The sequence below is a fragment of the Bradyrhizobium sp. WSM1743 genome (assembly GCF_000473065.1).
In the GTDB taxonomy this organism is placed as follows: Bacteria; Pseudomonadota; Alphaproteobacteria; order Rhizobiales; family Xanthobacteraceae; genus Bradyrhizobium.
Map to the genome: position 1 here is coordinate 1 of NZ_AXAZ01000022.1, position 112,526 is coordinate 112,526.

General features: G+C 64.6%; 108 protein-coding genes and 1 pseudogene (1 of these 109 running past the window's edge). 57 read left to right on the top strand and 52 right to left on the bottom strand.

All coding sequences use genetic code 11. The features are described 5' to 3' along the window. The 3 genes from YU9_RS45735 to YU9_RS0115690 form a co-directional block, all read right to left on the bottom strand. The coding region (locus tag YU9_RS45735) for a transposase (RefSeq protein ID WP_198028246.1) at positions 1–173 on the bottom strand (173 nt) is incomplete at its 3' end. A 217-nt stretch (positions 174–390) separates the two neighbouring features. Continuing rightward, complete coding sequence (locus YU9_RS0115685; RefSeq protein ID WP_027573697.1) at positions 391–1,251, bottom strand: prephenate dehydratase; 861 nt, start codon at positions 1,249–1,251, stop codon at positions 391–393. 21 nt (positions 1,252–1,272) lie between these two features. Next, a complete protein-coding gene (locus tag YU9_RS0115690; protein WP_027573698.1) occupies positions 1,273–2,013 on the bottom strand; it encodes a 3-deoxy-manno-octulosonate cytidylyltransferase in 741 nt (246 codons plus the stop codon). 220 nt (positions 2,014–2,233) lie between these two features. On the opposite strand from YU9_RS0115690, the gene YU9_RS0115695 reads away from it, so the two are divergent. The 6 genes from YU9_RS0115695 to YU9_RS0115720 all read left to right on the top strand — a co-directional run bounded on the left by YU9_RS0115695 (position 2,234) and on the right by YU9_RS0115720 (position 10,731). Further along, positions 2,234–2,788, top strand: a complete 555-nt coding sequence (locus YU9_RS0115695; protein WP_027573699.1) for a cytochrome c family protein — start codon at positions 2,234–2,236, stop codon at positions 2,786–2,788. A 211-nt stretch (positions 2,789–2,999) separates the two neighbouring features. Continuing rightward, positions 3,000–4,898 carry an extracellular solute-binding protein gene (locus tag YU9_RS0115700; RefSeq protein WP_027573700.1) on the top strand — a complete coding sequence of 633 codons (1,899 nt, stop codon included), beginning with the start codon at positions 3,000–3,002 and terminating at the stop codon, positions 4,896–4,898. A gap of 14 nt (positions 4,899–4,912) precedes the next feature. Beyond that, entirely contained in the window at positions 4,913–6,799 is a 1,887-nt protein-coding gene (locus YU9_RS0115705) for an extracellular solute-binding protein (RefSeq protein ID WP_027573701.1), read from the top strand. A 2-nt stretch (positions 6,800–6,801) separates the two neighbouring features. After that, positions 6,802–7,911, top strand: coding sequence for a microcin C ABC transporter permease YejB (locus tag YU9_RS0115710; protein WP_027573702.1), 1,110 nt, complete (start codon positions 6,802–6,804; stop codon positions 7,909–7,911). Beyond that, on the top strand, positions 7,911–9,089 hold the full coding sequence (locus tag YU9_RS0115715; protein WP_027573703.1) for an ABC transporter permease: 1,179 nt from the start codon (positions 7,911–7,913) through the stop codon (positions 9,087–9,089). Before YU9_RS0115710 ends, YU9_RS0115715 begins: the two co-directional genes overlap by 1 nt. Positions 9,090–9,093: 4 nt before the next feature. After that, a complete protein-coding gene (locus YU9_RS0115720) occupies positions 9,094–10,731 on the top strand; it encodes an ABC transporter ATP-binding protein (RefSeq protein WP_027573704.1) in 1,638 nt (545 codons plus the stop codon). A gap of 130 nt (positions 10,732–10,861) precedes the next feature. Here YU9_RS0115720 and YU9_RS0115725 read toward each other — a convergent pair whose 3' ends face one another. Continuing rightward, positions 10,862–11,716, bottom strand: a complete 855-nt coding sequence (locus YU9_RS0115725; RefSeq protein ID WP_027573705.1) for a C40 family peptidase — start codon at positions 11,714–11,716, stop codon at positions 10,862–10,864. Continuing rightward, entirely contained in the window at positions 11,709–13,082 is a 1,374-nt protein-coding gene (locus YU9_RS0115730) for a M17 family metallopeptidase (protein WP_027573706.1), read from the bottom strand. The genes YU9_RS0115725 and YU9_RS0115730 overlap by 8 nt, the downstream gene beginning before the upstream one ends. A gap of 200 nt (positions 13,083–13,282) precedes the next feature. Here YU9_RS0115730 and YU9_RS0115735 point away from each other — a divergent pair, with 200 nt between their 5' ends. The 3 genes from YU9_RS0115735 (at position 13,283) to YU9_RS0115745 (ending at position 15,784) form a co-directional block, all read left to right on the top strand. Beyond that, positions 13,283–13,486: a hypothetical protein gene (locus YU9_RS0115735; RefSeq protein WP_027573707.1), complete on the top strand. Its 204-nt coding sequence runs from the start codon at positions 13,283–13,285 to the stop codon at positions 13,484–13,486. A 283-nt stretch (positions 13,487–13,769) separates the two neighbouring features. Then, positions 13,770–14,831, top strand: coding sequence for a metallophosphoesterase (locus tag YU9_RS41540; RefSeq protein WP_245266399.1), 1,062 nt, complete (start codon positions 13,770–13,772; stop codon positions 14,829–14,831). 125 nt (positions 14,832–14,956) lie between these two features. Then, positions 14,957–15,784: a tetratricopeptide repeat protein gene (locus YU9_RS0115745; RefSeq protein ID WP_027573708.1), complete on the top strand. Its 828-nt coding sequence runs from the start codon at positions 14,957–14,959 to the stop codon at positions 15,782–15,784. Positions 15,785–15,835: 51 nt separating this feature from the next. Here YU9_RS0115745 and YU9_RS0115750 read toward each other — a convergent pair whose 3' ends face one another. The 10 genes from YU9_RS0115750 to YU9_RS0115795 form a co-directional block, all read right to left on the bottom strand. Continuing rightward, positions 15,836–16,810 carry a type II secretion system F family protein gene (locus YU9_RS0115750; protein ID WP_027573709.1) on the bottom strand — a complete coding sequence of 325 codons (975 nt, stop codon included), beginning with the start codon at positions 16,808–16,810 and terminating at the stop codon, positions 15,836–15,838. A 9-nt stretch (positions 16,811–16,819) separates the two neighbouring features. Continuing rightward, positions 16,820–17,797: a type II secretion system F family protein gene (locus YU9_RS0115755; protein ID WP_027573710.1), complete on the bottom strand. Its 978-nt coding sequence runs from the start codon at positions 17,795–17,797 to the stop codon at positions 16,820–16,822. 16 nt (positions 17,798–17,813) lie between these two features. Beyond that, on the bottom strand, positions 17,814–19,283 hold the full coding sequence (locus tag YU9_RS0115760; RefSeq protein ID WP_027573711.1) for a CpaF family protein: 1,470 nt from the start codon (positions 19,281–19,283) through the stop codon (positions 17,814–17,816). Between the two features lie 21 nt (positions 19,284–19,304). Beyond that, positions 19,305–20,573 (bottom strand): AAA family ATPase, encoded by a 1,269-nt coding sequence (locus YU9_RS0115765; protein WP_027573712.1) that lies wholly within the window; start codon positions 20,571–20,573, stop codon positions 19,305–19,307. Then, positions 20,570–21,304, bottom strand: a complete 735-nt coding sequence (locus tag YU9_RS0115770; protein WP_027573713.1) for a CpaD family pilus assembly protein — start codon at positions 21,302–21,304, stop codon at positions 20,570–20,572. Before YU9_RS0115770 ends, YU9_RS0115765 begins: the two co-directional genes overlap by 4 nt. A 20-nt stretch (positions 21,305–21,324) precedes the next feature. Further along, positions 21,325–22,800, bottom strand: coding sequence for a type II and III secretion system protein family protein (locus YU9_RS0115775; RefSeq protein WP_027573714.1), 1,476 nt, complete (start codon positions 22,798–22,800; stop codon positions 21,325–21,327). Between the two features lie 11 nt (positions 22,801–22,811). Continuing rightward, positions 22,812–23,609, bottom strand: coding sequence for a Flp pilus assembly protein CpaB (cpaB, locus tag YU9_RS0115780; RefSeq protein ID WP_027573715.1), 798 nt, complete (start codon positions 23,607–23,609; stop codon positions 22,812–22,814). A 129-nt stretch (positions 23,610–23,738) separates the two neighbouring features. Then, positions 23,739–24,263: a prepilin peptidase gene (locus YU9_RS0115785; protein WP_027573716.1), complete on the bottom strand. Its 525-nt coding sequence runs from the start codon at positions 24,261–24,263 to the stop codon at positions 23,739–23,741. A 119-nt stretch (positions 24,264–24,382) separates the two neighbouring features. Next, positions 24,383–24,523 (bottom strand): hypothetical protein, encoded by a 141-nt coding sequence (locus tag YU9_RS49030; RefSeq protein WP_167407110.1) that lies wholly within the window; start codon positions 24,521–24,523, stop codon positions 24,383–24,385. A 76-nt stretch (positions 24,524–24,599) separates the two neighbouring features. Next, positions 24,600–24,764 carry a Flp family type IVb pilin gene (locus tag YU9_RS0115795; protein WP_027573717.1) on the bottom strand — a complete coding sequence of 55 codons (165 nt, stop codon included), beginning with the start codon at positions 24,762–24,764 and terminating at the stop codon, positions 24,600–24,602. A 268-nt stretch (positions 24,765–25,032) separates the two neighbouring features. On the opposite strand from YU9_RS0115795, the gene YU9_RS0115800 reads away from it, so the two are divergent. From YU9_RS0115800 to YU9_RS0115815, 4 genes are all read left to right on the top strand, one after another. Continuing rightward, positions 25,033–25,860, top strand: a complete 828-nt coding sequence (locus YU9_RS0115800) for a sterol desaturase family protein (RefSeq protein WP_027573718.1) — start codon at positions 25,033–25,035, stop codon at positions 25,858–25,860. A gap of 152 nt (positions 25,861–26,012) precedes the next feature. Beyond that, entirely contained in the window at positions 26,013–26,516 is a 504-nt protein-coding gene (locus YU9_RS0115805) for a pilus assembly protein N-terminal domain-containing protein (RefSeq protein ID WP_027573719.1), read from the top strand. Positions 26,517–26,737: 221 nt separating this feature from the next. After that, positions 26,738–27,319, top strand: coding sequence for a TadE/TadG family type IV pilus assembly protein (locus YU9_RS0115810; protein WP_027573720.1), 582 nt, complete (start codon positions 26,738–26,740; stop codon positions 27,317–27,319). Between the two features lie 23 nt (positions 27,320–27,342). Continuing rightward, positions 27,343–27,957, top strand: coding sequence for a TadE/TadG family type IV pilus assembly protein (locus YU9_RS0115815; RefSeq protein WP_245266401.1), 615 nt, complete (start codon positions 27,343–27,345; stop codon positions 27,955–27,957). A 102-nt stretch (positions 27,958–28,059) separates the two neighbouring features. Here the strand turns inward: YU9_RS0115815 and YU9_RS0115820 are convergent, their stop codons facing one another. The 3 genes from YU9_RS0115820 to YU9_RS0115830 form a co-directional block, all read right to left on the bottom strand. After that, positions 28,060–28,272 carry a cold-shock protein gene (locus YU9_RS0115820; protein ID WP_027573722.1) on the bottom strand — a complete coding sequence of 71 codons (213 nt, stop codon included), beginning with the start codon at positions 28,270–28,272 and terminating at the stop codon, positions 28,060–28,062. A 262-nt stretch (positions 28,273–28,534) separates the two neighbouring features. Further along, positions 28,535–28,822, bottom strand: coding sequence for a translation initiation factor IF-1 (gene infA, locus YU9_RS0115825; RefSeq protein ID WP_024340539.1), 288 nt, complete (start codon positions 28,820–28,822; stop codon positions 28,535–28,537). A 23-nt stretch (positions 28,823–28,845) separates the two neighbouring features. Beyond that, complete coding sequence (locus tag YU9_RS0115830) at positions 28,846–30,405, bottom strand: DEAD/DEAH box helicase (RefSeq protein WP_027573723.1); 1,560 nt, start codon at positions 30,403–30,405, stop codon at positions 28,846–28,848. Between the two features lie 502 nt (positions 30,406–30,907). Between YU9_RS0115830 and urtA the strand changes: the two genes are divergently transcribed. The 16 genes from urtA (at position 30,908) to YU9_RS0115910 (ending at position 45,554) form a co-directional block, all read left to right on the top strand. Beyond that, the gene (gene urtA / locus YU9_RS0115835) at positions 30,908–32,236 is read left to right on the top strand and encodes an urea ABC transporter substrate-binding protein (RefSeq protein WP_027573724.1); all 1,329 of its coding nucleotides are present in this window, start codon (positions 30,908–30,910) and stop codon (positions 32,234–32,236) included. Positions 32,237–32,321: 85 nt separating this feature from the next. Continuing rightward, positions 32,322–33,929 carry an urea ABC transporter permease subunit UrtB gene (urtB, locus tag YU9_RS0115840; protein WP_027573725.1) on the top strand — a complete coding sequence of 536 codons (1,608 nt, stop codon included), beginning with the start codon at positions 32,322–32,324 and terminating at the stop codon, positions 33,927–33,929. Beyond that, positions 33,926–35,095 (top strand): urea ABC transporter permease subunit UrtC, encoded by a 1,170-nt coding sequence (gene urtC, locus YU9_RS0115845; RefSeq protein ID WP_027573726.1) that lies wholly within the window; start codon positions 33,926–33,928, stop codon positions 35,093–35,095. Before urtB ends, urtC begins: the two co-directional genes overlap by 4 nt. A gap of 6 nt (positions 35,096–35,101) precedes the next feature. Next, a complete protein-coding gene (gene urtD / locus YU9_RS0115850; protein WP_027573727.1) occupies positions 35,102–35,863 on the top strand; it encodes an urea ABC transporter ATP-binding protein UrtD in 762 nt (253 codons plus the stop codon). Positions 35,864–35,866: 3 nt separating this feature from the next. After that, positions 35,867–36,562, top strand: coding sequence for an urea ABC transporter ATP-binding subunit UrtE (gene urtE, locus YU9_RS0115855; RefSeq protein ID WP_018646609.1), 696 nt, complete (start codon positions 35,867–35,869; stop codon positions 36,560–36,562). Between the two features lie 37 nt (positions 36,563–36,599). Beyond that, positions 36,600–37,430: an urease accessory protein UreD gene (locus tag YU9_RS0115860; protein WP_027573728.1), complete on the top strand. Its 831-nt coding sequence runs from the start codon at positions 36,600–36,602 to the stop codon at positions 37,428–37,430. A 37-nt stretch (positions 37,431–37,467) separates the two neighbouring features. Next, positions 37,468–37,770, top strand: coding sequence for an urease subunit gamma (locus YU9_RS0115865; protein ID WP_027553946.1), 303 nt, complete (start codon positions 37,468–37,470; stop codon positions 37,768–37,770). 105 nt (positions 37,771–37,875) lie between these two features. Continuing rightward, positions 37,876–38,181 carry an urease subunit beta gene (locus YU9_RS0115870; protein ID WP_027573729.1) on the top strand — a complete coding sequence of 102 codons (306 nt, stop codon included), beginning with the start codon at positions 37,876–37,878 and terminating at the stop codon, positions 38,179–38,181. Positions 38,182–38,249: 68 nt separating this feature from the next. After that, positions 38,250–38,705 carry an endonuclease domain-containing protein gene (locus YU9_RS0115875; protein ID WP_036017305.1) on the top strand — a complete coding sequence of 152 codons (456 nt, stop codon included), beginning with the start codon at positions 38,250–38,252 and terminating at the stop codon, positions 38,703–38,705. A gap of 139 nt (positions 38,706–38,844) precedes the next feature. Beyond that, positions 38,845–39,384, top strand: coding sequence for an HD domain-containing protein (locus tag YU9_RS0115880; protein ID WP_027573731.1), 540 nt, complete (start codon positions 38,845–38,847; stop codon positions 39,382–39,384). A 37-nt stretch (positions 39,385–39,421) separates the two neighbouring features. Next, positions 39,422–41,137 carry an urease subunit alpha gene (gene ureC, locus YU9_RS0115885; RefSeq protein WP_027573732.1) on the top strand — a complete coding sequence of 572 codons (1,716 nt, stop codon included), beginning with the start codon at positions 39,422–39,424 and terminating at the stop codon, positions 41,135–41,137. A gap of 141 nt (positions 41,138–41,278) precedes the next feature. Then, a complete protein-coding gene (locus tag YU9_RS0115890; RefSeq protein ID WP_027573733.1) occupies positions 41,279–41,578 on the top strand; it encodes a putative quinol monooxygenase in 300 nt (99 codons plus the stop codon). 13 nt (positions 41,579–41,591) lie between these two features. Then, positions 41,592–42,224 carry an urease accessory protein UreE gene (locus YU9_RS0115895; protein ID WP_027573734.1) on the top strand — a complete coding sequence of 211 codons (633 nt, stop codon included), beginning with the start codon at positions 41,592–41,594 and terminating at the stop codon, positions 42,222–42,224. Next, on the top strand, positions 42,205–42,933 hold the full coding sequence (locus YU9_RS0115900; protein ID WP_027573735.1) for an urease accessory protein UreF: 729 nt from the start codon (positions 42,205–42,207) through the stop codon (positions 42,931–42,933). The genes YU9_RS0115895 and YU9_RS0115900 overlap by 20 nt, the downstream gene beginning before the upstream one ends. Positions 42,934–42,973: 40 nt before the next feature. Then, entirely contained in the window at positions 42,974–43,597 is a 624-nt protein-coding gene (ureG, locus tag YU9_RS0115905) for an urease accessory protein UreG (RefSeq protein WP_027573736.1), read from the top strand. A gap of 298 nt (positions 43,598–43,895) precedes the next feature. Next, positions 43,896–45,554 (top strand): HWE histidine kinase domain-containing protein, encoded by a 1,659-nt coding sequence (locus YU9_RS0115910; RefSeq protein WP_027573737.1) that lies wholly within the window; start codon positions 43,896–43,898, stop codon positions 45,552–45,554. Here YU9_RS0115910 and YU9_RS0115915 read toward each other — a convergent pair. The 5 genes from YU9_RS0115915 to YU9_RS0115935 form a co-directional block, all read right to left on the bottom strand. Next, positions 45,551–46,159, bottom strand: a complete 609-nt coding sequence (locus tag YU9_RS0115915) for a TetR/AcrR family transcriptional regulator (RefSeq protein ID WP_036017306.1) — start codon at positions 46,157–46,159, stop codon at positions 45,551–45,553. The genes YU9_RS0115910 and YU9_RS0115915 overlap by 4 nt on opposite strands. A gap of 145 nt (positions 46,160–46,304) precedes the next feature. After that, the gene (locus YU9_RS0115920; RefSeq protein WP_027573739.1) at positions 46,305–47,447 is read right to left on the bottom strand and encodes an OpgC domain-containing protein; all 1,143 of its coding nucleotides are present in this window, start codon (positions 47,445–47,447) and stop codon (positions 46,305–46,307) included. 187 nt (positions 47,448–47,634) lie between these two features. Further along, positions 47,635–48,090, bottom strand: a complete 456-nt coding sequence (locus YU9_RS0115925; RefSeq protein WP_027573740.1) for a hypothetical protein — start codon at positions 48,088–48,090, stop codon at positions 47,635–47,637. A 93-nt stretch (positions 48,091–48,183) separates the two neighbouring features. After that, entirely contained in the window at positions 48,184–48,555 is a 372-nt protein-coding gene (locus YU9_RS0115930; protein WP_027573741.1) for a YqjD family protein, read from the bottom strand. Between the two features lie 78 nt (positions 48,556–48,633). Then, entirely contained in the window at positions 48,634–49,746 is a 1,113-nt protein-coding gene (locus tag YU9_RS0115935; RefSeq protein WP_027573742.1) for an AI-2E family transporter, read from the bottom strand. 208 nt (positions 49,747–49,954) lie between these two features. Here YU9_RS0115935 and YU9_RS0115940 point away from each other — a divergent pair, with 208 nt between their 5' ends. Beyond that, positions 49,955–50,728: a L,D-transpeptidase gene (locus tag YU9_RS0115940; protein WP_027573743.1), complete on the top strand. Its 774-nt coding sequence runs from the start codon at positions 49,955–49,957 to the stop codon at positions 50,726–50,728. Between the two features lie 16 nt (positions 50,729–50,744). Next, complete coding sequence (locus YU9_RS0115945) at positions 50,745–51,392, top strand: DUF2865 domain-containing protein (protein WP_027573744.1); 648 nt, start codon at positions 50,745–50,747, stop codon at positions 51,390–51,392. 234 nt (positions 51,393–51,626) lie between these two features. On the opposite strand, the gene YU9_RS0115950 is transcribed toward YU9_RS0115945, so the two are convergent. After that, entirely contained in the window at positions 51,627–53,720 is a 2,094-nt protein-coding gene (locus tag YU9_RS0115950; RefSeq protein ID WP_027573745.1) for a methyl-accepting chemotaxis protein, read from the bottom strand. A gap of 290 nt (positions 53,721–54,010) precedes the next feature. Here YU9_RS0115950 and YU9_RS47730 point away from each other — a divergent pair, with 290 nt between their 5' ends. After that, positions 54,011–54,166: a Thivi_2564 family membrane protein gene (locus tag YU9_RS47730; protein WP_008546817.1), complete on the top strand. Its 156-nt coding sequence runs from the start codon at positions 54,011–54,013 to the stop codon at positions 54,164–54,166. A gap of 134 nt (positions 54,167–54,300) precedes the next feature. Here the strand turns inward: YU9_RS47730 and YU9_RS0115960 are convergent, their stop codons facing one another. The 4 genes from YU9_RS0115960 to cysD form a co-directional block, all read right to left on the bottom strand. After that, a complete protein-coding gene (locus YU9_RS0115960; protein WP_027573746.1) occupies positions 54,301–54,501 on the bottom strand; it encodes a CsbD family protein in 201 nt (66 codons plus the stop codon). Between the two features lie 127 nt (positions 54,502–54,628). Further along, complete coding sequence (locus YU9_RS0115965) at positions 54,629–56,794, bottom strand: malate synthase G (RefSeq protein ID WP_027573747.1); 2,166 nt, start codon at positions 56,792–56,794, stop codon at positions 54,629–54,631. A 293-nt stretch (positions 56,795–57,087) separates the two neighbouring features. After that, positions 57,088–59,004, bottom strand: coding sequence for an adenylyl-sulfate kinase (gene cysC, locus YU9_RS0115970; protein WP_027573748.1), 1,917 nt, complete (start codon positions 59,002–59,004; stop codon positions 57,088–57,090). Positions 59,005–59,023: 19 nt separating this feature from the next. Beyond that, entirely contained in the window at positions 59,024–59,818 is a 795-nt protein-coding gene (gene cysD, locus YU9_RS0115975) for a sulfate adenylyltransferase subunit CysD (RefSeq protein ID WP_027573749.1), read from the bottom strand. A 245-nt stretch (positions 59,819–60,063) separates the two neighbouring features. On the opposite strand from cysD, the gene cysG reads away from it, so the two are divergent. The 12 genes from cysG to YU9_RS0116035 all read left to right on the top strand — a co-directional run bounded on the left by cysG (position 60,064) and on the right by YU9_RS0116035 (position 71,346). Beyond that, positions 60,064–61,488, top strand: coding sequence for a siroheme synthase CysG (cysG, locus tag YU9_RS0115980; RefSeq protein ID WP_027573750.1), 1,425 nt, complete (start codon positions 60,064–60,066; stop codon positions 61,486–61,488). After that, positions 61,485–61,802 (top strand): DUF2849 domain-containing protein, encoded by a 318-nt coding sequence (locus tag YU9_RS0115985; RefSeq protein ID WP_027573751.1) that lies wholly within the window; start codon positions 61,485–61,487, stop codon positions 61,800–61,802. The genes cysG and YU9_RS0115985 overlap by 4 nt, the downstream gene beginning before the upstream one ends. A gap of 11 nt (positions 61,803–61,813) precedes the next feature. After that, positions 61,814–63,469 carry a nitrite/sulfite reductase gene (locus tag YU9_RS0115990; RefSeq protein WP_027573752.1) on the top strand — a complete coding sequence of 552 codons (1,656 nt, stop codon included), beginning with the start codon at positions 61,814–61,816 and terminating at the stop codon, positions 63,467–63,469. Continuing rightward, on the top strand, positions 63,456–63,971 hold the full coding sequence (locus YU9_RS0115995) for a DUF934 domain-containing protein (protein ID WP_027573753.1): 516 nt from the start codon (positions 63,456–63,458) through the stop codon (positions 63,969–63,971). Before YU9_RS0115990 ends, YU9_RS0115995 begins: the two co-directional genes overlap by 14 nt. Further along, positions 63,968–64,693 carry a phosphoadenylyl-sulfate reductase gene (locus YU9_RS0116000; protein ID WP_027573754.1) on the top strand — a complete coding sequence of 242 codons (726 nt, stop codon included), beginning with the start codon at positions 63,968–63,970 and terminating at the stop codon, positions 64,691–64,693. Before YU9_RS0115995 ends, YU9_RS0116000 begins: the two co-directional genes overlap by 4 nt. Positions 64,694–64,801: 108 nt before the next feature. Beyond that, positions 64,802–65,803 (top strand): sulfate ABC transporter substrate-binding protein, encoded by a 1,002-nt coding sequence (locus tag YU9_RS0116005; RefSeq protein WP_156951916.1) that lies wholly within the window; start codon positions 64,802–64,804, stop codon positions 65,801–65,803. Between the two features lie 37 nt (positions 65,804–65,840). Then, positions 65,841–66,677: a sulfate ABC transporter permease subunit CysT gene (cysT, locus tag YU9_RS0116010; RefSeq protein ID WP_084298961.1), complete on the top strand. Its 837-nt coding sequence runs from the start codon at positions 65,841–65,843 to the stop codon at positions 66,675–66,677. 9 nt (positions 66,678–66,686) lie between these two features. Further along, on the top strand, positions 66,687–67,610 hold the full coding sequence (cysW, locus tag YU9_RS0116015; RefSeq protein WP_027573757.1) for a sulfate ABC transporter permease subunit CysW: 924 nt from the start codon (positions 66,687–66,689) through the stop codon (positions 67,608–67,610). Next, the gene (locus YU9_RS0116020) at positions 67,600–68,634 is read left to right on the top strand and encodes a sulfate/molybdate ABC transporter ATP-binding protein (RefSeq protein WP_027573758.1); all 1,035 of its coding nucleotides are present in this window, start codon (positions 67,600–67,602) and stop codon (positions 68,632–68,634) included. The genes cysW and YU9_RS0116020 overlap by 11 nt, the downstream gene beginning before the upstream one ends. 165 nt (positions 68,635–68,799) lie before the next feature. Further along, positions 68,800–69,303, top strand: coding sequence for a CAP domain-containing protein (locus tag YU9_RS0116025; protein ID WP_027573759.1), 504 nt, complete (start codon positions 68,800–68,802; stop codon positions 69,301–69,303). Between the two features lie 77 nt (positions 69,304–69,380). Further along, complete coding sequence (locus YU9_RS0116030) at positions 69,381–70,556, top strand: patatin-like phospholipase family protein (RefSeq protein WP_027573760.1); 1,176 nt, start codon at positions 69,381–69,383, stop codon at positions 70,554–70,556. A gap of 1 nt (position 70,557) precedes the next feature. Continuing rightward, complete coding sequence (locus YU9_RS0116035) at positions 70,558–71,346, top strand: 3-hydroxybutyrate dehydrogenase (RefSeq protein ID WP_027573761.1); 789 nt, start codon at positions 70,558–70,560, stop codon at positions 71,344–71,346. Positions 71,347–71,478: 132 nt separating this feature from the next. Here the strand turns inward: YU9_RS0116035 and YU9_RS0116040 are convergent, their stop codons facing one another. The 5 genes from YU9_RS0116040 to YU9_RS0116055 form a co-directional block, all read right to left on the bottom strand. Continuing rightward, complete coding sequence (locus YU9_RS0116040; RefSeq protein ID WP_027573762.1) at positions 71,479–72,303, bottom strand: sulfite exporter TauE/SafE family protein; 825 nt, start codon at positions 72,301–72,303, stop codon at positions 71,479–71,481. Positions 72,304–72,466: 163 nt separating this feature from the next. After that, entirely contained in the window at positions 72,467–72,712 is a 246-nt protein-coding gene (locus YU9_RS45740) for a type II toxin-antitoxin system RelE/ParE family toxin (RefSeq protein ID WP_371259157.1), read from the bottom strand. 79 nt (positions 72,713–72,791) lie between these two features. Next, positions 72,792–73,040 (bottom strand): hypothetical protein, encoded by a 249-nt coding sequence (locus tag YU9_RS0116045; protein ID WP_245266402.1) that lies wholly within the window; start codon positions 73,038–73,040, stop codon positions 72,792–72,794. 41 nt (positions 73,041–73,081) lie between these two features. Beyond that, complete coding sequence (locus YU9_RS0116050) at positions 73,082–74,449, bottom strand: flippase (protein ID WP_027573764.1); 1,368 nt, start codon at positions 74,447–74,449, stop codon at positions 73,082–73,084. 345 nt (positions 74,450–74,794) lie between these two features. Next, positions 74,795–75,634 (bottom strand): protein-disulfide reductase DsbD domain-containing protein, encoded by an 840-nt coding sequence (locus YU9_RS0116055; protein WP_027573765.1) that lies wholly within the window; start codon positions 75,632–75,634, stop codon positions 74,795–74,797. A 142-nt stretch (positions 75,635–75,776) separates the two neighbouring features. Between YU9_RS0116055 and YU9_RS0116060 the strand changes: the two genes are divergently transcribed. Further along, positions 75,777–76,421, top strand: a complete 645-nt coding sequence (locus YU9_RS0116060; RefSeq protein WP_027573766.1) for a YqgE/AlgH family protein — start codon at positions 75,777–75,779, stop codon at positions 76,419–76,421. A 265-nt stretch (positions 76,422–76,686) separates the two neighbouring features. Here the strand turns inward: YU9_RS0116060 and YU9_RS0116065 are convergent, their stop codons facing one another. Further along, complete coding sequence (locus YU9_RS0116065) at positions 76,687–77,574, bottom strand: TauD/TfdA family dioxygenase (protein WP_027573767.1); 888 nt, start codon at positions 77,572–77,574, stop codon at positions 76,687–76,689. A gap of 98 nt (positions 77,575–77,672) precedes the next feature. Further along, positions 77,673–78,452 (bottom strand): SDR family NAD(P)-dependent oxidoreductase, encoded by a 780-nt coding sequence (locus YU9_RS0116070; protein WP_027573768.1) that lies wholly within the window; start codon positions 78,450–78,452, stop codon positions 77,673–77,675. 94 nt (positions 78,453–78,546) lie between these two features. Between YU9_RS0116070 and YU9_RS0116075 the strand changes: the two genes are divergently transcribed. Further along, positions 78,547–79,284 carry an SDR family NAD(P)-dependent oxidoreductase gene (locus YU9_RS0116075; RefSeq protein WP_027573769.1) on the top strand — a complete coding sequence of 246 codons (738 nt, stop codon included), beginning with the start codon at positions 78,547–78,549 and terminating at the stop codon, positions 79,282–79,284. Between the two features lie 64 nt (positions 79,285–79,348). After that, positions 79,349–79,723, top strand: coding sequence for a CsbD family protein (locus tag YU9_RS0116080; protein WP_027573770.1), 375 nt, complete (start codon positions 79,349–79,351; stop codon positions 79,721–79,723). Positions 79,724–79,861: 138 nt separating this feature from the next. Here the strand turns inward: YU9_RS0116080 and YU9_RS0116085 are convergent, their stop codons facing one another. Next, positions 79,862–81,559, bottom strand: a complete 1,698-nt coding sequence (locus tag YU9_RS0116085; RefSeq protein WP_027573771.1) for an SGNH family hydrolase — start codon at positions 81,557–81,559, stop codon at positions 79,862–79,864. 169 nt (positions 81,560–81,728) lie between these two features. Beyond that, on the bottom strand, positions 81,729–83,111 hold the full coding sequence (locus YU9_RS0116090; protein ID WP_198028247.1) for a lytic murein transglycosylase: 1,383 nt from the start codon (positions 83,109–83,111) through the stop codon (positions 81,729–81,731). 199 nt (positions 83,112–83,310) lie between these two features. On the opposite strand from YU9_RS0116090, the gene YU9_RS0116095 reads away from it, so the two are divergent. Next, positions 83,311–84,186: a UTP--glucose-1-phosphate uridylyltransferase gene (locus YU9_RS0116095; RefSeq protein ID WP_027573773.1), complete on the top strand. Its 876-nt coding sequence runs from the start codon at positions 83,311–83,313 to the stop codon at positions 84,184–84,186. A 132-nt stretch (positions 84,187–84,318) separates the two neighbouring features. Here the strand turns inward: YU9_RS0116095 and YU9_RS0116100 are convergent, their stop codons facing one another. Beyond that, on the bottom strand, positions 84,319–85,815 hold the full coding sequence (locus YU9_RS0116100) for a diguanylate cyclase (RefSeq protein WP_027573774.1): 1,497 nt from the start codon (positions 85,813–85,815) through the stop codon (positions 84,319–84,321). Between the two features lie 142 nt (positions 85,816–85,957). Between YU9_RS0116100 and YU9_RS0116105 the strand changes: the two genes are divergently transcribed. Beyond that, positions 85,958–86,221, top strand: coding sequence for a hypothetical protein (locus YU9_RS0116105; RefSeq protein WP_027573775.1), 264 nt, complete (start codon positions 85,958–85,960; stop codon positions 86,219–86,221). A gap of 185 nt (positions 86,222–86,406) precedes the next feature. Here YU9_RS0116105 and YU9_RS0116110 read toward each other — a convergent pair whose 3' ends face one another. Together YU9_RS0116110 and YU9_RS0116115 are read right to left on the bottom strand one after the other, a co-directional pair. Beyond that, entirely contained in the window at positions 86,407–89,283 is a 2,877-nt protein-coding gene (locus YU9_RS0116110) for an EAL domain-containing protein (RefSeq protein ID WP_027573776.1), read from the bottom strand. 153 nt (positions 89,284–89,436) lie between these two features. Beyond that, positions 89,437–90,435: an NAD(P)H-quinone oxidoreductase gene (locus tag YU9_RS0116115; RefSeq protein ID WP_027573777.1), complete on the bottom strand. Its 999-nt coding sequence runs from the start codon at positions 90,433–90,435 to the stop codon at positions 89,437–89,439. 113 nt (positions 90,436–90,548) lie between these two features. On the opposite strand from YU9_RS0116115, the gene YU9_RS0116120 reads away from it, so the two are divergent. Both YU9_RS0116120 and YU9_RS0116125 read left to right on the top strand, forming a co-directional pair. Beyond that, on the top strand, positions 90,549–90,740 hold the full coding sequence (locus tag YU9_RS0116120; protein WP_027573778.1) for a DUF1192 domain-containing protein: 192 nt from the start codon (positions 90,549–90,551) through the stop codon (positions 90,738–90,740). Between the two features lie 597 nt (positions 90,741–91,337). After that, positions 91,338–91,847, top strand: a complete 510-nt coding sequence (locus YU9_RS0116125) for a DUF1465 family protein (protein ID WP_027573779.1) — start codon at positions 91,338–91,340, stop codon at positions 91,845–91,847. A 175-nt stretch (positions 91,848–92,022) separates the two neighbouring features. Here YU9_RS0116125 and rpmE read toward each other — a convergent pair whose 3' ends face one another. Then, complete coding sequence (gene rpmE / locus YU9_RS0116130; RefSeq protein ID WP_027573780.1) at positions 92,023–92,250, bottom strand: 50S ribosomal protein L31; 228 nt, start codon at positions 92,248–92,250, stop codon at positions 92,023–92,025. 198 nt (positions 92,251–92,448) lie between these two features. Between rpmE and YU9_RS0116135 the strand changes: the two genes are divergently transcribed. Beyond that, positions 92,449–94,299: an ABC transporter ATP-binding protein/permease gene (locus YU9_RS0116135; RefSeq protein WP_027573781.1), complete on the top strand. Its 1,851-nt coding sequence runs from the start codon at positions 92,449–92,451 to the stop codon at positions 94,297–94,299. A gap of 111 nt (positions 94,300–94,410) precedes the next feature. Here YU9_RS0116135 and YU9_RS0116140 read toward each other — a convergent pair whose 3' ends face one another. From YU9_RS0116140 to YU9_RS0116150, 3 genes are all read right to left on the bottom strand, one after another. Continuing rightward, positions 94,411–94,857 carry a GNAT family N-acetyltransferase gene (locus tag YU9_RS0116140; RefSeq protein WP_027573782.1) on the bottom strand — a complete coding sequence of 149 codons (447 nt, stop codon included), beginning with the start codon at positions 94,855–94,857 and terminating at the stop codon, positions 94,411–94,413. Then, positions 94,857–95,885: a peptidoglycan -binding protein gene (locus YU9_RS0116145; protein ID WP_027573783.1), complete on the bottom strand. Its 1,029-nt coding sequence runs from the start codon at positions 95,883–95,885 to the stop codon at positions 94,857–94,859. Before YU9_RS0116145 ends, YU9_RS0116140 begins: the two co-directional genes overlap by 1 nt. Before the next feature lie 145 nt (positions 95,886–96,030). Beyond that, complete coding sequence (locus YU9_RS0116150) at positions 96,031–97,047, bottom strand: flagellar motor protein MotA (RefSeq protein WP_027573784.1); 1,017 nt, start codon at positions 97,045–97,047, stop codon at positions 96,031–96,033. Between the two features lie 168 nt (positions 97,048–97,215). Between YU9_RS0116150 and YU9_RS49915 the strand changes: the two are divergent. The 3 genes and pseudogenes from YU9_RS49915 to YU9_RS0116160 form a co-directional block, all read left to right on the top strand. After that, positions 97,216–97,329, top strand: a pseudogene (locus tag YU9_RS49915) (class I SAM-dependent methyltransferase); the annotation flags it as partial. Positions 97,330–97,716: 387 nt separating this feature from the next. Further along, the gene (locus tag YU9_RS0116155) at positions 97,717–98,910 is read left to right on the top strand and encodes an efflux RND transporter periplasmic adaptor subunit (protein ID WP_156951920.1); all 1,194 of its coding nucleotides are present in this window, start codon (positions 97,717–97,719) and stop codon (positions 98,908–98,910) included. A gap of 6 nt (positions 98,911–98,916) precedes the next feature. Further along, positions 98,917–102,075, top strand: coding sequence for a multidrug efflux RND transporter permease subunit (locus YU9_RS0116160; RefSeq protein WP_027573786.1), 3,159 nt, complete (start codon positions 98,917–98,919; stop codon positions 102,073–102,075). Between the two features lie 143 nt (positions 102,076–102,218). Here the strand turns inward: YU9_RS0116160 and YU9_RS0116165 are convergent, their stop codons facing one another. The 8 genes from YU9_RS0116165 to tkt all read right to left on the bottom strand — a co-directional run bounded on the left by YU9_RS0116165 (position 102,219) and on the right by tkt (position 111,771). Next, on the bottom strand, positions 102,219–103,010 hold the full coding sequence (locus YU9_RS0116165) for an inositol monophosphatase family protein (RefSeq protein WP_027573787.1): 792 nt from the start codon (positions 103,008–103,010) through the stop codon (positions 102,219–102,221). An 85-nt stretch (positions 103,011–103,095) separates the two neighbouring features. Next, entirely contained in the window at positions 103,096–104,172 is a 1,077-nt protein-coding gene (locus YU9_RS0116170) for a tetratricopeptide repeat protein (protein ID WP_027573788.1), read from the bottom strand. Between the two features lie 8 nt (positions 104,173–104,180). Then, a complete protein-coding gene (locus YU9_RS0116175) occupies positions 104,181–104,870 on the bottom strand; it encodes a thiamine phosphate synthase (protein ID WP_027573789.1) in 690 nt (229 codons plus the stop codon). Between the two features lie 3 nt (positions 104,871–104,873). Then, the gene (locus YU9_RS0116180; RefSeq protein ID WP_027573790.1) at positions 104,874–105,899 is read right to left on the bottom strand and encodes a class I fructose-bisphosphate aldolase; all 1,026 of its coding nucleotides are present in this window, start codon (positions 105,897–105,899) and stop codon (positions 104,874–104,876) included. Between the two features lie 239 nt (positions 105,900–106,138). Continuing rightward, complete coding sequence (fba, locus tag YU9_RS0116185; protein WP_027573791.1) at positions 106,139–107,206, bottom strand: class II fructose-bisphosphate aldolase; 1,068 nt, start codon at positions 107,204–107,206, stop codon at positions 106,139–106,141. 39 nt (positions 107,207–107,245) lie between these two features. Next, entirely contained in the window at positions 107,246–108,442 is a 1,197-nt protein-coding gene (pgk, locus tag YU9_RS0116190) for a phosphoglycerate kinase (RefSeq protein ID WP_027573792.1), read from the bottom strand. A 155-nt stretch (positions 108,443–108,597) separates the two neighbouring features. Further along, entirely contained in the window at positions 108,598–109,605 is a 1,008-nt protein-coding gene (gap, locus tag YU9_RS0116195) for a type I glyceraldehyde-3-phosphate dehydrogenase (protein WP_027573793.1), read from the bottom strand. Positions 109,606–109,755: 150 nt separating this feature from the next. Beyond that, the gene (gene tkt / locus YU9_RS0116200) at positions 109,756–111,771 is read right to left on the bottom strand and encodes a transketolase (RefSeq protein ID WP_156951921.1); all 2,016 of its coding nucleotides are present in this window, start codon (positions 111,769–111,771) and stop codon (positions 109,756–109,758) included. 300 nt (positions 111,772–112,071) lie between these two features. Here tkt and YU9_RS0116205 point away from each other — a divergent pair, with 300 nt between their 5' ends. Together YU9_RS0116205 and YU9_RS0116210 are read left to right on the top strand one after the other, a co-directional pair. After that, positions 112,072–112,392 (top strand): DUF4164 domain-containing protein, encoded by a 321-nt coding sequence (locus tag YU9_RS0116205; RefSeq protein ID WP_020608063.1) that lies wholly within the window; start codon positions 112,072–112,074, stop codon positions 112,390–112,392. Further along, on the top strand, positions 112,389–112,526 hold the 5' portion of the coding sequence (locus YU9_RS0116210; RefSeq protein WP_027573795.1) for a cell division protein ZapA. It continues 246 nt past the right edge of the window; the window shows 138 of its 384 coding nt (coding positions 1–138); the start codon lies at positions 112,389–112,391; its stop codon lies off the right edge, out of view. The genes YU9_RS0116205 and YU9_RS0116210 overlap by 4 nt, the downstream gene beginning before the upstream one ends.

A 112,526-nucleotide genomic window follows, 5' to 3' on the forward strand; every position in this document is an offset into this window, starting at 1 on the left:
GGAGCCGTCCGCGCCGCCATTGGCTCGACGCTCTTGCGATCACCCGGCAACATCAGGCCAGTGCAATAATCGCGCAGCGGTCTCGTCCGCTCCGCGTGACCGATCACGCTACCAAGCCCCGCCACATACTCCGCAAACCGGGTTTTGCTGTCTCCGCCTTGATCGAGATTCATCTGGCCCTCCGCGCGCCAAACATTGAATCCCTACAAATACTTGATTCTCAGCCTCAACGGCTGCGGCCGGATGACTCAGTAAGACTAGGCCGCTCTGGTGCCCCGGACGCAGCGCAGCGCTTCTTCAGCGGTGCGCTGCAGAGCCGGGGCCCATTGCAGCCCCGAGGCTAGCGGCCTCCAGGTCCCGGCTCGCACTTGGCGCGTCCGGGACACGAGACTAGTCCTGCTGCGCCTCGCTGAACGTTGCCCGGAACGGATGCCCCGGATACACGCCGACGATGCGGAATTCGCGCGAGAAGAATTTCAGCTCCTCGATCGCGAAGGCGAGGCCCTTGTCATCGGGGTGGCCTTCGACGTCGGCGTAAAACTGCGTGGCGAAGAAATTGCCGTCGACCATGTAGCTCTCGAGCTTGGTCATGTTGACGCCGTTGGTGGCGAAACCGCCGAGCGCTTTGTAGAGCGCGGCCGGCAAATTGCGCACGCGGAAAACAAAAGTGGTGACGAGCGGGCCGGTGCCTTGGGACGCCCATTTCGGCTCGCGTGCCAACACCACGAAGCGCGTGGTGTTGTGGGCCTCGTCCTCGATGTCCTCGGCGAGGATGTCGAGGCCGTAGATCTTTGCAGCAAGGCGCGAGGCGATCGCGGCGACTGTCTTGTCCTTGCGCTCGGAAATGTCGCGGGCGCTGCCGGCGGTGTCGGCGTGCACGATCGGCTTGATGCCGAGCTTGCGGATGATGCGCCGGCACTGGCCCAGCGCATGCACATGGCTCTCCACGCTCTTGATGTCGTCGAGCTTGGTCCCCTTCACCGCCATCAGCTGGTGCCGCACCGGCAGAAACCATTCGCCGACGATGAAGAGGCCGGAGGCCGGCAGCAGGTGATGGATATCGGCGACGCGGCCGGCGACCGAGTTCTCGATCGGGATCATGCCGAGATCGGCCTCGCCCGAGGAGATCGCCGACAGCGCGTCTTCAAACGTGGCGCAGGGCATCGGTTCGGCGTCGGGATAGGCCTCGACGATGGCGATGTGGGAATTGGCTCCGGGTTCGCCCTGGAATGCGATCTTCATCTTGCTCATGGTCGGCCTTGTAACAGCGCCTCAGGATTTGGAAAGGATGCTGCGCGCGGTTTCGAGATCGGGCGGCGTGTCGACGCCGCGGGGTACGCTGTCGACGATCATGATGTCGATGCGCATGCCGGCCTCCACCGCCCGGAGCTGTTCCAGGCTCTCCTGGCGCTCCAGCGGCGAAGGCGGCAGCGATACGAACCGCTCCAGTGCGGCGCGACGATAGGCGTAAAGGCCGATGTGGTGGTATCGCGGTCCGTTGCCGTAAGGGGCTGTCGCGCGGGTGAAATAAAGTGCCCGCATCCGCTTCGGCCCGATCGGCGAGCCGATCGCCTTCACGACGCTCGGCGCGAGGTCCTCCTCCTCGGTGTGGATCTGCGAGGCCAATGTGACGATGTCGACTGCGGGATCGTCAAAGGGCGGCAGCACCTCGCGGATGGTCGCCGGCGTGATGGTCGGGAAATCGCCTTGGAGATTGATCACGATCTCGGCCTTGCCCTCGGGATCGAGCTTTTGCATGGCCTCGTGGATGCGGTCCGAGCCGGAGGGGTGGTCGGGGCGGGTCATCACAGCCTCGCCGCCATGGGCGGTGACCACGGACGCGATCTCTGGCGTGTCGGTTGCGACAGCGACCCGGCCAATCGCAGCGGCCTCGGCGCGGCGCAGCACATGCACGATCATCGGCAATCCCGCGATATCGGCGAGCGGCTTGCCGGGCAGGCGGGTGGCGGCCATGCGGGCCGGGATCAGCACCAGGATGCGAGGATCGGTCATCGGGTCAAGAGCCTGGAAACGGTGCGTTTTCCGCGCCGAGAAATGGGGTGGGGACGGGCTGAAAGCCGGCTCGCTTATACGGGTTGCCAGACCCCGGGCAAACCGATATCTCAATGGCAAAACTCGGGGAAACAATAAGGAACGTTTTTGATTCTCCCGAGGCTCGTCCTGGCGGCCATCTGGGCCGCTGTTTCCTTCTTGCGGTGGGGCCTGGCCGGAAATGGACTCTTTCGAACTCAATAAGATTCTCGGCGCCGTGCTCGGCACCTGTCTCGTTCTGCTGGTGACGAGCTTCACCGCGAGCGCGCTGTTCTCCCCCAAGATGCCGGAAAAGCCGGGTTTCGAGATCGCGGTGAAGGAAGATGCTGGCCACGGCAAGGAAGGTGGCGCCGCCGCCGCAGCCTCCGAGCCGATCGAAAAGCTGCTCCAGACTGCCTCCGTCGAGAAGGGTGCTGCCGCCGCCAAGAAATGCGGCGCCTGTCACACGTTCGAGAAGGGCGGCCCGAATCGTGTCGGTCCGAACCTCTATGGCGTCGTCGGCGAGAAGAGGGGCGAGGGCCGCGGCGGCTTCAACTTCTCGGCTGCCATGAAGGCCAAGGGCGGCACCTGGACGTTCGACGATCTCAACAAGTTCATCGCCAACCCGAAGGGGTTCATCCCGGGCACCGCGATGGGCTTCGCCGGCATTCCGAAGGACTCCGAGCGCGCCGACGTCATTGCCTATCTGAATTCGCTCTCGGACCATCCTCAGCCGCTGCCGACCGCGTCGAAGTAAGGCCTCCAGAACCCATTTCGGAATGTGCGGCCGGGCTGAAAAGCCTGGCCGTTTCCTTGTCCGGGCCTCGCGACGACGTTATCGGGGCGTTTGGCCGCATCCGATAGGCCACCGGGGCTTCCAAGATGAGGAAAAAGCAACATATTCGGTCGAAACCTCGCCTATATTGGGAACTTAAAGGAGTAGCCTCCTTCAAGACAGGGATGTTGATTTGGCCATTACCCGACGCGATCTCCTGCTCACCGGCACTGCTGCCGCAGCGCTTCCCGCCCTTGGTTCCGTCGCGGGCGTTCCCGTCGGCTCGGCGCAGGCGCAATCAGCAACTGAGCTGCCCTGGCGCCATGCGCTGTCGCTGTTCGGGAAAGTCAAGTACCCCGCCGATTTCAAGCGCTTCGACTATGTCAATCCGGAAGCGCCGAAGGGCGGCTTCGCGCGACAGATCGCCGTCGGCACGTTCGACAATTTCAACATCGTCGTATCAGGCGTGAAGGGGCAGGTCGCCGGTGCCGTCGCCTTCATCTACGAATCCCTCACGACGCCCTCGCTCGACGAGGTCTCGACCGAATACGGTGCGCTGGCCGAGGCGGTCAGCCACCCCGACGACTTCTCCTTCGTCACCTACCGCTTGCGGCCGCAGGCGAAATGGCATGACGGCAAGCCCGTCACGCCGGATGACGTGATCTTCTCGCTCGATTCCTTCAAGAAGCACCATCCGATGTACTCGGCATACTACAGCCATGTGGTGAAGGCCGAGAAGGTCGGTGAGCGTGAGGTGAGGTTCGTGTTCGACGCCCCCGGCAACCGTGAGCTGCCGCAGATCGTGGGGCAACTGATTGTCCTGCCGAAGCATTGGTGGGAGGGGACGGACGCGCAAGGTCGCAAGCGCGATGTCTCCGCCACGACGCTGGAAGTGCCGCTCGGCTCCGGCCCCTACAGGATCAAGGAATTCGTTGCCGGGCGCTCGATCGCGCTGGAGCGCGTCAAGGACTATTGGGGGCGCGACTTTCCCGCCAACGTAGGCCGCAACAATTTCGACGAGCTGCGCTATGAATATTTCCGCGACGCCACTGTCGCGATCGAGGCGTTCAAGGCCGACCAGGTCGATTGGCGCACCGAGAACAGCGCGAAGAACTGGGCGACCGCCTACGACTTCCCGGCCGTCGCTGAAAAGCGCGTGATCCTCGAGGAGTTCGCCAATCGCAGCTCGGGCGTGATGCAGGCCTTCGTGCCGAACCTGCGCCGTGCCAAGTTCAGCGATCCACGCGTGCGGCGTGCGCTCAATTACGCGTTCGATTTCGAGGAGATGAACAAGCAGATCTTCTACGGTCAGTACAAGCGCATCAGCAGCTATTTCGACGGCATCGAAGATCTGATGGCGACCGGCCTGCCGCAGGGGAAGGAGCTCGAAATCCTCGAGACCGTCCGCGCCCAGGTGCCGCCCGAAGTCTTCACCACGGCCTACACCAATCCGGTCGGCGGCAGTCCGGAGGCCGTGCGCGACAATCTGCGCGAGGCGCTGCGCCTGTTCAAGGAGGCCGGTTATGAGGTGCGCGACCGCAAGCTGATCGATGTCAAGACAGGCGCCCAGTTCTCCCTGGAATTGCTGAACTCGGATCCCAGCTTCGAGCGGATCACGCTGTTCTACAAACCGTCGCTGGAGCGGCTAGGCATTGCCGTCACCGTCCGAACGGTCGACCCGACTCAATACGAAAACAGGACCCGCGAGTGGGATTTCGACATCGTCACTAATTCATGGGGCGAGTCGCAGTCGCCAGGTAACGAGCAGCGCGAGTTCTGGTCGTCTAAGACGGCCGATATCGCCGGCTCGCGCAACATCGCAGGCATCAAAAATCCCGCGATCGACAAGCTGATCGAGCGGGTCATCTACGCCACCGATCGCGACGATCTCGTCGCCGCGACCAAGGCACTTGACCGCGTGCTGCTGTGGAATCACTACGTCGTGCCGCAATGGAATTATCCAAAGGTGCGCACCGCGCGCTGGGATCGCTTCGGCCGGCCGACGGAACTGCCCAGATACGGTCAGTCCGGCTTCCCCTTCATCTGGTGGTACGACGCAGACAAGGCGGCACGGATCGCGAAGAAGTCGTGAAGGACATTTCCCGCATGACGCAGATGTCACGCCGCCATGTGTTGGTCTTGGGTGTCGGCGGCGCCCTCGGGGCGTCCGTCGGCGCGCCGCTGCTGCACGGCGCGCGCGCGTCGGAAGCGGCGACCGAGGCGCACGGCATCTCGGCGTTCGGCGATCTCAAATATCCAGCCGACTTCCATCATTTCGATTACGTCAATGTCGACGCGCCGAAGGGCGGTACGTTCTCGCTGATCCCGTCGGTGCGCTCGTACAACCAGTCCTACCAGACCTTCAACTCGCTCAATGCTTTCATCCTGAAGGGCGACGGCGCGCAGGGCATGGACATGACGTTTGCACCTCTGATGGTGCGGGCAAACGACGAGCCCGATGCGATGTATGGGCTTGCCGCCAAATCCGTGCAGATCTCGCCGGACAAGCTGGTCTATCGCTTCACCATGCGGCCCGAGGCGAAATTCCACGACGGCACCAAGCTCACCGCGCACGATGCTGCGTTTTCGCTAACGGCGCTGAAGACCAAGGGACATCCGCTGATCATCGTGCAGATGCGCGACATGGTCAGCGCGGAAGCGCTCGACGATGCGACGCTCGTCGTCACTTTTGCCAAGGGGCGCGCGCGCGACGTGCCGCTTTATGTCGCCGGCCTGCCGATCTTCTCGAAGGCGTACTACGCGTCTCGCCCGTTCGATGAATCGTCTCTGGAGACCCCGCTGGGCTCGGGTCCGTATAAGGTCGGCAAGTTCGAGGTCAATCGCTATATCGAGTATGAGCGGGTGAAGGACTGGTGGGCTGCCGATCTGCCGCCCTGCCGCGGCACCTACAATTTCGATGTCGTGCGCTATGAGTTCTATCGCGACCGCGATGTCGCCTTCGAGGGTTTCACCGGCAAGAGCTATCTCTATCGCGAGGAGTTCACCTCGCGCATCTGGGCGACACGCTATGACTTCCCGGCTGCGAAGGATGGCCGCGTCAAGCTGGAGGTCGTGCCCGACGATACGCCGTCCGGTGCGCAGGGCTGGTTCATCAACACGCGGCGCGACAAATTCAAAGATCCGCGCGTGCGCGAGGCCCTGATCAACGCCTTCGATTTCGAGTGGACCAACAAAACCATCATGTATGGCGCTTATGCCCGTACGGTATCGCCATTCCAGAACTCGGACCTCATGGCCGGCAATGGGCCTCCTTCGCCGGAGGAGCTGAAGCTGCTCGAGCCCTTCCGCGGTCGGGTTCCTGACGAAGTGTTCGCTGCGCCGTTCACGCCTCCGGTGTCGGACGGCTCCGGGCAAGATCGCAGCCTGTTGCGCAAGGCGCAGCAACTGCTGAACGAAGCCGGCGTGCCGATCAAGGATGGCAGGCGAGTGCTGCCGAATGGCGAGGTGTTCAGGATCGAGTTCCTGCTGGATGAGCCTTCGTTCCAGCCGCACCACGCGCCCTACATCAAGAATCTCGCGACGCTTGGCATCGAGGCGAGCGTCCGCCTGGTCGATGCCGTGCAACACAAGGCGCGCCAGGAAGATTTCGATTTCGACATGACGATCCAGCGCTTCAGCATGTCGGCGACACCAGGCGATGCCATGCGCGCGTTCTTCTCCTCGCAGGTGGCGAACACCAAGGGCTCGTATAATCTCGCGGGCGTCGCCAGCCCGGCGATCGATGCCATGATCGAGAAGATCATGGCGGCCGACAGCCGCGAAGAGTTGACCGTCGCCTGCCGCGCTTTCGATCGCCTGTTCCGCGCCGGCCGCTATTGGGTGCCGCAATGGTACAACAAGACGCACCGGCTGGCTTATTGGGATCAGTTCGGCCATCCGCAGAAGCTGCCGCGCTATGCCAACGGCGTCGGCGCGCCCGACATCTGGTGGCATGAACCGGCCAAGGCGGCCAAGCTCGAGCAGGCAAAATAGCCATGAGCGCCTATATCGCCCGCCGCATCCTCCTGATGATCCCGACCCTGCTCGGGATTCTCTTCGTGTCCTTCGTCGTCGTGCAGTTCGCGCCGGGCGGCCCGGTCGAGCGCGTGATCGCGCAGCTCTCGGGCGCCGATACCGGCGGCACGTCGCGCATTTCGGGCGGCGGCGATTTTGCGCAGCGCGCACCTGGTCAGGTCGGTGCCGGTGGCGACGCCATCAACTCGAAATATCGCGGCGCGCAGGGGCTCGACCCCGATTTCATCAAGAAGCTGGAGGTGCAGTTCGGCTTCGACAAGCCGGCACCGGAGCGCTTTCTGCTGATGGTGTGGAATTTCGCCCGGTTCGACTTCGGCAAGAGCTATTTTCGCGACGTCAGCGTGCTTCAGCTCATCAAGGAGAAGCTGCCCGTCTCGATCTCGCTTGGCATCTGGCTGACGCTTCTGACCTACCTGATCTCGATTCCGCTCGGCATTCGCAAGGCCGTGAACGACGGCGCGCGGTTCGACACCTGGACGTCGACGGTGCTCGTGCTCGGCTATGCGATTCCCGGCTTCCTGTTCGCGATCTTGCTCATCATCCTGTTTGCCGGTGGCTCGTTCTTCAACTGGTTCCCGCTGCGCGGACTGACATCGGACGGCTGGTCGCAATTTCCCTGGTACTGGAAGATCCTCGACTATTTCTGGCATCTGACGCTGCCGCTGATCGCCATGGGGCTTGGCGCGTTCACCACCATGACGTTCCTGACCAAGAACTCGTTCCTGGACGAGATCCGCAAGCAATACGTCATGACCGCGCGGGCCAAGGGCTGCAGTGAGGGCCGCGTGCTTTATGGCCACGTCTTCCGCAACGCGATGCTGATCGTGATCGCCGGTTTCCCCGGGACCTTCATCCACGCCTTTTTTTCAGGCTCGCTTCTGATCGAGACCATCTTCTCGCTGGACGGGCTCGGGCTGCTCAGCTTCGAAAGCGTGCTCAACCGCGACTATCCCGTGGTGTTCGGCACGCTCTACATCTTTTCGCTGGTCGGCCTCGTGATCAATTTGATCTCCGACCTAACCTATATGTGGATCGACCCTCGGATCGATTTCGAGGCGCGGGAGGTCTGATGACGATTACCGCGCCGACGCCGATCGAGACCACGGCCAAGTCTCCGCTGGGAGGGGTCGTACCGATCACGCGCAAGCCCTTCGCGCCTTCGCCACTCAACAGGCGGCGTTGGCAGAACTTCAAGGCCAACCGGCGCGGTTACTGGTCGTTCTGGATCTTCATCGGCCTGTTCGTGATCTCCCTGTTTGCCGAGCTGATTGCCAACGATCGGCCGTTCTTGATCAAGTTCGACGGCCGCCTGTACTGGCCCGCCTTCGTGACCTATTCGGAAACGACCTTCGGCGGCGATTTCGAGACGGCGGCCGACTACCGCGATCCCTATTTGCAGAAGCTGATCAAGGACAAGGGCGGCAGCATCGTCTGGCCGCTGATCCGTTACTCCTACGACACCCACAATCTCGACCTGCCGACGCCGGCGCCGTCGCCGCCGACCTGGATGCTGACGGAGAAGCAGTGCAAGCCGGTGGTGGAGAAGAAGGGGCTGAAGAGCTGCCGCGATCTCGAATACAACTGGCTCGGCACCGACGATCAGGGCCGCGACGTGGTGGCGCGATTGATCTACGGCTTCCGCATCTCGGTGCTGTTCGGCCTTTGTCTCACGATCGTTTCGTCCGTCATCGGCATCGCGGCGGGAGCGGTGCAGGGCTATTTCGGCGGCCGGGTCGATCTCATCTTCCAGCGCTTCATCGAGATCTGGACGGCGATTCCCTCGCTCTATCTACTCCTGATCCTGTCCTCGGTCCTCGTGCCCGGCTTCTTCGTGCTGCTCGGAATCCTGCTGCTGTTCTCCTGGGTCTCGCTGGTCGGGCTGGTGCGGGCCGAGTTCCTGCGCGGGCGCAATTTCGAATACATTCAGGCGGCGCGGGCGCTCGGCGTCTCCAACCCGGTCATCATGTTCCGTCACCTGCTGCCGAACGCGATGGTCGCGACCATGACGTTCCTGCCATTCATCGTGTCGAGCTCGGTGATGACACTGACGGCCCTCGATTTCCTCGGCTTCGGCCTGCCGCCCGGTTCGCCCTCGCTCGGCGAGCTCCTGTCGCAGGCCAAGGCCAATGTGCAGGCACCATGGCTCGGCTTCTCCGGATTCTTCTCGGTCGCGATCATGCTGTCGCTGCTGATCTTCATCGGCGAAGCCGTGCGCGACGCCTTCGATCCGCGCAAGACGTTCAGGTAAGCTAATGGACGCGATAAACCAACCCCTGCTTGCCGTGCGCGACCTCTCGGTGGCCTTTCACCAGGGCGGCGCCACCACGCTCGCGGTCGACAAGGTCTCGTTCCAGATCAAGCGCGGCGAGTGCGTGGCGCTGGTCGGCGAGTCCGGCTCCGGCAAGTCGGTCAGCGCGCTCTCGATCTTGAAGCTGCTGCCGTACCCGAACGCCTCGCATCCTTCGGGCAGCATCCGTTTCAAGGGGCAGGAGCTGATCGACCAATCCGAGCAGCAGATGCGGGAGATCAGAGGCAGCGACATCTCCATCATCTTCCAGGAGCCGATGACCTCGCTCAATCCGCTGCATACGATCGAGGCGCAGATCGGCGAGATCATCCAGCTGCATAATCCCACCAGCAATGCCGAGGCGCGCAGACGGACGCTGGAGCTGCTGACCCAGGTCGGCATTCCCGAGCCCGAGACTCGGCTGAAGAGCTATCCGCACCAGCTCTCCGGCGGCCAGCGCCAGCGCGTGATGATCGCGATGGCGCTCGCCAACGAGCCGGATCTGTTGATCGCGGACGAGCCGACCACGGCGCTCGACGTCACCGTGCAGGCGCAGATCCTGGCGCTGCTTGCCGAGATCCGCTCGCGCCTCGGCATGAGCCTGCTGTTCATCACCCACGATCTCGGCATCGTCCGCCGCATCGCCGACACGGTTTGCGTCATGAAGGGCGGCGTGATCGTCGAGCAGGGGCCGGTCGAGCAGGTCTTCAAGACCCCGAAACATCCCTATACGCGCGACCTGCTCGCGGCGGAGCCGAAGCCCGATCCGGCGCCGCCGCAGCCGGGTGCGCCGGTGGTGATGTCGGCCGATGATCTCAAAGTCTGGTTTCCGATCAGGCGCGGCTTGATGCGCAAGACGGTCGGCCACATCAAGGCGGTTGACGGCGTCAGCGTCGCCGTGCGCAAGGGCGAGACCCTCGGCGTCGTCGGCGAATCCGGCTCGGGCAAGACCACGCTGGGGCTGGCGCTGTTGCGGCTGATCTCCTCGAACGGCCGCATTGTGTTCCTCGGCAATGACATCCAGGGTCTGCGCTTCAAGGAGATGCGCCCCTTCCGGCGCGACATGCAGATCGTGTTCCAGGATCCGTTCGGCTCGCTCTCACCGCGCATGTCGGTCGCCGACATCATCGCCGAGGGCCTCTCCGTGCATCAGCCGAACCTGTCGCGCGAGGAGCGCGAGGCGCGGGTCGTCAAGGCGCTCGAGGATGTCGGGCTCGATCCGGATACGCGCTTCCGCTATCCGCACGAATTCTCCGGCGGCCAGCGCCAGCGCATCAGCATCGCGCGAGCGGTGGTGCTGGAGCCGGATTTTGTCGTGCTGGACGAGCCGACCAGCGCGCTCGACATGCTGTTCCAGGCGCAGATGGTCGATCTCTTGCGCGAGCTCCAGCGCAAGCGTGACCTCACCTACATGTTCATCTCGCACGACTTACGCGTCGTCGCCTCGCTCGCCAGCCATCTCATCGTGATGCGCGGTGGCAAGGTGATGGAGGAGGGGCAAGCTGCCGAGCTGTTCAGGAATCCGAAGACGGATTACACCCGCGCGCTGTTCGCCGCGGCGTTCCGGCTGGAAACGGCCGGGAATGGGTCGGTGGCGACGTAGGAATTGGCGTCATTCCGGGGCGCGCGTAGCGCGAACCCGGAATCCAGAGATGACGGCGCGAGATTCTCAGGTGCGCAATTGCGCACCATAGTTCACGCGCTGCGCGCGTGCCCCGCAATGACAAGAATAATCAGAGCCGCTTGACCGCCACGACCTCGCTGCCGGCCTGCCTGATCCGCGCAATCGCGGGCTCGATCGGTTCGATCACGGTCGCCATGTGATAGGCATTGGCGTGAACCATGGTGTTGCCATCGCGGACGATGGCGACATGGCCCTTCCAGAAAATCAGGTCGCCGCGCAGCAAGCTGCCTCGCTCACGCGGCTCCAGGGTACGTCCGAGACCCGCCAGCTGCATGTCGCTGTCGCGCGGGCAGCCGATGCCGGCAGCGGTCAACGACACCTGCACGAGGCCCGAGCAATCGATGCCGAGGCTGCTCTTGCCGCCCCACAGATAGGGCGTGCCGACGAAGCGCTCGGCGACGGCAACGATATCCGGCTCGCGATGATCTAGCGGAACGAGATGCGTCTTCGGCAAGAATGCCCCGTCGCGCGTCACGGCGAAGCTGCCATCCTCGCGCACGATTGTCAGCTTTGACCCCAGTACCAGCGTGTCGGCGGGCGGCAGCTTGATCGACGGGCCGGGAAACGCAAACGTCCGAAGTACGCTGACCATGTGCGTCGGCGCGGCCGTCGGCTTCAAGAGCGCCGCGTCGGGAAGCCAGCCGACATAGCCATCGCTCTTGAGCTGGCCCCAGGCCCAACCCTCGCCGTTGCGGTCGTAGACCGTGACGCGCTCGCCGCGCAGCGTCTCCGTCATCAGCATCGCGCTCGAGGACGGCTGCTCGCGCACCGGCGCGATCGCTTCGATCACCTCGAATTCTTCCCCGGTGACGAAGCGCTCCGCTTCGACCTTGCCTTCGAGATATTTCGCGGCGATATCGCCCCGCGCCGGCGTCAGCCTTGGATCGTGTCTTGGATCATGCATAGCGCTCGCTCAGCAATGCGTAGATGGCGCGCGCGGCCTGGCACTCGCCGCCCTCGGGCCGCGCCGGCTTCGCCGATGGCGTCCAGCCGTAGATGTCGACATGCAGCCAGCTCTTGGCGTGCTCGATGAAGCGCTGCAGGAACAGGGCGCAGGTGATCGAGCCGGCAAAGCCGCCCGACGGCGCATTGGTGATGGTGGCGGTCTTGGAGTCCAGCCACGCATCGTAAGGCAGCCACAGCGGCATGCGCCACAATGGATCGTTCTCCTTCACTGCGCAGCGCGCGACGTCGGCGGCCAGGGTCTCATCATTGGTGTAAAAGGGCGGTAAATCCGGCCCGAGCGCAACGCGCGCCGCGCCGGTCAGTGTACCGAGGTCAATCAGAAGATCCGGCTTCTCCTCGTCCGCCAGCGCCAGCGCGTCGGCAAGCACGAGCCGGCCTTCCGCGTCGGTGTTGCCGATCTCGACCGTGATGCCCTTGCGCGACGTAAAGATGTCGAGCGGACGGAAGGCATTGCCCGCGACAGCGTTCTCCACCGCCGGAATCAGCACGCGCAGTCGCACCTTCAGCTTCGCATCCATCACCATGCGCGCCAGCGCGAGCACGTTGGCGGCGCCGCCCATGTCTTTCTTCATGATCAGCATGCCGCTCGACTGCTTCAGGTCGAGCCCGCCGGTGTCGAAGCACACGCCTTTGCCCACCAACGTCACCTTGGGATGTTCAGGATCGCCCCAGCCGATGTCGATCAGCCGCGGCGCGCGGCTAGAGGCCATGCCGACGGCGTGGATCAACGGGAAGTTCGTCTTCAGATCCTCGCCGCTGGTGCAGGCGAAGCTTGCGCCGAACTCGGCGGCGAGCGCCTGGGCGGCTGCGGCGAGTTCCGACGGGCCCATGTCGTTGGACGGCGTGTTGATGAGGTCGCGCGCGAGCATTGCGGCATCGGCGATCCGCTCGATCTCGGCCGCGTCGACACCGTCTGGCGGCACCAGCCGGACCTCGGGGCGATCAGCCTTGCGGTAGCGGGCGAAGCGATAGCATCCCAGTGCGAAGGCGAGCGCCGCCAGCCGCGCATCGTGCGGTTCATTGGCAAAGCGATAGGTGCCCGGCGGCAGCAGGCCGGGCAGGGCGCCGGGTCGGAACAGGTCGCGCGATCTGGCACCCGCGTCTTCGAGTCCGAACAGCACCTGTGCGATGGCGCCGTCGGACGCGGGCAGCGCCAGATAGCCGCCTGGCTTGGCGGCAAAGGCGCTCGCGCTCGCGAACTGGCGTTGCGCCGGCGGCAGCGTCTCGGCGACCTGATCCCAGCTCGATTTGGTGACGAAGATGATCGGGGTGGCGGTGGGTGACGTCTCGAAGACAGAAGGCATTGGCGGGTCCGGATCGTCGGATCAAGCAGGTCATGCGAACGGACGAGACTTCGCAGAGTTTCGCCGCCGCTGCAATCGGCTTTGCCGTCACCGTTCAGCGAGCCGCTACTCGCCGCAAGGGGGCCATGCTAGGTTCCGGGAGCGGCCGCCAGATGTGGAGATCGCCGGCGACCGACGAGGAAGCGCCGGGAGGAAATGCGATGGAATTCGTGTGGAGCGTGGTCACATTCATCGGCCAGGCCGTCGAGGCGATTCTTGGCTATGTCGAGCATCACCATTGGATCTTCGCGTTCCTTGCCGGCGGTTACGTCTTCTATCTCCACGACCGCTCCATCCACGCGCGATTCGATGCGCTCGACAAGCGCGTCGACGAGATCCGCAAGCGGCTCGCCATCGAATATTGACCTGGCGAGACGAAACCGTCCTCGGGCGGATCTCGTATCTCACGCCGAGAACTGCCGTTCGCATGGACACAATCGCAGGGCTTTACTAGCGCCTTGGTTGTGGCATTATTGACGAACATTTTAGATTGTGTTGCTCGCTCTGCATGCTCCGAACGCAGACACGCGGCGGCACGTGATTGATACCTGCCCAGCTTCATTCTTGGCTGATGCGGCCTGAATCCGTTGGTCGAAGCATTTCTCTCATCGTTTGGGCGGCGCAGCATTTGCAGATGAGCGGCGCAAAATGGATAGATCGTTCGTTATTGCGCAGATTTCCGACCTGCATCTGGACGGGTCGGGCCGGCTGCTCCCGACCATCGAGACACTCACGGCCGCGATTCGCGAGAACATGACGGGCGTCACGGATGTCCCCGATCGCATCCTGCTGATCACGGGGGATCTGGTGGACGACCCGACGCCGCGCGCGCTCGACGAGGCGCTCGCCGTCATCGCGTCCTTCCGGCAGACCGGGCTGTTCACCGACATCCAGGCCGTTGCCGGCAATCGCGATGCCAAGCGGCCGAGCCAGCGTGCAGGCCGTCATGACGCATACGATTATCTGCACCTGCCGCGGACCTCGAAGAGTATCTACTACCGGCAGGCAGGCCTCGACCTGGTGCTGCTCGATTCCAATCGCGCAAGCCTCATGACGCTCGCGAGCGGCAAGATCGACGAGAGCGCTTACCAGGCGATGGTCGCAGATTCCGCCCGGCTGAGCGCCGAGCTCGCGGGCAGCATGGGTTGTGCGGGGCGTGCCGATTATGCCGAGCCGGCGGAAAACCTGGTGCGTGTGCTGGCCCTGCACCATCATCCGCTGCCGCAGGCGACCGGCGAAGGAAAGCGCTTTCTCGGCGTGCCCGACGAACCGCTGATGTATCTCGCCGCACCCGCGACCTTCCTCGAGGCCGCCACCTCGATCAACGTCGATCTGGTTCTGCACGGTCATCGCCATGTCGAGGGACTGACCCGCTATTCCATTCCCGATCCGCGCGCGACGTCGCGCGAGAGCGGGGAGGCGTTCTGGCGCACGATCTACGTGGTCTCCTGTCCATCCTCGACTGGGCAAGCCGGCGATGCTGCCGGCTTCAACCTCATCCATTTCGGCCTCGCGTCCCGTGCCGCGCGCACGGAGCACCGTTTCGCGATCACTCGCTATTCAAGGCAGCGCAACGATTCCGTCTTCAGGCCGCTCGATTCGAACCTGCCGGACGGCGTCATCAGGCTGCCGGCAGGGCGGGACTTTTCCCGTGATCCGGCAGTCCAGTCGGCGATCGACGCTCGGCCTCGAACTGGACCTCGGCGGTGAAGGGCCGCCGTAACAATCGCCGCCGTGAGAGCGGTGGGCCCGAGACGGCGTTAACCGGCCGTTAGGGTTAACATTCTATTGCTGGCGCGTTCGGCTCGGTCGAGCGGCTCGAGAGTCAAGGCGTCATGCGTCAACGGATCAGTCTTACCCGGCTACTTGCCTCCACGTCGCTGGTCGCGACGATGGCGATGGGCCTCGGCGGCTGCACGGCCATGTCGAAACTCTCCGAGGTAACGGGCTCGGTCGGCCCTCGGGCGGAGGCTACTCCCGCCGATCGTGCGCCCAGCGATCCAGCGCGTGCCGTCGAAGTCTACGGCGACCGCTACCGCGCCAATCCCAAGGATGCCGACGCCGCACTCGCCTACGGTCAGGCCTTGCGGGCCAACGGCCAGCGCGCCCAGGCCGCCGCCGTGCTTGAGCAGGCGACCATCGCCAATCCCGGCAACAAGGCGCTGCTTGCCCAGTACGGCCGCGCACTCGCCGACAACGGTAATTTCCAGCAGGCCTACGACGTCCTGTCGAAGGCGCATTCGCCCGACAATCCGGACTGGCGCCTGCTCTCGGTACAGGGCACCGCGCTGGACCAGATGGGCCGTCATGAGGAGGCGCGATCCTATTACGCGAGCGCGCTGAAGATCGCACCGGGCGATCCCGGCGTGCTCTCCAATCTCGGCCTGTCCTACATGTTGTCTAGAGAGCTGCCGAAAGCGGAAGAGGCGCTGCGGCAGGCCTATGCCTCGCCGCGTGCGAGCGCCCGGGTGCGGCAGAACCTCGCCTTGGTGGTCGGCCTCCAGGGCCGCTTCGCGGAAGCGGAGACCATCGTGAAGGCGGACCTGCCACCGGATCAGGCCGCGGCCAATGTCGCCTATCTCAAGGATATGCTGAGCCGCAGCGACGCCCCGCGCGGCGCACCGAAGCGGACGCCGGTTGCTTCGCTAAGCCAGCCCGACTGATCAGATCTGATCTTCCTGGCCTTCGTGGCGGACCGTGCGGTCCAGCCCGGCTCATTGCATCTCCGTGACCTTGATGGCGGTGGGTCCGAGAATGACAACGAACAGCACCGGCAGGAAGAACAGGATCATCGGCACCGTGAGCTTCGGCGGCAGCGCGGCCGCCTTCTTCTCGGCCTCGTTCATGCGCATGTCGCGATTCTCCTGCGCCATGACGCGCAAGGAATGGCCGAGCGGGGTGCCGTAACGTTCCGCCTGCTGCAGCGCCAGACATACCGACTTGACTCCCTCGAGCCCGGTCCGCCGTGCCAGATTCTCATAAGCGACCTTGCGATCCTGCAGATAGGACAGCTCGGCCGTGGTCAGGGTGAACTCCTCCGACAGCGCGATCGACTGGCCCACGATTTCGGTCGCAACCTTCCGGAATGCCATCTCGACCGACATGCCGGATTCGATGCAGATCAGGAGCAGGTCGAGCGCGTCGGGAAAGGCACGCTTGATCGAGAGCTGGCGCTTGGAGATCGCATTCCTGAGGAACAGCATTGGCGCCTGAAGGCCGAGATAGGCGGCGCCGACGCAGATGCCGATCTTGATCGGCATCGCCTGCTGCATATGTGCGATCACGAAGACGTAGAGGACCGAGCCGATCAAGAGCACGATCGGGGCGACCATGCGGGCAAACAGGAAGGTGACATAGGGCGCCTGGCCACGGTAACCTGCCATGATGAGCTTGTCCCGCGCAGCTTCCTGCGCGAGCCATTTGGTCAGGTTGAAGTCCTCGACCACCTTGGAGACGAGTTGCTTCGGCGTCTGGCGCAGCGAGACCTTCTCGTTCTTGTTAAGACGCTCACGCTCGCGCTGCCGGATGCGCTCACGCTCGCTCGCCACCGCCTTCATGCGCTTGGAGAGGCCCTCGCCTGCGAACAACGGCATCACCAGCGTATAGACGGTGGCGCTCGCGGCGATGGCCGCGAGCAGCATGGTCATGAAACGGACGTCGTGCAGTTTCGAGACGAGGAATTCGACCATACGACACCGTCAGAAATCGAAATTGATCATCTTCTTCATCACCAAGATGCCGATCGACATCCAGACGACGCAGCCGACCAGCATCAGCTGTCCGGTTGGATGAGTCCAAAGTACCGAGATATATTGCGGCGTCGTGAGATAGACCAGGAACATCACGATCGGCGGCAGCGAGCCGATGATGCCGGCCGAGGCCTTAGCCTCCATCGACATCGCCTGGATCTTTTCCTTCATCTTCTTGCGGTCGCGCAGCACCTTGGAGAGGTTGCCGAGCGCTTCGGAGAGGTTGCCGCCCGACTTCTGCTGGATCGACACCACGATGCCGAAGAAATTGGCCTCCGGCAGCGGCATGCGCTCGTAGAGCCGCGCGCAGGCCTCACCAAGGGGCATGCCGATCGCCTGCGTCTCGATGATGGTCAGGAACTCGCTGCGCAGCGGCTCGGGCGCATCGGCGGCCACGACCTTGATCGATTCGAACAGGGGAAGGCCCGCCTTGATGCCGCGGACGATCACGTCGACCGCGTCGGGCAGCGCAGCCAGGAACTTGGTTTCGCGACGCTTCTTCAGGAAGCCGAGTGCCCAGCGCGGCAGGCCGAAGCCGCCGGCAAAAGCAAGCCCGGCGGCGCCGATCAGGCCGCCGCCGCCGAACAGAGCGGCCGCGAAGAATACGCCCGCCACGACGGCGGACACGATCCAGAATTTCTGCGGCGTCCAGTCGAGCCCCGCCTGCGACAGGCGGACGCTGAGCGGAGCGCTCTTCTCCTGCGCGCGCCGCGCCTCGAGGTCCTTGAGCGTGGTCTCGACCTGCTCGCGGCGCGAGCGCTGGGTCTTCTCGGCCTGACGGGCCGTGGGCGCCTCGGCGCGCGCGACCGAGGCGCGCCGGCTTTCCGCCTTTCGTTCCCCGGACAGCAGCGGATAGAGGAAGACCCAGGCGATGCCACCGACCGCTGCGGTGGCGAGGAAGGCGAGGGCGAGGACCTGCATGTTCATGGCGGTGCTGACCTGCTCATGTCTTCGGAGCGACTTCCGCCGCGTCCAGCGCCGCGGCAAGGCGCTTCTCCTCGCCGTAATAGCGAGCGCGTTCCCAGAACCTCGGACGGCCGATACCGGTCGAGCGGTGTCGGCCGATGATCTTGCCGTTGGCGTCCTCGCCGACCATGTCGTAGAGGAAGATGTCCTGGGTGATGATGGTGTCACCTTCCATGCCCATCACCTCGGTGATGTGGGTGATGCGGCGGGAACCGTCACGCAGGCGTGCGGCCTGAATGATGACGTCGATCGAGGCGCAGATCATCTCGCGGATGGTGCGCGAGGGCAGCGAGAAGCCGCCCATTGTGATCATGGATTCGCAGCGCGACAGCGCCTCGCGCGGGTTGTTAGCATGCAGCGTGCCCATCGACCCGTCATGGCCGGTGTTCATGGCCTGGAGCAGGTCGAAGGCCTCGGGTCCGCGGACCTCGCCGACGATGATGCGTTCGGGCCGCATACGCAGGCAGTTGCGCACCAATTCGCGCATGGTGATCTGGCCCTCGCCCTCGATATTGGGCGGGCGGGTTTCGAGCCGCACCACATGGGGCTGCTGAAGCTGGAGCTCGGCGGCGTCCTCGCAGGTGATGACGCGCTCGTCGTGCTCGATGTAATTGGTGAGGCAGTTGAGCAGCGTGGTCTTGCCGGAGCCGGTACCGCCGGAGATCAGCACGTTGCAGCGGACGCGGCCGATGATCTGGAGGATCTCGGCGCCTTCCGGCGTGATCGCGCCGAATTTGACGAGCTGATCCAGCGTCAGCTTGTCCTTCTTGAATTTGCGGATGGTAAGCGCGGGGCCGTCAATCGACAGCGGCGGCACGATGGCGTTGACGCGAGAGCCGTCGGCGAGGCGTGCGTCGCAGATCGGCGAGGATTCGTCGACGCGCCGGCCGACCTGGCTGACGATGCGCTGGCAGATGTTGAGAAGCTGTTGGTTGTCGCGGAAGCGGATGCCGGTGCGCTGGATCTTGCCGCCGACCTCGATGTAGACGGTGTTGGCGCCGTTGACCATGATGTCGGCGATGTCGTCGCGCGACAACAGCGGTTCGAGCGGGCCGTAGCCGAGAACGTCGTTGCAGATGTCGTCGAGCAGCTCCTCCTGCTCGGCGATCGACATCACGATGTTCTTGATCGCGATGATCTCGTTGACGATATCGCGGATTTCCTCGCGCGCGGACTCCGAATCCAGCTTGGCGAGCTGGGCAAGGTCGATGGCCTCGATCAGTGCGCCGAAGATGGTCGCCTTGACCTCGTAATAATTATCCGAACGCCGGCTCTCCATGGCCGGAGGTGGCGGGGCCTTGGCGGGAGCGAGCGGCGGCGAGGTGACGGCCGGCGGAGGCGGAGCGCGCGACACCGTCGGCGCCTGAGCCTGGGCAGGCTCGAGCGACACGGCGCCGGGCTTGGGCGCCCGAAAGTCGGTGTCTGTTCCGCTACGCTTACCGAACACTTAACAACTCCATGCGGCGGCTTATCTTCCCCGCAACTTCTCAATCAGAGGTGAAAGCAGGGACGACTTTTGTTTCTTGGTCTCGCTGCGGCCGGTCAGGCGTTGGGCGATCTGCAGGAACATCTCGATCGACTTGTGATTGGCCGAGATCTCCGCGATCATCTGGCCGTTGTTGGCCGCCGAGCCGAAGATCTGCGGCTCGAACGGGATCGAGACGACCGGCTGGCTCTCGATCGCCTTGGCGAACTCAGCGGCGGCGATTTCGGGCCGTTTCGGCACGCCGACCTGGTTCAGGCAGTAGAGCGGCGGCCGGTCGTTGGGGCGCGCGGCCTTCAACAGATCGAACAGGTTCTTGGTATTGCGCAAATTGGCGAGGTCGGGCGCGGCCACGATCAGGATGTCGTCCGCTCCGATCAAGGCCCGTTTGGTCCAGCCCGACCATTGATGCGGAACGTCGAGCACGATGCAGGGCATGGTGGAGCGCAGCGTGTCGAACACGGCGTCGAAAGCGTCGGTGCCGAAATCATAGACCCGGTCGAGCGTCGCAGGCGCCGCCAGCAGGCTGAGATGGTCGGTGCATTTCGACAGCAGGCGGTCGATGAAAGCCGTGTCGACGCGGTCCGGCGAGAACACGGCGTCGGCAATGCCCTGCGGCGGATCCTGATTGTAGTCGAGCCCGGCGGTGCCGAAGGCGAGATCGAGGTCGGCGACGACGGCGTCCATCGCGAGGTCGCGCGCGATCGCCCAGGCGACATTGTGGGAGATGGTGGAAGCCCCGACGCCGCCCTTGGCGCCGACCACGGCGATGATGCGGCCGACCGCCTTGGCTTCCGGCGCCGAGAACAGGTTGCAGATCGAGCGCACGACGTCGATCGCGCCGGCCGGCGCGAGCACGTAATCGCTGACGCCGCGGCGAACCAGCTCGCGATAGAGCGTGACGTCGTTGATGCGGCCGATCACGACCACGCGGGTGCCGGCGTCGCAGACGGTGGCGAGCTGGTCGAGCCCGCCCAAGAGATCGCTGCGGCCGTCGCTCTCGAGCACGATCACATTCGGCGTGGGGGCCGAGCGGTAGGCCTCGATGGCGGCCGCCATGCCGCCCATTTGGATCTTCAGATGGGCCTTGCCGAGACGGCGGTCCTCGCCGGCCGACTGTACCGCGGCGGCAGTCTCCACGGTCTCGCAGAAGGCCTGGACCGAGACGCGCGGCGCGGGCGCAATATGCTCCTCGACCGGTGGAGGAGCTGCTGCCGGCTGCTCTTCTTGTGTCTGGCGCGCGTAGCTGATCATCTGCCGGTGTCGCTGAGTTTGGCCTTGTCGGCCTCGGGATAGGTGGTCGCCGTCGTCGTTCCCTTGCGATATTTCTCGAGACCGGTGATGCGCCGCGGCGTGTATGACGGGGTTTCGGGCCGCGGCTGCTCGAGGTCCGACGGATTGTCGACCATGGCCGCGAGGTTGCGCTGATAGGCGCAGCCGTAATTGTAGTAATCCTTGTTCTCGAACCACCGCTTGTTCTTCATCGAGGGGCCGATGTCCTCCGGCCACAGGCCGCAGGGACCGGCGACCGCCGCGATCTTGGAATAGGTGAGCCGGATCGGCGGCAGGAAACGCTTGTCTTCCGGCTGATACGGGTGAACGCTGACGCCGCGCGGCGGAACGCCTGCCGCCGTCAACATCGCCTGGATCTCACGCATCGTATCCGCGACCGGACGAGCATTGGGCGTATTGGACGGCACGTCGATGCGAATGGCGCCGGTGCCTTCGTGCAACCATGCCGATGCGACGCCCATCACGTCGGCGCGCTGGGCGGCGGTCAATCCACCGCGGGCATGGCCGACGAAGACGACGATCGAGCGGTTCTGCTCCTCGACCGCGATCGGATGGCGCTGCTTGTAATCGTCGGGAATGGAGGCCGTGACGACTTCGTCGTGCTGGCAGCCGCCGAGCACGAGCGCCATTCCGACGAGCGCGCCACCGAGGCGGGTGGCGCGTTTGCGAAGCTGGGGTGGTCTTGTGGTCATCGTGAAGTCCCCGTTCCGCCTCAGTCGGTGATGAAGCCGTAGGTGCCGCGGTAGTTCTTGGCCGGTTCGGTCCGTCCGGGCACGCCGTAGAGCCGGTTGATATTGCCGATCAGCTGGGCCTGCGGATCCGCAGGCGGGGCGAAGCCATCATCCGGCCGCGACAGATCCTTCGGTGCAACCGCGCGAACGACATAGGGCGTCACGATCACGACCAGCTCGGTCGCGTTGTTGACGAAGTCGCGGCTGCGGAACAGCGTGCCCAGGATCGGGAGCTGCATCAGTCCCGGCAATCCGCTGACCGCCTGCTTGGTCTGCTGCTGGATCAGGCCGGCCATCGCCATCGCGCCGCCGGAGGGAATTTCCAGCGAGGTCTCGGCGCGGCGGGTCCTGATCGAGGGCACCGTCAGCGAGTTCACCGAGGTCGGGGTCACCGCCTGCGACAGCGTGATCGCATTCTCGTTCGACAGCTCCGAAACCTCGGTCATCACCCGCAGGCTGATCTTGCCTTCGCTCAGCACAACGGGGGTGAAATTCAGCGAGATGCCGAACTTCTTGAAGCTGATCTGGGTGGTACAGACATGGGTGGTGGGGTCGCACGCATAGCCAGCCGGAACCGGGAATTCACCGCCGGCAATGAACGTTGCCGACTCGCCGGAGATCGCAGTCAGGTTCGGTTCGGCCAGCGTGCGGATCACGCCCGCGGTTTCCATCGCGCGCAGGGTGGCCTGCACCGACGGCGCGGCGCCGAACTTCGTGGTCAGGTTGTTGCCGTCCACGAGGTTCTTGCCGAGGGCCGTGAACGGATTGGAGTTGGAGAAGCTCACCACCGACGTGCCGTAGTTGAGGTTGGCGGTCAGGTCGATGCCGAGCTGCTTGATGATGCTGCGCTGGACTTCCGCCACCGTCACCTTGAGCATGATCTGGTCGCGGCCGCGCACCACGATCGAGTTCACCACCTTGTCGGCGCCGCCGGCCAGGCGCGCGGCGAGATCGTTGGCCTGCTGCGCTTCCATCGGGTTGGCGGCCGTGCCGGTCAGGACGATGCCATCGCCGAGGCCATCGATCTGGATGTCGGAATTGGGCAGGACCTGCTTCAGCGCGGCCCGTACGCCGTTGAGGTCGCGCTTGACCGCGATGTCATAGGCCGCAATCTGCTGACCGGCGGAATCGAAGAACACGATGTTGGTCTGGCCGACCGCGGCGCCGATGATATAGGCGCGCTGCGCCGAGCGGACCACCGCATTGGCGATCTTGGGATCGGCGACCAGCACGTCCTTGATGTCGCGCGGCAGGTCGATCACGATGGACTTGCCGACGCCGAGCGAGAGGAAGCGCGCGTTGATCTGGCCATCCGCAGCGGCCGGCGCCACGGGGCGGTAATCGGCAGCGACCACCGGGGCGATCGCCGGGTTGAGCGCCAGCGCGAGAGCGGCCGAAAACGACAGGGCGCGGACCAGTGAGGTTCGCATCGTCGCCGAATCTGCCCTGCATTTCATATCGACTGTCTTCATCGTGCCTTAGCCGTCTGACTTGGAATGCCGTAGCGAATGATCGAAACGCCCTCTCGCTTCTGCGCGGAGTCATCGAGCGTGATTTCACTCATCTTGACGTCAACGATACTGCGCAGCGCCAGCGACAGCGTGCCGCTCTGCCGCGCGGCGGAGAGCGTTGCGGTCTGCGCGGGACTGAGCTCGAGGGTGACGGTCTTACCGATCACCGCGTTCTGGCCGTCCTTCTCCTTGGGCGCCTGGTCGATGGCGAGGACGCGGATATTGGTGAGGATGATCTCGGAGGTGACGACGTCGGGGGCGCCGCTGCTCTGGTCCGGATTCTTCAACCGGCGCGTGAGCAGGACGTCGACGCGATCGTTGGGCAGGATGAAGCCGCCTGCGCCGGTCTCCGGCGAGATCTCGGTCGAGATCGCCCGCATCCCGGTGGGCAGGATTGCCGCCATGAAGCCGGAGCCTTCGGCCTTGACCAGCTTCTGGTCGCGGATCGGCTCACCCTGAATGAACGGAGCCCGCGCGATCGAACCGGCCACCTGGGTCGCACCATCGGGGCGCTCGTTGCGGCGGATGAAGGTGGTGCTGGCGGTCGCGGCCGGCCAGGTCTGCCATTGCACGTCTTCCGGCTTCACGGTCTGGCCGAGGCCGATGTCGTTCTTGGCCACGAGGACGTCGATGGTCGGCAGCTGCGCGACCGGAAGCGGAGGCGGCGCAGAATTGTCGGTACCGCTCGCCAGGTACGCGGCGACGCCGCCGGCGCAGATGGCGACCGTCAGGACGACAAGGCGTGCCCTATTCATACGCTTCAACTTTCCAACAATACGCCGCGACGCTGCCGCCGCCCTAATCGGCAGTTGACCAGCTATTCGTCAAAGCATGGTTAATGAGGCGTATCTAAATCGCCTTAACGCCGGGTTTACCCGATGCGTTCAGCGCAGTGCGAGGTGCGCGAGGTCGACCGCCTTCACCCATTCGGTCTCCGGGTAGACCATCAACGCGCTCAGCGCGAGCGCGATGCCGTAGGGAATGCCGCTCTCCTTGGCGTGCAGCCGCGCGAGCCAGGCCTGACCCGCCAGCCCGTAGGGCAGCGGCCATTGCCGGAACTGGAGCAGGAGCAGCGTCAGCGCGCCGCCGAACAGCGAGGCGTAGAGCAGGAAGTTCATCAGATGCGCAAAGCCGAACCAGAGCGCGACGGACGCCGCGACCTTGGCGTCGCCGCCGCCCACCCAGCCCATCGCAAAGCAGGTGAAAGCCACGACCAGCAGAAGCGCACCGGCGCCGACATGACTCAGCATCTCGTAAGGTGCCATGCCACCGGCGAGGGCGAGCACGAAGAAGCCGGCCACCAGCGCCAGCGACACGCGGTTCGAGATCGTCATCGTGAAGAGATCGCTCGCGGCGGCGAATGCCATCAGGGCCGGGAAGAGCAGAAGGCGCGCAAGGTCGAGGATCATGGGCTGCGTCTTGAGGCCTGGGTTTTCCGCGGGAGCTGGCGTCGCCGGATGCTAGCGCGCAGTGCTAAACAAACCGAAAACGGCGGCGGGGCGGGCGGCCAAGGCCGCCGAATGTGCCTTCACCAGAAGCTGGCAATGCGCGCGGCGAGCGCGACTGTCGCGAGCAGCAGCGCAAGGCAGATCCAATAGGCCGGCGAGCTGGCCTGCGCCGCCTCCGCCTCGTGCGCCGCGACTGCGGTATCGGTTCTGAACTTGTGCAACGCCACTGGAACTCGCCGTCTTCAGAAAAACAAACGCCCCGGAGATCCGGGGCTTTTGCCGTCGTTCGTCGGTCGCTTACTTCAGCGACGTGCTGATCGAGGTGAACTTGGTGTTCAGCGTGGTGCCGAGATTGTTGACGACGGTGATGATGGCTAGCGCGATGCCGGCGGCGATCAGACCGTATTCGATGGCGGTAGCGCCGGATTCATCCTTCGCGAAACGCGCAATCACGTTCTTCATGAACAAAACTCCGTCTAGGTGGGATCGCCTCGTTCGGCGCTGTCTTTGACGCGATGACCATGAGAGCCGAGCTCTTTCGGTAGAGTTAATTCGATCGGGTAAACCCATGCCCGGCGCGATGCTTTTGCCCAGAGTGAATTTCGCCTTAAGACGGCAGCTGCAATTCGTTTCGGTTCCGCATGCATCGGCAGCGCGGCGCCTGCTTCACTCTCCCTTAAATTTCGCGGAGTAGGCCTAAGCAATACTGGAATTCGCAAGAGAGGCGACGATGTCGAGCCTGCCCATGCAAGTCGCCCTGATGCTCGGCGAGACCATCGTGAAGGTGATCCCTGTCACCTTCGTGCTCGCGGCCGTCTTCACAGTGCTGGAGCATTTCTGGGCCTGCAATCCCGGCGCGCCGTGGTGGCGCAAGCGGGAGATCGTCACCGACATCTGCTACTGGTTCTTCGTGCCGGTGTTCGCCCGCACCATGCGGATCGGACTTCTGATCGTCGGCGCCAGCGCCGTCTTCAACATCCACGACGCCGACGAACTCATCGCCTTCTACGAGGATGGCCATGGTCCGCTGGCGCAGCTGCCTCTGTGGGTGCAAGCCCTGTTGTTCCTGGTGCTGTCCGATTTCATGCTGTACTGGCTGCACCGGCTTTTCCACGACGGCGGCTTCTGGAAGTACCATGCCATCCATCATTCGTCGGAAGAGATCGGGTGGATCTCCGCGGCCCGCTTCCATCCCGTCAATCTCTTGCTTGGGACGATCAGCGTCGACGTCGTGCTGCTGATGGCCGGTATCTCCCCGAACATCATGATCTGGGTCGGCCCGTTCACCACCTTTCATTCGGCCTTCGTGCACGCCAACCTGAACTGGACCTTCGGTCCGTTCAAATACGTACTGGCGACGCCGGTGTTCCACCGTTGGCACCACACTTCGCTCGAAGAGGGCGGCGACACCAATTTCGCCGGGACGTTCCCGATCTGGGACCTGCTGTTCGGCACCTTCCGCATGCCGGAGGGGAGACTGCCACAGGATTACGGCAAGGACGAAGCGACCATGCCGAAGGAGATTGGGGGCCAGCTCGCCTATCCGTTCCGCCATTAGGAGGGTAGCGGCCCGCAAATGCCCGTCCGTTCAAACAATAGTCGGCGAATTTGCGGAACGTTCACGAATTAGAGGCAGGTTGGCCGGGTCGGGCGCCGGCTCCGCCGTGTCGAGTCGCTTCTGCCGGTTTGTGACGTCCCGGGGGTAAGAGTATGCGTAAAGAATTGCTGCGCCGTCATGCGCGCGTCTGTCTTCTGGTTGCCGCCGCGGTGCTGGCATGGCCGGCCGCTGGCCTTGCCGAGCCCACCGCCGACATCATTGCCGTCAATGTCGACCAGGCCAAGCTGGTACGGCTGCCCGGCAAGGTGGCGACCATCGTGGTCGGCAATCCCCTGATCGCCGACGTCACGCTCCAGCCGGGCGGCATGATCGTCGTGACCGGGAAGGGCTACGGGGCCACCAACTTCATCGCGCTCGACCGGGGCGGCGAGATTCTGGTCGACCGCCAGATCCAGGTTGAAGGTCCGAGCGACCGGCTCGTCACCGTCTATCGCGGGATCGAGCGCGAGTCCTACAGCTGCGTACCGCTTTGCCAGCGTCGCGTGACGCTCGGCGACAGCGATACCTACTTCAACAACACGATGAGTCAGGCCGGCTCGCTGAGCAGCAGTGCCAGCGGCGGTGGCGGTGCCGGCGCGGCCGCGAAACCCAACTAGCCGACCGGCGGGTCTGCCGGAGCGGCATCCCGCCAGGCTGCTTGCGGAATCGGGGGCGGCGTCTCTCCGCGCGCCGTGTTTCCATGTGCTTCGGGGGCGCATCTGGTTAACGCATTCCTAACGGCGCGGTCCGCCGGACGCGGATCGCCTGAAACACTTAGACAATCAGTTTCCGCTATTGAACGGGCAGATGATCGCCCGTTGCTGGGGAATTTGACGAGATGCCATCGCCTGCACCTACGAGATTCACGCTCCGGAAAGCGCTGGCCCGGTTTCGCGGCAACCGCCGCGGCTCCGCAGCCGTCGAGTTTGCGCTGGTCGCACCGATGTTCTTCGGGTTGCTATTCGCCATCATCGAGACGGCACTGATGTTCTTCTCGGGCCAGGTGCTCGAGACCGTCGCGCAGGACTCCGCGCGCGCGATTCTGACCGGCCAGGCGCAGGCACAGGGCGGCTCGGTGGCGGCCTGCCAGACCACGCCCAACACGGTCTCTGCATGCGATCAGACGTCGTTCAAGACCTATGTCTGCAGTAAAATCCCGGCGCTGTTCGATTGCAGCAAGCTTTACATCGACGTTGTCAGCACCAGCTCCTTCGGGACGCTCAGCCTCACCAACTATGGTGATTCCTGCAATTTCAACCCAACCGGCATGCAGTACAGTGCCGGGACCTCCGGCCAGGTCGTCGTGGTGCGCCTGTTCTATCAGTGGCCGCTCATCGTCACCGGCCTCGGCTACAACATGGGATGCAGCAACAAGCGGCTGATGGTGGCGACAGCGGCGTTCAAGAACGAACCCTTCTGAGGCAGATGGATCTGAGCGGATCGATGCAGGCGATTGCGAATATCTGGAGGAATGCACGTCGCTCGGTGCGCGACTTCGTCGCGGACAAGCGCGCGCTCGCGGCGACCGAATTTGCGGTCATCGTACCGCTGATGTTGGTCATGTTTTTCGGCACCGTCGAATTTTCGTCCGCCGTGGCGATCGATCGCAAAGTCACGCTGATCGCGCGGACGCTGTCCGATTTGACGTCGCAGTCGACGACGCTCGCCGATGCCGACATGAAGAACACGTTCACGGCAAGCATTTCGGTCATCATGCCTTACGACGCTACGCTCGTGAAAGGCACGATTTCCCAGATCTACATCGACGCCAACAGTATCGCCACGGTCCAGTGGAGCAAGGCCGGCACCATTGCGAGCGGCGCGACGCAAGCCACTCTGGCGACCTCGACTCGGAAAGCCGGCGATAAGGTCACCGCGATGATTCCCCCGACGCTGTTGATCCCGTCGAGCTATCTCATACTGAGCGAAGCCAACTACACTTACACGCCGACCGTCGGTTACGTGTTGAAGTCGAGCATAACGCTGAGCGATCTCTCCTACACGCGGCCGCGCCAAGTCACCTGCGTGCCCTACAACGGCGTACCATCGACGTGTTGAAATTTGCGAGCCGACCCTGAAATGAAAAAGGCCGTGCGTGACGCACGGCCTTTTGTTTGCTCTGCCTCGCTCGAGCCGATCGGGGCCACGGGCCCGGCGGGCTCAGCTCGCAGCGCGGAGGTTGTCCGCCGCCGACTTGCCGGAGCGGCGGTCGGCCACGATCTCGTAGGAGATTTTCTGGCCTTCGCGCAGCGAGCCGAGACCGGCGCGCTCCACGGCGCTGATGTGAACGAACACGTCTTGGCCGCCGTCGTCGGGCTGAATGAAGCCATAGCCCTTGGTTGCGTTAAACCACTTCACGGTTCCCATGCTCACGGGGGTAGTCCCTTCTCAGATAACACAGTGTCAGAGCCCGCTTGCGCGGGCAGGTTAGATCGAATTTCTGGAAGGGTCGTCAGCGTGTCTGAACCGGCTGTACCGGTGGATGCTAATGTCGTCCGGCCGAAAATCGATTAATTCATTTTATCGAAAACAGGGGTCCGAAACAATCCGGACACGCACGATTTTTTGATCCGCCGTGAGTCAACGGCGGATCAACATACAGGTCGGAATTTTATCCCGCGCCCCAGCGGCCGACTTAGCGGCGGCGGAACTGGCCGCCGCGCTGTCCGGGCCGGGGCGGTCCGCCCGCCGTGCTGGGACGTTCGTCCTTGTGGCGGAAAATCAGCCGGCCCTTCTCAAGGTCATAGGGCGACATCTCCACCGTCACGCGGTCGCCCGCGAGCGTCTTGATGCGGTTCTTCTTCATCTTGCCGGCGGTATAGGCAACGATCTCGTGTCCGGCGTCGAGCTGCACGCGGTAGCGGGCGTCGGGGAGGATTTCGGTGACCAGTCCTTCGAACTGGATCAGCTCTTCCTTAGCCATGAATTTCTCCAGGTCGTGGACGGCTAGTGCGAATAGGGTTTGCGGTTCGGTTGGCTGTTTGGCCGACTCTCGCGGCGCAAAAAGGCAACGCCTTGTATCCCATCAGGCGTCCCGGCGCTATGCGCGGAACGGTGTTCCGGACGTTCGAGAGGCGATGAATGCATCTTACCACCGGAGCGGCGGCGGCGAGAACCCTTCGAGGCATTCGGGCCGCTGCCGGGCCGCCCGTCGGCATGCCTCGCCTCGGCGTGCCGACCTTCACCGTGCCTGCCGTCGCCCTGCTTGCCGGCGCTATGGTGGCGCCCGTCGGCGTGCCGTTCGTCGGCACGCCGCCCGTCACCATGCCGTGCGCCTTGCGGGCGCTGGCCGGGGCGGCCGCCCGGCCTGCCCTGTCGTTGCTGCGACGGGGCGGGCCCGGCATCGCGGCGGCCGGCGTCGGTGCGGTGGTCCTCCCGCGGCAGCGCCACGCGGATCAGCCGCTCGATGTCACGGAGATAGCTGAGCTCCTCTCCGCCCGCAACGAGCGAGATCGCGGTGCCGTCGGCGCCGGCGCGCGCGGTGCGGCCGATGCGGTGGACGTAAGTTTCCGGCACGTTGGGCAGATCGAAATTGATCACGTGGCTGATGCCGTCGACGTCGATGCCGCGGGCGGCGATGTCGGTGGCGACCAGGGTGCTGATCTCGCCCGAGCGGAACTGAGCGAGCGTACGTTCGCGGTGATTCTGCGATTTGTTGCCGTGGATGGCGTTGGCGGCGATGCCGGCCTTGGCCAGCGTCTTCACCACCTTGTCGGCACCGTGCTTGGTGCGGGTGAAGACCAGCGCGCGGTTGATCGCCTCGTCCTGCAACAGCTTGGTCAGGAAGGCGGGCTTGGCCGTGAAGTCGACCTGCAGGATGCGCTGGTTGATCCGCTCGGCGGTCGAGGACACCGGGGTCACCGCGACGCGGGCGGGATCACGCAGCATGGAATCCGCGAGCTCGGCGATGTCCTTCGGCATGGTGGCCGAGAAGAACAGCGTCTGCCGTTTGATCGGCAGCTTGGCGACGATTTTGCGGATGTCGTTGATGAAGCCCATGTCGAGCATGCGGTCCGCCTCGTCGAGTACGAGGAATTCAACACTCGAAAGCTTCAATCCGTTGCTCTGCACGAGGTCGAGCAGGCGGCCGGGGGTGGCGACCAGCACGTCGACGCCCTGCATCAGGGCACGGACCTGGCGGCCCATCGGAACGCCGCCGATGGCCAGCGTCGAGGACAGGCGGATGTGGCGGCCATAGGCGTTGAAGCTGTCGAGGATCTGGCCGGACAGTTCGCGGGTCGGCGACAGCACCAGCACGCGGGCGGTCTTGGGCTGAGGCTTGATGCGGTTCTCGAGCAGACGGTGCAGGATCGGCAGCGCGAAGGACGCGGTCTTGCCGGTGCCGGTCTGGGCGATGCCGACGACGTCGCGGCCGGTCAGCGCCAGCGGGATGGTCTGGGCCTGGATCGGGGTCGGGGTGACGTAGTTTTCTTCTTTGAGGGCGCGGGAAATGGGATCGGCCAGGCCGAAGTCCTGAAAGGAAGTCAAAAGAGGGGTTCTTTCCATGTCAAAAGCGGGCGCCCACGCTGGTTCCGCGTGGCGCGCGCAAAGGTGTCGAGAAGACACCTGCGTGTTTGGGGTGTCGGATGGCTTGGGTGGCTATGGGGCAAGCCAGAGGCCCGGAGGGGCTTAAGAACACGCGGCTCGCTACGACCCTTGATTCGCAAGAGGTCTCCTCCGCTCATATGGAACATCGAACGGGCGCTTTCAAGGCAAGTCGGCCTCAAACGGCGGTTGCGGTGCAGAAATAGTTATGCCGGAAATTTAGCCAGATTTGGCAATTTGCTCAGAAAATAACCTGCCTGCCGCTTTCGCATACATTTATGTTGTCTATAATTTAGGCGACTTAGCTGCGGCGAAACTTCGATTTCTGACAATTATGTCAGCAGAATCAATAAGTTGATAGGTGCTCAGGCCATGGCATGGTTCTTGCGATTCCATTAATCGCAGGCGGCCGTGGGGCCGTTTCGCAGCGTTTTCACGTCTGCGTCAGGGAGATGAGACACTCATGTTTAGCAAATCCACTCACGATATAGCGGCGTCATTTAGCCGCCGCGGCGTGCTCGCCGCGACCGCCGGACTGTTGCTTGGTCTGGCTTCATTGACTGGCGCGAAGGCCGCGGACGACACCATCAAGGTCGGCGTGCTCCACTCCCTGTCCGGCACCATGGCGATCAGTGAAACCACGCTGAAGGACACCATCCTCTTCCTGATCGACGAGCAGAACAAGAAGGGCGGCGTGCTTGGCAAGAAGCTGGAAGCCGTCGTCGTCGACCCCGCGTCGAACTGGCCGTTGTTCGCCGAAAAGGCGCGCGAGCTGATCACCAAGGACAAGGTCTCGGTGGTGTTCGGCTGCTGGACCTCGGTGTCGCGCAAGTCGGTGCTGCCGGTGTTCAAGGAGCTGAACAACATCCTGTTCTACCCCGTGCAGTACGAGGGCGAAGAAAGCGAGCGCAACGTGTTCTACACGGGTGCTGCGCCGAACCAGCAGGCGATCCCCGCCGTCGACTATCTGATGAAGGAAGAGAAGGTGAAGCGCTGGGTGCTCGCGGGCACTGACTACGTCTATCCACGCACCACCAACAAGATCCTGGAAGCCTATCTGAAGTCGAAGGGTGTCGCCCAGGAAGACATCATGATCAACTACACGCCGTTCGGTCACTCCGACTGGCAGACGATCGTGGCCGACATCAAGAAGTTCGGCTCGGCCGGCAAGAAGACCGCGGTAGTCTCGACCATCAACGGCGACGCCAACGTTCCTTTCTACAAGGAGCTCGGCAACCAGGGCATCAAGGCGAAGGACATCCCGGTCGTGGCGTTCTCGGTGGGTGAGGAAGAGCTCGCCGGCATCGACACCAAGCCGCTGGTCGGCCATCTCGCCGCCTGGAACTACTTCCAGTCGATCAAGACAAAGGACGGATCGAACGAGAAGTTCATCAAGGACTGGCAGGCGTACACCAAGAACCCGAAGCGCGTGACCAATGACCCCATGGAAGCGCACGTGATCGGCTTCGCCATGTGGGTGAAAGCGGTCGAAAAGGTGAAGTCGACCGATCCGGACAAGGTGATCGACGCGCTGCCCGGCATCGAGGCGCCGAACCTGACCGGTGGCGTGTCGAAGATGCTGCCGAACCACCACATCACCAAGCCGGTGTTCATCGGCGAGATCAAGGGCAACGGCCAGTTCGACGTGGTCTGGAAGACCCCGGGCCTCGTCGCGGGCGATGCCTGGTCGAAGGAGCTTGACGGCTCCAAGGACCTGATCGGCGACTGGGTCGGCAAGAAGTGCGGCAACTTCAACACCAAGACCAACAAGTGCCTCGGTTCGGGCTCCTGATCCGGATCTGACACTCCAATTGCACGACTGGAGAGGGCGGCGATCCCGCCGCCTTCTCCTCTCATTTCTGCCGGGGTCATTCACAGTGCCAGCCCATTTGTCTGCCCGTCTCTGCTCGCTTGCACTCGCGCTGTTTCTGATCGCGTTCGCGCTACCGGCCTTCGCCGGTCCGTTCGAGGATGCGGTCGCCAAATTCGCCAATGACGATTTTTCCGACACGGAAGAGGCGATCGGCGTGGTCGCGGGCAGCGGCAACAAGCTGGCTTTCCCCATCATCAGCGCGCTCCAGGACGGCCGCCTCATGGCCGATCCTGATAGCAAGAAGGTTTACGTCACCGGCGCCGACGGCAAGTCGATCGACGCTGCGACCGGCGAGGCCGTCGCCAGCGTTCCCGACAGTGCGAGCGCGGTTCGCCTCAACAACCGCCTGCGCCGCAGCGTCGACGCCGCGCTCGGCAGCCTGACGCTGCAGTCGCCGGATGTCGGAACGCGCCTGCAGGCTGCGCAGTCCGTCTTCAAATCGCATGAGGAGACCGCGCTCGAGGCGGTCGAGGCCGCGCTCGCCAAGGAAAGCAACAGATCCGTCAAGGCCGCGCTCGGTGAGGCCCGCGCCGCGATCCTGCTGTTCAAGTCCGATGCAACGGAGGTCGAGAAGCTCGAGGCCGTCGCCACCCTCAAGGCGCGCGGCGATCAGGAGGCGCTGGCGCTGCTCACCGGCATGGGCGATCAGCCAGCGTCGGTGACCAAGGCCGCGGCGAGCGCGATCGGATCGATCCAGAACTCACTCGCGGTCTGGTCCATGGTGCAGAACGCCTGGTACGGCCTCTCGCTCGGCTCGGTGCTGCTGCTCGCCGCGATCGGGCTCGCCATCACCTTCGGCGTGATGGGCGTCATCAACATGGCCCATGGCGAGATGGTGATGTTAGGGGCCTACACCACCTTCGTGGTGCAGGAGGTGATCCGCAGCCGCTATCCCGGCCTGTTCGACTATTCGCTGCTGATCGCCGTACCGCTCGCCTTCCTCGTCGCCGGCGCCATCGGCGTGCTGATCGAGCGCAGCATCATCCGTTTCCTCTACGGCCGGCCGCTGGAAACGCTGCTGGCGACCTGGGGTCTGTCGCTGGTGTTGCAGCAGGCGGTGCGCACCATGTTCGGCCCGACCAACCGCGAGGTCGGTAACCCATCCTGGATGAGCGGCGCGTTCGAGCTTGGCCAGATCACCATCACCTATAACCGGCTCTGGATCCTTCTCTTCACGCTCGCGGTGTTCGCGATCCTGCTCGCGATGCTGCGCTACACCGCACTGGGCCTCGAGATGCGCGCCGTGACGCAGAACCGCCGCATGGCGGCCTCGATGGGCATCGCCACCTCGCGCGTCGACGCGCTCACCTTCGGCCTCGGCTCGGGCATTGCCGGCATCGCCGGGGTGGCGCTGTCGCAGATCGACAATGTCAGCCCCAATCTCGGCCAGAGCTACATCATCGACAGCTTCATGGTCGTGGTGTTCGGCGGGGTCGGCAATCTCTGGGGCACCCTCGTTGGCGCCTTCACGCTCGGCATTGCCAACAAGTTCCTGGAACCGGTCGCCGGCGCCGTACTCGGCAAGATCGCGATTCTGGTTCTGATCATCCTGTTCATTCAAAAGCGGCCGCGCGGCCTGTTCGCGCTCAAGGGCCGTGCGGTGGAAGCATGACCCCTCACATGCTGACGCGATCGCTCGACCGCAGCGCGACGATCTTCCTCGCCGTCGTTGCGGCCTGCGGCATCCTCATCCCGCTTTCCAACCTGCTGCTGCCCGTGGGATCGTTCCTGCAGGTGCCGACCTATCTCGTTGCGCTCTGGGGCAAATATGTCTGCTACGCGATCCTGGCGCTCGCGATCGACCTGATCTGGGGCTATTGCGGCATCCTCTCGCTCGGCCACGGCGCGTTCTTCGCGCTCGGCGGCTATGCCATGGGCATGTACCTGATGCGGCAGATCGGCACCCGCGGCGTCTATGGCAATCCGATCCTGCCTGATTTCATGGTGTTCCTGAACTGGCAGAAGCTGCCCTGGTACTGGTACGGCTTCGACATGTTCTGGTTTGCCGCGCTGATGGTGCTGGTCGTGCCCGGCCTGCTCGCCTTCTGCTTCGGCTGGCTCGCCTTCCGCTCCCGCGTCACCGGCGTGTATCTGTCGATCATCACGCAGGCGATGACCTACGCGCTGCTGCTCGCCTTCTTCCGCAACGATTTCGGCTTCGGCGGCAACAACGGTCTGACCGACTTCAAGGACATTCTGGGCTTCAACGTGCAGGCGGAGGGCACCCGTGCCGCGCTGTTCGCGCTGAGCTGCCTGGCGCTGATCATAGGTTTCCTGATCTGCCGCGCCATCGTCTCGTCCAAGCTCGGCAAGGTGCTGATCGCCGTGCGTGACGCGGAATCGCGCACGCGCTTCCTCGGCTACCGCGTCGAGTCCTACAAGCTGTTCGTGTTCACGGTGTCGGCCTGCATGGCCGGTGTCGCCGGCGCGCTCTATGTGCCGCAGGTCGGCATCATTAATCCGAGCGAGTTCGCTCCGGGCAATTCGATCGAGGCGGTGATCTGGGTCGCGGTCGGCGGCCGCGGCACGCTGGTCGGCGCCGCGCTCGGCGCCGTCGTCGTCAACTACGCGAAGACGTTCTTCACCTCGGGCGTGCTGGCACCGTACTGGCTGTTCATGCTGGGCGCGCTGTTCATCCTGGTGACGCTGCTGCTGCCGAAGGGCATCGTCGGCACCTTCAACGCCTGGTGGGATTCGTCGAAGGAAAAACGCACTGCGACTTCCGTGAGCGCCGCGGCTGAAGACGGCGTCACCGAACCCAAGATGATGGCGGAGTAAGCGGTCATGAACGTCATGGACACCCGCGCAACGTCCGCGATGCTCTATCTCGACGGCGTGCACGTCTCCTTCGACGGCTTCCACGCCATCAACAATTTGTCGCTGACGCTCGAGCCCGGCGAGATGCGCGCCATTATCGGCCCGAACGGCGCCGGCAAGACCACGATGATGGATATCATCACCGGCAAGACCAAGCCCGACGAGGGCACGGTGCTGTTCGACGGCGTCACCGACCTGACGCGCCTCGACGAGACCCGCATCGCCGAGCTCGGCATCGGCCGCAAGTTCCAGAAGCCGACCGTGTTCGAGAGCCAGACCGTGCAGGACAACCTCCTGCTCGCGCTCAATGTCGATCACTCGGTGCGCGGCACGCTGTTCTGGCGCGGCAGCAAGGCGGAGTCCGAGCGTATCGACAAGGTGCTGGAGACGATCCGCCTCACCGAGGCCCGCAACCGCCTCGCCGGCAGCCTCAGCCATGGCCAGAAGCAATGGCTCGAGATCGGCATGCTGCTGGCGCAGGATCCAAAACTGCTGCTGGTCGACGAGCCCGTTGCGGGGATGACCGACGTCGAGACGCACCTGACCGCCGAGCTGCTGAAAGAGATCAACAGGACCCATACCGTGATGGTTGTCGAGCACGACATGACCTTTGTGCGCGAGCTCGGCGTCAAGGTCACCTGCCTGCACGAGGGCACGGTGCTCGCGGAAGGAACCATCGACCAGGTCTCGTCCAACGAGCGGGTCATCGAAGTCTATCTGGGACGCTGAGCGATGCTTGAGGTCAAGGACATCAACCTGTTCTACGGCGCGGCGCAGGCGCTGCGCGGCGTCTCGATTTCGGCCGAGCCCGGCAAGGTGACTTGCGTGCTCGGGCGCAACGGTGTGGGCAAGACCTCGCTGCTGCGCGCCATGGTCGGACAATATCCGATCTCCTCGGGCGCGATCGTGTTCGATGGCAGCGATATCACGGGTCTGAAGCCCTATGAGCGCGCGCGCAAGGGTATTGGCTTCGTGCCGCAGGGCCGGGAGATATTTCCGCTGCTGACGGTCGAGGAGAACCTCAAGACCGGCTTCGGCCCGCTCAAGCGCGAGGACAAGCACATTCCGGACGACGTGTTCTCGCTGTTTCCGGTGCTGCAATCCATGCTCGGCCGGCGCGGCGGCGACCTCTCCGGCGGCCAGCAGCAGCAGCTCGCGATCGGCCGCGCGCTGGTGATGCGGCCAAAACTCCTCCTGCTCGACGAGCCGACCGAGGGCATCCAGCCCTCGATCATCAAGGACATCGGCCGCGCCATCTCGTACCTGCGCAATCTCGGCAACATCGCCATCGTGCTGGTCGAACAATATCTCGACTTTGCCTGCGAACTCGGCGACAGTTTCGCGGTGATGGATCGCGGCGCGGTGAAATTCACCTGCGACCGTTCCAACCTCGACGCGAGCGAGATCAGCCGCCAGATGGCGCTGTAAGCCGGAAAAGACCTGCCGCGACCGGCTGGGGAGACGGATGCGCAGCGAACTGTCGGCCACGTCCACGCTATTCGAAGCCAACCGCGCCCGTGGCACGGTGCGCTTCGACGTGCATGCGCGCGATGGCGTGACGCGGCGCGGCGGCTTGCATGAATCCGGCTCGCTCCGCGTCCGCTTTCCTTCGCCGGAAGATCAGGGCTTGTCCGGCGTGTTCGTGAACACGGCCGGCGGAGTCGCCGGCGGCGATCGCTTCGACATCGAGATATCGGCGGCGGACAGCGCGCGATTGACGATGACCACGGCGGCGGCCGAAAAGGTCTATCGTACGCCGGGCCCGGCGGCGCAGCTCAATATCGCCCTGAAGGTCGGCGCAGGCGCGCATTTGTCCTGGCTTCCGCAGGAGACGATTCTGTTCGACCGCGCCCGCGTGCAGCGCCGCTTCGACATCGCGCTCGACGAGGCGGCCTCGCTTCTGCTTTGCGAGATTGTCGTATTCGGCCGTACCGCCATGGGCGAGCGGATGGAGCATGGCGAATTCGTGGACCGTTGGCGGATGCGCCGCGGCGGCAAGCTGGTGTTCGCAGAAACCGTTAGGCTGGAAGGCGACATCGGCGCCAAGCTCGCGCGATCCGCGATCGCCAAAGGTGGTGCGGCGATCGGCACGGCCCTGATCGTGCCCGGCGATGAGACATTGATCGAGCGCATCAGGGAGGCGTCGCAGCCTTTCTCCGGCGAGGTCGGGATATCCGCCTGGAATGGCTTTGCAATGGCGCGGTTCTGTGCCCAAGATGCGGCGCGCTTGCGCGCCGACATGATGGCCGTGCTGGCGAGCACCGGTGCCGCCTTGCCGCGGCTCTGGCTGAATTGACCGGCTGAATTGACGTGTTGAACGGAAGAGATTTCGCATGAACCTGTCTCCCCGCGAAAAGGACAAGCTTCTGATCTCGATGGCGGCGATCGTGGCGCGCCGCCGGCTGGACCGCGGCGTCAAGCTCAACCATCCCGAGGCGGTTGCGATCATCTCCGATTTCATCCTCGAAGGCGCCCGCGACGGCCGCACCGTCGCCGAGCTGATGCAATCCGGCGCGCAGGTTTTGACCCGTGACCAGGTGATGCCGGGCATTCCCGAGATGATCCACGACATCCAGGTCGAGGCGACCTTTCCCGACGGCACCAAGCTCGTCACCGTGCACGAGCCGATCAGGTAGTCGTCATTCCGGGGCGCCCGCGGGGGCGAACCCGGAATCCAGAGGTTTTGGTTTCGAGATTCCGGGTTGTCGCTGCGCGAGCCCCGGAATGACGAGGAGGATAGAATGATCCCCGGCGAACTCTTCATCCAGGACGGCGAGATCGAGCTCAATGCCGGCCGCAAGATCGTGACGCTGACGGTGGCCAATACCGGCGACCGGCCGATCCAGGTCGGCTCGCACTACCATTTCTTCGAGACCAACCTGGCCCTGAAATTCGACCGCAAAAAAGCCCGCGGCATGCGTCTCGACATCGCCGCCGGCACCGCCGTCCGCTTCGAGCCCGGCCAGACCCGCGACGTCCAGCTCGTCGCCCTGGCCGGCAAGAAGACCATCTACGGCTTCCGCGGCGACGTGATGGGGAAGCTGTGATCCGATGTGAGGTGAGCACGCCGGTCGGACTCCCTCCCCCCTTGCGGGGGAGGGTTGGGGAGAGGGGTATGCCGCACGACGAGGTCAGCGAGATTCAGCGCCATCGCGCCAAACGATTGAGGCGCGAGATGACTCGCGCAGAGACGCTGCTGTGGCGCTATCTGAAGGCCGATCGCCTCGCAGGTCTGGCCTTTCGCCGTCAGACGCCTATGGGCCACTACATCGCGGATTTCGTCGCTCATTCCTGCAAGCTCATCGTTGAAGTCGATGGCGAGAGCCACGACTTCGAAGAACGTATCCGGCACGATGAACAGCGCGACCAATGGTTTGCATCCCGCTGCTATCGCGTGCTGCGTTTCACCAATGACGACGTGATGAGAAATCTCGAGGGTGTTGTTCTTTCCATTCTTGAGGCAGCGGAGCAAGCGGCACCCCTCTCCCTAACCCTCCCCCGCAAGGGGGGAGGGAACCCCAACGCCAGCGCGTCCCTTACCTCTGATACCGATACACCAGAGGAGCCATGATGCATTGTCAGGTGAGCACATTGGTCAAGCTCCCTCCCCCTTTGCGGGGGAGGGTTGGGGAGAGGGGTATGCTGCGCACTCCGACGGGAGTGATGTGGCATGTTCGCTGTGTACTCAACGGTCTGGAGGAGCGATAAGCATGCTCTCGCCAATCCGCCTCGTCTCAGAAGCCGCCGAGCTCGCCGCGCGCCGCCACAACGGCATGGTGCGCAAGGGGCGTGGCAAGGAGCCCTATATCAATCACCTCGCCGAGGTCGCGAACCTGCTTGCGACCGCGACTGACGGTACCGACGCCGAGCTGGTCGCGGCCGGCTGGCTGCACGATTCCATCGAGGACACCGACACCACACGCGAGGAGCTTGCTCAGACATTCTCAGAGCGAGTCGCCTCCCTCGTCGTCGAATGCACCGACGATATGAGCCTGCCGAAGGCAGAGCGACGGCAGAAGCAGATCGAGGACGCTCCGCACAAATCCCCCGGCGCAAAGCTGATCAAGATCGCCGACAAGGTCAGCAATATCGGCGCGCGCATTCAGTCCGATCCGACCGCTGAAGAGCGCGAGGAACTCGCTGACTACAGCGGCTGGGCCGAGCAGGTCGTGGCGGGTTGCCGCGGCGGCAATGCGTGGCTCGACGAGAAATTCGACGATGCCGTCAAAGCAGCGAGAGCTTTGCTGTGAGCGCTCAGACAACATTCAAACGCAAACGGGGCTGGTGATGTCCGTCAAGATAAAGCGATCCGTCTATGCCGACATGTTCGGCCCCACCACCGGCGACAAGGTACGCCTCGCCGATACCGACCTCATCATCGAGGTCGAGAAGGATTTCACCACCTATGGCGAGGAGGTGAAGTTCGGTGGCGGCAAGGTGATTCGCGACGGCATGGGGCAGTCGCAGGTCACCAACAAACAGGGCGCGGCCGACACTGTCATCACCAATGCGCTGATCGTCGATCACTGGGGCATCGTGAAGGCCGACGTCGCCATCAAGGACGGCATGATCTCGGCTATCGGCAAGGCCGGCAATCCCGACATCCAGCCGGGCGTCACCATCATCATTGGTCCGGGCACGGACGTGATCGCGGGCGAAGGCAAGATCCTCACCGCCGGCGGCTTCGATAGCCACATCCATTTCATCTGCCCGCAGCAGATCGAACACGCGCTGATGTCTGGCGTCACCTCGATGCTGGGCGGCGGCACCGGCCCTTCGCATGGCACGTTCGCCACCACCTGCACGCCGGGGCCGTGGCACATCGCGCGGATGATCCAGTCGTTCGACGCCTTCCCAGTCAATCTCGGCATTTCCGGCAAGGGCAACGCCTCGCGACCCGCCGCGCTGGTCGAGATGATCAAGGCCGGCGCCTGCGCGCTGAAGCTGCACGAGGACTGGGGCACGACGCCGGCCGCGATCGACAATTGCCTGTCGGTGGCCGACGATCACGACATTCAGGTGATGATCCACACCGACACGCTGAACGAATCCGGCTTCGTCGAGGACACCATCAAGGCCTTCAAGGGCCGCACCATTCATGCCTTCCACACCGAAGGTGCCGGTGGCGGCCACGCCCCTGATATCATCAAGGTCGCCGGCCTGAAGAACGTGCTGCCGTCCTCCACCAACCCGACGCGCCCGTTCACGCGCAACACCATCGACGAGCATCTGGACATGCTGATGGTGTGCCACCACCTCGATCCCTCGATCGCGGAAGATCTGGCGTTCGCTGAAAGCCGCATCCGCAAGGAGACCATCGCGGCCGAGGACATCCTGCACGATCTCGGCGCGCTCTCGATGATGTCCTCGGACTCCCAGGCCATGGGCCGCCTCGGCGAGGTCATCATCCGGACCTGGCAGACCGCCGACAAGATGAAGAAGCAGCGTGGATCACTGCCGCAGGACAAGGGCAAGGACAACGACAATTTCCGCGTGAAGCGCTACATCGCCAAGTACACGATCAACCCCGCGATCGCGCACGGCGTGTCGAAGCTGATCGGCTCGGTCGAGAAGGGCAAGCTTGCCGATCTCGTGCTGTGGTCGCCGGCCTTCTTCGGCGTCAAGCCGGACTGCATCGTCAAGGGCGGCACGATCGTCGCAGCGCCCATGGGCGACCCCAACGCCTCGATCCCGACGCCGCAGCCGGTGCATTACCAGCCGATGTTCGGCGCCTTCGGCAGAGCGCGCACGGCATCGTCCGTGGTGTTCACCTCCAAGGCTGCAGTTACCGGCGGCCTTGCGCGAAAGCTCGACATCGAGAAGAAGCTCTATGCGGTCCAGAACACCCGCGGCAAGATCTCCAAGAAGAGCATGATCCACAACGACGCGACTCCCAATATCGAGGTCGATCCCGAGACCTACGAGGTCCGCGCCGATGGTGAGCTATTGACCTGCGCGCCCGCCAAGGTGCTGCCGATGGCGCAGCGATATTTCATGTACTGAAATAGCGCCTCGGTGCATGTCCCAAGAGTGTGTTCGGAGTGCGTGTCCGGGGACGGCTTTTCGGTTTTGCGTTCGGTCCCGCCTGGTCTAATGTCCCGCCCGGTATCGTAACCCTTAGAAGAAAAGCCGGGAGGACTTCTCGTGATCTACGTCGTCGCCACTTTGACCATCAAGCCCGAGACGCGCGCCGAATTCATCGCGGCCGCCACCGCCTGCATCAAGGAGACGCGGAAGGAGCCCGGCAATATCGCCTATGATTTGCATGAAAGCGTCACCGATCCCAGCAAGATGGTGTTCGTCGAGCAGTGGGAGAACGCCGAAGCGCTGGTGCCGCATCGTGGAATGGAGCACATGAAGACGTTCGGCCGCGTCGCGGTAAAGTGTTTCACGGCACCGCCGAAGATCGAGGTGATCACGCCCGAAAAGGTCGAGACACGGTAACGAGGTAAGACGCATGATCCGGGCGACGCAGGTCAAGGGACAGCACCGCTTCACGGAAGCGCCAGCGGACACGGTTGTGCTCGATTTCGACGACCGGCATCGCCGCCGCATGGCAATGACGGGCACGCGGGGGCTCGAATTCCTGCTCGACCTGGAGCATGCCGTCGCGCTGCGCGGCGGCGACGCGCTGGTGCTGGAGGATGGCCGGCTGATCGAGGTGGTGGCAGCTGCCGAGCCGCTGCTGGAGATTCGCGGTCGCGATCCGCACCATCTCATCCGCGTCGGCTGGCATCTCGGCAACCGTCATCTGCCGACGCAGATCATGGCCAAGGCCTTGCGCATCCGCCGCGATCACGTGATCGAGGCCATGGTGAAGGGTCTCGGCGCCCGCGTGATCGAGATCGAGGCGCCGTTCGATCCCGAGGGTGGCGCCTACGCGGACGCCGGCCACGCGCACGGACACGACGACCATGCGCACCACGATCACGGCCATCACCACCACGATCATGGCCACGAGCACCATGACCACCACCATCATGATCATGCCGCGCATGACCATAGTCACGAGCACCATCATCACCACGACGAGAATTGCGACCATCCCGACCATCACCACGGCCACAAGCATGCTCATGACCACAAATGAGCCGGTCGGCGCCGGTGGCCTCACCGAGGGCGAGGCGGCGGCGCTGTACCGGTTGATGACCTGGCTGTCGCCGGCGTTCCCGGTCGGCGGTTTCTCCTATTCCAGCGGCCTCGAATGGGCGGTCGAGGCGGGCGACATCACCGACACAACGACGCTGGCGGATTGGCTCGATGCGATGCTCGGCGACGGCTCCGGCTTCTGTGACGCGACGTTTCTGGTCCACGCCTATCGCGCCGCGGAAGCAGACGAGACTGGTGCTTTGAACGAGATTGCCGAGCTCGCCGCTGCCTTCGTGCCGTCGCGCGAGCGGCAGCTGGAGACGACCTCGCAGGGCCGCGCCTTCATCGACATCTCCCGCGCCGCGTGGGATGCGGAGGGCCTGGATGCCATGGTTGCGGCATGCAGCACGCCACTGGTCTATCCGGTCGCCGTCGGTGTGGTCGCAGCTCAGCACGGCGTGCCGCTGGCGCCGACGCTGCACGCCTTCTTGCATGCGCTGGTCTCGAACTGGATCTCGGCGGCGAGCCGCCTCATTCCGCTCGGCCAGACCGACAGCCAGCGCGTGCTGGTGCGGCTGGAAGCGGCGGTGGCCGCCACCGCCACTCGGGCGCTGAACGCGGCATTGGACGATCTCGGCAGCGCGACCTTCCGGGCCGATCTCGCCAGCTTGCGCCACGAGACGCAATATACGCGGCTGTTTCGGTCGTGATCCGTGCGGCCTTTTAACCCATCGAGAGAGAGCGAATTACATGTCGAAATCTCACGGCCCCTTGCGTGTCGGCGTCGGCGGCCCGGTCGGATCGGGCAAGACCGCGCTGATGGACCTGCTCTGCAAGACCATGCGTGAGCGTTACGACATTGCGGCGATCACCAACGACATCTACACCAAATGGGATGCCGAGTTCCTCGTACGATCGGGATCGCTGACGCCGGATCGCATCGCCGGCGTCGAGACCGGCGGCTGCCCGCACACCGCGATCCGCGAGGATGCTTCGATGAATCTTGCCGCGGTCGCGGACATGCGCGCCAAGTTTCCCGGACTTGATCTCGTGCTGATCGAGTCCGGGGGCGACAATCTCGCTGCCACTTTTTCGCCGGAGCTGGCCGACCTCACCATCTACGTCATTGACGTCGCCGCAGGCGACAAGATCCCGTCCAAGGGCGGCCCCGGCATCACCCGGTCCGACCTCCTGGTCATCAACAAGACCGACCTCGCGCCCCATGTCGGCGCCTCCCTGGAGAAGATGGAGACGGATGCCAGGCGCATGCGCGGCGAGCGTCCCTTCGTCATGACGAACCTGAAGAAAGGCGAAGGGCTCGACCGGATCGTCGGCTTCATCGAGGCCAAAGGCGGCCTGAAGCGGGCGGGGTGACCGGACGCGACCACTTGGCGCAGGCGCTTTTCGCCGTTAACGCCTGGGCAGCGCCGCAACCGCGGAACAAACTTCGGACACGGCGATTAACTACCTCCGGCGCCCGGGGCGAATTCATCCCATCCAGACCATCGGCCGGGCGGATTAAGCTTTTCAGGCGACCCAAGTTGCGTACTGATGCCTCCTCCTCCATTATCTCCGCCACTGGGGTTTACCCTGTTTCGGCACATGGCCGTTCGAGCGGCGTTCATATGCTCTGTGTTTATTGCCGACCTCCTGCTTTCGCCTGAGTAGTCGCGTGGTCAGGCTGGGTTTCATTATCGGCTTCATCGCTCTGCTCGGGGTCTTGCTCTCCGGGCTTGCAGCCTATCGCGTTCACGACCAGGAGCTGGCGCTGGATCGGATCGCGCTCGCGCGTGCGATCGACGTTCATGCGAGTCTGGTTCAGGACCGCCTCACCGAGCGGGAGCTGCTCGCGCGTGTCGCCTCGGGCCTGTTCCGCGCGCCATCCGTGATCAAGCCGAACATGCTCGAGCCGCTGCGCTCGGCGATCTACGCCTTCAAGACCGATTTCGTGGTGGCCGGCTGGATCGCCCGGCTGAAGCCGAACGAGCTTGCGGCGGCGCAGGCCGCCATCGCCGGCGCCGGCTTCCCAAATCCGCAGATTCGCTCTTATGACGACAAGCCGATCAATCCGGCCGAAATCACTCAGCCGATCGACGTGCTGATGGACCTCGAGCCACGCAGCAACGAGACCAAGACGCTGCCCGGCCGCAGCTACGATCAGGATCCGGTTCGCAGCGCCATGCTGACGCGTGCGCGCGTCGAGAAGAGGTCGGTTGCCTCGGACCCGGTGCCGTTGATCCGCGGGAACGACGCGATCGGCATCATCGTGGCTGCGCCGGTCATTCCCGAGGGAGCAACGGAGCCGGCCGGATTCGTCACATTTTCCTACGAGCTCGCCTCGCTGATGCTGACCAATGACGACATGTCGTTGTTCGCGGTCGCGCTTAGGGATCCGCGCAAGGAAGGCGGCGAGCTGATCGCCAACGACCAGGGCGTGGTCTCGACGCGCATGGCGGCCGACGGACCGCCGCCGTCGGCGACGCGCACGGTGAGCTTCGGCGGCCGTGATTGGCAGCTCGGTTATTACGCGAAGGCCAACTCGGTGCGCCGCGCCGAGCAGACCGCGATCATCGTGGCGGCGATCGGCTTTGCGATCACGGCAATGGTGTGCGGCCTGTTCGGTTATGTCGCCTACAACAATCTGCGGCTCAGCCGGGAAATCCAGGTCAGAATCGGGTTCGAGCGGCGGCTGACGGCCGTCATCGACGAGCTCAACCATCGCGTCAAGAACATCCTGGCGGTGATCCAGTCGATCGTGACGCGCACCTTGCGCCACGGCTCGGACATTGACATCGCGCGCGAGCTCTTGATCGGGCGCATCCACGCCATGTCCAACGTGGTCTCGCTGCTCAGCGAGAGCCAGTGGCAGGGCGTCAAGCTGAAGGGCCTGTTCGAGGCGCGCGCCATCCCGCATGCCGACCGCATCGCCGTCACCGGTCCTGATATCGCGGTCAGCGCGCGCGCGGCGCAGAGCCTCTCGCTCCTGTTCTTCGAGCTTGCCTCGCACTCCGACGAGGGCCTGTCGCTGGTTGGAAAGCATCCGCACATCACCGCCGCCTGGTCGGTGACGGGCGAGGAGGGCGAGGAGGTCTTCCACTTCCGCTGGGAGGAGTTCAACACCAGCGAGGCGACGCGCCGGCCCGATTCCGATTTCGGCCTGATCCTGCTCGACCGCGTCGCGCCCGAGGCGTTAGGGGGCACCGCCAAGCGCTTCTTCACCGACGTCTCCTACGTCTATGAACTGACCGCGCCGATGGAGACGGTGGTCGACATGACCGAGCGCGACCGCACCGACAAGATCTCGGCGCCGGTCAGGCCGGTGCGCAGCTAACCCTTCGGCCGCAACACGAGGTCGACAAGGTTACGCGCGTAAGCCGGCGTGACCGGCGCGATGCCGAAAACGTAGCGATAGAACAGGCTGCCATAGATCGCGTCGTAGAGATCTTCAGGAAGCCCTTCGGCCAGAATGCTGCCATCCTTCTGGCCCGCGGCGATCATCTCGACCAGTGCGTCGCGGCGGAATTGCAGATAGCGCGCGTAGAACAGCTCGGCCGAGCCGGTCTTGGAGATGCATTCGGAGATGACGGCGAGCTGGACCTTGCCGAACTCGCCCTGGAGTGCCTCGGCATAGGCCGCCGCATGGCGGCGCGCGCGTGCCGCGGGGCTGCCTGAGCTCGCCGGCGGCAACGGCAGCATCTGGGCGGCGTGGTGAAGAAAGGCGTCGATCAAAAGCGCCTCGCGGGACGGCCACCATTTGTAGATCGTCATCTTGGAGACGCTGGAGTGCCGCGCGACCGCGTCGATGGTGGTGGCGGCAAGGCCGGTGGAGGCCATCAGTGCATAGGCGCTTTCGAGAATGGCGTTGCTGGTCTCGATGGATCTTGGCCGGCCGCGCCGGGGCGCGCTGTCAGCCTCGTCACCCCCGCCTTTCGCCATCGCCACGCCTGGTCTCCTCACGCAGATTCCCGGCATAGCGCAGCCACAGCCTTCGGCCTAGCAGAATCGCACGATTTTGTGCCTAGAGCATGATCCCAAAGCGCGATCACAATTCATCCCAATCTCATCCTAATCTCATCGCGCTTTAGGCCTGCTGCCGCAGGGCGGCGGGCAGGTCCTGCCGCCTCGACCAGGTCACGTAGTAGGCGACCGCGGTCATCGCGGCGAAGCCGATGATGCTCACCACGATCTGCATCACCACCAGATTGGGCCCGGTGATCAGGATGAGATGGCCGGCAAAGGACAGGAACACGCCGACGCAGAACACGGCGAGCCATTCCTCCCCGCATCGGATGACCGCCTGAAGCGGCTTCAATCGCAGGCCGGGGTGATCGGCCGGGACAAGATGGGTTGCGAGGAAGGCGAGCGCGAGGAAGTGAACCACGCGATAAAGCGCGAGGTTCTCCTTGTCGGTCGGCGTGATGCTGTCGAGGAGAAGGTCAGGCAGATAGGCGGACAATCCCGGCGAATGGCGCAACAGGGTGACCGCCATCGCGAAGACGAGATAGCTCCCTGCGAGTATCCGCAGCCAGGGGAGGTCGCGCAGCGCCCGCCCGGGCGCGCCTGTGACGGCGAACCAGCCGCCCAGCACCATCAGCATCTGCCAGCAGAGCGGATTGAAGGTCCATTCCTGGTCCGGATAGACCCGGAAATTCCAGTCAAACCAGCGTGCGGCAACATACAGCGCGACCGATGCCGCAAGCGTCACGTTGGGCCGCCGCAGCAGGCCCCACAGCACAAACGGAAAGAAGGCCATCAGCGGGATCATCAGCTGAAGCAGGTCGAGGTTCAGCGGCTCTTCCTGGAGCACGAGACCGCGGATCAGGATGCGCAGCGGGTGCTCGAGAATCCCCGAGATGTTGTATTCGTGGATGATCTCCGGCGCCATCGATTGCGAGGCGACATAGGCGATGGCGTCGATATAGATCACGAACAGCACGACATAGGCGGCATAGAGCCGCCAGACGCGGCGAAAGATTCGCGTCGCCGCGACCACGTAGCCGCGCTCCAGCGCCATCCTGCCGTGGATAATGGCGACGCCGTAACCCACCACGAACACGAAAAGGTCCGCCGCACCGCTGAAGCCGAAATTGCGCAGCGTCAGCAGGTTGACGACGTTGTTCGGAATGTGGTCAACGAATACCGACCAATTGGCAATGCCGAGCGTCAAATAGAGCCTGGCGTCGGGTTGGAATGCGGCGAGGTTCGCCTTGACGGACGGTTTCATTGAGTAAAATAGCTTTGGGAATCAGGATGATGCTTTTACCGGCAACCGCCTGCCCATCCGAGTAGCGTTTCCGTGAACGGCAGGCATTCGTGCCGGATGGCGCAAAATTGCGCGGCGTCGCCTCTGTCGATTTCGGATAGATGCGCTCGCAGGACTTACGACGAAATCCTTTAACCCGCTCGGACCATTACTCGGCAGGTTCGGCTGATGCCTCCTCGGACGCAGCGGCGCGGCTCGCCAGGATGCCGAGGGCGACCCCGCCGATCGCCAGGATCGGCAACAGCCGCTTGATCCCGATGGCGCGAACGATCTGAAGCCCGGTGGCGAGGAGCATCGGATCTGCAAGCATGCTCTGCGCGGCCGACTTCGCGGCGCGCTCGGCCGCGATCCGGGCGCGCTTCTGCACCTCGCGCTTGTAGCCCCAATAGGAGCCTGCCGCGGCCAGGGTCAGCAGGAAGAAGATGCCGGCACCGGTAAGACAGGCCGGCACCGGGCCATATCTCTGCAGGACCGAGATGAAGGCGGCGGCGCAAAGGAAGCCTGTCGTCACCAACAGCGCGAAGGCCGCGCCCGCGGCAAGGGAGGTCAGCCGAACAGTCGCGCCGGTGGATGCACTGATCCCGTCGATGATGCGCTGAAACATGGCCTTGCTCCTCAATCCCCCACAAGCCGAACCGCCACACGCCGGCACCGGCGGCGCGGGCAGCGCCGCCATCTCAAGCTCCGTTCGGCAAACCTACCTGCGCCAGGCGACGCCGATCAGGAAGCCGATGCCGAGCGCGAGGCCGACGGTCGCGAGCGGCCGCTGCGTGATAGCCTCTTCCAGCGTCTCCTCGATCGAGCCGTAGGCGTCCTGTGCTGCCTCCATCATCGCGCTGCCGCGCTCCGACATGTCGTCGATCGCGGTATCCATGTTCTCGCGCGCCTGGCGATAGCCGCGGCGAGCCTGCTTGCTCGTGGAATTGGCAAAGGTGTTGAGTGCGTCGGTGATCTGCTCGGCGAGGGCGGCGATATCGCTTTTCACGGCTGCTACATCCTTCGCGAGGCGTTCTCTGGTGGCTTTGTCGGTCCAGTCTCTCATCCCGGCTTCGGCATTGCTCGTGGACATCGGGAGCTCCAAACTGTTGACGGCTGAGATGGGCGGAGAACGTTTCGTCGACGGGTAAGTTCCGTTTGCTGAAACCGGTCAGGCTTGCGGGAGCTGCGGCGAATTCTCCGGTAACAGGTGCTCCTTCAGGATCAGTGCGACGATCAGGAGCGGCGACGACAGGAACGCGCCCATCGGCCCCCATAGCCAGGTCCAGAATGCGACTGCGAGCAACACGGCGAGCGCGTTCAGGGCGAGCCGTCGCCCGATGATCGTCGGCGTGATGAAGTGCCCCTCGAGAAAGGTGAGGCCGCCGAAGGCGAGCGCGGCCATCAGGCCGCCGCCGATGGTCGGAAAGGCCATCAGCCCCACCACGACCAGCACTGCGAACATCGCCACGGGCCCGATGATCGGGATGAAGTTGAGCGTTGCCGCCAGCGCGCCGAGCCCGGCCGGACTGGGCATTCCGGTGAGTGCGCAAATGAGGCCGGTGGCGATGCCGACGCCGACATTGATGAGGGTGACGGTCAGGAGATAGTTGCCGAGATGGACCTCGATCTCGTTGAGAATCCGAAGCGTGCGCAGCCGCGCGTCATGATCGCTGAAGGTCATGATCATGGCCCGCCGCAGGTCGCGCCAGCTTGCGATGAACAGGATCAGGGTGACGAAGAACAGCAGGAATTCGGTAAAGGTCGGTGACAGGAATTCCAGCGTCGGCTGCACCCACTCGATCTTGGGCATCTGGAGGCTCGGCAATTCTTCCGAGCCGCCGAGCATGGCTTGCATCTCCCGCCACAGTGAAACGGGCCGGTCGAACACGTGCAACTTGTCCTTCAGTTGCGCGCCGAGCTCCGGCAGGCGGGTGCTCCACTCCATCACCGGCGAGGCGATCAGCGCCACGATGAAGGCGACCACGGTGGTCACCGCGACCACGATCAGGACGGCGCCGACGCTGCGTGGGACCTTGCATCGCTCAAGGAGGCTCGCCGCCGGAGACAGCATGGTGCCGGTGACGAACGCCATCACCACCGGTAGGAAGAACGCCTTGCCGACATAGAGCACGGTGACGGTGGCAATCAGCAGGAGGCCGGCCAGCGCGAACGCGACGAATTCGGTGCGGCGGATCACCGGCGGCAGCTCAGCATGGCTCTCGGGAAGCGGATTGCCTTCGCTGTTGCCGGGAATCAGACGCTCGCTGGGAAGGACGCGCACAATATCTCTCCCGCACGGAAACGCGATCCGCGCGCCCATTGATGACCTCACAACGCGTGGACGGGGTGCCGGTTCCATCGCGGCCTCGTGAACAGCTGCTCGCTTGACTGTGACGTCGCTGCCGCACGCTGTGCCGGAACTTAGATCCAGCCGCGGGAGTTTGTTGGGCAGTGCGTCACCCTGATGCACGCATCCAACGGGGCAGCACATGACAAGGTTGTTTGCAGTCCGTCGCAGCTTCTCGCCGCGCGTCGTTACCGCATTCGTTTTCGCAACCGCTCTGCTCGCAGTGCCCTTAGGGACCGCGAGCGCGCAAACGTTCGGCTACGCGCCGATGCAGCCGCGGACGTACCCGCAGGACCAGGGTTACTCTCAGGACGACGCCAACGAGACGCCGCAGGCTGCCGACGAGGACGCCCAGTTGCCCGACCGGCTGCGCAAGCAGGTCGTCAGCTTCGACAGGAGCGAGCCGGCCGGTACCATCTTCATCGACACCAACAACACCTATCTCTATTACGTGCTCGGCAACGGCCGCGCGATCCGCTACGGCGTCGGCGTCGGCCGCGAAGGTTTTACCTGGTCCGGCGTGCAGAGCGTCAGCCGGAAGGCCGAGTGGCCGGACTGGCATCCACCGGCCGAAATGATCGCGCGCCAGCCCTATCTGCCGCGCTTCGTCGCCGGCGGGCCCGGCAACCCGCTCGGTGCGCGTGCGATGTATCTCGGCTCGAGCCAATACCGCATCCACGGCACCAACGATCCCTCAACCATCGGCAGGTTCGTTTCGTCCGGCTGCATCCGCATGACCAACGAGGACGTCATCGACCTGTTCAACCGCGTCAACATCGGCGCCAAGGTCGTGGTGCTGCCGAAGAACGCGCCGCTGATGGCCAGAGGTGGCGATCCCCTGCGCAGGCGTCCGGCCGTGACGACGTTGCCCTCGGGCCGACATGCGTTGAACATCACGACATCGGCCGTCAACTAAGCATGAGCGAGGTCATATGAGCAGAGGCCTGGTTGGCAAGGTGGCTGGTGGTACGGCGATCTTGATTGCTGTCTCCGCCGGTCTGGTGTCGGCGCCGTCGGCGCATGCGGAGGATTTCTTCTCGGCGTTGTTCGGCGGCTTCCGGATGCGGCCGCCGCCGGAGCTCCGGATGCCGTTCCCGAATGATGACATGCCGCGCTATGAGGTGCCACGCCAGCGGGCCTCCTATGGCGGCACGGCCTATTGCGTGCGCGGCTGCGACGGCCGCTATTTCCCGGCGCAGGGCGCCGACGCCGAGAGCAAGGCGCAGTCCTGCAAGAGCTTCTGCCCGGCTTCCGAAACCTCGCTGGTCTACGGCAGCAATATCGACGACGCCACGACGGAGAACGGAAAGTCCTATTCCGACCTGCCGAACGCGTTCCGCTATCGCAACGAGATTGTCGCAGGCTGCACCTGCAACGGCAAGGACCCGGTCGGCCTCGCCCAGGTCAAGGTCGAGGACGACCCCACCCTGCGCAAGGGCGACATCGTTGCCGGCGCCGGCGGCCTCGTGGTCGCGACCCGTAACGCCAACGACCGCCGCGGCGTCGCGATGAACTTTTCGCCGCTGCCGGAGTCGGTGCGCGCCAAATTCCGTCAGGTCCCGGTGGTGGCGAAGGAGTAGGGCGCAGGACGTTGGCTGAGTTGCCGCGCTACCAGCCTTACAAAGCCTGTCATCCCGGACAAGCGCGCCCAAAGCGCGCGCAGTTCCGGGACCCATAGCCACAGGGCGTAGTTTGGCGCAGACTCGGAGTTGCCAGCTCGTGCGACAATTGTCCGCTGTGGCCATGCGTCCCGGATCAGCGCTCGCTGTGCTCGCTTGTCCGGGACGACACCGATCGTGTTGCGCCGTCGTACCCTACGCCGCGCGGATCTTGCCCAGGAAGTCGCTGACCTGCTGACCGAGCTGGCGGCTTTGCGTCTCCAGCATCTCGGAGGCCTGCTTCACGTTCTCCGCGGCACCGGCTGCGGTGTCGGCATCCGCCTTGACGCCGGTGATGTTGTCCGAGACGTTCTTGGTGCCCTGCGCCGCATATTGCGTGCTGCGGGTGATCTCCTGCGTGGCTGCGCCTTGCTCCTGCACCGCGGCCGCGATGGCGGTGGCAACTTCGTTCACCTCGCCGATGATGCCGCCGATCGTCTGGATCGCGTTGATGGCGTCGCCTGCGACCTTCTGGATGTCGGCGATCTGCTCGGAGATTTCCTCGGTCGCCTTCGCGGTTTGGCCCGCCAGTGACTTCACCTCCGATGCCACGACCGCAAACCCGCGCCCCGCTTCTCCGGCGCGCGCCGCCTCGATCGTGGCGTTCAACGCCAGCAGGTTGGTCTGCGCTGCGATGGTGTTGATCAGCCCGACGACCTCGCCGATCCGCCCCGCCGACTGCGCCAGCCCCTGCACCGTGCTGTCGGTCTCGCGCGCCTGGTTGACGGCCCGGCTGGCGATGCCGGCGGCATGCGCGGCCTGCTGGCTGATGTCGTTGATGGAGGCAGAGAGCTCCTCGGCGGCCGCCGCGACGCTCTCGACGCTGGTGGAGGCCTCGTTCGAGGCCTTGCCTGCGATCTCGACGCGTTCATTGGTCTGGCGCGACACTGCGGACAGATCGCCCGAGGTCTTGCGCATCTCGCCGGAGGCCTCGCTCAGCTCGCCCAATGACTTGCGCACCACGCCTTCGAACTCGCCGACATACGCTTCCATCGCGCGCTGGCGCGCGGCGGCGCCGGCGTTGCGCTCGCGCTCCTGCTCCTCGATCTTGAGCTTGTCGATCGTTTGCTGCTTGAACGTCTCCAGTGCGCCGGCGAGCGAGCCGATCTCGTCGTGCCGGTCGAGATAGCCGCTGTCCACGGTGAGGTCGCCGCCGGCGACCTTGAGCATGGCATCGCGAATCCTGTGCAGTGGCGTGATCACGCGGCGGCTGACGGCGAGCATCGCGGCGCCCGTGAACAGAATCGCGGCAATCAGCAGCACAAGCTGGGTCAGCAGCGATTGCAGCGCCTGCGCCCGCTGGCTGGTGGAATGGTCCCTGGCGGCGCCAAGCGCGGTATCGGCGAGCTTGATCGCGCTCGCCATCCGGCCGACCGAGTAGGGGCTCCACTGATTGGCAGTCATCGACGCCTTCTCACCCTTGGCGATTGCGGCGATGATGCCGTCGCGCGTGGCGAGATATTGCGGGTCGAAATAGGACGATTTGGTTTCCGCCATGGCTGCAGCCAGCGCCGGCGGCAATTGCATGCCCGATGCGGCGAGCTCGGTCGCGCTCCAGGCCGCCTCGGTGCCGCCGACCCATTTGGTGAGAGCGAGCTGGACCTCGGGCGCGATCTTGCCGCTGTTGAGCGCGTTGCCGACGATCAGCGAGGATTCACCCGCGTTGACGCGCAACAGCCAGGCCATCTGCTTAATCATCAGCAGTTGATCGATCATTGCGTCCTGATGATTGACGCGCGCGGCCAGCACCGGCGACAGCTTTTCGAGGATGGCCATCAGCCCGTCCTCGCTCTCGAGATACTCTTTGACAAGCGCCGCGCGACGCGATGTCCTGGGCTTGGCGACCTCAGTCCAGAACTCAGCCTGCTGCGCCAGCAGCGCCTTGTTCAGCCGGCCGAGATCGGTCACCGCCGTCCCACCCCGGGGCAAGTCGATCGAGGGTAAGATCTCGATCGCGCGCGCCAGGGCAGGCATCAGCTCGCCGCGGATGCCGCGGATGTATGTCTCGATTTCCTTGTCCATCTGGATGTCGGAGGTCAGCTGACGGCTGCTGGTCGAGCGGTCGGAGCGGATGTTCGCCATCGCCTTGAACACATCGGCAGAGGCCGTTGCTACCGCGACGATCCGGTTCGCCTGCTGAAGCCGGCTCCATGAATTCCAAGCACTGATCGAGAAGCCGATCACGACGACGAGTGCGGTGGACAGGATCACCGCTTTCAGCAGCGTGGAGACGGTCAGGCGGTTGAGCATCGGATACCCCGGTACGCGTTTCGAAGTTCGTGGCCCCGAACGGCAGCCCCCTTTACGAACTTCGAACGACCAAAGGGATGCACGATGGATGCGCATGCCAAGGCAGGCGCTCGCGGTGCATTTGGCCTCAAAAGGGTAAAGACTTAGACAGTGATACTGCCGTACAATTACGGGGGGCATTGCCGGACAGGTCGAAATGCACAGAATTACAAAGGGTTGCAGGTGCGGAACCGGCGCGCCTTGCAAGCGTTAGGACAACGTCAGCAACCTGCCTGAAGGGGGTCCCAGCGATGCTGGTCGGCGTACTCGTCACCTTTCTCGTCGTCATTCTCGTGCTTTATCTCATCAACATGCTGCCGATGGACGGCCGCGCCAAGCAGATCGCACGCGTGATCGTCATCATCATCGGCATCGTGTCGTTGCTGAAATATCTCGCGGTATTCTAGCGAAGCTGTCGTTGCCCGGATGAGCGAAGCGATATCCGGGTGCCGCAACAAAGGTCCCGGATGTCGCTGCGCTCATCTGGGCTACGAATGCAACAAAAAGCCCCGGCTTTCGCCGGGGCTTCGTTCGTGCTGCCTCAATGCAGCGATTTGAGCCAGTCGTCGACGTCCTGACGAACCTGGTCCTTGGCCTTGCCGTAGCGTTCCTGCAGCCTGCCCTCGAGCTGCTCCCGACGGCCTTCGATCAATTGGAGGTCGTCGTCAGTGAGCTTGCCCCATTTCTCCTTGGCGGAGCCCTTGAACTGCTTCCAGTTTCCTTCGACGCGATTCCAGTCCATGACCATCTCCCATGGGTTGATGGCCGTACAACGCGACCGGCGAGCGGCCGTTCCGCTGCGGGCCGCGACGTTTCGCCCAACAAAAAAGCCCCGGCGTACCGGGGCTTTTGGTGTGCGATTGATCCGTTCAGCCCGCAGCTTTCGCCTCGCGGCGGCGGGCGGTGAGGATGTATTCGGTGTAGCCGTTCGGCTGCTCGCGGCCTTTGAAGATGAGGTCGCAGGCGGCCTTGAAGGCGACGCCGTCGAAGGCTGGCGCCATCGGCTTGTAGATCGGGTCGCCCGCGTTCTGCTTGTCGACGACGACCGCCATGCGCTTCAGCGATTCCATCACCTGCGCCTCGGTGATCACGCCCTGGTGCAGCCAGTTGGCGAGATGCTGGCTGGAGATGCGCAGGGTTGCGCGGTCTTCCATCAGGCCGACATCGTGGATGTCGGGCACTTTGGAGCAGCCGACGCCCTGGTCGATCCAGCGCACGACATAGCCCAGAATGCCCTGGCAGTTGTTGTCGATCTCCTGCTTGACGTCGTCGGGCGCCCAGTTCGACTTCGACACCGGAATGGTGAGGATGTCGGAGAGCTTTGCGCGCGGCCCGCCCTTGGTCAGCTCTTGCTGGCGCGCGATCACGTTGACCTGGTGGTAGTGCAGTGCGTGCAGCGTCGCCGCGGTGGGCGACGGCACCCACGCGGTGGTGGCGCCGGCCTGCGGATGGCCAAGCTTCTGCGCCAGCATGTCCGCCATCTTGTCGGGCGCGGCCCACATGCCCTTGCCGATCTGGGCGTGGCCAGGCAGGCCACAGGTCAAGCCCATGTCGACGTTCCAGTCCTCATACGCCTTGATCCAGGCCTGCGCCTTCATCTCGTTCTTGCGGATCATCGGGCCCGCTTCCATCGAGGTGTGGATCTCGTCGCCGGTGCGGTCGAGGAAGCCGGTGTTGATGAACATGATGCGCTTGGAGGCGCGCTGGATGCAGGCCTTGAGGTTGACGGTGGTGCGCCGCTCCTCGTCCATGATGCCGACCTTGAGCGTGTTCTCGGGCAGGCCCAGCATCTTCTCGACGCGGTCGAAGATCTCGCAGGTCAGCGAGACCTCGTCGGGGCCATGCATCTTCGGCTTGACGATATAGGCAGATCCGGTGCGGCTGTTCTTGACCTTCGAATTGCCCTTGAGATCGTGGATCGCGAGCAGGCCCGAGACAGCGGCATCGAGCAGGCCTTCCGGGACTTCCTCGCCCTTCTCGTCCAGCACCGCGTCGGTGAACATGTGATGACCGCAATTGCGCATCAAGAGCAGGCTGCGGCCGTGCAGCTTGAGCTCGCCCTTGCCGTCAGGCGTCTTGTAGAGCCGGTCGGCGTTGAGCGAACGCGTCAGCGTCTTGCCGCCCTTCTCGAAATCGGCCGACAGCGTGCCGTTCATCAGGCCGAGCGTGTTGCGGTAGACCAGCACCTTGTCCTCCGCATCGACCGCGGCGACCGAGTCCTCCATGTCGAGGATGGTGGAGACCGCGGCTTCCATGGTCATGTCGGCGACGCCGGCCGGATCGTCCTTGCCGATCGCGCTGCTGCGGTCAATCTTCACCTCGATATGCAGGCCGTTGTTGACGAGCAGCACTGCGCTCGGCGCGGCCGCATCGCCCTGGAAGCCCGCGAACTGTGCGGCGTTCTTCAGCGCGGTGGCGTTGCCGCTCTTGAGCTTCACCGCGAGCTGGCCCGCGACCACGTTATAGGCAGTGACGTCGGTGTGCCTGCCGGTCGCGAGCGGCACGGCGTTATCGAGGAACGCCTTGGCCTTGGCGATCACCTTGTCGCCGCGCGCCTTGTTGTAACCCTTGCCGCCCTCGGACGGGTCGTGCGGGATCGCATCGGTGCCGTAGAAGGCATCGTAGAGTGATCCCCAGCGCGCATTCGCCGCGTTCAGCGCGTAGCGCGCGTTGGTGAGGGGCACGACGAGCTGCGGGCCGCAGATCTTGCCGATCTCTTCGTCCACATTGGCGGTCTCGACCTTCTGCGTCGCCGGCTCCGGGACGAGATAGCCGATCTCCTTCAGGAACGCGGTGTAGGCGTCGAGGTCGAACGCCTTGCCCTTGTTGGCGCGGTGCCAGTCGTCGATCTTGGCCTGCAGCGTGTCACGTACGGCCAGCAGCGCGCGGTTCTTCGGCCCAAGATCCTTGATGATGGCGGCGACCCCGGCCCAGAACGCATCCGGCGCGATCCCCGTGTTCGGGGCCGCTTCCTTGGCGATGAAGTCAAACAGGACGGGAGCGATCTTCAATCCGTGGGCGTCGACGCGTTTCATGATGGGCTTTCTTGTTGGAAATGGCTGTTTTTGGCTGCTTTTGACCCGACAGCAGCAAAATGCGCCCACAGGGGGACGGCTTTCGGGACCTATTAGCCCCAAAATCGGGGCGGTGAGAAGACCCCCGGGGGTTTGTCAAAATGTCAAGGAGAGGGGGCAAGGCGCGCACAGCTGTCATTCCCCGCGAAAGCGGGGAATCCAGTACGCCGCGGCTTCTCCGTATCCCATCGCTGTCTCTGGAATACTCGGTCGCCCGGTCACGCCGGGCGACGACAGCGGGGGCTGGGATAGCCTCAAATATTCGCCGCTAAATCCACGAGTTCGTCGAACAACACGCCTGATGTCTTCAGCATCTGCTCGATCTCGTCGGCCGCCTCCGCAACCGTCCGCTTCGACGTGTCGATCACGAGCTCGGCTGCCTGCGGCGCTTCGTAGTCGTTGCCGATGCCGGTGAACGAAGCCAGCGTGCCGGCGCGGGCCTTCTTGTAGTGGCCCTTGGGATCGCGCTCCTCACAAACTTCGGCCGGCGTCGCGACATGGATTTCGCGGAACGCGGTGTCGGCGATGCGGCGCGCAGTGGCGCGGTCCTCGCGGGCGGGCGAGACAGCGGCGACGATGGCGATATGGCCGTTGCGGGCAAGATGCGTCGCGACCTCGGCGAGCCGTCGGATGTTCTCGCTGCGATCCGTGGCGGAGAAGCCGAGATCGCTGTTGAGCCCGGCGCGCATCGTGTCGCCGTCGAGCAGGATCGGCGAGCCGCCATTGGTGAATAGTCTTCGCTCCAGCGCTCTTGCCAGCGTCGACTTGCCGGAGGCAGGCAGGCCGGTCAGCCAGACCACCGCGCCGTTGTGGCGGTAGCGCGCGGAGCGTTCGTCTGGACGCAGCGCCGATTCCACCGGCACGATGTCGACAGGCACGGCGCGTTGGCCAGCATCGACCGACAGCACGAGGCCGCCGCCGGCGATGCGCCCGGAGACTTCGATCACGAGGCGCCCGGTGCGGGGATTCTCCGTGTAGGGATCGGTTGCGATCGGGTTCGACAGCGAGATGTCGATCTCGCCGACATGGTTGCGGCCGATTGCCTTGTTCTCGCTGCTCGAGAGCTCGCCGGGATCGACCGCCTTCTCGATGGCGACGACGGTAGCGCGGCTTTCCTTCGGTCCGCAGCGTACCAGCAGCTGGTCACCCTTGGCGAGCGGCTTGTCGTGCAGCCAGAAGATGCGCGCGCGTAGCCGGCGCGTCTCGCGCGGGGCGGCGCCCGCATGCGCGATGATGTCGCCGCGCTCGATGAACAATTCGCGGTCGAGCGTGATGCCGACCGAGCGGCCGGCCCCTTGCCGTCCCGCAACCGGCGTCACCGGCCAGCTCTCGACCGTCTTGATCCTGGCGATCTTGCCGGCCGGCATGATCACGATCTCGTCGCCGGCGACGAGGCTGCCGGATTCGATCCGGCCGGCGACGATGCGGCGGTCGTCGAACTTGTAGATCGCCTGCACCGGTAGCCGCAGCGCCAGCGCTTCCAGCGCCCGTGCCGGCTCGAGCCGGTCAAGCGCCTCGACCACGGTCGGGCCCTTGTACCAGGAGATGCGGCCGGTGCGCTCCGCGACGCCGTCGCCGTCGCGCGCGGAAATCGGGATCACGGCAGTGGGCTTCACGCCGAGGCCATTGAGATGCGCGGAGATCTCGTCGCTGATCTCCTTGAAGCGATCGGCGGAGAAATCGACGCGGTCCATCTTGTTGACGACGACGGCGACCTGCTTCACGCCGAGCAGATGCAAGAGATAGCCGTGGCGCCTTGTCTGGTCGCGCACGCCTTCGAGCGCGTCGATGATCAGCACCGCGCCGTCGGCCTGCGAGGCGCCGGTGATCATGTTGCGCAGGAATTCGGCGTGGCCGGGCGCGTCGATCAGCACGATGTCGCGCGAATTGGTGCGGAAGCGGATCTGCGTGGTGTCGATGGTGATGCCCTGGTCGCGCTCGGTCTGGAGCGCGTCGAGCAGGAACGACCATTCGAACGGCATGCCGCGCCGCGCGCTGACGGCTTTCAGCATCTCGAGCTTGCCCTCGGGCAGGCTGCCGGTCTCGTGCAGGAGGCGGCCGACCAGCGTCGACTTGCCGTGGTCGACATGGCCGACAATGACGATGCGCACTTGCGGACGCGTGGTGCCGTTCGGAGTCGCAGGCGAAGCGGGGGTGACGATCATGTTCATACGACGCTCGCGTCCTTGATCAGAGATAGCCGGCGACGCGCAGGCGCTCGAAAGCGTCCTCGGTCTCGTGGTCGAGCGCGCGTCCCGCGCGCTCCGGCACCTTGGTCTGCTCGAGCTCGATCAGGATCTCGTCGATGCTGGACGCCGTCGAATTCACGGGGTTGGTGATGTCCTGATCGCCGAGCGAGCGATAACGCTTGCCGTCCTTGGCGAGATACAGCGGGATGATCGGGATGTTCTCGCGCTTGGTGTAGGCCCAGATGTCCGCCTCGGTCCAATGCAGGATCGGGTGGATGCGCAGATGCGCGCCTTGCGGCGGCGAGGCGTTGAAATGATCCCAGAACTCCGGCGGCTGGTCGCGCACGTCCCAATTGCCTTCCAGGCCGCGCGGCGAGAACACGCGCTCCTTGGCGCGGGTTGCTTCCTCGTCGCGGCGGATGCCGGCGATCAGGCCGTCGAAGCCGTACTTGGCGAGCGCCATCTTGAGGCCCTCGGTCTTGCGCGCGGCGGAACGGGCGGCCGGCGGCAGCGTCGGGTCGACGGCGTCGATGGGCGGGCAGGGTTCGACGCGCAGATCGAGCTCCCACTCCTTCCCGTAATGATCGCGGAAGCGATACATCTCCGGAAACTTCTTGCCGGTGTCGACATGGAGCGCCGGAAACGGCATGCGGCCGAAGAACGCCTTGCGCGCCAGCCAGATCATGACGTTGGAGTCCTTGCCGAGCGACCACAACAGGGCAATCTTCTTCAGCCGGGCGAAGGCTTCGCGGAAGATGTAGATGCTCTGCGCCTCGAGCTGGTCGAGATGGTCCATGCTGGGCGCAACATCAGCAGAAAATTCTTGCGAGCCTGAGCGGGTGATGGGGGCGGGGCTGCTCACTCCGACAACTGCGGAATCGTCCTTGAGAAGATGCATCTCTGCCACTTTGCGTTTGGAGCCGAAAATTCTATAGTTGCGGCGCAGAAGAGAAGAAAAAAATTTCTCTTTGCGCGCTCGAAACGACACATATATAGAAAATAATTCCAGTCAACCCCGGATGTGGGGGAAGCGAGTATCGCATGCGGTTCTTGCCGGTGTTTCTCGATCTCAAGGCCGGTCCCGTGGTTCTCATCGGCGCGGGTGAGCTTTTGCGCGCCAAGCTGCGCGTGCTCGCCGCCGCCGGTGCGCGCCTCCGCGTGCATGCGATCGACGGCAATCATGAGTTTGGGCTCGGTGCGCAGGATGCGGCGCGCGTTGACATCGCGGTCGGTGATCCGCTGACCACTGATCTCTCCGGCGTTATCGCCATCGTCTGCGCGGGCGCGGGCGATGTCGGCGTTGCGATGTCGATGCGGGCGAAGGCGCTCGGCCTGCCCGTCAACGTCATGGACGATCTCGAGCACTCCAGCTTCATCTTCCCGGCGATCGTCGATCGCGGCGATGTCGTGGTCGCGGTCGGCACCGGCGGTACTTCGCCGGTAGTGGCGCGGCGTGTGCGCGAGAAGATCGAGGCGCTGCTGCCGGCGCGTATCGGTGAGCTCGCCGAATTCATCGGCACCTTCCGCAAATCCATCAACGAGCGTATCGCCGAATTTCCGCTGCGCCGCCGCTTCTGGGAGCGCGTCATCGACGGTCCGATCGGCGCCGCCGTGCTTGCTGGCCGCAGAGGCGAGGCGGGCGCATCGCTCGAGGCGATTGCCGATCCCTCCGCATTCGCGCGCGCCGATAAGCCGGAAGGCTCGGTCGCGCTGGTCGGCGCCGGCCCCGGCGACCCTGACCTTCTCACCATCAAGGCGCTGCGCGCGCTGCAGGATGCCGACATCGTCTTCCACGACGAACTGGTTTCGCCCGAGATTCTCGACCGCATCCGCCGCGACACCACGCGCGTTGCGGTCGGCCGCCGCGTCGGCAAGCCCGGCATCGGCCAGGACGCCATCAACAAGCGCATGATCGAGGGCGCGCAAGCCGGCCAGCGCGTGGTGCGGCTGAAGGGCGGCGATCCCTTCGTGTTCGGCCGCGGCGGCGAAGAGGTCGAAGCGCTGCGCGCTGCCGGCGTCGCCTATTCGATCATTCCCGGCATCACCGCAGGGCTCGGCGCCGCCGCCGATTTCGAGGTACCGCTCACCTATCGTCACGAAGCGACCCGCATCACCTTCCTCACCGCACACAAGGCGCGCGATGCCGAAGCCGTGGACTGGTCGATGCTGACCGACACCAAGATGACCCTCGTGGTCTACATGGGCATGACCGCGGCGCCTGCCGTGCGTGCAGGCCTGTTCGCGGCCGGCCGCTCGCCAGAGACGCCGGTCGGCGTGTTCGCCCGTGTCACGCGGCCGGATACGCAAGGCGCGATCGGAACGCTGCGCGACCTGCCCGAGCTCGTGCGGCGGATCCATGGCGGTCCCGCCATTCTCATCATCGGCGACGTGGTCCGGCATGCCGGCTCGCTTCGCCGCCAGACACCCAAACAAATCATCTCTGACCTCATGGATGCAGCCGAATGACCTCTCCGCTCGAACAGAAGAAGATCAAGATCGCCGGCCCCTCGGTCGTGACCGCCAACCGCACCTGGGACGGCATCGTGGTCTACCGAACCGCCGCCAAGGGCTGGTCCGCGGACCTGTCGGAAGCCGCGATCGTGCGCAACTCCGACGAGGCCAAGGCGTTGCTTGCGGAAGCCGTGGCCGATGACGTCGGCGCCATCGGTCCCTATATCGCGCCTGTGCAGGTCGGCGAGGACGGCGAGATTGTGCCCGGCAATCTGCGCGAACAGATCCGCCGCACCGGCGTCACCATCGGGCAGCCGGCCCAGGTTTAAGGCATTCTCTTATGTACGCTTACGACGAAATCGACCGCACGCTCGTCAACGAGCGCGTCTCGGAGTTCCGCGACCAGGTGAAGCGGCGCCTTTCCGGCGAGCTCACCGAGGACGAGTTCAAGATCCTTCGCTTGCAGAACGGCGTCTATCTCCAGCTGCACGCCTACATGTTCCGCGTCGCTATCCCCTACGGCACGCTGGCGACGAACCAGCTGCGGGCGCTCGCGCACGTCGCGCGGAAGTACGACCGCGGCTATGGCCACTTCACCACGCGGCAGAACATCCAGTTCAACTGGATCAAGCTCGCCGAATTGCCGGATGCGCTGGCCGATCTCGCCAAGGTCGGCATCCACGCGATGCAGACCTCCGGCAACAACATGCGCAACGTCACTTCGGACCAGTGGGCCGGCGTCGCGCCCGGCGAGATCGAGGATCCGCGCATCTGGTCGGAGCTGATCCGTCAGCACACCACGTTGCATCCGGAATTCTCGTTCCTGCCGCGCAAGTTCAAGATCGCGATCACGGCGTCGGATCATGACCGCGCTGCGATCAAGATCCACGACATCGGCCTGCGGCTGATCAAGAACGAGAAAGGCGAGACCGGCTTCGAGGTTCTGGTCGGCGGCGGCCTCGGCCGCACCCCGTTCATCGCCAAGACCATCAAGCACTTCGTGCATGGCCGCGACATCCTCAGCTACATCGAGGCTATCTTACGCGTCTACAACCAGTATGGCCGCCGCGACAACATCTACAAGGCGCGGATCAAGATCCTGGTGCACGAGCTCGGCATCGAGAAATTCTCCCGCGAGGTCGAGGACGAGTGGCAGCAGATCCGCAACTCCTCGCTCCAGATCGACGACGAGGTGATCGAGGACATCCGCTCGCGCTTTACTTATCCGGCCTACGAGAAGCTGCCGCACATGCCGGACGAGCTGCGCCAGGCCGCGGCCGACCCTGATTTCGAGGCGTGGCGCAAGAACTCGGTGGCTCCACACAAGGTGCAGGGCTATTCGATCGTCACGATCTCGCTGAAGCCGACCGGCGGCCCTCCGGGCGATGCCACGGCCGAGCAGATGGATGCGCTCGCCGATCTCGCCGACAAATATTCCTTCGGCGAGATCCGCGTCGGCCACGAGCAGAACCTGGCGCTGCCGCATGTCGCCAAGCGCGACCTGCCGGCGCTGTGGAAGGCGCTCGACAAGCTTGGCCTGGCCACACCTAACGTCAATCTGATCACCGATATCATCGCCTGCCCCGGGCTCGACTATTGCTCGCTGGCGAATGCGCGCTCGATCCCGATCGCGCAGGAGCTGACGCGGCGCTTTGCCAATCACGAGCTCGCCAACCTGATCGGCCGTCTGCACATCAACATCTCGGGCTGCATCAATGCCTGCGGCCATCATCACGTCGGCCATATCGGCATTCTCGGCGTCGAGAAGAACGGCGAGGAGGTCTACCAGATCACCATCGGCGGCCGCGCCGACGAGAACGCCGCGCTCGGCACCCTGATCGGTCCTGGCGTCAAGTTCGACGAGGTCGCCGACGTCGTCGAGGACATCGTGGAAGCCTATCTGGCGCTGCGCGAGCGGCCCGAGGAGCTGTTCATGGACACGGTGAAGCGCCTCGGCGTCGAACCTTTCAAGGAGCGCGTCTATGCCACTCGTTAACGGCGGAAGAATCGTCGACGACAGCTTCGTCAAGCTGGCCGTCGACACCCCGCTGCCCGAGGGCGGCGACATCCTGGTGCCGGCCGAGCGCTTTCTCGGCGAGGCCGATGCGCTGCTCAAGCGTTCGGGCAAGGTCGGCGTGATCTGGCCGAACAATCGCGATATCGCCGAGCTCGTGCCGTATCTCGGCAAGATCGCCGCGGTCGCGCTGGTGTTCCCGACCTTCCGCGACGGGCGCGCCTACAGCCAGGCGCGGCTGCTGCGCGAGCGCTACAACTATCGCGGCGAGCTGCGTGCGACCGGTCAGGTGCTGCGCGACCAGTTTGTGTTCATGCTGCGTGCCGGCTTCGATGCCTTCGAGGTCAAGAAGCAGGCCGACGCGGAAGCCTTCATGCAGACCGCCAAGCGCTATTCGGTGTTCTACCAGCCGACCGGCGATGGCCGCATCACGGCGCTGCACCGGCGCATGCAGCTGCGTCACTCCGAAGGGGTCGGCACGTGAACGCGATCGCGCCTCAGGTTTCGTCGGTGTCTGCGCTGCCGTCGGCGGAGGAGCTCGATCGCGCCCTGCGCGATGCCTCGCCCGCGGAAGTCATCGCGGCGGCGTTGAAGACGGTCGGGCGCGAGAAGCTTGCGCTGGTGTCCTCCTTCGGCACCGAATCGGCGACGCTCTTGAAAGTGATGGCGGATGTCGACCCGGCGATCCCGGTGATCTTTCTCGACACCGGCTGGTTGTTCGAGGAGACGCTGGCCTATCGCGATACGCTGATCGCGGCGCTGGGTCTCAAGGATGTGCGCTCGATCAAGCCCGCCGAGGAGGCGCTGTCGCGCGAAGATCCCGACCGCGACCTCTGGTTCTCCGATCCCGACGCCTGCTGCCGCATCCGTAAAGTCGAGCCGCTGGCGCGCGCGCTGAAACCGTTCGATGCCTGGCTCAACGGCCGCAAGCGTTTCCAGGGCAATGCGCGCGCCGACATTCCGGTCGTCGAGGACGACGGCGCGCGGTTGAAGTTCAATCCCTTCGCCAATGTATCGCGCGAGGAGATCGAGGCGATCTTCACCCGCGCCAAATTGCCGCGTCATCCATTGGCCGCCTCCGGTTTCCTGTCGGTCGGGTGTATGCCTTGCACCAGCAGAACGGCCGAGGGCGAGGATGCACGTGCCGGCCGCTGGCGCGGCCGGGCCAAGACAGAATGCGGCATCCACACCATGAAGATTTCGTAGCACAGTCACGCTGCCACGCTTCAAACAAGAAAATCCGGTTCCGTTGACTTAAGCGCGTTTCGCCCCGAGTTATGCCTGCCATCGATGACGCCGACGTCGTCGAGGTGAATGGAGATGGACATGATGCGCCGTATCGTTCCGCTCGCTGCAGGACTCCTCTGGGCAAGCTCGGCTCTCGCCGCTGACATCAATTTGCTGAACGTGTCATACGATCCGACGCGCGAGCTCTATGTCGAGTTCAACAAGGCATTCACGAATGCCTATCGGAAGGAAACCGGCAAGAGCATCGAGATTAAGCAGTCGCATGGCGGCAGCGGGTCGCAGGCGCGCGCAGTGATCGACGGCTTGCAGGCCGATGTGGTGACGCTTGCGCTCGCCTATGACATCGACGCGATCGCCGGCAAGGGTCTCACCGCTGCCGACTGGCAGAAGCGACTGCCGCAGAATTCGTCGCCCTACACGTCGACCATCGTGTTCCTGGTACGCAAGGGCAATCCCAAGGGCATCAAGGACTGGGACGATCTGGTCAAGCCGGGCGTTGCCGTGATCACGCCGAACCCCAAGACGTCAGGTGGCGCGCGCTGGAATTACCTTGCAGCCTGGGGCTTTGCGCAGAAGAAGTACGGCTCGGCCGACAAGGCCAAGGATTTCATCGGCAAGCTGTATCAGCAGGTTCCGGTACTGGACACCGGCGCGCGCGGCGCCACCGTGACCTTTGTCGAGCGCGGCGTCGGCGACGTGCTGCTCGCCTGGGAGAACGAGGCGTTCCTTGCGCTGAAGGAGTTCGGCGCGAACAAGTTCGAGATCGTGGCGCCGCCGCAATCGATCCTCGCCGAACCGCCGGTCGCCATCGTCGACAAGGTCGCCGATAAAAAAGGCACCCGAAACGTCGCCGATGCCTATCTCCAATATTGGTACACCAAGGAGGGGCAGGAGATCGCCGCGCGCAACTTCTACCGTCCGCGCGATGCCGAAATCGCCAAGAAGCATGAGAATGCCTTCGCCAAGGTCGAGCTGTTCACGATCGACGACGTCTTCGGCGGCTGGACCAAGGCGCAGAAGGAACATTTTGCCGACGGCGGCGTTTTCGATCAGATTTACAAGAACTGATCGCGCGCTGTCGTAAGACGCTTTAGCAGGGGGCCTGGTGAGCGCACTCGCAGCACGACGCCGGACATTGCCGGGCTTCGGTCTCACCATGGGACTGACGCTTTCCTGGCTGTCCGTCATTATCCTGATTCCACTCGCCGGCCTGTTCCTGAAATCGCTTGAGCTCAGCCCCGATCAGTTCTGGAACATCCTCTCCAGCCGCCGCACCCTGAACGCGCTCCGCGTGTCGTTTGGGCTCGCCTTCGCGGCGGCCTCCGTCAATCTCGTCATGGGCAGCATCATCGTCTGGGCGCTGGTGCGCTACCGCTTTCCGGGGCGGCGCATCTTCGATGCCATCGTCGACGTGCCTTTCGCGCTGCCGACCGCGGTCGCCGGCGTCGCGCTGACCGCGCTGTTCGCCGAGAAGGGCTGGCTCGGCGCACCGCTCGCAGCGCTCGGCATCAAGGTGGCGTTCACGCCGATCGGCATCTTCGTCGCCATGATCTTCATCGGCATTCCCTTCGTGGTGCGCACCGTGCAGCCGGTGCTCCAGGATCTCGACCCCGAGATTGAGGAAGCCGCGGGCAGTCTCGGCGCCAGCCGCGGGCAGACCATTATCCGCGTGATCCTGCCCTCGCTCGCACCGGCGCTGCTCACCGGCCTCGCGCTCGCCTTCGCCCGCGCGGTCGGCGAATATGGCTCTGTGATCTTCATCGCCGGCAATCTGCCCAACGTCTCCGAGATCGCACCGCTCCTCATCGTGATCCGGCTCTCCGAGTTCCGCTATGCCGATGCAACCGCCATCGCGGTGGTCATGCTCATCGTCTCCTTCGTCATCATCTTTGCCGTCAACCGGCTCCAGCGCTGGGCGCGGAGCCGGATCCCGGCGCGCTGAGGGCGGATCATGACGATGCAGATCGCAGATTCCGTGTCGCTCTCGGCTTCCGACGCCAAGGCACGTGCAAAGGCGCGCGCGGATGCGGCGGCAGCGCGCGACAACCTCCGCACCGAGCCGCGCGCGGTGCGCATCGTCATCATTGCGCTGGCGGTGATCTTTCTTACCGTCTTCGTGGTGCTGCCGCTCGTCGTCGTGTTTGCGCAGGCGTTCTCGAGAGGCATCCTCGCCTATTTCGCCGCGCTCGCCGAGCCGGAGGCGCTGGCGGCGATCAAGCTGACGCTGATCGTCGCGGCGATCTCAGTAGGCCTCAATCTGCTGTTCGGCGTCGTCGCCGCCTGGGCCATCGCCAAGTTTGATTTCCCGGGCAAGACCTTCCTGATCACGCTGATCGACCTGCCGTTCTCGGTGAGCCCGGTGATCTCGGGCCTCGTCTTCGTGCTGCTGTTCGGTGCGCAGGGCTATTTCGGCACCTGGCTGCGCGACCACGACATCCAGATCCTGTTCGCGGTGCCCGGCATCGCGCTCGCCACCACCTTCGTGACCTTCCCGTTCGTGGCGCGCGCGCTGATCCCCTTGATGCAGGAGCAGGGCACGCAGGAGGAAGAGGCCGCGATCTCGCTCGGCGCCTCCGGCCTGCAGACCTTCTTCCGCGTCACCCTGCCCAACATCAAATGGGGCGTGCTCTACGGAGTCCTGCTCTGCAACGCGCGCGCGATGGGCGAGTTCGGTGCGGTCTCCGTCGTCTCCGGCCACATCCGGGGCGAGACCAACACCATGCCGCTGCTGGTCGAGATTCTCTACAATGAGTACCAGTTCGTCGCCGCCTTCGCGATCGCCTCGCTGCTGGCGATGCTGGCACTGATCACGCTGATCGCAAAAACCGTTCTCGAGCGCCATCTGGATGAAGGACAAGATGCCAGTGACCATTGAAGTCAGGAATCTCGTCAAGACCTTCGGCAGCTTCAAAGCCCTCGACGGCGTCGATCTCAAGGTCGACGGCGGCGAGCTGGTGGCGCTGCTCGGTCCGTCCGGCTCCGGCAAGACCACGCTGCTGCGGATCGTTGCTGGGCTCGATTGGCCGGATTCCGGCGAGGTCTTCATCAGTGGCGAGGACGCGCTGGCACAAGGTGCGCGCGAGCGACATGTCGGGTTCGTGTTCCAGCACTATGCGCTGTTTCGACACATGACCGTGTTCGAGAACGTCGCCTTCGGTCTACGCGTGCAGCCACGCGCGGTCCGCAAGGACGAGACTGGGATCCGGACGCGCGTCAAGGAGCTGCTCGATCTCGTGCAGCTCGACTGGCTTTCCGACCGCTATCCGAGCCAGCTCTCCGGCGGCCAGCGCCAGCGGATCGCGCTAGCCCGCGCGCTCGCGATTGAGCCGCGCATCCTGCTGCTCGACGAGCCGTTCGGTGCGCTCGATGCCAAGGTGCGGAAAGAGCTGCGCAAATGGCTGCGCTCGCTGCATCACGAGATCAACGTCACCTCGATCTTCGTCACCCACGACCAGGAGGAGGCGCTTGAAGTCGCCAACCGCGTCGTGGTGATGGACAAGGGCAGGATCGAGCAGATCGGCTCGCCCGACGACGTTTATGAGAGCCCGGCGACGGCCTTCGTGCACGGCTTCATCGGCGAGTCCATCGAGCTGCCGGTCCAGATCGAAAGCGGCGTGATCAGGCTCGGCGACCGGCCGCTGCGGCTTGCTGCCGACGGGCTTACGTCTGGCGCGTCACGACTGTTCGTGCGGCGACATGACATGCTGGTCGGCCCGGCCGGCAGCGGTGCCTTCGAGGGCGCCGTGCAGCATGTCCGCAATTTCGGTCCCGTGCAGCGCGCCGAGGTCGCGCTGTCAGGCGGCGAGACCATCGAGATCGACGCTCCGCGCGAGAAGGAACTGCGGGCCGGCGACACTATCGGCCTCAATCCGCGCCGCTACCGGATATTTGCGGGCTAGGACGTCGTCATTCCGGGATGATCCAAAAGACCAGACCCGGAATCTCGAGATTCCGGGTTCAGTGCTCCGCACTGCCCCGGAACGACTTCGTCGATTTTCCTCAAAATTCACCTTTCAGCCACGGTTGGTATGCAACAACGGCCCCTCATTTGGGGGCCTCTAAACATGCGCGCTGCGGCCGCAATTCTCATCACTTTGCTGCTCGCCGGCTGTGCCGGCAACGAAGCGCCGGTCCAGCAGCCGTCGATGTATACGGACATGGCGGTCCCGGGCGCCAAGCTCGACGCGCAGGCCGCCGCGGTGATGATTTCGCAATACCGCCAGAACAACATGCTCGGCACGGTCGTGATCGACCCTGATCTGATGCTGCTCGCCGAATCCCAGTCCCAGGCCATGGCTGCGGCCAACAAGATGGACCACGACGTCCGCGCGCCGCTGGCCAAGCGCCTTGCCACCGGCGGTTATCCTGCCACGGTTGCGGTCGAGAACGTTTCCGCCGGCTATCATACGCTGGCGGAAGCTTTTTCCGGCTGGCGCGACTCGCCTCCGCACCGCGCCAACATGCTCAAGGGCGGTGTCACAAAATTGGGCATTGCGGCGAGCTATGCTCCCGGCACCAAATACAAGGTGTTCTGGACCATGATCCTGGCCTCGACGGAGCCTCGATAAGCCAGACTTGATCCGGGATGCATTGACGCCGCGGCGGAGTGTCGCCACGGTGGCTCGCCTTTTGCTATTGTTTCCTTATGACCGATCATAGCCCGGAATCCGCCAGTGTCCCCGCGAATGCGCAACGCGTCCTGGTCCTCCAGGGCGGCGGCGCGCTCGGCTCCTATCAGGCCGGCGCCTTTCAGGCGCTGTGCGGCTACGGCTTCGAGCCGGAATGGGTCGCCGGCATCTCGATCGGCGCCGTCAACGCCGCCATCATCGCCGGCAACGAGGGGCGCACCCGCGTCGAGCGGCTCAAGGAATTCTGGGAAATGGTGTCGGCCCCGGTGCCGTGGAAGCCGGTCGGCAAGAGCGACCACAGCCGCGAGCTGTTCAATTCGACCAGTGCTGCGCTGATTGCGACGTTCGGCGTGCCTGGCTTCTTCACACCGCGCATTCCGCCGGCGCCGCTCTGGCCGCCGGGGCATCCCGAAGCGGAAAGCTATTACGACACCGCGCCGCTGAAGAAGACGCTGGAGCGTCTCGTCGATTTCGATCGCATCAACGATCTGAAGACGCGGCTGTCGGTCGGCGCGGTCGGCGTCACCTCGGGCAACTTCAAATATTTCGACAATTACGAGTTCAAGAAGCTCGGCAAGAAGATCGGCCCCGAGCACATCATGGCGTCCGGCGCGCTGCCGCCGGGCTTTCCCTCCGTCGTCATCGACGGCGAGCATTATTGGGACGGCGGCATCGCCTCCAACACCCCGCTCGACTACGTGCTCGACGCAGAGCTCGCGCGCGACATGCTGATCTTCCAGGTCGATCTGTTTTCCGCCCGGGGCGATTTGCCGAATTCGCTGCTCGAGGCCGCCGAGCGCGAGAAGGACATCCGCTATTCCAGCCGCACGCGCATGAATACGGACAAGAACAAGCAGATCCACAATGCACGCCGGGCCGTACGCGACCTGATTTCCAAATTGCCCGATTATCTCAAGAACGACCCTTCCGTCGAATTCCTTGCCAAGGCATCACGTGAGAGCACCATCACGGTGGTGCATTTGATCTATCGCAGCAAGAACTACGAATCCTCGTCCAAGGATTACGATTTCTCGCATGTCGCCATGGTCGAGCATTGGGAAGCCGGCGTCCGCGACGTGCACCTGTCGATGCGCCACAAGGACTGGCTCGAGAAGCCGCAGTCCGGCGAGACCATGGTGACCTACGATCTCACGGGGGACGTCACCGCGCCCCCGCCAAAAAGGAGCGAATGATATGGGTAGTCTGTCAGGCAAGAACGCCGTCGTGACCGGGTCGACCAGCGGCATCGGGCTTGCTTACGCGCGCGCGTTCGCCGCCGCCGGAGCCAACGTCGTCATCAACGGCTTCGGCTCGCCCGAGGATATCGAGAAGGAACGCGCCAAGATCGAATCCGAGTTCGGCGTGAAGGCGATCTACTCGCCTGCCGACATGACCAAGCCGGCCGAGATCGCCGGCATGATCGCGCTCGGCGAGAAGACCTTCGGCTCGGTCGACATCCTCGTCAACAATGCCGGCATCCAGTTCGTGTCGCCGATCGAGGAATTCCCGCTAGAGAAGTGGGACCAGATCATCGCGATCAACCTGTCCTCGGCGTTCCATGCCATCCGTGCCGCCGTCCCCGGCATGAAGAAGAAAGGCTGGGGCCGCATCATCAACACCGCGTCCGCACATTCGCTGGTCGCCTCGCCCTTCAAGTCGGCCTACGTGTCGGCCAAGCACGGCATCGCCGGTCTCACCAAGACCGTGGCGCTGGAGGTTGCGACCCACAAGATCACCTGCAACTGCATCAGCCCCGGCTACGTCTGGACCCCGCTGGTGGAGAAACAGATCCCCGATACCATGAAGGCGCGCAATTTGACGCGTGAGCAGGTCATCAACGACGTGCTCCTCGATGCGCAGCCGACCAAAGAGTTCGTCACCTCGGAGCAGGTCGCCGCACTGGCCCTGTTCCTGTGCAGCGATGATGCCGCCCAGATCACCGGCACGAACCTGTCGATCGACGGCGGCTGGACCGCGGAGTAAGCGCTCGATGCTGTAGGGTGGGCAAAGGCGCGCCAGCGCCGTGCCCACCATTTTCCGCGATTGAGAAAGAGCGGTGGTCACGCTTCGCTTTGCCCACCCTACGAAAGCGAGAACGAGGCGGCCGCCTCTCGTTCAATGCGTCCACGCCAGTGCCGTCACGATCACCGACGACAAGTTCAACTCCGCAAACATGATCTTGCCGGCGACCACGAACAGCACGCTGGCAAGCGTCAGGCGCAGCACGGACTCGGGCACGCGCGTTGCGCTATAGCTGCCGACGACGATGCCGGGCAGTGAGCCCATCAGCAGCACGCCCATCAGCGCCCAGTCGACATCACCGAGCGCCCAGTGTCCGATGCCGGCAACCAGTGTCAGCGGCACCGCATGGGCGATGTCCGAGCCGACGATGGTCGCCATCGGCAGGCGCGGATAGAGCAGCAGCAAGACGGTGACGCCGACCGCGCCGGCACCGACCGACGAGATCGAGACCAGCATGCCGAGCACGATGCCGGTGAGGACGGTCGCAATCGCAGTGGTGCGCTCGCCGACCTGCTCGAGGCGCTTTCGATAGCGCTCCATGATCGCCTTGCGGAAGATCAGCGACGTCGCAGTCAACAGCAGCGCGAAGCACAGCACGAGATTGACGAGGCTGCGCTCGACATCGCTCTTGAGGTCGAGCTTCCACAACACGAGCAGCGTCAGCGCGCTTGCCGGAATGCTGCCGCAGGCGAGCCTCAGCACCGCCGGCCAGTGTACGCTGCGCGACCAGCCATGCATCACGCTGCCGCCAGTCTTGGTGGCGGCGGCATAGAGCAGGTCGGTTCCGACCGCGGTGGAGGGGTGGACGCCGAACAACAGGATCAGCAGCGGTGTCATCAACGAGCCGCCACCTACGCCGGTCATGCCGACGAGCAGGCCGACACCGAAGCCAGAGGCGACGTAGAGTGGATCAAGCATGTCCTGGGAATCTTAGGTTGATCTCGTCGGTTGGGCAATACGACGTAGAATAAACTTTCCCCAGGGCGCAACTAGTTGGGAGGAATAAGAAAAATCATGCTTGCGAGAGAGGGGGCGAGGGGCGTTTCACCTCTTTTCCGGGGTTACTGCGAAACAGCCGTCCTCAGGTCCGAGGTGAAGCATACTGCCTTTCTGGCTCATTCAGTCCCGCAAGGGGACGCCGTGACGTGTGGCGGATGTGGACGATATGAATGACCTCGCCACTGACACGGTAGAATATCCGGAACGGATAGCGGACGACCGTTACCACGTGGACTTGTGAACGGTGTGCGACCCGCGGCGATGAGAAAGGCGCACCCCGGATGCGCTCGATGACATCAGCAAATCTTTGTCCGATGGCGTCGGCGATCGCTGGGCTGGCGTTGCTGGCATAATAGGCCGCGCGATGTCTTCGAGGTCAGCAAGCGCCTCTCGGGTCCAGACGACCCTCATCCACGCCGAAATTTCGCGAAGACCTCCGCGACCTCGGAGTCCGTAGCGACCTCGCCGCGATCTATGGAAGCCAAGGCCGCGTCGATGTTCCGCAATTCTTCCTGTGTCGCCACATATTCGCCGCCGAGCAGTTCGCTCTCGATTTCGTTAGCAATCGCAACCAGCTCGTTCTGAGCCTCTTCAGGCCAAGTCTGGGCACGTTCCAGAAGGTTTCGCAGATCGCTTGCAGCCATGAAGCGAAGCATATCAGGTGCCGAAGAGCTTTCCAATCGCCGCAAGCCGACAGCTAGCGTCCAAACGCCAGCACGTGCAGGCCGAGGCGCTGCCGCACGATCCAGAACAGGAGCACCGTCTCGAAGGTCAGCGAGATCGAGGTTGCGGCCGCGGCGCCGTGGCCGCCGTAGCGCGGTACCAGCGCAATGCAGAGCACGACGTTCATCACGAAGGCCAGCGCATAAGCCAGCGCGCAGATCTTCTGCTGGCCGAGCATGTTGAGCAGGCGCTCGACGGGCCCGATCGCGGCGCGCACCACGAGGCCGATCGCGGCCACGAACATGATTTCGTAGCCGATCACAAATTGCGGCCCGAACAGCCATAGCAGCGGCTTGCCGAGCGCCAGCAGCACGATGGTCGCGGCCAGCGACGGCCAGAACGTCCAGCCGATGGCATGCGCCACATAGGCCGACAGGCGCGCCTTGTCGCCGAGCGCGTTGTATTCCGCAAATCGGTGCGCTGTCGTCGCCGACATCGCGTAGTGGATGAACGAGACCAGCGCCAGCGTCTTCACCACGGCAAAATAGACGCCGACCTCGTCGGACGGGCGGAACTGCTGCAGCACCAGCACGTCGGTGTAGGACAAGAGCAGGTAGAAGCTCTCGACCAGCAGGATCGGCAATGAGACGGCGAGCCAGCCGCTGACGTCATAGGCCTTCGGTCCCGGCTCGATGTGATCGGCGAGCTTGCGGTTCAGCACCACCATCTGCCCGGTCATCGCGATCCACACTGCGCCCAGGCTCGCGACCATCGCCGCGACCGCGCCGAGATGATAGCCGAGCAGGAAGGCCGCGGCCGTGATGCCGATGATCAGCGCTTGGCGGATGATGAATTGCGGCATCAGGCCGAGCTGCATCCAGTCGTGCGAGCGCGCGATGCCGTCTTGGGTGTTGGCGACCACGAAGGCGGGCAGCGTCATGCAGCCGATATAGAGCGGCAACACCTCGGCCGGATCGATCCAGGGCGACAGCAGTTTGACGATGCCGGCGAGCCCGAGCGACACCAGGGTGGATACGGCAAAGGTCAGCCAGCGGCTGCCGGAGAGGAAGCCGCGCAGCAGCGCATGCTCGCCGCTGGTCCGGTACTCCGGGATGATCTTCTGCGCGGAGGCGGAGATACCGAAATCCATCATGCTGCCGAGCAGCAGCACCCAGGTCCAGACATAGACATAGATGCCGTAGTCGGACGTACCCATCCAGCGCGCCAGCAGCACCTGGGAGACATAGGCAAGGCCCGCGCTGATGACGCGGATGACGAAGATGGTGCCGGCGAGCCGCCGCGTCAGCGACGCCTCGCTTGATCCGCCCGCGAGCTTAGCCCGCACCCGCGCGATCAGCCCGGCCGGTCCGGTCGTTGCGGGTTGTGCATCCATCACGGCCAATTCGAAATAGGTCCTCGGGCATCCCGCATGCTGCGGCAGGCCGGGACTTAGCAACCATTCGTTAAGATTCGGTTGGGTGAAGACGCTATAGCCCCACGCTCCGCTGTCGTCCCGGACAAGCGCGCCTCAAGCGCGCGCCGATCCGGGACCCATAACCCCAAGGAGAAGTTGGAGCGCGAGCTGGCAATCACGAGTCTTCATCAAACCACGCCCTGTGGCTGGGTCCCGGATCCGCGCTTACGCTTGTCCGGGACGACGGCTGAATGCGGAGCGCCGGCAGAGCAACGCATTTGCCGTTGTCCCGACCCCTGTGCGCAATTGCGCACCAGGCCGGGACGACGGGCTTCACTCCAAATTCGTATTGAACTCGTACGCCTTCTCCGGCCCGACCAGCGTGAACTTCAGCGCCGCGCCGTCCGGCTTGGCGCCTGGCGGCAGGCCGTCGAGCTCGAACGAGAAGCGCATCACCCCGGGCGGGCTGGGCTGCACCGGCGCCGGAATCGGCAGCGCCCAATCGGGTGTTGGACCTTCCACGAACAGGTTGACGTTGCGGCTGTCCGGCGTCACCACGTCGACCACTACATTCTTGGGCCCGTCACGCTTGACGTCGCGGATGGTGAGCGGATTGGGATCGCCGATATTGGCCGGCTTCGGCACGGTGTCGAGCGCGGCACGCAAGTTCGCATCCTCGGTCGAGGCGACGCTGCTGAAGCCGAGCTCGGCGCTGGCCTCGACCGGAATGCAGAGTTTCTCGCACACCGCGTAATTGATCTCGGCGCGCAAGGTCACCGGCTTGTCGGCGGCCTTGGCGACGATGCGCAGGGGCAGCACGACCTGGTTGTGATAGCCGATCGAATGGCCGCCCGCGCCGTCGTCGAATTTCAGCGGCGCCGGCCACATGATCGTCACCGCCTCGACATTGTCGGACTTCGAGAAGTCGAACCTGGGTGGAACGCCGGAATCGCCGGGCGTACGCCAGTAAGTCTTCCATCCCGGCTGGAGCTGGAACGCGATACCGCCGAGCAGGACGGCGCCGCTGCGCGATCCCGCCAGCAGCCGCACCGCGGAATGTCCGTCGTGCTGCCACGGCGAAGCGTCATCGGCACGGGCGGCGATGGCCAACGACCACGCAAGCAGGGTGGTTGCGACGCCAATCGCCGCACGCAGGGGAACTCTTGTGAGCATGGCACGTCTTTACAGGGTCGGCCCAGGCCAAACCATTGAATTGCTTGTGATGGATGCACTTGAATCAAGCCGCCGCAAGCCTTGATTTGACAGCTGCCCGGCCCGACATCAGGATAGGAATTGAAACCGGAGTGCTTCACCGATGGCTCCCACAGGCAAGAGGACGGGCGAAGGCACCCGAAGCTCGGGCCCCGCGCTGCCCAATTCGGCCGGTTATCTCGACGGCCGGCTCCTGATCGCAATGCCCGTGATGGGCGATTCCCGCTTCGAGCGCTCGGTGATCTACCTCTGCGCCCATTCCGCCGAGGGAGCGATGGGCATCATTGTGAATCACCCCGCCGGCAGCATCGACTTCCCCGAGCTGTTGGAGCAGCTCGGCATCATCAAGAAGGGCGAGCACATCAAGCTGCCGGAGAATGCCGAAAGCATGAAGGTGCTGCGGGGCGGTCCAGTCGACACCGGCCGCGGCTTCGTGCTGCATTCCAGCGACTTCTACATCGAGAACGCGACGCTGCGGATCGACGAGGGCGTCTGCCTCACCGCGACCGTCGACATCCTGCGCGCGATCGCCAACGGTTCCGGCCCCAAGCACGCCATCCTCGCGCTCGGCTATGCCGGCTGGGCGCCGGGCCAGCTTGAGACGGAGATTCAGAGCAACGGCTGGCTGCATTGCGATGCGGATGCGGATCTGATTTTCGGCGACGATGTCGACGACAAATACAACCGCGCTCTGCAGAAGATCGGCATCGATCCCGGCATGCTCTCGAACGAGGCCGGGCACGCGTAGCTGTTGCTACAACCTCCGCCGTCGTCCCGGACAAGCGCGCCACAAGTGCGCGCAGATCCGGGACCCATACTCCCAGGGAGGAGTTTGGGGCAGGCCGGTCACCACGAGTCTTCGCCAAACCACTCCCTGTGGCTATCGGTCCCGGATTGCGCTTGCGCTTGTCCGGGACGACAGCTGAATGTGGAGCGCCGGCAGTGCAACTTAGTCGCTGCTGTCCCGGCCCCCGTGCACAATTGCGCACCGCTTGTGCGGGACGACAGTGGAGCTACTCCGCCGCCTGCTGCTGCACCGTCGGCTCGGTCCCCGCCACCGTCGCGCGGCGCATGTCGCGGGGCTGGGACTGGTCGTAGCGGCGGACGCGGTGCATGGTCTGTCGGTTGTCCCACATCACGAGATCATGCAGCTTCCATTTGTGGACGTAGACGAACTCTGCTTGCGTTGCGTGCTCGGTGAGATCGCGCAGCAGGAGCCGGCCCTCCGGCACGCTCATGCCCACCACTTTGCCGGCATGCGATGACAGATACAGCGACTTGCGGCGATGCACCGGATGCGTCCGCACCAGCCGTTGCAGCACCGGCTTGAACATCTCTTTTTCCTCGTCGGTATATTCGGTGAAACCGAGCGATCCGCGCGAATACATCAGCGAGTGCTCGCAGACGAGGTCCTCGATCTCCGCCTTGGTCTCCTCGTCGAGCGCATCATAGGCCGCACGCATGTCGGCGAATTCGGTGTTGCCACCTTTCTGGTTCACCACGCGTGCCGATAGCAGCGAGAATTTTGCCGGGATGGGCCGAAACGAGCTGTCGGAATGCCAGAGGCAATTGCCGAGATTGAACAGATGCGTGCGGCTGTCCTTCGGCAGTGGCTTGCCGTCCTTGCCGAGATTGGAGACGTCGTTCAGGCCGGATTGCAGCCGGTAGTCCTTCTCCTTGGTCACGGTGCCGCCGCGCGCGTCCTCGCGCTGGCCGAAATTCAGCGCAAAGGACATCTGCTGCTCGTCGGTGATGTCCTGGTCATGGAAAACCAGCACCGCATATTTGTCCATGGCTGCCTCGACCTCGCGCGCCTGGTCAGGTGTGAGAGGCTTGCGCAGATCGAGGCCGGAAACCTCGCCGACAAAATGTTTTTGAAGCTGCCGGATGGCAATCGTCATGACGTTCTCTCCCGCGTGCCGCGAGCGGTTCGTCCCGCTCTGTCGGCGAAAAAGCTACTCCCGCACTCGCAGTTGTCAACGCGCGGCGCGCATGGCTCTCACGCATTCCGCGCCATCAGCCCGCCATCGACCGGGATCACCGCACCGGTGAGGAACGACGCCGCCGGCAGGCACAGGCTCAAGGTCATATGCGCGACCTCTTCAGGGGCGCCGTAACGGCCGAGTGCGGTGCGGCGCTTGGCGTAGATGGTCTTGTGCTCCTCGGAAATGCGGTCGGTGATGGCGGTGCGGATCGGGCCCGGGCAGATGCAGTTGACGGTGATGCCCTCGCGGCCGAGCTCCACCGCGAGCGAGCGGGTGAGGCTCGCGACGCCGCCCTTCGCTGCCGAATAGGGGCTGTGCAATGCGGTGGCGCCGAGTGCCTCGGTCGAGGCGATGTTGACGATGCGCGGGCTCTTCGACTTGCGCAAGTAGGGCAGCGCGGCGCGAATGATGCGCGGATGCGCCGTCAACATCACGGCGATGCCCTTCGTCCATGCGTCCTCATAGGCCTCGTCGTCGATCGCGACACGCACGGAGATGCCGGCATTGTTGACGACGATGTCGAGCCCGCCGAAATGCGCCGCGACATCTCCGACCACGCGCGTGATCTCGCCGCCGTCGGCGACGTCGAGCTTCCATGCCCTTGCCGCGCCACCGCTCGCCGCAATTTCCTTGGCGACCACATGCGCGCCTTGCTCGTCGAAATCCGTGACGGCAACATTCGCACCCTCGGCGGCGAACACGCGCGCGGTCGCGCGCCCCATGCCGCTGGCCGCGCCGGTGACGAGAACGGTGAGGCCCTTCACGGACCGGCTGAGCTCCCTGGAGTCGGACATGCTGTTTCCTCGCGCTGGGCTTGTTCTTATGATTGACAAGGCTGGCATCGATCCGCAGACAGGTCAAACAAGCAAGACAAAAGGGGAGGTCGCAATGGCGAACGAGCTCGATTTCTCAGGCAAGCAGGTGCTGGTGGTCGGCGGTTCCAGCGGCATCGGCAACGGTATCGCGCAGGCCTTTCGCGCCAGGGGCGCAGGGGTTGCCGTTTGCGGCACGCGTGCTCACGCAACGGAATATTCAGCTGAAGAAGGCTCCGATCTCGATGGTCTTGCTTACGCGCAGCTCGACGTCAGCAACGCCGCGGCGATCGAAGCGTTCAAGCCGTCGTTCGATCGCCTCGACATCCTCGTGCTCGCGCAGGGCGCGGTGATCTATCGCCGCGGCGAATTCGAGATGAGCGGCTTCCGCAAGGTCGTCGAGGTCAACCTGATGAGCCTGATGGCCTGCGCGAGCCGCTTTCATTCCATGTTGCGGGACGCCAAGGGCGCGCTGATCATGGTGTCCTCGACCGCGGCCTATCATTCGACCATGGGCAATCCTGCCTACAATGCCTCGAAGACCGGTGCGGTCGGATTGACGCGCACGCTGGGCGAGGCCTGGGCCGAGGACGGCATCCGCGTCAACGGCATCGCGCCCGGGCTCGTCGACACCAAGATGACGAAGGTGACGACCGACAATCCGAAGCGCCTCGAAGGCGCGCTTGCGCGCATCCCGCTGCGGCGATTGGGCACGCCGGCCGACATGGCGGGCGCGGCGCTGTTCCTGGCTTCGCCGCTGTCGTCCTACATCATCGGCCAGACGCTGGTCGTCGATGGCGGGCTTATTCTGTAGGCAATCGCAAGGAACCGCGCTGCGTCTGATCGGTTACTTCGGCTGATCACCGAGGAGGATTATCATGGACGCGGATCGGATCATTGGATCAGCCAAGGAAGTAGCGGGCGGCGTGGAAGGCACTGTCGGCGAGATGGCGGGAGACGCAAAGACGCAGGCCTCAGGCAAGGCGCGGGAAGCCGCGGGCACGGTGCAGAATCTCTACGGCCAGGCCAAGGATGCCGTGCGTGAGGCCACGGACACCGCGACGAGCTACGCCAAGGACGCCTATGAGAGCAGCGGCGACACCTTCCGCGATGGCACGCAGGCGCTGTCGAAGAAGGTGCAGGACAACCCGCTTGGCGCGCTGCTGGTCGCCGGCGGCATCGGCTTCGCGCTGGCGCTTCTGATGTCGCGCCCCGCGCGCCGCCCGCCGCCGCGCTGGCGCTATTACGGGTAAGTCACCGTCACGTTATTCCGGGCGCGCCTCTCTTGGCGCGAGCCCGGAATGCGTCCATCGGTATCAATGATCGGGCGTATTGGATTTCCGGGCTCGCGCTACGCGCGCCCGGAACGATATCTCAAATCAACAAAGCGATTACCGGAACATCTCCGCCGATCGCCCGACGTTGCCCGGCGGGCGCGGAATCCCTGGATTTGAGTTCGGATTGCGCGGCCCTGGGGCCGGCGTCAATTGACGTGGCGGCGGAGGCTGCGGCGAGCCGAAGCCGAAGAAATCCCGGAATGAGGGCGTTGCCTGCGCCGGCTGCTGCGGCGGGACCTGCGGCTTCTTCGGCGCGAGCTTTGGCGGCGCGATCGCCGCGGCCGCTCCCGGCGAACCCTGAGCCGCACCGCCGTCGGGCGTCGTCGCCGCCATCGGCGTATCGCCCTTGGCCTGCTCGCGGCCGACTTCCCGGCGCGGCCAGGCATAATCGTCGGCGCGGCCGGCCGGAGCTGCAAGCGGCTCACCCTTCACCATCGTCTTCGCAGCGAGCGCATCGACGGCAGCGGGACGCGTGCCTGGCCCGCCCAGCAATTGATCGGTCGAAATCGCGGCTGCAACCAGCGGCACGATCGGCCCCGCGAGCGGTCGCGGCGCGGGCTTGCCCGGCTCGGCGCTGGTATCGGGGGTCGCAGGCTCGCTCGGCAGCGCGATCGGACCGGAGCGTCCTGCGAGGAGGCGCGTGATCTCGCGCTCGACATAGTGCGCGAGCTTGCGCGCGCCAGCCTTGGTGAAGTAGACGCCGTCGGAGCTGCGGAGCTGACGGATCTGGCCTTCGAAGTCTGGGCCCTTCTGCAGAAAGCGGCCGGCTTCGTCGACAAAGCCGTCCCACACGTCGACATAGGTGATGCCGGCCTTGGCCGCGCCCTCACGGTACAGCGAATCCAGGAACAGCGTGTCCGCCGTGCCCTTCGGTCCGCGAACTGCGGGGAGGCCGACCCAGAGCACCGGCACGCCCTTGGCCTTGAGGACGCCCGCGAGCTCCTCGATCTTCTTGCCGTAGAGCTCGACCCAGCGCTCGTCGCGGAATTCGTAGAGGCCGTTCGGGTTGCGCGCGGTCTTTTCCGGCGCGGCCGCCGGCGTGTCGGCATTGTCGGCGTCATCCTGCGGCAGGTCGGCATCGGCAGGCTTGTCGTCCGGCTTGGCAGCGGTGTCGGGCTTGGCGTCGCCGGGCTTCGCCGGTTGCTTGGCGCGCGCGCCCTTGTCGTTCTTCTTGTCCTTGTCTGAGGCCTTGTCCGACTTGTCGGCGGCGGGCTCGCGGATGGCGATGCGGTCGTTGAGGCCGAGCATGACGACGATCACGTCGGGCTTCTCGGTCTCGAGAATGCCCTTCGCCGCCGCGGTCCAGTCCGCGGGCTCACCCTTGGGCTGATACTTGATCAGGCCGGACGTGGTCTTGTGCTTGCGGATCACGCCCATGTCGGGCTGCTCGGCGTAAGCGTCTTCCAGGCCGTAGGCGAGCCAGTCGGCCATGGCATCGCCGATCACCAGCACGTTCTTCTCAGGAATCGTGTCGCGCTTGGCGGGTGCCGGCGCGCGGGAAAAATCCTGGCGTGGCGCCTGCGGCGGCTGCTGCTGGAATGGTGCGAAGAAATCGCCGCCGAACCAGCCGCCACCTCCGCCGCCCCGTGGCGGGGGCGGGGCCGAACGCTGCGGCGGGCCGCCGAAGCCGGGGAAGTTGAAGAACTGCGCCGAGGCAGGTCCCGCGACCGAGACCAGGATCGCAAGCGCTGTCCCCAGCGCGATCAGCGGGCCGGTCTCGGTCAGCGCCTTGAACAGGGACTTCTTCGACATGCGATCTCGGGCACGCGCAGTGGGGACGGGAGCAGCTCGATATAATAACGGAATCAGGCGCCAAACGGGCAAATTCTCTTCCAGATTCTTGTCCCATACACCGGGGAACACCAGTCCCGGTCAAGGCTGACAGCCAAAATCCCCCTTCAGGGTTACTTTCGGCGCGATTTTACCGCCCGCGCAGCCGGTCCAGCACGTCCGACGACGCAAATCCGTCGGCGGGCACCCCGATCGAGGCCTGGAAATTGCGCAGGGCTTCCCTTGTCTGGCCGCCGAACTGGCCGTCCGGGGTGCCCTTGTAGAAGCCGCGCTGGGCCAAGAGCTGCTGCAGTTCCAGCCGCTCGGTGCGCGACAGCTCGCGCTCCTGGCGCGGCCAGGGCTGCACGAAGGGCTGCCCGCCGCGCAGGCGGTCGGCGAAATGGCCGATCGCCAATGCATAAGCTTCGGCCGGATTGTACTTCATGATGACGCGGTAGTTCTGCAGCATCAGGAAGCCCGGGCCCTGCGCACCGGCCGGCGCAAGCAGATAGGCTTTCTCCGCCGGATGCGGGAAGGGCTGGTTGTTCGGACGCTTGAGCCCGAGCTTGTCCCATTGCGCGATCGGCATCGCCTTGGCGCGGTCGGCCAGCATGTAGTTGAAGCCTTGCGGCACCACGACCTCGTAGCCCCAGGTCTGGCCGGGCTGCCAGCCGTCCTTCTTCAGATTGTTGGCGGTCGACGCGATCAGGTCGGTCGGATTGTCGACGACGTCGCGCCGGCCATCGCCATCGCCGTCCACCGCAAAGCGCTTGAACGCGGTCGGCATGAACTGGGTCGGGCCGAACGCGCCGGCCCAGGAGCCGCGCATCTGCTCGGGACGCAGATCGCCGCGGTTGAGGATCTCCAGCGCGGACAGGAACTCATCCTTGAAATAGGCCTGGCGGCGGCCGATACAGGCGAGCGTCGCGGTCGATTGCAGCACGCTGCGATCGCCCATCTGCGTCGAGTAATTGGACTCGATGCCCCAGATCGAGGCGATGATGTAGCGGTCGACGCCGGTTGCCTTCTCGGTGGCGTCGAACTGCGCCTTGTATTTGGCGAGGATCTCGCGGCCCTTGGCGAGGCGGTTGTCGTTCACCAGGATGTCGAGATAGTCCCAGATCGATTTGGTGAACTCCGGCTGGGAGTCCATGAGATCCATGATGCGCAGGTCAGGTGAGAGCCCGGCGGTGAAGCGCTGAAAATTCTCCTGCGTGACGCCGCGCCGTGCGGCATCGGGCCACATCGCGGCGACGCAATTGTCGAAATTGCCGGCGGCCTCGCGGATCGCGGCAGCCGTCATCAGCGGATGGCCGGAGGCGCCGTCCTCGCCGCTCCAAGGCAGTGCTCCCGTCTGTGGGCCGCTGGGCGCTGCTTGCGTCGGCGCCGAATTCTGGCCGGAGAAGATGCCGCCGAACAGATTGGACAGGCCGTTCTGCGCCTGGGCGTGTGCGCATACCGGCATCAGCAAAGCTGCCGCGATCATCGCTGTGCCGGCCAGAAATCCAACCCGTCCTGCCACTGATTGCATCATGTCCCACCCGTCGGCCTGAAAATCCGCCACAGGAGGCCTGGTTAGCGTTGCCAATAGCTTAACAAAGGTGAAATTTTGGTGGCGGCCTTTTTCTTAACTCTGTCGGGGCGAGGCCCCACATCCGCCTTTGTTGGCGGCTGCAAACAGGCTAGCAAGATGCCATTGCTCCGTTCACGTCCTCAGGTATTCGATCGATCACATGAAAATTCGCAAAGCTGTATTCCCCGTCGCCGGCCTCGGCACCCGCGTCCTGCCTGCCACCAAGGCGATGCCGAAGGAAATGCTGACCATCGTCGACAAGCCTCTGATCCAGTACGTCTATGACGAAGCGAAGGAAGCCGGCATCGAGCACTTCATCTTCGTCACCGGCCGCAACAAGGCTGTCATCGAGGATCATTTCGACCGGATGTTCGAACTCGACGCCACGCTGGCCGCGCGCGGCAAGAAGGCCGAGCAGGAGATCCTGGCGCAGAACCAGCCCGACGCCGGCGCCGTCAGCTTCACCCGCCAGCAGGCGCCGCTCGGTCTCGGCCATGCCGTCTGGTGCGCACGCGACATCGTCGGCAACGAGCCGTTCGCCGTGGTGTTGCCCGACGAGCTCGTGCTCAACACGCCCGGCTGCCTGAAGCAGATGATCGAGATGGCATCCTCGCTCGGCGAGAAATCCAATTTGGTCGCGGTCGAGGCGGTACCCGACCATCTGACCCATCAATACGGCATCTGCGGCGTCGGCAAGCGCAATGGCAAGATGTTCGAGGTCGACGGCATGGTCGAGAAGCCGGCCAAGGGCACGGCGCCCTCCAACCTCTCGATCACCGGGCGTTACATCCTCCAACCTGAGATCTTCAAGATCCTGGAGACCCAGGAGCGCGGCGCCGGCGGCGAGATCCAGCTCACCGACGCCATGATCGGGCTTGCCAAGACGCAGAAATTCTACGGCGTCGAGTTCGAGGGCGAGCGCCATGATTGCGGCTCCAAGCCCGGCTTCCTGCGCGCCAACATCGCCTACGGCATGAAGCGCCCGGAATTGCGCGACGGGCTGATCGCCGAGATGAAGAAGTATCTGGGGCAGTGACATCGAAGGCGAACGCCTTCGACGTCATCCCGGGATGGTCCGAAGGACCAGACCCGGGATCTCGAGATTCTCAGGTGCGCAACTGCGCACCTGAGTTCGATGCTTCGCATCGCCCCGGAATGACAGTCTAGCTCACGCCACCAGCGACAGCTGCGGTAAGCTGGCAACCACCGACTGGTTGCGCCCGCCGGCTTTGGCGGCATAGAGCGCCTTGTCGGCGGCGGCGACCAGGATCGACCACTCCATGCCGGCGACGGGGACGAGGCTGGCGATGCCGCAGGACACCGTCGACATCGCCTGATCGTCGGACCAGCCCTGCACCTTGAGGCGGATCGTCTCGGCCACCCTGAAGGCATCGGCAGCCGAGGTGTTCGGCAACAGCACGGCGAATTCCTCGCCGCCATAACGCGCGGCGCAGTCGCCGGCGCGGCTCACCGAATCGGAAATGCAGATGGCGATCCCGACCAGCACCTGGTCGCCGGCCTGATGGCCGAACGTGTCATTGTAGGCCTTGAAATGGTCGGCATCGATCATCAACAGCGCGATCGGCGCTTTCTGGCGCATGGCGCGCCGCCATTCGGTGTCGATGACGGAATCGAACTTGCGGCGGTTCTTCAGGCCCGTGAGCGCGTCCGTCGTCGCCATCTCCTCGAGCTTGCGCTCGGCCTCGGCGCGCCGGCCGATCTCGCGCGCGAGCACGAGCGTCGAACCGAGCACGAACAGGATGAGCGCCAGCACCACGGCGCCGATGCGGAACGCCTCCTTCTGCCAGAGTGCGAACACTGTGGCCAGGGGTTTGCCCGCCACCACGAACAGCGGTCCGCTGTTGCTGCTGCGGACATAGAGCCGCGGCGTCGGATCGACCGGGCCCTGTCCGGAATAGGAGGCGCCGGCCGGGAGGTTGTCGGCCTTCCAGTTTCGGCGGTCGTTCAGGTTCGTGCCGATGATGTCGAGATCGAACGGCCGCCGCATCATGATGGTACGGTCGCGCCTCAGCACGGTGATGGTGTCGTCAGGATCGAGGTTCAGACGCTCGAACAATTCGTGGAAATAGCTGAAGCGGATCGAGCCCGCGACGACGCCCATGAAGCCGCCGTCGGTATCGCTGATGCGCCGGCTCAGCACGATGGAATAGGCGCCGCGAAACAGCATCGGGCGGCTGATGAAGAGCCCGACCCCGGAATTGTCGCGATGAATCCTGAAGTAATCCTCCTCGCTCCGGTTCTCGGGGAGGGGATCGAGCGTGGAGGCGTCGATGGTCAGCCGGCCCTCGGCATCGAACACCTGGATGGCGCCGAAATGCTTGGCGGTGATCGCATGGTCGAACAGGATCAGGTGGCGGATCGGCTTGGAGACCGTCGCCAGCTCGGACAGCAGCATGTTGGCAGCGACCGCCTTCAGCGACAGATCGTAGATCTCGATGTTGCGGCTGATGTCGGACTCGATGGTGGTCGCGAGGTTCTCCAGCGTCTGGCGGGCGAGCGCCTCCTCGCCGCGGCGCATGTCAAGCATCACGTTGACGCAAATGGCGGAGAAGCCGATCACCGTCACCACGGACGAGATGATCAGCAGCTTCGCCGAAATCCGCCACGGCCGGCGGGCCGTGACGTCGCGCCATCCAGACAACATCGTTCGCTCCTGGCACTAGTGGATGCGCCCGAAAGCTTGAGTAGTGTTTAAGGCAGGACGGCGCTGCCGCAATGAGTTAAGAATCGGTGTATGCGGCGCACGGTTTTGGGCAGCCGCATGTGAGCGGGACGAGAGGACGATTGTGAACGACTACCACGCGTTGCGCGATTATCTGATGCGGCAGAAGCAGGAGGAGTTCGTGCTGAGCTTCGAGCAAATCGAGGAGATCATCGGCGCCGCGCTGCCGCGCGCGGCGCATCGCGCCTCCTGGTGGGATAGCCTGCGCAGCCCCGACATCCAGATGCCGCAGCGCGAAGCCTGCCTCGCCGCCGGCTTCGTGGCGACGCGCATGCCGGACGGTGCGAGCGTGCGGTTCAGGAAGCAGAAGGCTGAGCGGCGGCGCTAGCGCGTGCGGCACGCTGCCACCCTCCCCTGGAGGGGGAGGGTCGGCTCACATTGAGCGCAGCGAAATGTGAGACGGGGTGGGGTGACGGTCTCTCCACATCCAACAGTGCCCGTGTGGAGAGATCACCCCACCCCGCTCGCGCTGCGCGCGATCGACCCTCCCCCTCCAGGGGAGGGTAAGAGCAGTCAGCTCGCCGCTTCCAGCCGCACTTCCGTCAAGAGGCGCATCGCGGCATCGGCGTCCATCGGCTCGCCGAAAGCAAAACCTTGCGCGTATTCGCAGCCCATCTGGTAGAGCTCGACCGCGTCGGAATCGGTCTCGGCGCCTTCGGCCACCACGTCCATGCCGAGGTCATGCGCGAGCGCGATGATCGACTTCAGGATCACCGGGCGGGTGCCGCGGCTGGTGGTGCGCACGAAGGACTGATCGATCTTGATGGTGTCGAACGGGAAGCGCTGGAGATAGGCCAGCGACGAGTGACCGGTGCCGAAATCGTCGAGCGACAGCCCGGTGCCGAGCTCGCGGATCCGCGTCAGCATCTGCGCGGCGTGCTCCGGATTCTCCATCACCAGCGATTCCGTCAGTTCCAGCTTGAGCGTGCCGCGCGCGACCGAGGAGCGCGACAGCACGGTGCGGATGTCGTGGATCAGATCGTGGCGCAGCAGCTGGCGCGAGGAGACGTTGACGGAGGCGAAGATCGGCTCGCGCGAGCGCATCGCGCGCTGCCACACCGCGAGCTGTTTTGCGGTCTGGTCGAGCACGAACATGCCGAGGTCGACGATCAGGCCGGTCTCTTCCGCGATGGTGATGAACTCCGACGGCGCCATGCGTCCGAGCTTCGGATGATCCCAGCGCGCCAGGGCCTCGAAGCCGGCGACGGAGCGATCCTCCAGCCGCACGATCGGCTGATACAGGATCGTGATCTCCTGCCGCTCGATGGCGCGGCGCAATTCGCTCTCCAGCGTCAGGCGGTCGGTTTTTCGCGCACGCATTGCTGGTTTGTACACATCGATGCGATCGCCGCCGATGCGCTTGGAATGATACATCGCAAGCTCGGCGTCCTTGATGATCTCGTCCGTCAGCTGAACCTGCGGATCGGAGAGCGCAAGGCCGATCGAGGCGGTGAGGAAGATCTCGCGATCGTTGAAGGCGATCGGCGCGCGGATGGTCTTGCGGATGGTCTCGGCGAAATTGGTGATCCGCGCCGGATCCTGCTCCGACAGCAGGATCAGGCCGAACTGGTCGCCGGCGAGCCGCGCCAGCGTGTCCTGCGGCTTCAGGATGCGGGTGAGGCGGCGAGCGAGCGTCAGCAGGATGGAATCGCCGACCGCGATGCCGACGGAATCGTTGACCTGCTTGAAGCGGTCGAGGTCGATCACCATCAGCGTCGGCCGCAGCGTCGGCACGGTCTTGGCGAAGTTTGCGACCGCGCCGAGCCGGTCCATGAACAGTTTTCGGTTGGGCAGACCGGTGAGGTTGTCATGCACGGAATCGTGCAGCAGGCGTTCCTCCGCGTTGCGCAGCTCGGTGACGTCGGTGAGCGTGCCGACCACGCGCGAGACCTCGCCGTCGGAGCCGACGACGGGGCGGGCCTTCAGCGCGAACCACATGAAATGGCCATCCGGCGTGCGCAGGCGGAAATCCTGCACCAGGCGGCCGCGGCGCTGGTCGAGCACGCTGTCGAGCGCGGCACGGAAGCGGTCCTGGTCGAGCGGATGCAGCACCTCAAGCCAGGACGCTGCCGGGCCTTCCAGCGTGCCACGCTTGAGGCCGAGCAGGGCTTCGGTCTCGGGGCTGGTGAAAACCTTGTCGGCGGAGACGTCCCAGTCCCAGATCAGATCGCCGGAGCCGGCCAGCGCCAGCGCGCGGCGCTCGATGTCGGAGACGACGCCGGTGGTGGCGCCGCCGCCGGCAAAGGCGTGCTGCATCACCGTGAAGCCGATCAGCATCACGATTAGCACGAGGCCGCCGAGCAGGGCAGGGCCGACGATGTCGTTGGTGACGGAGCCCGCCACCGTCATGCCGGCCGCGACCACCCAGACCACCAGGAGGAACCAGGTCGGGATCAAGAGCACGGCGCGGTCGAAGCCGTGGGTGGAGAGATAGACGATCAAGGCGAAGCCGGCGAAGGCGATCAGCACCAGCGAAATGCGCGCAATGCCGGAGGCCACCGCCGGATCGAACAGCGCGAGCGCCACCAGCGAGCCTAAGAACGCGAGCCAACCGACCGTGATGTGCGAATAGCGCACATGCCATCGACTGAGGTTGAGATAGGCGAACAGGAACACCAGCAGCGTTGCGGCCAGGATCGCCTCACCCGCCGCGCGCCAGATGCGCTCGGCGTTGTTCGACATGTCGAGCACCTTGCCCCAGAAGCCGAAATCGACGCCGATATAGACCAGCACCGCCCAGGCCAGCGCCGCCGCCGCCGGGAACATGATGCTGCCCTTCACCACGAACAGGATGGTCAGCACCAGCGCCAGGAGTCCCGAGATGCCGATCACGATGCCCTGGTAGAGCGTGAAGGAATTGACCTTGTCCTTGTACGCTTCCGGCTCCCACAGATAGAGCTGCGGCAGCTTGTCGGTGCGCAGCTCCGCAACGAAGGTGACGACGGCGCCAGGGTCGAGCGTGATGCGGAACACGTCGGCGGTGGCACTTTCCTGCCGTTCTGGCCGGTCGCCGATCGAGGGCGTGATGGTCGCGATCCGCGACAGCCCGAGGTCGGGCCACAGCAACCCTGAGGAGACGATGCGGTAATGCGGGGCGACGATCAGGCGGTCGAGCTGGTCGTCGGTGTTGTTGGCGAGCGCGAACACCACCCAGTTCTGGCCGCCTTCGCGGGCGCGCACCTCGATGCGGCGGACGATGCCGTCGGTGCCGGGCGCCGTGGAGACCTGGATGCGATCGGCATCGCTGCGCTGATGCTCGAGCACGCCGGTGAGGTCGATCGCGGGCGCGTCGCTACGGACGCTGACGGCGTCGAGCGCGCGCGCGGGATACGCGGCGACAAGAATCATGAGGCCCAGCGCGATGGGCGCGAGGCACCTGATCAGACGCAAGGTCAGCTCTCCGCGTTCGACGCAAACTCTTCAGTGCAAGGCGAATCTAAAAGGCGATGTCAGACCGGACCGAAGTGGTTCGGTGCATCGCGATAGATGCCACGAAAGCGAGGAAAATCAAAGGGTTTCCGGCTTGCCCTGTGGGTCGGTGGCCTAGGCCTCCAACACAATTTTGCCAATATGTGCGCTCGTCTCCATGCGCCGGTGGGCGTCCGCCGCCTTTTCCAGCGGGAAACTGCTGTCCATCACCGGCTTGATGCGGCCTTCGCGCAAAAGCGGCATCACTTTCTGCTCGATCGCGGCCACCATTGCCGCCTTGTCCGCATTACTACGGGGGCGCAGCGTCGAGCCGGTATGGGTCAGGCGCTTGACCATGACCTTGGCAATGTTGACGCTGACCTTGGGGCCGTTGAGGGTCGCGATCTGCACGATCCGGCCGTCGACCGCCGCGGCATCATAGTTGCGATCGACATAGTCGCCGGCGACCATGTCCAGGATCAGGTTGACGCCAAGATTGTTGGTCTCGGCCTTGACCACGGCGACGAAGTCTTCGGTCTTGTAATTGATGGCGCGGTCGGCACCCAGCTTGAGGCAGGCGTCGATCTTGTCCTGCGATCCCACGGTGACGAACACCTTCGCGCCGAACGCCTTCGCGAGCTGGATTGCCATGGTGCCGATGCCGGAGGAGCCGCCATGGATCAGCAGCGTCTCGCCGGCCTTGAGGCCGCCGCGCTCGAACACGTTGTGCCAGACCGTCATCAAGGTTTCCGGCAGCGCGCCGGCTTCCTTCATCGACAGCGCCGGCGGCACGCTCATGGCCTGGGCGTCCTGGGCGATGCAGTACTGCGCATAGCCGCCGCCGGCGACCAGCGACATCACCTTGTCGCCGACCTTGTGCCGCTTGGCGTTGCTGCCGACCGCCACTACTTCACCTGATATCTCGAGGCCGGGAAGGTCGCTGGCGCCGGGCGGCGGCGGATAGGCGCCGGAGCGCTGTGCGACGTCGGGACGGTTGACGCCGGCAGCCTCGACCTTGACCAGGATCTCGTCGGGCCCGGGCTGCGGAAGGCTGCGTTGTTCCGGCACCAGCACCTCCGGTCCGCCGGGTTTGGAGATGGCGACCACGGTCATTTGCGCGGGCAGCTTGTCCATGATGTGTCCTTGAGCAAAGGTGCGGGATGCAACGAGGCCCTTGCTTAGCCAGCGCGGTGCAGGCTGGCAACCGCCTCAGCCGTGTGACAGGCGCGAACGCAGGAGGAACGAGGATGCCGATCGAAGACGAGGACCGCCCGCGCAGGAAGATCACGCACGACATCGGCCAGGATCTCTCACTCTTGTCGGTCGAGGAACTGACCGAGCGCGTCGCGCTGCTCAAGGCCGAGATCGCGAGGCTGGAAGAAGCCGCCACCAAGAAACGCGCCTCGCGCGATGCGGCGAACAGCTTTTTCAAGTCGTAGTCGCCGCCACACAACGACTGTCGTCCCGGACAAGCGCGCCCCAAGCGCGCGCCGATCCGGGACCCATACTCAAAAGGGCGAAGTTGTCGCGCGAAACCGGCAACTCCGAGTCCCGTCACCACATCCGCCTGTGGCTGGGTCCCGGATCGGCGCTTACGCTTGTCCGGGACGACGGCGAATGTGTTGCGCAAGCCCGTGCAAAATACCCGCTGCTTGACTTGCTGGCTCCCGGTGCGACGGCTGCGAATTTGTTCCGCACCGCACTCGGTCACTGGCCGACATGGCTAACGAACTCTCAAAAAATTAGCTCGTTTACTTCAGATTAAGCTTTCGGGTTTATGACCGGAACTGTCCTCGTTTGGACACCGAGTGGCTCCTGTCCACTCTGTTTGACGCCTCCCTGTTATCAACTTTCAAAGCCGCCGGTCTCCGGCGGCTCTTTTTTTGCTCTAACCACAGTTGCATTCCGAGCAATGACCCGCGGAAACCATATCCGCGCTTGTCACTGGACTCCGCGCTTCCAGCGCGCAATGATTTGTTCATCATAAGCCGGCGCCAAAGCCGGACAGTCAAACAGTTGCGTAAGAGGCGTTAACCATGGAACGTTTGCAGGCCGAGGGCGCTCTCGTTCAACTCAGCGAGCGGTTCACCAATTCTGCGGCGTTCGGCAGTCTGTTCCGTGAGGGCATGGACCTCGTTGAGGAAACCGCTGCCTATCTCGACGGCGCCGGCCGCGTCGAGGCCAAGGCGCTCGACCGCGCCGTCAGCCTCACCTATGCGACCGAGAGCATGCGTCTCACCACGCGCCTGATGCAGCTTGCTTCCTGGCTGCTGCTGCACCGCGCGGTGAAGGAAGGCGAGATGACGCTGAGCCAGGCCAACCGCGAGAAGACCAAGGTCAAGCTCACCGCTGCCGATCCCGGCCCCGCCGACACCATCGAGAAGCTGCCGGCGCAGCTCCAGGACCTGATCCATCGCTCGATGAGCCTGCAGACCCGCGTGCGCCGCCTCGACAGCACGATCCACACCCCGCCGGCGGAACACTCCGCGATCGGCAACCCGCTGGTGCCGCACCTCAACGCGCTGAAGGCCGCGTTCGAGCGGTAAGTCTCACGCTGTCATTCCGGGGCGCGCGACGCGCGAACTATGGTGCGCACTTGCGCACCAGAGAATCTCGAGATTCCGGGTTCGGCTCTGCGAGCCGCCCGGAATGACAGCGAAAGAAAACAAAAACGCCCCTGGTCTCCCAGGGGCGTTTTTCGTCTCAGCCCTTGCGGGCGGCTCAATCCTTCTTGAGAAAGCCCGAAAACTTCTTCTGGAAGCGCGAGACGCGGCCGCCGCGATCCATGATCTGGGCGGAGCCGCCGGTCCAGGCCGGGTGCGACTTCGGGTCGATGTCGAGGTTCAGCGTGTCGCCTTCCTTGCCCCAGGTCGAGCGGGTCAGGTACTCGGTTCCGTCGGTCATGACGACCTTAATCGTATGATAGTTCGGGTGAATTTCGGCTTTCATGGCAATTCCTCGGCGCCCCGGCGCCTACTTGGGTGGCTAGCGAATGACGGATTTGGGCGGCTCTATACCTCACGAGACCCCGCAAAACAAGCCATGCCGGGCTGTTGAACCGGGGTTTGCCCCTAAGGGACATCCCGGATTTGCCACTACCCCCACACCGGCCTATTGGGAGCGAACCAATACAATAGGTCGGATATGATGAGCGCAGTGGAACGGCTTGATGACCAGGATGTCGAACGGCCTGCAATGAACTCCGCGGACATCCCGTCGATCGAGGCGGAGCTGATCGAAGAGCCTGCCAAGGGCCGCGCCAAGCTGCGGCCGCTGCTTGCGCTCGCGCCCTATGTGAGCCGCTATCGCGGCCGGGCGGCGCTGGCTTTCGTCGCGCTCACGATCGCAGCGCTGACGACGCTGCTGGTGCCGGTCGCGGTGCGCAGGATGATCGATTTCGGCCTGACGCCTGAGGGCATCGAGCTGATCAACAGCTACTTCTCGGTGATGCTTGCGGTCGTCGCCGTGCTCGCGGTGGCGAGCGCTGCGCGTTATTACCTCGTGATGACGATCGGCGAGCGCATCGTCGCCGATTTGCGCCGAGACGTCTTCGCCCATCTGCTGTCGCTCTCCCCCGCCTTCTTTGATTCCGCGCGCAGCGGCGAATTGATCTCGCGGCTCACCGCCGACACCACTCAGATCAAGTCCGCCGTCGGCGCCTCCGTCTCGATTGCGCTGCGCAACCTGATGATGTTCCTCGGTGCCGCGGCGATGATGGTGATCACCAGCCCGAAGCTGTCGGGCTTCGTGCTGCTGGCGATCCCCTTGATCGTGCTGCCGCTGGTAGCTTTCGGGCGCTGGGTGCGGCGCCTGTCGCGCAATGCACAGGACACGCTCGCCGACGCCTCCGCCTATGCCGGCGAGCTGGTCGGCGCGATCCGCACTGTACAGGCCTATACCAGCGAGCAATTTGCCGAGAAGCGTTTCGGCGGCGAGGTCGAGCAGGCCTATGAAGCCGCGCGCACCTCGACCCAGGCCCGCGCCGTGCTCACCGCCATCATCATCTTCATCGTGTTCGCCAGCGTGGTCGCGATCCTCTGGATCGGCTCGCATGACGTCTTGACCGGCACCATCACGCCTGGCCGGCTCGGCCAGTTCGTGCTCTATGCGGCCTTTGCCGCCGCCGGTCTCGGTCAGCTCAGCGAAGTCTGGGGCGAGGTCTCGGCGGCCTCGGGCGCTGCCGAGCGCCTGTTCGAGATCTTGCACGTAGAGCCCGAGATCGCTGCGCCCGCCGCGCCGCGCGCACTGCCGGTGCCGCCGCGCGGCGAGGTCGGCTTCGACCGCGTCAGCTTCGCCTATCCGGCGCGTCCCGACGTCAACGTGCTCGACGCGGTGTCATTCACGGTGCGGCCCGGCGAGAAGGTCGCGATCGTCGGTCCCTCCGGCGCCGGCAAGAGCACGATTTTTCATCTGCTGCTGCGCTTCTACGATCCGCGCAGCGGGACGATCGCGCTCGACGGCGTGCCGGTCAAATCCGCCGATCCCCGCGATTTCCGCGCCCGCATCGCGCTGGTGCCGCAGGAATCCAACGTGTTCGCCGCGAGTGCCCGCGAGAACATCCGCTTCGGCCGGCCCGATGCGACCGATGCCGAAGTCGAGCGCGCCGCCGAGCTGGCGCATGCCGCCGAATTCATCCGCCGCCTGCCCGAAGGTTTCGAGACGGCACTCGGCGAGCGCGGCGTGACGCTGTCCGGCGGCCAGCGCCAGCGCATCGCGATCGCCCGCGCCATCCTGCGCGATGCGCCGCTCTTGCTGCTCGATGAAGCAACTTCCGCGCTCGACGCCGAAAGCGAGACGCTGGTGCAGACCGCGCTGGAAGAGCTGATGCGTCACCGCACCACGCTGGTGATCGCGCACCGCCTCGCCACCGTGCTCTCCTGCGACCGCATTCTGGTGATGGACCAGGGCAAGATCGTCGAGCAGGGCACGCATGCCGAGCTCGTGGCGGCGAACGGGCTGTATGCGCGGCTGGCGCGGTTGCAGTTCGAAGGGGCGTAGACGCCTCACACCGCGTCATTGCCAGCGAAAGCGAAGCAATCCAGACTGTCTCCGCGGCGGGATTCTGGATTGCTTCGCTTCGCTCGCAATGACGGCGGAAGTGCCGAGACCCTACGCCCGCCATACCATCTTCAACACCGGCCGCCCCGAGGTCGGGTTCACATCGTCGCCCGCATGGGCAAAGCCGTTGCGCTCGTAGAAGCGGATGGCGCGGCTGTTATCCTTGTTGACGAGCAGCGTGACGCCTGTCGGCGACAGGCGCTTGGCCTCGTCCACCAGCAGCCTTGCTGCATCGGAACCCCAATGGACGGGATCGACGACGAGCTGATCGAGATAGCCTTCGCCATCGATCGTGACGAAACCGACCAGCGCGCCGTCCTGTTCCGCCACCACGATCGAGGCCCTCGGCACCAGGTCCTTGCGCCAGCGCTCGCGCCACCACTCCAGCCGTGCTGCGAAGTCGATCTGCGGATAAGCCTGCTGCCAGGTGCGATGCCAGAGATCGATCGCGGCGGCCTCGTCCTCAGGGCGGTAGGGGCGGAGGTGAAGAGCGCTCACTACCGCTCCGTCAGCTTCAGCTCGATACGGCGGTTGCGCTTGTAGGCCTCTTCCGTGTTGCCGGTATCGAGCGGCTGGAATTCGCCGAAGCCGGCCGCGACGAGGCGCTGGGCGGGCACGCCGAGCGAGATCAGATATTGCACCACCGAGATGGAGCGGGCCGCGGACAGGTCCCAGTTGGACTTGAAGTTCGGGCCGTTGACCGGACGCACATCGGTATGGCCGTCGACGCGCAGCACCCAGGGGATCTCGCTCGGGATCTTCTTGTCGAGCTCGATCAATGCGGTCGCCAGCGTGTCGAGCTCGGCGCGGCCCTCGGGCAGCAACGTCGCCTGGCCGGTGTCGAAGAACACTTCGGACTGGAACACGAAGCGGTCGCCGACGATGCGGATGTCTGGGCGGTTGCCGAGGATGGCGCGCAGGCGGCCGAAGAATTCCGAGCGGTAGCGCGACAATTCCTGCACGCGCTGCGCCAATGCAACGTTCAAGCGGGAGCCCAGGTCGGCAATCCGGCTCTGCGATTCCTTGTCGCGCTTCTCGCTGGCGTCCAACGCTTCTTCCAGCGCCGCCAATTGCCGGCGCAGCGCGCTGATCTGCTGGTTCAGCACCTCGATCTGCGCCAGCGCCCGCGCCGAGACCGCCTTCTCCGAATCCAGCGCCTTGCCGAGCTCGGCGGTCTTGCCTTGTGCGTCGTTGCCGGCGGTGGCTAAGCCCTCATAGAGACCCTTGATGCGGTCGCGCTCGGACTCGGCCGAGGCGAGGCCCGCTTTCAATTGCGAGACCTGGTCGTCGAGCGAGAGCTTGCCGAGCTTCTCCAGCGACAACAGCTCGTTGAGCTGGGCGATCTTGGCGTTGAGCTGCTCCAGCGCCTTGTCCTTGCCGGTGACCTCCTGCGACAGGAAGAACTGCACCACCAGGAACACCGACAGTAGGAACACGATCGACAGCACCAGCGTCGACAGTGCGTCGACGAAGCCGGGCCAATAGTTGAAAGCGCCTTCGCTGCGGCGGCTGCGCGCTAGAGCCATATCCTACGTCTCCACTTTCGTGTCCCGGACGCGCTGCAGCGTGCAACGCTGCTCCGCTGAGCCGGGACCCAGCGTGTCTCTCGAATGGGCCCGGCTCAGCGGCGCATCATTCCGTGCTGCGTTGCGTCCGGGGCACAATACCGTCTCAACTCTTCTCGGGCTGGCGCGCGATTCGCTCCAAGAGGCGCCGGATCTCGCGATTCTGCTCGCCCTGGCCGTCGGCCCATTCGCGGATCATCTGCTGCTCGGTGCGCATGTGCGAGACCAGCGCCTGGATGGCTTCGGCAAGGCTCGCCATCGCCGCCGTGGTGCCGCGGCTGGCGCTGCCTTCCTCGAGCACGGAGCGCAGCCGCTCGAGCGTGGCCTGGAGCTCGCCGCTGGCGACGCCGCCGCCGCCGGACGCGGCCGCCACTTCGTCCTTGCCATACTCGCGCACGGTGGTGGCGAGCCAGTCTTCGAGGTCGGTGTAGAAGCGGTTCTGCGCCTGGCTCGATTGCAAATCGAGGAAGCCGAGGATCAGCGAGCCGGCAAGGCCGAACAGCGAGCTGGAGAACGAGATGCCCATGCCGCCGAGCGGGGCGGCGAGGCCCTCCTTCAGCGTGTCGAACAGGGAGCCGGCATCGCCGCCGACCTTGAGCCCGTCGATCACCTTGCCGACCGAGCCGACCGTCTCGATCAGGCCCCAGAAGGTGCCGAGCAGGCCGAGGAAGACCAAGAGGCCGGTCATGTAGCGCGAGATGTCGCGGGCTTCGTCCAGCCGGGTCGCGATCGAATCGAGCAGGTGCCGCATCGTGGTCTGGGTGATGGTCATCCGCCCAAAGCGCTCGCCGCCGAGGATCGCCGCCATCGGCGCCAGCAGCCTGGGGTGGCGGGCCGGGGCCAGGCCGGGATCGGCGATACGGAAATTGTTGACCCAGGAGACTTCGGGATAGAGCCGGATGACCTGGCGGAAGGCCAGCACGATGCCGATGAACAGCACTCCCCCGATCAGGGCATTGAGCCCGGGATTGGCGAAGAAGGCCTGGATGATCTGCTTGTAGAGCACCACGCCCACCAGCGTGCACAGCACCAGGAAGACCAGCATCCGCACCAGGAAGACACTGGGCGAGGACAGTTTGGTGTACTCGATATCCATGGTGGAGCGGGAAATGCCAGACCGCATGCCGGTATCATCCGTTACGAAGCTTGATTGCGGCGCGCACTATGGCACAGCGCCAGCCCAAAAAAAGCGCCGGATGCGCCGATTTCGGGGACAGCTCGGGGAACCCGGGCCCGAAAGCGGCGCATTGATAAGCGGGTCTCTGCAGAAGTCCGCCATTCGGGGGGTCGCATCAGCGTGGTTTCCGCGATCATCGGGACTGCCGAATGTGTGCCGCTGCCGGACGTCGTGATCCGCACCGCGGTCCAGCGCCTGTGCTCCCGCAGGGCGACGCGCCTGTCCGCCAGATGTTTGAGCGGATGACCAACTGGCGCAAGCTGATGACGCGCGTGCCGTCATGGCTCGCGCCGGAGGGGCGGTCTTCATGCAGGTCGTCACGCATCGGTCCGCCTCGCAGCTGAATGGGCGTCAGCCGCTATCGCATGAAGACCGCCGAGTGATTGCGCTGTTCCGTCGCAGCACGCGGTGATGGAACCCCGACTCACAATCAAGTGACACGGCAAAAGTCTTCTGAACTCAACAGCATAATCTGTGTGACAATGAGCCGCCCGCGTCATGCGTTGCATCGCAGCAGATGCATTCTATTTTGGCGGCATCAGTCGCGTGTAAAAGGCCCAGAACGGGCCTCGCGCGAGCATGATCAGTATCAACAACATCGGGGCACCCCACTTCATGTCAGGACTTCGCGCGCGATCGGCATGCGTTGCAATGATGCTCGCGGCCCTTGCGCCGCTGCTGGGTGCTTGCGACGAATCCAGCTCCGCCGTGTCCGCCGCCCAGCCGCCCGCCCCTGACGTCAGCATCGTCGTCGTCAAGCCGCAGTCCCGCGCCGTGGTGCGTGAGCTGCCGGGCCGCATCGCACCGACGCGGGTCTCCGACGTGCGGCCGCGTGTGTCCGGCATCGTGGTCGAGCGTCTGTTCCGCCAGGGTAGCGAGGTGAAGGCGGGCGATCCGCTTTACCGCATCGATCCGCGTCCGTTCGAGGTCGAGGTGATGGCCAACGAGGCCGCGCTTGCCAAGGCCGAAGCCGCTGCGATGCAGGCGCACCAGCAGGCACGCCGCATCGCCGCGCTCACTAAGGATCGCGCCGCGCCGGAAGCCGAGAACGAGAAGGCCATCGCCGCCGAACGCCAGGCTCAGGCCGAGGTCGAGGGACGCAAGGCCGAGCTTGCGCGCGCAAAGCTCAATCTCGACTACGCTACCGTGCGCGCGCCGATCGACGGTGTGGTGGGTGCGGCGCTGGTCAGCGAGGGTGCGCTCGCCGTGCAGAACGAGACCAACCTCGCCACCATCCAGCAGCTCGATCCGATCTATGCCGATTTCACCCAGTCTGTGACCGAGCTCAACCAGCTCCGCCGTGCCTTCGAGACCGGCGACCTCGAGCGCATCGCCGCCGATGCCGCCAAGGTGCGCCTGGTGCTCGACGACAACACCATCTATTCGCTCGACGGCAAGCTGCTGTTCTCCGACGCCAAGGTCGACGCCCACACCGGGCAGGTGACGTTGCGCGGCGAGTTTCCCAATCCCAAGCGCGAACTGCTGCCCGGCATGTATGTGCGGGTCCGCATCGACCAGGGTCTCGATTCCGATGCGATCGCGGTGCCGCAGCAGGCGATCCAGCGCAACGGCGGCGGCGGCAGCGAGGTGTTCGTGGTCAAGGACGACAACCACATCGCGGTGCAGCCGGTGCGCACCGGCTCGGTGCAGGATGGACTCTGGTTCATCACCGAAGGCCTGAAGGCCGGCGACAAGGTCGTGGTCGAAGGGTTCCAGAAGTTCGCGGCCGGCGACAAGGTCAAGCCGCAATCCTGGTCGGAAGCGGACGCAACCGCGGACAACCGGCACGCCCTTAAGCTCACGCGGTAACGCGCTATGCCGAGCTTCTTCATCGACAGGCCGATCTTCGCCTGGGTGGTCGCGCTGTTCATCTGCTTGATCGGTGCGATCGCGGTGCCGCTGCTGCCGATCGCGCAATATCCGATCATCGCGCCGCCCTCGATCTCGGTCTCGACCAGCTATCCCGGCGCCTCGCCGGAAAACCTCTACAACAGCGTCACGCGGCTGATCGAGGAGGAGCTCAACGGCGCCGCCAACATCCTCAACTTCGAATCGACCAGCGACTCGCTCGGCCAGGTCGAGATCATCGCCAATTTCCAGCCGGGCACCGATACCAGCGCCGCCTCGGTCGAGGTGCAGAACCGCATCAAGCGCGTCGAGGCGCGCCTGCCGCGCGCGGTGATGCAACAGGGCATCCTGATCGAGGAAGCCTCCAGCGCGGTGCTGCAGATCATCACGCTGAACTCGACCGACGGCAGCCTGGATGAGGTCGGTCTCGGCGACTTCATGATCCGCAACGTGCTCGGCGAGATCCGCCGCATTCCCGGCGTCGGCCGCGCCACGCTGTATTCGACCGAGCGCTCCCTTCGCGTCTGGGTCGATCCGGCCAAGCTCGTCGGCTATGGGCTGACTGCCGACGACATCAACAAGGCGATTGCCGCGCAGAACGCGCAGGTCGCCTCGGGCAGCATCGGTGCGGAGCCGTCGACGTCGAGCCAACGCACCTCCGCGCTGGTGCTGGTCAAGGGTCAGCTCTCCTCCCCGGAGGAGTTCGGCGCCATTATCCTGCGCGCCAATGCCGACGGCTCGACCGTGCGCCTGCGCGACGTCGCGCGCATCGAGGTCGGCGGCCTGAGCTACCAGTTCAACACCCGCCTCAACGGCAAGCCGACCGCAGGCCTGTCGGTGCTGATGTCGCCGACCGGCAACGCGCTGGCGACCGCGAGCGCGGTCGAAGCCAAGATGAAGGAGCTGTCGCGCTTCTTCCCCGCCAACATCACCTACGAAATCCCCTACAACATCACGCCCGTGGTCGAGGCTTCGATCAAGAAGGTGCTGTCGACGCTGGTCGAGGCCGTGGTGCTGGTGTTCGTGGTGATGTTCCTGTTCCTGCAAAACATCCGCTACACCATCATTCCGACCATCGTGGTGCCGGTGGCGCTGTTAGGGGCCTGTTCCACGCTGCTGCTCGCCGGCTACTCCATCAACATGCTCTCGATGTTCGGCATGGTGCTCGCGGTCGGCATCCTCGTCGACGACGCCATCGTCGTGGTCGAGAACGTCGAGCGCATCATGGCCGAGGAAGGTCTCTCGCCGAAGGAAGCGACGCGGAAAGCCATGTCGCAGATCACCGGCGCCATCATCGGCATCACCTTGGTGTTGATGGCGGTGTTCGTGCCGATGGCGTTCTTCCCGGGCTCGGTCGGCATCATCTACCGCCAGTTCTCCGTCACCATGGTCGCGGCGATCGGCTTCTCCGCATTCCTGGCGCTGTCGCTGACGCCGGCGCTGTGCGCGACCCTGCTCAAGCCCGTCGCGGCGGGCCACGGTCATGCCAGGCGCGGCGTGTTCGGCTGGTTCAACCGCATGCTCGAAGGCGGCAAGGAGCGCTATTCCCGCACCGTCGGCTTTTCGCTGAAGCGCACCGGCCGCTTGATGCTGGTCTATGCCGCGCTGCTGGTCGGCCTGTCCTGGGCCTTCGTCAATTTGCCCGGCGGCTTCCTGCCGGTCGACGATCAGGGCTTCGTCACCACCGACGTGCAGACGCCGTCGGATTCGTCCTATCCCCGCACCGAGGCCGTGATCGAGAAGGTCGAGAAATATCTCGCCGAGCGACCGGGCGTGAAGGACGTCACCTTCCTCACCGGCTTCAGTTTCTCCGGCCAGGGCATGAACACCGCGCAGGCGTTCATCACGCTGAAGGACTGGTCGGAGCGCGGGTCGAAGGATTCCGCCTCGGCGATCGTCAACGACATCAACCGCGACCTCTCCTCGATCCGCGATGCCAAGATCTCCGCGCTGCAGCCGCCGCCGATCGACAATCTCGGCAACTCCTCCGGTTTCTCGTTCCGTCTCCAGGACCGCGGCCAGAAGGGCTATCAGCAATTGATGCGCGCCGCCGACCAGCTGATCGCGGAGGCCAATGCGAGCCCCGTGCTGCAGAAGGTCTATATCGAAGGCCTGCCCGAGGCCGGCGTGGTCAATCTCGTGATCGATCGCGAGAAGGCCGGCGCCTTCGGCGTCACCTTCGAGGACATCAACAACACGATCTCGACCAATCTCGGCTCGAACTACATCAACGACTTCCCCAACCGCGGCCGCATGCAGCGCGTCGTGGTGCAGGCGGATGCCCGCGACCGCATGCGGACCGAGGACATCCTCAATTACAACGTCAAGAACAGCCGCGGCCAGCTGGTGCCGTTCTCGTCCTTCGCCACGGTGGAATGGGCGCGCGGGCCGACGCAGATCGCCGGCTTCAACTATTATCCGGCGGTGCGCATCTCCGGTGAAGCGAAGCCCGGTTTCACCTCGGGCGATGCGATCGCCGAGATGGAGCGGCTCGCCGACAGATTGCCGCGCGGCTTCGGCTATGAATGGACCGGACAGTCGCTCCAAGAGAAGCTGTCGGGCTCGCAGGCGCCGTTCCTGCTGGCGCTGTCGGTGTTCGTGGTGTTCCTGTGCCTCGCCGCGCTGTACGAAAGCTGGACGATTCCGCTGGCGGTGCTGCTCACCGTGCCGCTGGGTATCGTCGGCGCGGTCGCCGCAGCGACGCTGCGGAGCCTGCCCAACGACGTCTATTTCACCGTCGGCCTGATCACGATCATCGGCCTTGCGGCAAAGGACGCGATCCTGATCATCGAGTTCGCGAAGGACTTGCGGAAAGAAGGCAAGCCATTGGTCGAAGCCACCATCGAAGCCTGCCGCCTGCGCTTCCGCCCGATCCTGATGACCGGCCTCGCCTTCATCTGCGGCGTGCTGCCGATGGCGATTGCGCATGGCGCCGGCGGCGCCAGCCAGCAGGCGCTCGGCAGCGTCGTGATGGGCGGCATGATCGCGGTGGTGATCCTGGCGCTGTTGATGGTGCCCGTGTTCTTCGTCTCGGTGCAGCGCGTGCTGGGCGGGGATCGCGAGCCGGCGCCGGCGAGGGAAGGCGAGGCGTACGGACCGCCGGCGCGGGCGCACACAGGCCACTGAGGCATCCGTCCGTCATTCCGGGGCGCGCGCAGCGCGAGCCCGGAATCCATCGGGCCGTAATCACAGTCGATGAATGGATTCCGGGCCCGCGCCAAGTGGCGCGTCCCGGAATGACAGCGGAATGTGGAGCGCGAGTTTCCGTCTTACGCCGCCTTCCTTAGAATCTTCACCAATTCCCCGTGCACGAACTCATTGCCGCACACGACGTGCCCCGTCACAAGCGCATCGCCCGGCGTGTCGATGTCGCTCACGGTCCCGCCGGCTTCCTTGACCATGATCTGCCCGGCCGCGATGTCCCAGGGCGACAGATTCCGCTCCCAATAGCCGTCGAGGCGGCCGGCGGCGACGAAGGCGAGGTCGAGGGCGGCGGCGCCGAAGCGGCGGAGTCCCGCGACGCGGTTCTGGATCGCGGTCATCTCGCGGCGGAATTCCTCATGGTCGCCGCGGCCGATATGGGGCAGGCCGCAGGCCACTACGCATTCATTGAGCTGGCGGCGGCCGGCGACGCGCAAGCGCTGGTCGTTGAGGAAGGCGCCCTTGCCGCGCTCGGCGATGTAGAGCTCGTCATTGGCGGGGTTGTAGATCACGCCGGCGATCACGGTGCCCTCGCGCGCGAGACCGATCGAGATCGCGAATTGCGGGATGCCGTGCAGGAAGTTCGTGGTGCCGTCCAAGGGATCGACGATCCAGGTGTGGCTCTTGTCAGTGCCCTCGCGCGTGCCGCCTTCTTCGCCGATGAAGCCATAGCCGGGGCGGGCCTTGGCGAGATCCTGATAGAGGATCTCCTCGGCGCGCTTGTCGGCGAGCGAGACGAAATTGGCCGGCCCCTTCAGCGAGACCTGGAGATGCTCGATCTCGCCGAGATCGCGCTTGAGGCTGCGGCCGGCGCGGCGCGCGGCTTTGACCATGACGTTGATAGTGGCGGAGTACAGCATGAGCTTTCGGTCTTGATCGGGGGAAGCGGCGCGGAACCGCGCCTGTTTGAGGGATGGGGTGCCCTGCGAGGACGCCAAGGTCAAGTCATTTGGTCCCGAGCCACTTCCTGGCGGCGGCCTCGGCTTTGGAGCGGTCCTCGGCCGGCAGTTCGGAGAACTGCTTGTCGAGCTCAGGGTCGCCCTTGCCGGTCGTTTTGGCCACCAGGTGCCATTTGAAACCCTCGACCTTGTCCATGGATGTGCCCACGCCGTTGATCAGCACCCATGCCAGCCGGTTCTGCGCGATCGCACTGCCCTGGCGGGACGCCTTGCGGAGCAACGCGACGGCCGCCGGCTGGTTCTTCGGCGTGCCGGTGCCATTGAACATCGCGATCGCATATTCGACCTCGGCATCGACATTGTCGGCGAGCGAGGCTGCCTGGAGCAGCCGCACCGCGCGTTCCGGGTCCTTCGGCACGCCGGTGCCTTCCTTGTAGAAGGTCGCGAGTGCGTATTGTGCCTCGGGCAGGCCGGCATCGGCGGCCTGGCGCAGCAGCTCCGCTGAACGCCTGACGTCCTGCGGCAGCGTCTGGCCGTCCAGATAGAGCAAGGCGAGGTTATAGGCCGCCTTGGGCTCGCCGAGCTTGGCGGCGGAGGCCATCAGCTTGACCGCCTCGTTCTTGTCGACCGGGCCGCCGCGACCCGAAATGCGCAGCATGGCGAGTGCGAACATCGCCTCGCGGTCGCCGGCATCTGCCGCGCGCTTGTACCATTCGGCTGCCTTGGCGTAGTCGCGGCGGATGCCCATGGCGTTGGAATAGAGCTCGCCGAGCATGGTCATCGCCTTGGGATCGCCGGCTTGTGCGCGGGCGGTGGCGAGCTCGAACGCGGTCTTGTACTGGCCGCGCTGATAGGCGCCGAACACCAGATCCACATTGGGATCGTCGGTCGGCGGCGCGGGAATCACGGTCGCGGCCGGCTTGGGCGAGGGGGACGGCTTGGGAGAGGCCGACGGTTTCGGCGCGGGTGCGGTCTCCTTCTTCTTGGTGATCGCGTGCGGTTTGGCTTTCTGTTTTTCGGCGGGTGCGCTCGGCGTTGTGGCCGGCGGGGTGATCTGGAGCTGCGCGGCCGCGGGCGCCGTGAGCAGCAGCGCGGCCAGCATGGTGATGCAGGGGAGCTTCATGTCGGGCGCTAGCCGTGCTCCTGGCGAGCAGGATTTTGGCCGGCCGGCGCCGTCGCATGGGCCTTCTTGATCGCAGCATCGACTTCGATCAGCGCGGCCTTGGGCCCGCGGGGATCGGCCCAGATGAAGTCGCCGACCAGCACGAAATCGGCGCCGCTGGCGGCGAAATCGTAGGCCTCTTCCAGCGAGGTCGCAAAGCCGACGCAGGGCGGCTCGAACAGCTCGGCCCACCAGTCCAGCCGCTCGGCGATGGCCTGGGATGACGGGCGCTGGCCTTTCGCATCGGGCTCGCCGAACAGCACGTAGTCGGCGCCCATCTCGCCCGCGCTCATGGAATCGTGGCGCGTGGCAAGCCCGCCGACGCCGGCGATGCGATCGGGCTTGAGCGAGGGCATCGCCTCCTCCAGGGCGGCGATCCCGGAGAGATGCGCACCATCGGCGCCGCCGCGCGCGACGATTTCAGGATGGCTATCGACGAGAAGTGCTGCGCCTGCCTTCTGCACCGGCGGCGCCACCGCCTTGATGCGCGAGATCATGCTGCGCTGATCGGTCTCCTTGAGCCGCAGCAGCACGGCGGCGACATCGGCGGAGGCGAGCAGGCCCGGCAGCTCGGCGACCAGCGTCGCGGGATCATCGACCACAGGCATCGCGAGGTAGAGACGCGGCGCCGGGCGCGGCGGAGGCGGTTTGTTCGACAAGATCTAGGCTGCCTTCTGTTCCAGGCTGCTTTGCCATTCGCCCTTGGAAGCAAGGCCGTTCATCCGCGCGCGATGGCTGAAGGCGCGCTGGCCGGCCGCGACATTCTCGGCCTTGCCGGACCAGGCCTTCTGCGGCGCGGCCTGCAGCGCGCGGCCGTAGGAGAAGGTCAGGCCCCAGGGCAGCGCGCCGAGCTTGTGCATGGCGTTGAGATGCGCGGTCGCCTCCTCGTCCGACTGGCCGCCGGAGAGGAAGGCGATGCCGGGCACCGCCGCCGGCACGCAGGCCTTCAGCAGCCGTATCGTCTTCTCCGCGACTTCTTCGACGGACGCCTGCTTTGCGCACTTCTTGCCGGAGATCGCCATGTTCGGCTTCAGCACCATGCCTTCGAGCGCCACGCGCTGCACGCGCAGCTCCTGGAACGTCTTGTCGAGCACGCGTTGCGTCACCTCATAGCAGCGATCGATGTCGTGGTCGCCGTCCATCAGCACTTCCGGCTCGACGATCGGCACGATCTGCGCGGCCTGGCACAGCGCGGCGTAGCGCGCTAGCGCGTGGGCATTGACGCTGATCGCGGTCATCGAGGGGATGCCGCTGCCGATGTCGATCACCGCGCGCCATTTGGCAAAGCGCGCGCCGCGCTCGTAATATTTCTTCAGGCGTTCGGCAAGCTTGTCGAGCCCGACGGTCACGAGCTCGCCCGGGCACATCGGCAGGGCTTGCGTGCCCTCGTCGACCTTGATGCCGGGAATGGCGCCGCTCTGCTCGATCAGCTTGATCAGGGGCGTGCCGTCCTGGGCGTCCTGCCAGATCGTCTCGTCATAGAGGATCACGCCGGAAATATACTGGCTCATGGCGTCCTTGGAGCGAAACAGCATCTCGCGATAGTCGCGGCGGTTCTCTTCCGTCGATTCCACGCCGATGGCATCAAAGCGCTTCTTGATGGTGCCGGAGGATTCGTCGGCTGCAAGGATGCCCTTGCCGGAGGCGACCATGGCGGTCGCGATCCTGTTGAGCTCAGTCAGATTCATCGAGAGGTCCTCCCAAAACGATTCTGCCCTTGCCCGTGAAAATAGACCGTTCTCGGGCAATTGCCGAGTTAACGTTCGTCGCAGGGTAAAGGGGCTTTCTGTCATTCCGGGATGCGCCGAAAGGCGCAGGCCCGGAATCCATAACCCCAGGCTGTGGTTATGGATTCCGGGCCCACGCTTCGCGTGTCCCGGAATAACCCGGGAATGGGCTTGAAGCGGCTTACGCCACCACGCGATCGCTACGCGACCTTCGGGTCCAGCTCGCCCTTGGCGTAGCGCTTGGCCATCTCGGCGGTGGTCAGCACCTTCTTGATCTTGGAGGCCTGGCCTGCGGTATTGAACTCCTGCAGGCGCTGCTTGCAAAGCTTGGTCATCGCTTCCATCGCCGGCTTCAGGTACTTGCGCGGATCGAACTCTTCCGGGCTGTCCTTGAGCACCTTGCGGATCTGGCCGGTCATCGCCATGCGGTTGTCGGTGTCGATGTTGATCTTGCGCACGCCGTTCTTGATGCCGCGCTGGATCTCGCTCACCGGCACGCCCCAGGTCGGCTTCATCTTGCCGCCATAGGCGTTGATGATGTCCTGCAGGTCCTGCGGCACCGAGGAGGAGCCGTGCATGACAAGATGCGTGTTCGGCAGCTTGCGGTGGATCTCCTCGATCACGTTCATGGCGAGGATGTCGCCGTCGGGCTTGCGGGTAAATTTGTAAGCACCGTGAGACGTTCCCATCGCGATCGCGAGCGCGTCGACCTTGGTCTCCTTGACGAACTTCACGGCCTCGTCCGGATTGGTCAGCAGCTGGTCGTGGCTGAGCTTGCCTTCGGCACCGTGGCCGTCTTCCTTGTCGCCCATGCCGGTCTCGAGCGAGCCGAGCACCCCTAGCTCGCCCTCCACCGAGATGCCGCCGAGATGGGCCATGTCGGTCACGGTCTTGGTGACGCCGACATTGTAGCCCCAGTCGCCCGGCGTCTTGCCGTCGGCCTTGAGCGAGCCGTCCATCATCACCGAGGTGAAGCCGGCCTGGATCGCGGTCATGCAGGTCGCCGGCTCGTTGCCGTGGTCGAGATGCACGCAGACCGGAATGTGCGGATAGATCTCGGTCACCGCATCCATCATGTGCTTGAGCATGACGTCGTTGGCGTAGGAGCGCGCACCGCGCGAGGCCTGGATGATGACGGGCGCATCGACCTGGTTGGCCGCGTCCATGATCGCCAGCGCCTGCTCCATGTTGTTGATGTTGAAGGCCGGTACGCCGTAATCGTTCTCCGCCGCGTGGTCGAGCAGTTGACGTAACGTGATCCGAGCCATCTGTCTTTTTCTCCCGTTGGGGCCTGCAAGGCCGCTTGCTTACTTGATGCGCAGAACTTCGACGCCGGGCAGGGGCTTGCCTTCCATCCATTCAAGGAACGCGCCACCGGCGGTCGACACATAGGTGAAATCACCGGCCACATGAGCCTGGTTGAGCGCCGCGACGGTGTCGCCGCCGCCGGCGATCGAGATCAGCTTCTTGGCCTTGGTGCGCTCGGCGGCGTGCTTGGCGGCCGCGACCGTGCCGCGGTCGAACGGCTGCATCTCGAACGCGCCCAGCGGTCCGTTCCAGACCAGCGTCGCCGCATCGTCGATCGCCGCGTGGACGCGCGCGACCGATTGCGGGCCGACGTCGAGGATCATGCCGTCGGCCGGGATCGCATCGAGCCCATAGGCATGCGACGGCGCGTTCGCGGCGAAATGATAGGCGACGGTGGCGTCCACGGGCAGGATGATGGCGCAGTTGGCGGCTTCCGCCTTCTCCATGATGCGCAGCGCGGTCGGCGCGAGGTCCTTCTCGGCCAGCGACTTGCCGACCGCAACGCCCTGGGCGTGCAGGAAGGTGTTGGCCATGCCGCCGCCGATCACGAGCGCATCGACCTTGGTGACGAGATTTTCGAGCAGGTCGATCTTGGTCGAGACCTTTGCGCCGCCGATGATCGCGATGACCGGCTTGGTCGGCGAGCCCAGCGCCTTCTCCAGCGCATCGAGCTCGGCCTGCATGGTGCGGCCGGCATAGGCCGGCAGCTTGTGGCCGAGACCTTCGGTCGAGGCGTGGGCGCGGTGCGCGGCCGAGAACGCGTCACTGACCCAGATATCGCCGAGTTTTGCCAATTCCGCGACGAAGGCCGGATCGTTCTTTTCCTCTTCCTTGTGGAAGCGGGTGTTTTCCAGACACAGGATGTCGCCGTCCTTCAGGCCGGCAATCGCCTTGGCCGCGGGCTCGCCGATGCAATCGTCGGCAAACGCAACGGGCTTCTTCACCACCTTCGCCAGTGCCTCGGCGACGGGCTTGAGCGAGTCCTTGGCATCGCGTCCCTTGGGCCGGCCGAAATGCGCGAGCAGGATGACCTTGCCGCCCTTGTCCGAGATTTCGCTGATGGTCGGCGCGACGCGCTCGAGCCGGGTCGCGTCGGTGACGCGCCCGTTCTCCATGGGCACGTTGAGGTCGACGCGCAGCAGCACGCGCTTGCCCTTCACGTCGACGTCGTCGAGGGTGCGGAATTTGTTGGTCATCTGAGAGGCCCTTGTCCCGGGCGCACTGCGGCGCGCAGCGCTGCTGTGCAGAACCGGGATCCACGTTGCGGCGAGTCCCGCGGTTGAGATGGGTCCCGGATCTGCGAAGCCGCGCAAGCGCGCTGCATCGCGTCCGGGACACGAGACCTACGTTCTTAGATCACCTTCGCCATCGCGACGGCGGTGTCCGCCATGCGGTTCGAGAAGCCCCACTCGTTGTCGTACCAGGACATCACGCGCACCAGCGTGCCGTTCTGCACCTTGGTCTGGTCCTCGTGGAAGGTCGAGGAGTGCGGGTCGTGGTTGAAGTCGATCGAGACGTTCGGCGCGCTGGTGTAGCCGAGGATGCCCTTGAGCTGCTGCTCGCTGGCGCGCTTCATCGCCGCGTTGACTTCCTTGGCGTCGGTGGCGCGCTTGGCGACGATCTTGAGGTCGACGACCGAGACGTTCGGGGTCGGCACGCGGATCGCGACGCCGTCGAGCTTGCCCTTCAGCTCGGGCAGCACGAGGCCGATCGCCTTCGCAGCACCGGTCGAGGTCGGGATCATCGACATCGCCGCCGCGCGGCCGCGGTAGAGATCCTTGTGCAGCGTGTCCAGCGTCGGCTGGTCGCCGGTATAGGCGTGGATCGTGGTCATGAAGCCGGTCTCGATGCCGACGAGATCGTTCAGCACCTTGGCGATCGGCGCGAGGCAGTTGGTGGTGCAGCTTCCGTTGGAGACGACGAGGTGATCCTTGGTCAGCGTCTCGTGGTTGACGCCGTAGACGATGGTGGCATCGGCGCCGTCGGCGGGCGCGGAGACCAGCACGCGCTTGGCGCCGGCGGTCAGATGCGCGGAGGCCTTGTCCTTCGAGGTGAAGATGCCGGTGCACTCCAGCGCGATGTCGACGCCGAGATCCTTCCACGGCAGCTTCGAAGGATCGCGCTCGGCGGTCACCTTGATCTTGCCGCTGCCGAGGCTGATCGAGTCGCCATCGACGGTGACGGTGCCCGGGAAGCGGCCATGGACGCTGTCGAAACGGAGCAGATGGGCGTTGGTCTCGACCGGGCCGAGATCGTTGATGCCGACGACCTCGATGTCCTTGCGGCCTGACTCGGCGATAGCCCGCAGGACGTTGCGGCCGATGCGGCCAAAACCGTTAATTCCGACGCGGACTGCCATGTTTCGTCTCCTTCAATGACCGTTGTCATCCCGCACAACACGCTACTAACGCGCCTGCGAGGGTTTTTTAGGGGCGGACGCCCGGTTCGGCCGGGCGGTGCTTGATCATATGGGAGATTAGGTAGTCCTTTTTTGCGGCAAGCTCAACTCTCAGGAAACGCGCTTCAGCACAGCGTTAACTGCGGCCTCGGCGGTAATGCCGAAATGCTTGTAAAGCTCCTTGGCAGGACCGCTTTCGCCGAAGGAATGCATGCCGACGAATTCGCCGTCCTGGCCGATCACGGCATCCCAGCCCCAGCGCACGGCGGCCTCGATCGCAATCTTGACCGGCGCGTTGCCGATGATTGCGGCGCGTTTCGCCTCTGGTTGCGCTAACAACAGCTCGAGCGAGGGAACAGAGACGACCCGTGACGCGATGCCGCGCTCGGCGAGCTGCTTTTGGGCCGCGACTGCGATCTCGACCTCGGAGCCGGAAGCGAACAGCGTCACCTTGGCTTCGCCCTGGGCTGCGACCAGCTCATAGGCGCCGGCCGCGCAGGGATTGTCGTTCGGTGCGGTGGTACGCAGCTGCGGCAGGTTCTGCCGCGTCAGCGCCAGCACGGTCGGTCCGTCCACGCGGTTGAGCGCGAGCTCCCAGCACTCGGCGACCTCGATGGCATCGCACGGACGGAACACGCGCATGTTGGGAATGGCGCGAAGCGCGGCGAGATGCTCGACCGGCTGATGGGTCGGGCCGTCCTCGCCGAGGCCGATGGAATCGTGGGTCATCACGTAGACGACGCCGGCGCCCATCAGCGCGGCAAGGCGCATCGCGGGACGTGCGTAGTCGGTGAACACCAGGAACGTCGCACCGTTCGGTGCGAAGCCGCCATGCAGGAAGATGCCGTTCATCGCGGCGGCCATGCCGTGCTCGCGGATGCCGTAATGGATGAAGCGGCCCTTCGGCGTCTTCGCTGAGAAGGCGGTCGCCGACTTCGCCTTGTTGTTGTTGGAGCCGGTGAGATCGGCGGAGCCCGCCAGGAACTCCATCGGCATCGCGGCGGCGATCGCCTCGATCGCGGCTTCCGACGATTTGCGCGTGGCCGCCGTGAGCGGCTTCTCCAGCAGCTCCTTCTTGTGCGCACGCAGCGCCTTTGCCAGTGAAGCCGGACGCTCATGGCGCAGGCGCCGCTCGAACTCGGCGCGCTTGCGGCTGCCGAGCTCACCGAGCCGCGCCTCCCATTCCTGCCGTGCCGCGGCGCCGCGGCTGCCGGCCGCGCGCCAGGCCTTCAGCACGTCATCGGGCACGGAGAACGGTTCGAGCGAGATGCCGAGATTCTCCTTGGCGGCCTTGAGCTCGTCGGCCCCTAACGCCTCGCCATGCACCTTCGCGGTGCCGGCCTTGTGCGGCGCGCCGAAGCCGATGGTGGTGCGGCAGGCGATCAGCGTCGGCTTGTTCGATTTCTTGGCGCGCGTGATGGCGTCGGCAATCGCCGCCTTGTCCTGGCCGTCGATCTTCTCGGCGGCCCAGCCCGCCGACTTGAAGCGCTTCACCTGGTCGACGGAATCGGCGATCGAGGTCGGACCGTCGATCGAGATGCCGTTGTCGTCATAGAGCACGATCAGCTTGTTGAGCTTCCAGTGCCCGGCCATCGCGATCGCTTCCTGCGACACGCCTTCCATCAGGTCGCCGTCGGAGGCGAGCACATAGGTGTGGTGGTCAACGATCTTCTTGCCGAACTCGGCGGCGAGCATCTTCTCGGCCAGCGCCATGCCGACCGCGGTCGAGATGCCTTGGCCGAGCGGGCCGGTGGTGGTTTCGATGCCGTTGGTGCGGAAATTCTCGGGGTGTCCGGGAGTCAGCGAGTCGACCTGGCGGAACTGCTTGATCTGGTCCAGCGTCATCTCGGAATTGCCGGTCAGGTACAGCAGCGAATACAGCAGCATCGAGCCATGGCCGGCCGAGAGCACGAAGCGGTCGCGATCCGGCCAGGCGGGCGCGGCGGCATCGAATTTGAGGAACTGCGTGAACAGCACCGTGGCGATGTCGGCGGCACCCATCGGCAGGCCGGGATGGCCCGATTTCGCCTTCTCGACAGCGTCCATCGAGAGCCCGCGGATCGCGTTGGCCATACGGGTGTGATCGACCTGCGTATTCGCCATACGGGTGGCATCGAGCTGCATCATGATGAAAATCCGTCTGAAATGAGGTGCTTGATGGCCGTGCACGCCGCGCGGGGTCGAGCCTAGCGGCCACGGGAGCTGGGGGCTGGATAGCACCTCGGTTTCGGGAGTCCAAGGCAATCAAACGCCGGTTTGGCCGCAAAAATCGGTTATCGGTGCATAGTTTCGCGGCGGCGTTGCGCTGGGCTAGCTTGCCACGTAAATTTCTGCTTCTAACCGCTTGCCGAACCGAGTCTTTTGCCGGACGGCAAGCTCCAGGGAAAGGCCACTGGGCAAAGGCCGCCAGGTTCCGCCGCTGACTGCATGAACGATCGCGTGTCCAACAGCTCTGCCATGACGGAGTCTTCTGCCGTCGAGATCGAGATCGCGACCCGCAGGCTCATGGCGGCGCTCGACGCGCTCGAAAGCGCGGTCGAGCGGCGGCGCGATGCCGATCGCGACGAGAACGAGCTTGCGGCGCGGATCCAGGCGCTCGGCGCAGACCGCTCGCGCCTCGCCGACGAACTCGATGGCGCGCTGGTGAAGGCGCGCAAGCTCGAGCGCACCAATCGCGAGATCTCCGACCGGCTGGATTCCGCAATCGTCACGATACGCTCGGTGCTCGATACCGGAGAGGATGGATGAGCCACATCAACGTCACCATCAACGGCCGGCAATATCGCATGGCCTGCGAGGAGGGCCAGGAGGTGCGGCTGGTCAAGCTCGCCGAAACCCTGGAGACACGCATCCAGTCGCTGCGCGGAAAGTTCGGCGAGATC

What these genes read in the sequence shown, in the direction of transcription:
- YU9_RS0115685 (WP_027573697.1), bottom strand. Translation starts at nt 1,251, where the DNA reads ATGAGCAAGATGAAGATCGCATTCCAGGGCGAACCCGGAGCCAATTCC.
- YU9_RS0115690 (WP_027573698.1), bottom strand. Translation starts at nt 2,013, where the DNA reads ATGACCGATCCTCGCATCCTGGTGCTGATCCCGGCCCGCATGGCCGCC.
- YU9_RS0115695 (WP_027573699.1), top strand. Translation starts at nt 2,234, where the DNA reads ATGGACTCTTTCGAACTCAATAAGATTCTCGGCGCCGTGCTCGGCACC.
- YU9_RS0115705 (WP_027573701.1), top strand. Translation starts at nt 4,913, where the DNA reads ATGACGCAGATGTCACGCCGCCATGTGTTGGTCTTGGGTGTCGGCGGC.
- YU9_RS0115710 (WP_027573702.1), top strand. Translation starts at nt 6,802, where the DNA reads ATGAGCGCCTATATCGCCCGCCGCATCCTCCTGATGATCCCGACCCTG.
- YU9_RS0115715 (WP_027573703.1), top strand. Translation starts at nt 7,911, where the DNA reads ATGACGATTACCGCGCCGACGCCGATCGAGACCACGGCCAAGTCTCCG.
- YU9_RS0115720 (WP_027573704.1), top strand. Translation starts at nt 9,094, where the DNA reads ATGGACGCGATAAACCAACCCCTGCTTGCCGTGCGCGACCTCTCGGTG.
- YU9_RS0115725 (WP_027573705.1), bottom strand. Translation starts at nt 11,716, where the DNA reads ATGCATGATCCAAGACACGATCCAAGGCTGACGCCGGCGCGGGGCGAT.
- YU9_RS0115730 (WP_027573706.1), bottom strand. Translation starts at nt 13,082, where the DNA reads ATGCCTTCTGTCTTCGAGACGTCACCCACCGCCACCCCGATCATCTTC.
- YU9_RS0115735 (WP_027573707.1), top strand. Translation starts at nt 13,283, where the DNA reads ATGGAATTCGTGTGGAGCGTGGTCACATTCATCGGCCAGGCCGTCGAG.
- YU9_RS41540 (WP_245266399.1), top strand. Translation starts at nt 13,770, where the DNA reads ATGGATAGATCGTTCGTTATTGCGCAGATTTCCGACCTGCATCTGGAC.
- YU9_RS0115745 (WP_027573708.1), top strand. Translation starts at nt 14,957, where the DNA reads ATGCGTCAACGGATCAGTCTTACCCGGCTACTTGCCTCCACGTCGCTG.
- YU9_RS0115750 (WP_027573709.1), bottom strand. Translation starts at nt 16,810, where the DNA reads ATGGTCGAATTCCTCGTCTCGAAACTGCACGACGTCCGTTTCATGACC.
- YU9_RS0115755 (WP_027573710.1), bottom strand. Translation starts at nt 17,797, where the DNA reads ATGAACATGCAGGTCCTCGCCCTCGCCTTCCTCGCCACCGCAGCGGTC.
- YU9_RS0115765 (WP_027573712.1), bottom strand. Translation starts at nt 20,573, where the DNA reads ATGATCAGCTACGCGCGCCAGACACAAGAAGAGCAGCCGGCAGCAGCT.
- YU9_RS0115770 (WP_027573713.1), bottom strand. Translation starts at nt 21,304, where the DNA reads ATGACCACAAGACCACCCCAGCTTCGCAAACGCGCCACCCGCCTCGGT.
- YU9_RS0115775 (WP_027573714.1), bottom strand. Translation starts at nt 22,800, where the DNA reads ATGAAATGCAGGGCAGATTCGGCGACGATGCGAACCTCACTGGTCCGC.
- cpaB (WP_027573715.1), bottom strand. Translation starts at nt 23,609, where the DNA reads ATGAATAGGGCACGCCTTGTCGTCCTGACGGTCGCCATCTGCGCCGGC.
- YU9_RS0115785 (WP_027573716.1), bottom strand. Translation starts at nt 24,263, where the DNA reads ATGATCCTCGACCTTGCGCGCCTTCTGCTCTTCCCGGCCCTGATGGCA.
- YU9_RS0115795 (WP_027573717.1), bottom strand. Translation starts at nt 24,764, where the DNA reads ATGAAGAACGTGATTGCGCGTTTCGCGAAGGATGAATCCGGCGCTACC.
- YU9_RS0115800 (WP_027573718.1), top strand. Translation starts at nt 25,033, where the DNA reads ATGTCGAGCCTGCCCATGCAAGTCGCCCTGATGCTCGGCGAGACCATC.
- YU9_RS0115805 (WP_027573719.1), top strand. Translation starts at nt 26,013, where the DNA reads ATGCGTAAAGAATTGCTGCGCCGTCATGCGCGCGTCTGTCTTCTGGTT.
- YU9_RS0115810 (WP_027573720.1), top strand. Translation starts at nt 26,738, where the DNA reads ATGCCATCGCCTGCACCTACGAGATTCACGCTCCGGAAAGCGCTGGCC.
- YU9_RS0115815 (WP_245266401.1), top strand. Translation starts at nt 27,343, where the DNA reads ATGCAGGCGATTGCGAATATCTGGAGGAATGCACGTCGCTCGGTGCGC.
- infA (WP_024340539.1), bottom strand. Translation starts at nt 28,822, where the DNA reads ATGGCTAAGGAAGAGCTGATCCAGTTCGAAGGACTGGTCACCGAAATC.
- YU9_RS0115830 (WP_027573723.1), bottom strand. Translation starts at nt 30,405, where the DNA reads ATGGAAAGAACCCCTCTTTTGACTTCCTTTCAGGACTTCGGCCTGGCC.
- urtA (WP_027573724.1), top strand. Translation starts at nt 30,908, where the DNA reads ATGTTTAGCAAATCCACTCACGATATAGCGGCGTCATTTAGCCGCCGC.
- urtC (WP_027573726.1), top strand. Translation starts at nt 33,926, where the DNA reads ATGACCCCTCACATGCTGACGCGATCGCTCGACCGCAGCGCGACGATC.
- urtD (WP_027573727.1), top strand. Translation starts at nt 35,102, where the DNA reads ATGAACGTCATGGACACCCGCGCAACGTCCGCGATGCTCTATCTCGAC.
- urtE (WP_018646609.1), top strand. Translation starts at nt 35,867, where the DNA reads ATGCTTGAGGTCAAGGACATCAACCTGTTCTACGGCGCGGCGCAGGCG.
- YU9_RS0115860 (WP_027573728.1), top strand. Translation starts at nt 36,600, where the DNA reads ATGCGCAGCGAACTGTCGGCCACGTCCACGCTATTCGAAGCCAACCGC.
- YU9_RS0115865 (WP_027553946.1), top strand. Translation starts at nt 37,468, where the DNA reads ATGAACCTGTCTCCCCGCGAAAAGGACAAGCTTCTGATCTCGATGGCG.
- YU9_RS0115870 (WP_027573729.1), top strand. Translation starts at nt 37,876, where the DNA reads ATGATCCCCGGCGAACTCTTCATCCAGGACGGCGAGATCGAGCTCAAT.
- YU9_RS0115875 (WP_036017305.1), top strand. Translation starts at nt 38,250, where the DNA reads ATGCCGCACGACGAGGTCAGCGAGATTCAGCGCCATCGCGCCAAACGA.
- YU9_RS0115880 (WP_027573731.1), top strand. Translation starts at nt 38,845, where the DNA reads ATGCTCTCGCCAATCCGCCTCGTCTCAGAAGCCGCCGAGCTCGCCGCG.
- ureC (WP_027573732.1), top strand. Translation starts at nt 39,422, where the DNA reads ATGTCCGTCAAGATAAAGCGATCCGTCTATGCCGACATGTTCGGCCCC.
- YU9_RS0115895 (WP_027573734.1), top strand. Translation starts at nt 41,592, where the DNA reads ATGATCCGGGCGACGCAGGTCAAGGGACAGCACCGCTTCACGGAAGCG.
- YU9_RS0115900 (WP_027573735.1), top strand. Translation starts at nt 42,205, where the DNA reads ATGCTCATGACCACAAATGAGCCGGTCGGCGCCGGTGGCCTCACCGAG.
- ureG (WP_027573736.1), top strand. Translation starts at nt 42,974, where the DNA reads ATGTCGAAATCTCACGGCCCCTTGCGTGTCGGCGTCGGCGGCCCGGTC.
- YU9_RS0115915 (WP_036017306.1), bottom strand. Translation starts at nt 46,159, where the DNA reads ATGGCGAAAGGCGGGGGTGACGAGGCTGACAGCGCGCCCCGGCGCGGC.
- YU9_RS0115920 (WP_027573739.1), bottom strand. Translation starts at nt 47,447, where the DNA reads ATGAAACCGTCCGTCAAGGCGAACCTCGCCGCATTCCAACCCGACGCC.
- YU9_RS0115925 (WP_027573740.1), bottom strand. Translation starts at nt 48,090, where the DNA reads ATGTTTCAGCGCATCATCGACGGGATCAGTGCATCCACCGGCGCGACT.
- YU9_RS0115930 (WP_027573741.1), bottom strand. Translation starts at nt 48,555, where the DNA reads ATGTCCACGAGCAATGCCGAAGCCGGGATGAGAGACTGGACCGACAAA.
- YU9_RS0115940 (WP_027573743.1), top strand. Translation starts at nt 49,955, where the DNA reads ATGACAAGGTTGTTTGCAGTCCGTCGCAGCTTCTCGCCGCGCGTCGTT.
- YU9_RS0115945 (WP_027573744.1), top strand. Translation starts at nt 50,745, where the DNA reads ATGAGCAGAGGCCTGGTTGGCAAGGTGGCTGGTGGTACGGCGATCTTG.
- YU9_RS0115950 (WP_027573745.1), bottom strand. Translation starts at nt 53,720, where the DNA reads ATGCTCAACCGCCTGACCGTCTCCACGCTGCTGAAAGCGGTGATCCTG.
- YU9_RS47730 (WP_008546817.1), top strand. Translation starts at nt 54,011, where the DNA reads ATGCTGGTCGGCGTACTCGTCACCTTTCTCGTCGTCATTCTCGTGCTT.
- YU9_RS0115960 (WP_027573746.1), bottom strand. Translation starts at nt 54,501, where the DNA reads ATGGACTGGAATCGCGTCGAAGGAAACTGGAAGCAGTTCAAGGGCTCC.
- YU9_RS0115965 (WP_027573747.1), bottom strand. Translation starts at nt 56,794, where the DNA reads ATGAAACGCGTCGACGCCCACGGATTGAAGATCGCTCCCGTCCTGTTT.
- cysC (WP_027573748.1), bottom strand. Translation starts at nt 59,004, where the DNA reads ATGAACATGATCGTCACCCCCGCTTCGCCTGCGACTCCGAACGGCACC.
- cysD (WP_027573749.1), bottom strand. Translation starts at nt 59,818, where the DNA reads ATGGACCATCTCGACCAGCTCGAGGCGCAGAGCATCTACATCTTCCGC.
- cysG (WP_027573750.1), top strand. Translation starts at nt 60,064, where the DNA reads ATGCGGTTCTTGCCGGTGTTTCTCGATCTCAAGGCCGGTCCCGTGGTT.
- YU9_RS0115985 (WP_027573751.1), top strand. Translation starts at nt 61,485, where the DNA reads ATGACCTCTCCGCTCGAACAGAAGAAGATCAAGATCGCCGGCCCCTCG.
- YU9_RS0115990 (WP_027573752.1), top strand. Translation starts at nt 61,814, where the DNA reads ATGTACGCTTACGACGAAATCGACCGCACGCTCGTCAACGAGCGCGTC.
- YU9_RS0115995 (WP_027573753.1), top strand. Translation starts at nt 63,456, where the DNA reads ATGCCACTCGTTAACGGCGGAAGAATCGTCGACGACAGCTTCGTCAAG.
- YU9_RS0116005 (WP_156951916.1), top strand. Translation starts at nt 64,802, where the DNA reads ATGGAGATGGACATGATGCGCCGTATCGTTCCGCTCGCTGCAGGACTC.
- cysW (WP_027573757.1), top strand. Translation starts at nt 66,687, where the DNA reads ATGACGATGCAGATCGCAGATTCCGTGTCGCTCTCGGCTTCCGACGCC.
- YU9_RS0116025 (WP_027573759.1), top strand. Translation starts at nt 68,800, where the DNA reads ATGCGCGCTGCGGCCGCAATTCTCATCACTTTGCTGCTCGCCGGCTGT.
- YU9_RS0116030 (WP_027573760.1), top strand. Translation starts at nt 69,381, where the DNA reads ATGACCGATCATAGCCCGGAATCCGCCAGTGTCCCCGCGAATGCGCAA.
- YU9_RS0116035 (WP_027573761.1), top strand. Translation starts at nt 70,558, where the DNA reads ATGGGTAGTCTGTCAGGCAAGAACGCCGTCGTGACCGGGTCGACCAGC.
- YU9_RS0116040 (WP_027573762.1), bottom strand. Translation starts at nt 72,303, where the DNA reads ATGCTTGATCCACTCTACGTCGCCTCTGGCTTCGGTGTCGGCCTGCTC.
- YU9_RS0116045 (WP_245266402.1), bottom strand. Translation starts at nt 73,040, where the DNA reads ATGCTTCGCTTCATGGCTGCAAGCGATCTGCGAAACCTTCTGGAACGT.
- YU9_RS0116055 (WP_027573765.1), bottom strand. Translation starts at nt 75,634, where the DNA reads ATGCTCACAAGAGTTCCCCTGCGTGCGGCGATTGGCGTCGCAACCACC.
- YU9_RS0116060 (WP_027573766.1), top strand. Translation starts at nt 75,777, where the DNA reads ATGGCTCCCACAGGCAAGAGGACGGGCGAAGGCACCCGAAGCTCGGGC.
- YU9_RS0116065 (WP_027573767.1), bottom strand. Translation starts at nt 77,574, where the DNA reads ATGACGATTGCCATCCGGCAGCTTCAAAAACATTTTGTCGGCGAGGTT.
- YU9_RS0116070 (WP_027573768.1), bottom strand. Translation starts at nt 78,452, where the DNA reads ATGTCCGACTCCAGGGAGCTCAGCCGGTCCGTGAAGGGCCTCACCGTT.
- YU9_RS0116075 (WP_027573769.1), top strand. Translation starts at nt 78,547, where the DNA reads ATGGCGAACGAGCTCGATTTCTCAGGCAAGCAGGTGCTGGTGGTCGGC.
- YU9_RS0116080 (WP_027573770.1), top strand. Translation starts at nt 79,349, where the DNA reads ATGGACGCGGATCGGATCATTGGATCAGCCAAGGAAGTAGCGGGCGGC.
- YU9_RS0116085 (WP_027573771.1), bottom strand. Translation starts at nt 81,559, where the DNA reads ATGTCGAAGAAGTCCCTGTTCAAGGCGCTGACCGAGACCGGCCCGCTG.
- YU9_RS0116090 (WP_198028247.1), bottom strand. Translation starts at nt 83,111, where the DNA reads ATGATGCAATCAGTGGCAGGACGGGTTGGATTTCTGGCCGGCACAGCG.
- YU9_RS0116095 (WP_027573773.1), top strand. Translation starts at nt 83,311, where the DNA reads ATGAAAATTCGCAAAGCTGTATTCCCCGTCGCCGGCCTCGGCACCCGC.
- YU9_RS0116100 (WP_027573774.1), bottom strand. Translation starts at nt 85,815, where the DNA reads ATGTTGTCTGGATGGCGCGACGTCACGGCCCGCCGGCCGTGGCGGATT.
- YU9_RS0116115 (WP_027573777.1), bottom strand. Translation starts at nt 90,435, where the DNA reads ATGGACAAGCTGCCCGCGCAAATGACCGTGGTCGCCATCTCCAAACCC.
- YU9_RS0116120 (WP_027573778.1), top strand. Translation starts at nt 90,549, where the DNA reads ATGCCGATCGAAGACGAGGACCGCCCGCGCAGGAAGATCACGCACGAC.
- YU9_RS0116125 (WP_027573779.1), top strand. Translation starts at nt 91,338, where the DNA reads ATGGAACGTTTGCAGGCCGAGGGCGCTCTCGTTCAACTCAGCGAGCGG.
- rpmE (WP_027573780.1), bottom strand. Translation starts at nt 92,250, where the DNA reads ATGAAAGCCGAAATTCACCCGAACTATCATACGATTAAGGTCGTCATG.
- YU9_RS0116135 (WP_027573781.1), top strand. Translation starts at nt 92,449, where the DNA reads ATGAGCGCAGTGGAACGGCTTGATGACCAGGATGTCGAACGGCCTGCA.
- YU9_RS0116145 (WP_027573783.1), bottom strand. Translation starts at nt 95,885, where the DNA reads ATGGCTCTAGCGCGCAGCCGCCGCAGCGAAGGCGCTTTCAACTATTGG.
- YU9_RS0116150 (WP_027573784.1), bottom strand. Translation starts at nt 97,047, where the DNA reads ATGCGGTCTGGCATTTCCCGCTCCACCATGGATATCGAGTACACCAAA.
- YU9_RS0116155 (WP_156951920.1), top strand. Translation starts at nt 97,717, where the DNA reads ATGTCAGGACTTCGCGCGCGATCGGCATGCGTTGCAATGATGCTCGCG.
- YU9_RS0116160 (WP_027573786.1), top strand. Translation starts at nt 98,917, where the DNA reads ATGCCGAGCTTCTTCATCGACAGGCCGATCTTCGCCTGGGTGGTCGCG.
- YU9_RS0116165 (WP_027573787.1), bottom strand. Translation starts at nt 103,010, where the DNA reads ATGCTGTACTCCGCCACTATCAACGTCATGGTCAAAGCCGCGCGCCGC.
- YU9_RS0116170 (WP_027573788.1), bottom strand. Translation starts at nt 104,172, where the DNA reads ATGAAGCTCCCCTGCATCACCATGCTGGCCGCGCTGCTGCTCACGGCG.
- YU9_RS0116180 (WP_027573790.1), bottom strand. Translation starts at nt 105,899, where the DNA reads ATGAATCTGACTGAGCTCAACAGGATCGCGACCGCCATGGTCGCCTCC.
- fba (WP_027573791.1), bottom strand. Translation starts at nt 107,206, where the DNA reads ATGGCTCGGATCACGTTACGTCAACTGCTCGACCACGCGGCGGAGAAC.
- pgk (WP_027573792.1), bottom strand. Translation starts at nt 108,442, where the DNA reads ATGACCAACAAATTCCGCACCCTCGACGACGTCGACGTGAAGGGCAAG.
- gap (WP_027573793.1), bottom strand. Translation starts at nt 109,605, where the DNA reads ATGGCAGTCCGCGTCGGAATTAACGGTTTTGGCCGCATCGGCCGCAAC.
- tkt (WP_156951921.1), bottom strand. Translation starts at nt 111,771, where the DNA reads ATGATGCAGCTCGATGCCACCCGTATGGCGAATACGCAGGTCGATCAC.
- YU9_RS0116205 (WP_020608063.1), top strand. Translation starts at nt 112,072, where the DNA reads ATGAACGATCGCGTGTCCAACAGCTCTGCCATGACGGAGTCTTCTGCC.